111 protein-coding genes, 4 tRNA genes and 3 pseudogenes (2 of these 118 only partly in view) are annotated in these 113870 nt (G+C 70.6%); 39 read left to right on the top strand and 79 right to left on the bottom strand.

What is annotated here, in order from left to right; genetic code table 11:
• From rpoB to K8Z49_RS34355, 22 genes are all read right to left on the bottom strand, one after another.
• Positions 1-454, bottom strand: the 5' end (the start) of a protein-coding gene (gene rpoB / locus K8Z49_RS34460) for a DNA-directed RNA polymerase subunit beta (protein ID WP_024934189.1). 3023 nt of this gene lie to the left of the window's left edge; only the first 454 of its 3477 coding nucleotides appear in the window; the start codon lies at positions 452-454; the stop codon falls past the left edge of the window.
• Positions 455-844: 390 nt separating this feature from the next.
• Positions 845-1936: a hypothetical protein gene (locus tag K8Z49_RS34455; RefSeq protein ID WP_412516148.1), complete on the bottom strand. Its 1092-nt coding sequence runs from the start codon at positions 1934-1936 to the stop codon at positions 845-847.
• Positions 1933-2421 carry a nuclear transport factor 2 family protein gene (locus K8Z49_RS34450; protein ID WP_021595692.1) on the bottom strand — a complete coding sequence of 163 codons (489 nt, stop codon included), beginning with the start codon at positions 2419-2421 and terminating at the stop codon, positions 1933-1935. The genes K8Z49_RS34455 and K8Z49_RS34450 overlap by 4 nt, the downstream gene beginning before the upstream one ends.
• A 10-nt stretch (positions 2422-2431) precedes the next feature.
• A complete protein-coding gene (locus tag K8Z49_RS34445) occupies positions 2432-3910 on the bottom strand; it encodes an MCE family protein (protein WP_021595691.1) in 1479 nt (492 codons plus the stop codon).
• Positions 3907-5238: an MCE family protein gene (locus K8Z49_RS34440; RefSeq protein ID WP_021595690.1), complete on the bottom strand. Its 1332-nt coding sequence runs from the start codon at positions 5236-5238 to the stop codon at positions 3907-3909. The genes K8Z49_RS34445 and K8Z49_RS34440 overlap by 4 nt, the downstream gene beginning before the upstream one ends.
• On the bottom strand, positions 5235-6515 hold the full coding sequence (locus K8Z49_RS34435) for an MCE family protein (RefSeq protein ID WP_021595689.1): 1281 nt from the start codon (positions 6513-6515) through the stop codon (positions 5235-5237). The genes K8Z49_RS34440 and K8Z49_RS34435 overlap by 4 nt, the downstream gene beginning before the upstream one ends.
• A gap of 15 nt (positions 6516-6530) precedes the next feature.
• Positions 6531-7610 (bottom strand): MCE family protein, encoded by a 1080-nt coding sequence (locus tag K8Z49_RS34430; RefSeq protein ID WP_021595688.1) that lies wholly within the window; start codon positions 7608-7610, stop codon positions 6531-6533.
• Entirely contained in the window at positions 7611-8642 is a 1032-nt protein-coding gene (locus K8Z49_RS34425) for an MCE family protein (RefSeq protein ID WP_021595687.1), read from the bottom strand.
• The gene (locus K8Z49_RS34420) at positions 8639-9940 is read right to left on the bottom strand and encodes an MCE family protein (protein ID WP_021595686.1); all 1302 of its coding nucleotides are present in this window, start codon (positions 9938-9940) and stop codon (positions 8639-8641) included. Before K8Z49_RS34420 ends, K8Z49_RS34425 begins: the two co-directional genes overlap by 4 nt.
• Positions 9941-10055: 115 nt before the next feature.
• Positions 10056-10904, bottom strand: coding sequence for an MlaE family ABC transporter permease (locus tag K8Z49_RS34415; RefSeq protein ID WP_021595685.1), 849 nt, complete (start codon positions 10902-10904; stop codon positions 10056-10058).
• Positions 10904-11761 carry an MlaE family ABC transporter permease gene (locus tag K8Z49_RS34410; protein ID WP_083597594.1) on the bottom strand — a complete coding sequence of 286 codons (858 nt, stop codon included), beginning with the start codon at positions 11759-11761 and terminating at the stop codon, positions 10904-10906. The genes K8Z49_RS34415 and K8Z49_RS34410 overlap by 1 nt, the downstream gene beginning before the upstream one ends.
• A complete protein-coding gene (locus K8Z49_RS34405) occupies positions 11761-12882 on the bottom strand; it encodes an ABC transporter ATP-binding protein (protein WP_021595683.1) in 1122 nt (373 codons plus the stop codon). The genes K8Z49_RS34410 and K8Z49_RS34405 overlap by 1 nt, the downstream gene beginning before the upstream one ends.
• 561 nt (positions 12883-13443) lie before the next feature.
• A complete protein-coding gene (gene rplL / locus K8Z49_RS34400) occupies positions 13444-13836 on the bottom strand; it encodes a 50S ribosomal protein L7/L12 (RefSeq protein ID WP_075020982.1) in 393 nt (130 codons plus the stop codon).
• Between the two features lie 54 nt (positions 13837-13890).
• Positions 13891-14454, bottom strand: a complete 564-nt coding sequence (rplJ, locus tag K8Z49_RS34395) for a 50S ribosomal protein L10 (RefSeq protein WP_021595681.1) — start codon at positions 14452-14454, stop codon at positions 13891-13893.
• 323 nt (positions 14455-14777) lie between these two features.
• Positions 14778-15659 carry an LppX_LprAFG lipoprotein gene (locus tag K8Z49_RS34390; protein WP_021595680.1) on the bottom strand — a complete coding sequence of 294 codons (882 nt, stop codon included), beginning with the start codon at positions 15657-15659 and terminating at the stop codon, positions 14778-14780.
• Between the two features lie 92 nt (positions 15660-15751).
• On the bottom strand, positions 15752-16606 hold the full coding sequence (locus tag K8Z49_RS34385) for a hypothetical protein (RefSeq protein WP_033330069.1): 855 nt from the start codon (positions 16604-16606) through the stop codon (positions 15752-15754).
• Positions 16607-16760: 154 nt separating this feature from the next.
• Positions 16761-17633 carry a hypothetical protein gene (locus K8Z49_RS34380; protein WP_412516147.1) on the bottom strand — a complete coding sequence of 291 codons (873 nt, stop codon included), beginning with the start codon at positions 17631-17633 and terminating at the stop codon, positions 16761-16763.
• Positions 17634-17827: 194 nt separating this feature from the next.
• A complete protein-coding gene (rplA, locus tag K8Z49_RS34375; protein ID WP_075020984.1) occupies positions 17828-18544 on the bottom strand; it encodes a 50S ribosomal protein L1 in 717 nt (238 codons plus the stop codon).
• A gap of 59 nt (positions 18545-18603) precedes the next feature.
• Positions 18604-19032: a 50S ribosomal protein L11 gene (gene rplK / locus K8Z49_RS34370; RefSeq protein ID WP_021595823.1), complete on the bottom strand. Its 429-nt coding sequence runs from the start codon at positions 19030-19032 to the stop codon at positions 18604-18606.
• Positions 19033-19150: 118 nt separating this feature from the next.
• A complete protein-coding gene (gene nusG / locus K8Z49_RS34365; protein ID WP_412516146.1) occupies positions 19151-20038 on the bottom strand; it encodes a transcription termination/antitermination protein NusG in 888 nt (295 codons plus the stop codon).
• An 83-nt stretch (positions 20039-20121) separates the two neighbouring features.
• Positions 20122-20382 carry a preprotein translocase subunit SecE gene (gene secE, locus K8Z49_RS34360; protein ID WP_021595821.1) on the bottom strand — a complete coding sequence of 87 codons (261 nt, stop codon included), beginning with the start codon at positions 20380-20382 and terminating at the stop codon, positions 20122-20124.
• A 122-nt stretch (positions 20383-20504) separates the two neighbouring features.
• Positions 20505-20577 (bottom strand) — tRNA-Trp (locus tag K8Z49_RS34355).
• Positions 20578-20834: 257 nt separating this feature from the next.
• On the opposite strand from K8Z49_RS34355, the gene K8Z49_RS34350 reads away from it, so the two are divergent.
• A complete protein-coding gene (locus tag K8Z49_RS34350; protein ID WP_021595820.1) occupies positions 20835-22046 on the top strand; it encodes a pyridoxal phosphate-dependent aminotransferase in 1212 nt (403 codons plus the stop codon).
• Between the two features lie 160 nt (positions 22047-22206).
• On the opposite strand, the gene K8Z49_RS34345 is transcribed toward K8Z49_RS34350, so the two are convergent.
• From K8Z49_RS34345 to K8Z49_RS34335, 3 genes are all read right to left on the bottom strand, one after another.
• On the bottom strand, positions 22207-22953 hold the full coding sequence (locus K8Z49_RS34345) for a hypothetical protein (protein WP_021595819.1): 747 nt from the start codon (positions 22951-22953) through the stop codon (positions 22207-22209).
• 3 nt (positions 22954-22956) lie between these two features.
• Complete coding sequence (locus K8Z49_RS34340; protein ID WP_024934194.1) at positions 22957-23466, bottom strand: SigE family RNA polymerase sigma factor; 510 nt, start codon at positions 23464-23466, stop codon at positions 22957-22959.
• A gap of 92 nt (positions 23467-23558) precedes the next feature.
• The gene (locus K8Z49_RS34335) at positions 23559-24506 is read right to left on the bottom strand and encodes a hypothetical protein (protein WP_021595817.1); all 948 of its coding nucleotides are present in this window, start codon (positions 24504-24506) and stop codon (positions 23559-23561) included.
• A 263-nt stretch (positions 24507-24769) separates the two neighbouring features.
• Between K8Z49_RS34335 and K8Z49_RS34330 the strand changes: the two genes are divergently transcribed.
• Entirely contained in the window at positions 24770-25852 is a 1083-nt protein-coding gene (locus K8Z49_RS34330) for an adenosine deaminase (RefSeq protein WP_021595816.1), read from the top strand.
• 16 nt (positions 25853-25868) lie between these two features.
• Here K8Z49_RS34330 and K8Z49_RS34325 read toward each other — a convergent pair whose 3' ends face one another.
• From K8Z49_RS34325 to K8Z49_RS34280, 10 genes are all read right to left on the bottom strand, one after another.
• A complete protein-coding gene (locus K8Z49_RS34325) occupies positions 25869-26447 on the bottom strand; it encodes a TetR/AcrR family transcriptional regulator (RefSeq protein WP_063747671.1) in 579 nt (192 codons plus the stop codon).
• Positions 26444-27163: a GntR family transcriptional regulator gene (locus K8Z49_RS34320; RefSeq protein ID WP_412516145.1), complete on the bottom strand. Its 720-nt coding sequence runs from the start codon at positions 27161-27163 to the stop codon at positions 26444-26446. Before K8Z49_RS34320 ends, K8Z49_RS34325 begins: the two co-directional genes overlap by 4 nt.
• Before the next feature lie 77 nt (positions 27164-27240).
• Complete coding sequence (locus K8Z49_RS34315) at positions 27241-27822, bottom strand: TMEM165/GDT1 family protein (RefSeq protein ID WP_021595813.1); 582 nt, start codon at positions 27820-27822, stop codon at positions 27241-27243.
• Between the two features lie 198 nt (positions 27823-28020).
• Complete coding sequence (locus tag K8Z49_RS34310; protein WP_412516144.1) at positions 28021-29088, bottom strand: UDP-N-acetylmuramate dehydrogenase; 1068 nt, start codon at positions 29086-29088, stop codon at positions 28021-28023.
• A gap of 98 nt (positions 29089-29186) precedes the next feature.
• Positions 29187-29612 (bottom strand): MaoC/PaaZ C-terminal domain-containing protein, encoded by a 426-nt coding sequence (locus K8Z49_RS34305; RefSeq protein WP_412516143.1) that lies wholly within the window; start codon positions 29610-29612, stop codon positions 29187-29189.
• A complete protein-coding gene (locus tag K8Z49_RS34300; protein ID WP_021595810.1) occupies positions 29612-30049 on the bottom strand; it encodes a MaoC family dehydratase N-terminal domain-containing protein in 438 nt (145 codons plus the stop codon). Before K8Z49_RS34300 ends, K8Z49_RS34305 begins: the two co-directional genes overlap by 1 nt.
• A gap of 253 nt (positions 30050-30302) precedes the next feature.
• Entirely contained in the window at positions 30303-30467 is a 165-nt protein-coding gene (rpmG, locus tag K8Z49_RS34295; RefSeq protein ID WP_026404241.1) for a 50S ribosomal protein L33, read from the bottom strand.
• A gap of 85 nt (positions 30468-30552) precedes the next feature.
• A tRNA-Met gene (locus tag K8Z49_RS34290) sits at positions 30553-30626 on the bottom strand.
• 291 nt (positions 30627-30917) lie between these two features.
• Positions 30918-30990: transfer RNA gene (locus K8Z49_RS34285), tRNA-Thr, on the bottom strand.
• 80 nt (positions 30991-31070) lie between these two features.
• A complete protein-coding gene (locus tag K8Z49_RS34280) occupies positions 31071-32198 on the bottom strand; it encodes an acyl-CoA dehydrogenase family protein (protein WP_075020987.1) in 1128 nt (375 codons plus the stop codon).
• Between the two features lie 88 nt (positions 32199-32286).
• Here K8Z49_RS34280 and K8Z49_RS34275 point away from each other — a divergent pair, with 88 nt between their 5' ends.
• Positions 32287-33318, top strand: a complete 1032-nt coding sequence (locus K8Z49_RS34275) for a hypothetical protein (protein WP_412516142.1) — start codon at positions 32287-32289, stop codon at positions 33316-33318.
• A gap of 26 nt (positions 33319-33344) precedes the next feature.
• On the opposite strand, the gene K8Z49_RS34270 is transcribed toward K8Z49_RS34275, so the two are convergent.
• Positions 33345-34067 (bottom strand): protein phosphatase 2C domain-containing protein, encoded by a 723-nt coding sequence (locus K8Z49_RS34270; RefSeq protein WP_021595807.1) that lies wholly within the window; start codon positions 34065-34067, stop codon positions 33345-33347.
• Between the two features lie 95 nt (positions 34068-34162).
• Positions 34163-35803, bottom strand: coding sequence for a TerD family protein (locus K8Z49_RS34265; protein ID WP_412521228.1), 1641 nt, complete (start codon positions 35801-35803; stop codon positions 34163-34165).
• Between the two features lie 29 nt (positions 35804-35832).
• On the opposite strand from K8Z49_RS34265, the gene K8Z49_RS34260 reads away from it, so the two are divergent.
• Positions 35833-36363, top strand: a complete 531-nt coding sequence (locus K8Z49_RS34260) for a hypothetical protein (RefSeq protein ID WP_412516141.1) — start codon at positions 35833-35835, stop codon at positions 36361-36363.
• On the opposite strand, the gene K8Z49_RS34255 is transcribed toward K8Z49_RS34260, so the two are convergent.
• Together K8Z49_RS34255 and K8Z49_RS34250 are read right to left on the bottom strand one after the other, a co-directional pair.
• Positions 36347-37171, bottom strand: a complete 825-nt coding sequence (locus tag K8Z49_RS34255; protein WP_083597597.1) for a hypothetical protein — start codon at positions 37169-37171, stop codon at positions 36347-36349. The two genes, K8Z49_RS34260 and K8Z49_RS34255, sit on opposite strands and share 17 nt — an antisense overlap.
• Complete coding sequence (locus tag K8Z49_RS34250) at positions 37165-37896, bottom strand: MerR family transcriptional regulator (RefSeq protein ID WP_021600176.1); 732 nt, start codon at positions 37894-37896, stop codon at positions 37165-37167. The genes K8Z49_RS34255 and K8Z49_RS34250 overlap by 7 nt, the downstream gene beginning before the upstream one ends.
• Before the next feature lie 471 nt (positions 37897-38367).
• Here K8Z49_RS34250 and K8Z49_RS34245 point away from each other — a divergent pair, with 471 nt between their 5' ends.
• The 13 genes from K8Z49_RS34245 (at position 38368) to K8Z49_RS34185 (ending at position 48371) form a co-directional block, all read left to right on the top strand.
• The gene (locus K8Z49_RS34245; RefSeq protein ID WP_024934200.1) at positions 38368-39024 is read left to right on the top strand and encodes a class F sortase; all 657 of its coding nucleotides are present in this window, start codon (positions 38368-38370) and stop codon (positions 39022-39024) included.
• A 205-nt stretch (positions 39025-39229) separates the two neighbouring features.
• On the top strand, positions 39230-40492 hold the full coding sequence (locus tag K8Z49_RS34240; protein WP_200871707.1) for a glycosyltransferase: 1263 nt from the start codon (positions 39230-39232) through the stop codon (positions 40490-40492).
• Between the two features lie 3 nt (positions 40493-40495).
• Positions 40496-40660 carry a hypothetical protein gene (locus K8Z49_RS34235; protein WP_021595562.1) on the top strand — a complete coding sequence of 55 codons (165 nt, stop codon included), beginning with the start codon at positions 40496-40498 and terminating at the stop codon, positions 40658-40660.
• A gap of 128 nt (positions 40661-40788) precedes the next feature.
• The gene (gene sigJ, locus K8Z49_RS34230) at positions 40789-41700 is read left to right on the top strand and encodes an RNA polymerase sigma factor SigJ (protein WP_021595561.1); all 912 of its coding nucleotides are present in this window, start codon (positions 40789-40791) and stop codon (positions 41698-41700) included.
• A gap of 254 nt (positions 41701-41954) precedes the next feature.
• Complete coding sequence (locus tag K8Z49_RS34225) at positions 41955-42374, top strand: MOSC domain-containing protein (RefSeq protein WP_412516139.1); 420 nt, start codon at positions 41955-41957, stop codon at positions 42372-42374.
• Positions 42375-42447: 73 nt separating this feature from the next.
• A complete protein-coding gene (locus tag K8Z49_RS34220) occupies positions 42448-43029 on the top strand; it encodes a hypothetical protein (protein ID WP_143118391.1) in 582 nt (193 codons plus the stop codon).
• Between the two features lie 63 nt (positions 43030-43092).
• Positions 43093-44052 carry a hypothetical protein gene (locus tag K8Z49_RS34215; protein WP_412516138.1) on the top strand — a complete coding sequence of 320 codons (960 nt, stop codon included), beginning with the start codon at positions 43093-43095 and terminating at the stop codon, positions 44050-44052.
• 27 nt (positions 44053-44079) lie between these two features.
• A complete protein-coding gene (locus tag K8Z49_RS34210; RefSeq protein WP_412516137.1) occupies positions 44080-44607 on the top strand; it encodes a S26 family signal peptidase in 528 nt (175 codons plus the stop codon).
• 162 nt (positions 44608-44769) lie between these two features.
• Positions 44770-44913, top strand: coding sequence for a hypothetical protein (locus K8Z49_RS34205; protein ID WP_021595556.1), 144 nt, complete (start codon positions 44770-44772; stop codon positions 44911-44913).
• An 8-nt stretch (positions 44914-44921) separates the two neighbouring features.
• Positions 44922-45455, top strand: coding sequence for a MauE/DoxX family redox-associated membrane protein (locus tag K8Z49_RS34200; RefSeq protein WP_412516136.1), 534 nt, complete (start codon positions 44922-44924; stop codon positions 45453-45455).
• 30 nt (positions 45456-45485) lie between these two features.
• Positions 45486-46013, top strand: coding sequence for a TlpA family protein disulfide reductase (locus tag K8Z49_RS34195; RefSeq protein ID WP_412516135.1), 528 nt, complete (start codon positions 45486-45488; stop codon positions 46011-46013).
• Between the two features lie 1008 nt (positions 46014-47021).
• A complete protein-coding gene (locus K8Z49_RS34190) occupies positions 47022-47789 on the top strand; it encodes an ABC transporter ATP-binding protein (protein ID WP_412516134.1) in 768 nt (255 codons plus the stop codon).
• 24 nt (positions 47790-47813) lie between these two features.
• Positions 47814-48371, top strand: coding sequence for a hypothetical protein (locus K8Z49_RS34185; RefSeq protein WP_412516133.1), 558 nt, complete (start codon positions 47814-47816; stop codon positions 48369-48371).
• Positions 48372-48378: 7 nt separating this feature from the next.
• Here the strand turns inward: K8Z49_RS34185 and K8Z49_RS34180 are convergent, their stop codons facing one another.
• The 5 genes from K8Z49_RS34180 to K8Z49_RS34160 all read right to left on the bottom strand — a co-directional run bounded on the left by K8Z49_RS34180 (position 48379) and on the right by K8Z49_RS34160 (position 51745).
• Positions 48379-48960 (bottom strand): hypothetical protein, encoded by a 582-nt coding sequence (locus K8Z49_RS34180; RefSeq protein WP_021595551.1) that lies wholly within the window; start codon positions 48958-48960, stop codon positions 48379-48381.
• A gap of 224 nt (positions 48961-49184) precedes the next feature.
• A complete protein-coding gene (locus K8Z49_RS34175) occupies positions 49185-49757 on the bottom strand; it encodes a hypothetical protein (protein WP_075021001.1) in 573 nt (190 codons plus the stop codon).
• 355 nt (positions 49758-50112) lie between these two features.
• A complete protein-coding gene (locus K8Z49_RS34170) occupies positions 50113-50760 on the bottom strand; it encodes a hypothetical protein (RefSeq protein ID WP_412516132.1) in 648 nt (215 codons plus the stop codon).
• Between the two features lie 28 nt (positions 50761-50788).
• On the bottom strand, positions 50789-51151 hold the full coding sequence (locus tag K8Z49_RS34165; RefSeq protein ID WP_412516131.1) for a hypothetical protein: 363 nt from the start codon (positions 51149-51151) through the stop codon (positions 50789-50791).
• Between the two features lie 512 nt (positions 51152-51663).
• Positions 51664-51745 (bottom strand) — tRNA-Tyr (locus tag K8Z49_RS34160).
• Between the two features lie 137 nt (positions 51746-51882).
• Here K8Z49_RS34160 and K8Z49_RS34155 point away from each other — a divergent pair.
• Positions 51883-52371, top strand: a complete 489-nt coding sequence (locus tag K8Z49_RS34155; RefSeq protein WP_021595547.1) for a YajQ family cyclic di-GMP-binding protein — start codon at positions 51883-51885, stop codon at positions 52369-52371.
• A 97-nt stretch (positions 52372-52468) separates the two neighbouring features.
• Here K8Z49_RS34155 and htpX read toward each other — a convergent pair whose 3' ends face one another.
• The 7 genes and pseudogenes from htpX to K8Z49_RS34120 form a co-directional block, all read right to left on the bottom strand.
• A complete protein-coding gene (htpX, locus tag K8Z49_RS34150) occupies positions 52469-53323 on the bottom strand; it encodes a zinc metalloprotease HtpX (protein WP_024934202.1) in 855 nt (284 codons plus the stop codon).
• A gap of 66 nt (positions 53324-53389) precedes the next feature.
• Positions 53390-54877: an NADH-quinone oxidoreductase subunit N gene (locus K8Z49_RS34145; protein WP_412516130.1), complete on the bottom strand. Its 1488-nt coding sequence runs from the start codon at positions 54875-54877 to the stop codon at positions 53390-53392.
• Positions 54877-56385 carry a complex I subunit 4 family protein gene (locus K8Z49_RS34140; RefSeq protein WP_412516129.1) on the bottom strand — a complete coding sequence of 503 codons (1509 nt, stop codon included), beginning with the start codon at positions 56383-56385 and terminating at the stop codon, positions 54877-54879. Before K8Z49_RS34140 ends, K8Z49_RS34145 begins: the two co-directional genes overlap by 1 nt.
• Positions 56382-58244, bottom strand: a complete 1863-nt coding sequence (locus tag K8Z49_RS34135) for an NADH-quinone oxidoreductase subunit L (protein WP_412516128.1) — start codon at positions 58242-58244, stop codon at positions 56382-56384. The genes K8Z49_RS34140 and K8Z49_RS34135 overlap by 4 nt, the downstream gene beginning before the upstream one ends.
• Before the next feature lie 122 nt (positions 58245-58366).
• Positions 58367-58663 (bottom strand): annotated as a pseudogene (nuoK, locus tag K8Z49_RS34130) (NADH-quinone oxidoreductase subunit NuoK); the annotation flags it as partial.
• Positions 58663-59319, bottom strand: coding sequence for an NADH-quinone oxidoreductase subunit J (locus K8Z49_RS34125; RefSeq protein WP_412516127.1), 657 nt, complete (start codon positions 59317-59319; stop codon positions 58663-58665). The pseudogene nuoK (K8Z49_RS34130) and the gene K8Z49_RS34125, both read right to left, overlap by 1 nt.
• Positions 59316-59864, bottom strand: coding sequence for a NuoI/complex I 23 kDa subunit family protein (locus K8Z49_RS34120; protein WP_033330072.1), 549 nt, complete (start codon positions 59862-59864; stop codon positions 59316-59318). Before K8Z49_RS34120 ends, K8Z49_RS34125 begins: the two co-directional genes overlap by 4 nt.
• Before the next feature lie 102 nt (positions 59865-59966).
• On the opposite strand from K8Z49_RS34120, the gene K8Z49_RS34115 reads away from it, so the two are divergent.
• Positions 59967-60818 carry a helix-hairpin-helix domain-containing protein gene (locus K8Z49_RS34115; protein ID WP_146877523.1) on the top strand — a complete coding sequence of 284 codons (852 nt, stop codon included), beginning with the start codon at positions 59967-59969 and terminating at the stop codon, positions 60816-60818.
• Between the two features lie 57 nt (positions 60819-60875).
• Here the strand turns inward: K8Z49_RS34115 and K8Z49_RS34110 are convergent, their stop codons facing one another.
• The 4 genes and pseudogenes from K8Z49_RS34110 to K8Z49_RS34095 form a co-directional block, all read right to left on the bottom strand.
• Positions 60876-61829 carry a complex I subunit 1/NuoH family protein gene (locus K8Z49_RS34110; protein WP_021599199.1) on the bottom strand — a complete coding sequence of 318 codons (954 nt, stop codon included), beginning with the start codon at positions 61827-61829 and terminating at the stop codon, positions 60876-60878.
• On the bottom strand, positions 61822-62373 hold the full coding sequence (locus tag K8Z49_RS34105) for an NADH-quinone oxidoreductase subunit C (RefSeq protein ID WP_083597601.1): 552 nt from the start codon (positions 62371-62373) through the stop codon (positions 61822-61824). Before K8Z49_RS34105 ends, K8Z49_RS34110 begins: the two co-directional genes overlap by 8 nt.
• A 608-nt stretch (positions 62374-62981) precedes the next feature.
• Positions 62982-63425 (bottom strand): annotated as a pseudogene (locus K8Z49_RS34100) (NADH-quinone oxidoreductase subunit B); the annotation flags it as partial.
• A gap of 66 nt (positions 63426-63491) precedes the next feature.
• On the bottom strand, positions 63492-63863 hold the full coding sequence (locus K8Z49_RS34095) for an NADH-quinone oxidoreductase subunit A (protein WP_024934207.1): 372 nt from the start codon (positions 63861-63863) through the stop codon (positions 63492-63494).
• Between the two features lie 397 nt (positions 63864-64260).
• Here K8Z49_RS34095 and K8Z49_RS34090 point away from each other — a divergent pair, with 397 nt between their 5' ends.
• The 5 genes from K8Z49_RS34090 to K8Z49_RS34070 all read left to right on the top strand — a co-directional run bounded on the left by K8Z49_RS34090 (position 64261) and on the right by K8Z49_RS34070 (position 72393).
• Positions 64261-65292 carry a hypothetical protein gene (locus tag K8Z49_RS34090; protein ID WP_021599203.1) on the top strand — a complete coding sequence of 344 codons (1032 nt, stop codon included), beginning with the start codon at positions 64261-64263 and terminating at the stop codon, positions 65290-65292.
• 818 nt (positions 65293-66110) lie between these two features.
• Positions 66111-67343, top strand: coding sequence for a hypothetical protein (locus K8Z49_RS34085; RefSeq protein WP_412516126.1), 1233 nt, complete (start codon positions 66111-66113; stop codon positions 67341-67343).
• A 425-nt stretch (positions 67344-67768) separates the two neighbouring features.
• The gene (locus K8Z49_RS34080; RefSeq protein ID WP_021599062.1) at positions 67769-69625 is read left to right on the top strand and encodes a 2-oxoacid:acceptor oxidoreductase subunit alpha; all 1857 of its coding nucleotides are present in this window, start codon (positions 67769-67771) and stop codon (positions 69623-69625) included.
• A complete protein-coding gene (locus K8Z49_RS34075; protein WP_412516125.1) occupies positions 69618-70703 on the top strand; it encodes a 2-oxoacid:ferredoxin oxidoreductase subunit beta in 1086 nt (361 codons plus the stop codon). The genes K8Z49_RS34080 and K8Z49_RS34075 overlap by 8 nt, the downstream gene beginning before the upstream one ends.
• 1030 nt (positions 70704-71733) lie before the next feature.
• A complete protein-coding gene (locus K8Z49_RS34070; protein WP_021599060.1) occupies positions 71734-72393 on the top strand; it encodes a SecDF P1 head subdomain-containing protein in 660 nt (219 codons plus the stop codon).
• A gap of 3 nt (positions 72394-72396) precedes the next feature.
• Here the strand turns inward: K8Z49_RS34070 and K8Z49_RS34065 are convergent, their stop codons facing one another.
• Entirely contained in the window at positions 72397-73224 is an 828-nt protein-coding gene (locus tag K8Z49_RS34065) for a YceI family protein (RefSeq protein WP_412516124.1), read from the bottom strand.
• Between the two features lie 59 nt (positions 73225-73283).
• Complete coding sequence (locus K8Z49_RS34060) at positions 73284-75842, bottom strand: MFS transporter (protein WP_412521225.1); 2559 nt, start codon at positions 75840-75842, stop codon at positions 73284-73286.
• Positions 75843-75975: 133 nt separating this feature from the next.
• Between K8Z49_RS34060 and K8Z49_RS34055 the strand changes: the two genes are divergently transcribed.
• The 3 genes from K8Z49_RS34055 (at position 75976) to K8Z49_RS34045 (ending at position 79993) form a co-directional block, all read left to right on the top strand.
• On the top strand, positions 75976-76575 hold the full coding sequence (locus tag K8Z49_RS34055) for a TetR/AcrR family transcriptional regulator (RefSeq protein WP_412516123.1): 600 nt from the start codon (positions 75976-75978) through the stop codon (positions 76573-76575).
• A gap of 119 nt (positions 76576-76694) precedes the next feature.
• Positions 76695-79166: an alpha/beta fold hydrolase gene (locus K8Z49_RS34050; RefSeq protein WP_412516122.1), complete on the top strand. Its 2472-nt coding sequence runs from the start codon at positions 76695-76697 to the stop codon at positions 79164-79166.
• Complete coding sequence (locus K8Z49_RS34045) at positions 79163-79993, top strand: ABC transporter permease (protein WP_021593212.1); 831 nt, start codon at positions 79163-79165, stop codon at positions 79991-79993. Before K8Z49_RS34050 ends, K8Z49_RS34045 begins: the two co-directional genes overlap by 4 nt.
• Before the next feature lie 266 nt (positions 79994-80259).
• Here the strand turns inward: K8Z49_RS34045 and K8Z49_RS34040 are convergent, their stop codons facing one another.
• A complete protein-coding gene (locus K8Z49_RS34040; RefSeq protein ID WP_021593211.1) occupies positions 80260-80643 on the bottom strand; it encodes a thioesterase family protein in 384 nt (127 codons plus the stop codon).
• Between the two features lie 261 nt (positions 80644-80904).
• Between K8Z49_RS34040 and K8Z49_RS34035 the strand changes: the two genes are divergently transcribed.
• A complete protein-coding gene (locus tag K8Z49_RS34035) occupies positions 80905-81516 on the top strand; it encodes a hypothetical protein (protein WP_412516121.1) in 612 nt (203 codons plus the stop codon).
• Positions 81517-81532: 16 nt separating this feature from the next.
• On the opposite strand, the gene K8Z49_RS34030 is transcribed toward K8Z49_RS34035, so the two are convergent.
• Positions 81533-81703 carry a DUF397 domain-containing protein gene (locus tag K8Z49_RS34030; protein WP_111832435.1) on the bottom strand — a complete coding sequence of 57 codons (171 nt, stop codon included), beginning with the start codon at positions 81701-81703 and terminating at the stop codon, positions 81533-81535.
• A gap of 288 nt (positions 81704-81991) precedes the next feature.
• Complete coding sequence (locus K8Z49_RS34025; RefSeq protein ID WP_412516120.1) at positions 81992-82843, bottom strand: helix-turn-helix domain-containing protein; 852 nt, start codon at positions 82841-82843, stop codon at positions 81992-81994.
• Between the two features lie 367 nt (positions 82844-83210).
• Between K8Z49_RS34025 and K8Z49_RS34020 the strand changes: the two genes are divergently transcribed.
• Complete coding sequence (locus tag K8Z49_RS34020) at positions 83211-83672, top strand: peroxiredoxin (RefSeq protein ID WP_021593208.1); 462 nt, start codon at positions 83211-83213, stop codon at positions 83670-83672.
• 161 nt (positions 83673-83833) lie between these two features.
• Here K8Z49_RS34020 and K8Z49_RS34015 read toward each other — a convergent pair whose 3' ends face one another.
• Positions 83834-84700, bottom strand: coding sequence for a mycofactocin-coupled SDR family oxidoreductase (locus K8Z49_RS34015; RefSeq protein ID WP_412516119.1), 867 nt, complete (start codon positions 84698-84700; stop codon positions 83834-83836).
• A gap of 153 nt (positions 84701-84853) precedes the next feature.
• Positions 84854-85312: a hypothetical protein gene (locus K8Z49_RS34010; protein ID WP_021593206.1), complete on the bottom strand. Its 459-nt coding sequence runs from the start codon at positions 85310-85312 to the stop codon at positions 84854-84856.
• 336 nt (positions 85313-85648) lie between these two features.
• On the opposite strand from K8Z49_RS34010, the gene K8Z49_RS34005 reads away from it, so the two are divergent.
• A complete protein-coding gene (locus tag K8Z49_RS34005; protein WP_021593205.1) occupies positions 85649-86044 on the top strand; it encodes a hypothetical protein in 396 nt (131 codons plus the stop codon).
• A 70-nt stretch (positions 86045-86114) separates the two neighbouring features.
• Here K8Z49_RS34005 and K8Z49_RS34000 read toward each other — a convergent pair.
• A pseudogene (locus K8Z49_RS34000) lies at positions 86115-86210 on the bottom strand (peptide-methionine (S)-S-oxide reductase); the annotation flags it as partial.
• Between the two features lie 75 nt (positions 86211-86285).
• Between K8Z49_RS34000 and rarD the strand changes: the two are divergent.
• The 9 genes from rarD to K8Z49_RS33955 all read left to right on the top strand — a co-directional run bounded on the left by rarD (position 86286) and on the right by K8Z49_RS33955 (position 96036).
• A complete protein-coding gene (gene rarD / locus K8Z49_RS33995) occupies positions 86286-87155 on the top strand; it encodes an EamA family transporter RarD (RefSeq protein ID WP_412521223.1) in 870 nt (289 codons plus the stop codon).
• A 47-nt stretch (positions 87156-87202) separates the two neighbouring features.
• Positions 87203-87556, top strand: coding sequence for a hypothetical protein (locus K8Z49_RS33990; protein WP_412516118.1), 354 nt, complete (start codon positions 87203-87205; stop codon positions 87554-87556).
• 345 nt (positions 87557-87901) lie between these two features.
• Entirely contained in the window at positions 87902-89278 is a 1377-nt protein-coding gene (locus tag K8Z49_RS33985) for a cytochrome P450 (RefSeq protein WP_081842725.1), read from the top strand.
• A gap of 22 nt (positions 89279-89300) precedes the next feature.
• Entirely contained in the window at positions 89301-90245 is a 945-nt protein-coding gene (locus K8Z49_RS33980) for a terpene synthase family protein (protein ID WP_412516117.1), read from the top strand.
• Positions 90242-91945, top strand: a complete 1704-nt coding sequence (locus tag K8Z49_RS33975; RefSeq protein ID WP_412516116.1) for a prenyltransferase/squalene oxidase repeat-containing protein — start codon at positions 90242-90244, stop codon at positions 91943-91945. The genes K8Z49_RS33980 and K8Z49_RS33975 overlap by 4 nt, the downstream gene beginning before the upstream one ends.
• A gap of 249 nt (positions 91946-92194) precedes the next feature.
• The gene (locus K8Z49_RS33970; RefSeq protein ID WP_412516115.1) at positions 92195-94588 is read left to right on the top strand and encodes a nitrate- and nitrite sensing domain-containing protein; all 2394 of its coding nucleotides are present in this window, start codon (positions 92195-92197) and stop codon (positions 94586-94588) included.
• Positions 94588-95010: a roadblock/LC7 domain-containing protein gene (locus K8Z49_RS33965; protein ID WP_021593198.1), complete on the top strand. Its 423-nt coding sequence runs from the start codon at positions 94588-94590 to the stop codon at positions 95008-95010. The genes K8Z49_RS33970 and K8Z49_RS33965 overlap by 1 nt, the downstream gene beginning before the upstream one ends.
• Positions 95007-95441 carry a DUF742 domain-containing protein gene (locus K8Z49_RS33960; protein WP_021593197.1) on the top strand — a complete coding sequence of 145 codons (435 nt, stop codon included), beginning with the start codon at positions 95007-95009 and terminating at the stop codon, positions 95439-95441. Before K8Z49_RS33965 ends, K8Z49_RS33960 begins: the two co-directional genes overlap by 4 nt.
• Positions 95422-96036, top strand: a complete 615-nt coding sequence (locus K8Z49_RS33955) for a GTP-binding protein (RefSeq protein WP_024935754.1) — start codon at positions 95422-95424, stop codon at positions 96034-96036. Before K8Z49_RS33960 ends, K8Z49_RS33955 begins: the two co-directional genes overlap by 20 nt.
• Positions 96037-96178: 142 nt before the next feature.
• Here K8Z49_RS33955 and K8Z49_RS33950 read toward each other — a convergent pair whose 3' ends face one another.
• The 16 genes from K8Z49_RS33950 to K8Z49_RS33875 all read right to left on the bottom strand — a co-directional run.
• Positions 96179-97219, bottom strand: a complete 1041-nt coding sequence (locus tag K8Z49_RS33950) for a polyprenyl synthetase family protein (protein ID WP_021593195.1) — start codon at positions 97217-97219, stop codon at positions 96179-96181.
• A gap of 10 nt (positions 97220-97229) precedes the next feature.
• On the bottom strand, positions 97230-98819 hold the full coding sequence (gene nuoN, locus K8Z49_RS33945) for an NADH-quinone oxidoreductase subunit NuoN (RefSeq protein WP_021593194.1): 1590 nt from the start codon (positions 98817-98819) through the stop codon (positions 97230-97232).
• Positions 98816-100396, bottom strand: a complete 1581-nt coding sequence (locus K8Z49_RS33940; RefSeq protein WP_021593193.1) for an NADH-quinone oxidoreductase subunit M — start codon at positions 100394-100396, stop codon at positions 98816-98818. The genes nuoN and K8Z49_RS33940 overlap by 4 nt, the downstream gene beginning before the upstream one ends.
• Positions 100393-102309 carry an NADH-quinone oxidoreductase subunit L gene (gene nuoL, locus K8Z49_RS33935; protein WP_075021020.1) on the bottom strand — a complete coding sequence of 639 codons (1917 nt, stop codon included), beginning with the start codon at positions 102307-102309 and terminating at the stop codon, positions 100393-100395. Before nuoL ends, K8Z49_RS33940 begins: the two co-directional genes overlap by 4 nt.
• Before the next feature lie 10 nt (positions 102310-102319).
• On the bottom strand, positions 102320-102619 hold the full coding sequence (nuoK, locus tag K8Z49_RS33930) for an NADH-quinone oxidoreductase subunit NuoK (protein ID WP_021593191.1): 300 nt from the start codon (positions 102617-102619) through the stop codon (positions 102320-102322).
• The gene (locus K8Z49_RS33925) at positions 102616-103536 is read right to left on the bottom strand and encodes an NADH-quinone oxidoreductase subunit J (RefSeq protein WP_021593190.1); all 921 of its coding nucleotides are present in this window, start codon (positions 103534-103536) and stop codon (positions 102616-102618) included. Before K8Z49_RS33925 ends, nuoK (K8Z49_RS33930) begins: the two co-directional genes overlap by 4 nt.
• The gene (gene nuoI, locus K8Z49_RS33920) at positions 103533-104141 is read right to left on the bottom strand and encodes an NADH-quinone oxidoreductase subunit NuoI (RefSeq protein ID WP_021593189.1); all 609 of its coding nucleotides are present in this window, start codon (positions 104139-104141) and stop codon (positions 103533-103535) included. The genes K8Z49_RS33925 and nuoI overlap by 4 nt, the downstream gene beginning before the upstream one ends.
• Positions 104128-105489 carry an NADH-quinone oxidoreductase subunit NuoH gene (nuoH, locus tag K8Z49_RS33915; RefSeq protein WP_111832442.1) on the bottom strand — a complete coding sequence of 454 codons (1362 nt, stop codon included), beginning with the start codon at positions 105487-105489 and terminating at the stop codon, positions 104128-104130. Before nuoH ends, nuoI begins: the two co-directional genes overlap by 14 nt.
• Positions 105486-107948, bottom strand: a complete 2463-nt coding sequence (locus K8Z49_RS33910) for an NADH-quinone oxidoreductase subunit G (protein ID WP_412516114.1) — start codon at positions 107946-107948, stop codon at positions 105486-105488. Before K8Z49_RS33910 ends, nuoH begins: the two co-directional genes overlap by 4 nt.
• A complete protein-coding gene (gene nuoF, locus K8Z49_RS33905; RefSeq protein WP_021593186.1) occupies positions 107945-109243 on the bottom strand; it encodes an NADH-quinone oxidoreductase subunit NuoF in 1299 nt (432 codons plus the stop codon). Before nuoF ends, K8Z49_RS33910 begins: the two co-directional genes overlap by 4 nt.
• A complete protein-coding gene (gene nuoE / locus K8Z49_RS33900; protein ID WP_075021024.1) occupies positions 109240-110019 on the bottom strand; it encodes an NADH-quinone oxidoreductase subunit NuoE in 780 nt (259 codons plus the stop codon). Before nuoE ends, nuoF begins: the two co-directional genes overlap by 4 nt.
• Positions 110020-110110: 91 nt before the next feature.
• On the bottom strand, positions 110111-111457 hold the full coding sequence (locus K8Z49_RS33895) for an NADH-quinone oxidoreductase subunit D (RefSeq protein WP_021593184.1): 1347 nt from the start codon (positions 111455-111457) through the stop codon (positions 110111-110113).
• The gene (locus K8Z49_RS33890) at positions 111454-112233 is read right to left on the bottom strand and encodes an NADH-quinone oxidoreductase subunit C (RefSeq protein WP_412516113.1); all 780 of its coding nucleotides are present in this window, start codon (positions 112231-112233) and stop codon (positions 111454-111456) included. Before K8Z49_RS33890 ends, K8Z49_RS33895 begins: the two co-directional genes overlap by 4 nt.
• A 95-nt stretch (positions 112234-112328) precedes the next feature.
• Positions 112329-112874, bottom strand: coding sequence for a NuoB/complex I 20 kDa subunit family protein (locus K8Z49_RS33885; protein ID WP_021593182.1), 546 nt, complete (start codon positions 112872-112874; stop codon positions 112329-112331).
• Between the two features lies 1 nt (position 112875).
• Positions 112876-113235, bottom strand: a complete 360-nt coding sequence (locus K8Z49_RS33880; protein ID WP_021593181.1) for an NADH-quinone oxidoreductase subunit A — start codon at positions 113233-113235, stop codon at positions 112876-112878.
• Between the two features lie 145 nt (positions 113236-113380).
• On the bottom strand, positions 113381-113870 hold the 3' end of the coding sequence (locus tag K8Z49_RS33875; RefSeq protein ID WP_024935753.1) for a geranylgeranyl reductase family protein. Its footprint extends 767 nt past the window's final position; the window shows 490 of its 1257 coding nt (coding positions 768-1257); its start codon lies beyond the right edge, outside the window; its stop codon occupies positions 113381-113383.

The raw sequence follows: 113870 nt of genomic DNA, 5'->3' as shown, positions 1-113870 counted from the left end.
TGATGATGAAGGTGCCCTTGGGCGACATCAACGGGAAGTCACCCATGAACACCGTCTGGCTCTTGATCTCACCGGTGGTGTTGTTGATGAACTCCGCCGTGACGAACATCGGGGCGGAGTAGGTCATGTCCTTGTCCTTGCACTCCTCCACGGAGTACTTGGGCGGTTCGAACCGGTGGTCACGGAACGACAGCGACATCGTCCCGGAGAAGTCCTCGATCGGACTGATCTCTTCGAAGATCTCCTCCAGCCCCGACTGCGTCGGGACACTCCTACTACCGGCCTTCTGGGCCGCCTCGACCCGGGCCTTCCACCTCTCGTTGCCCAGCAGCCAGTCGAACGAGTTGGTCTGCAGTGCAAGGAGGTCCGGGACTTCGAGCGGCTCCTTGATGCGCGCGAAGGAGACGCGGTTCGGACCGGTTGCGGTATTCGAGGCGTTGCGCGAGGCTGCCAAGAGTGGTCCTTCCGAGGGCTCGCGGCGTAACTGACGACACGCACGCCAGACGATCCACGTCCGAGACCTGCACAAAGAGGCCCAAAACGGACCTTCACAGGGGTACTCTCACACGCGGATAGTCAGAGGGCAGCGCAAAGGGGCAGTGTAGCCGACCGGTACACCGCTCGCAACTCTAGCGCCGCAGTATGCATCACGTTGCCATGGAGCATCGCCCCTCAGCGCCTCTCAGTCAAGAGCGGACATGGACTTTTCGGGCTCTGACCTGCAGTGAGGAAGGCCATAGTTTAGAGACTCGCCACCTACCGCCGGGTACGGCATGGAAAAGCCGATCGAGCGGCCACCCGCGCACCGGGTGACCGCTCGGTCGTACTCGGGGTCCCGCTCAGGTCAGGACAGGACGGTGAGCTCGGAGGCGAGCCACGCGCCGTCCTTCTTGACCATCGTCATCTTGATGCGCAGCGGCTCGGGGAGGCGCTGCTGCTTGTCGTCCTTGGTCGCGGACGAGCGGTTGGCGTAGACGAGCGCGACGACCTTGTCGGGCGTCGCGCTCACCACGCCGGTCTTGATCACCGTCGTGTTGGAGACCGCCTGCTGCTGGACGGCGACCGTCCGGAGCTGCTGGGCGAGCTTGTCGTACTGGGTGTGCAGCTTGCCCGTCGTCGCCGCCGACGCGGCCTTCAGGTCGGCGTCGAGCGTCTGGTAGTCGTACGAGGACAGCTTCTGGGCGGCGCGGGAGGCCGCGATCGCGGCCTGCTTGGACGCCTCCTCGGTCGCGTTCTGCTCCTTGATCTTGAGAGCGAGCGCGGTGGTGCCGGCGCCGAGCGCGATCGCCAGGACGACCAGGACGGTGAGGACCGTGGACAGGCCGCCCACCCGGAACCGGCCGCGGGGCTCGTCGTCCGCCGCCGCGGAGGCCCTGGCGGCCTTCCGGAACCGGAGGCGGGAAGCCTTCGCCTCCTCGTCCCCGTCGTCGTCCTCGTCGCTCTCGTCGTCGTCCGCCTCGTCGTCGGTCTCGGCGGCTTCGGCCTTGCCCGCGTCGCCGTCCTCCGCCTTCGCGTCGGCGTCGGCGTCGGCGTCGGCGTCGGCGTCGGCGGCGTCGCTTTCGGCGTCCTCCTCGGCCTCCGTGTCAACGGAGACGGCTCCCGAGGCCTCTGAGTCCTCCGCTGCCGCGTCATCCCCCTCGGGCGCGACTTCGGCGGCCTTCCGGGGGCGCCGGGACTTCGTGGAGGATTTGAGGGCCTTCTGGGACTTGCCACCGGACGGCGCCTCGGGCTCTTCCTCGGGCTCCTCGTCCGCCTCCTCGGCGGCGGCCTCCTCCGCGGCGATCTGGGCGAGCCGCGCGGCCTCCCGGGCCTTGGCGGCGGCCTCCTCCGCCAGCCGGGCGGCCTCCTCGGCCTCCTCGGCCTTCGCCGCCCGCTCCTCGGCCCTGGCCGCGCGCTCGGCGGCCCGGGCGGCCCGCTCCTCCGCCTTGATCGTCACGGGACAACCTCCAGTCCGGACACGAGCCAGCGATCGTCGACCCGGGTGAGCTCCATCTGATACCGGTAGCCCTGCGGCGTGCCGTTCTTCACCTTGTCGTTGGTCACGGTCCCGGTGAGGGAGACCATCACCTCGGCGGAGTCGCCGTCCATGGAGACCAGCGCGGCGTCGACGTCACTGACCGTCGCCTTGGCCTTGGCCTTGGTCACCTGGTCCATGAAGGCCTTCGACTGGCCCGCGAGCTTGTTCTTGAAGTCGCCGGTGGTGCCGGCCACGATGCGGTCCAGGTCGCGCTGGGCGTTGGCCGAGTCGACCGACATCAGGTTGACCCCCATCTGCCGCGCCGACTGGATCGCCTTCGCCCGCTGGTCGGCCTCGTCCTTGTTGCGCAGGGACGACACGCCGAGCCAGCCGGAGGCGATGGCGAGGCCGACCACGACGACGCCGAGCACGATCGCGGCGGTCATCGGCAGGCTGCGCCTCATCGCTTCCCCCTCACTGGCTGAGCGGGCCGAGCAGGAGCCACTTCCACGAGGATTCCTCTCCCAACTGGCGTGTTCCGGCGCTGCGCGGCATGACGTATCGCTTGCCATCGGGCCCGTAGACCGCACCGGTCGTTGGATCGTATCCAGCGAATTCCACTGAATCCGCCGGATACGACAGGAGCAGGTTGCCGTCCGACAGCTGCCCGGTCGGGGCGGCGGCCTTGGCCTTGGCGTCGCCCGAACCCTTGGCCTGCGACTTGCCGCCGCCGTCCGAGCCGCCGGTGCCGCCGTCACCGTCCGTGCCGGTCGCGCCGCCCTCCGGGAAGCCGGCCCCGGCGGTGGCGCCCGCCGGAACCCGCGGGAAGGGCGCGAGGTCCTCGGGCGGGAAGTTGCGGGCACCGCGCACGGCGCTCTCCGCGTTGTGGGGGAGCTTGCACCCGGCGTCCAGGCGCGGCTTCTTCTTGGACGTGTCCTGCGGCCAGCGGTGCTTGGTCTTCTCGTAGCCCTTGGTGCAGGGAGGCGGCGAGTCGATGTTCAGCGCGAGGCCCAGGTGCTGGGTCCCGTCGCCGGGCGTGACGGTGAACGCGCCCGCGACCGTCACCGGGTAGAGGATGAACAGCGACCGCAGGCCGGCCTTGCGCGAGGCGATGATCTGGCCGGTGGTGGTGAGGTTCGCCAGCAGGACGGGCAGCGTCGGCGCGAGCTGGTTGATGGCCTTGTGCGTCTCGCTCACCGCGCCGGGGGCGTTGTCGATCGTCTTGCGCAGCGCCGGGTCGTCGTTGCGGAGCGAGGTGGTCAGCTCGTTGAGGTTGCGGGCGAAGCCGCGGATGTTGGTGGCCTGCCCGCGCTGGGTGTCCAGGACGGTCACGCTGTTGTTGAGCAGCCGCTCGGTGTCCGGGTAGGCCTCGTTGGCGGTCTTGAGCAGCCGGTCGGTGTCGTCCAGGATCGACTGGAGGTCGGACGCGGAGCCGGAGAACGCCTTGTCCAGCTCGTCCACGATGACGCCGAGGTCCTTGGTGTTCACCGAGCCGACGAGCGCGTCGACGTTGCGCAGCAGCTCGGCGGTCGACACCGGCAGCGTGGTGCGCTCGCGCGGGATCGTGTAGGGGTCGCCCTCGTGCAGGTAGGGCCCGGACTTCTTGGTGGGCTCCAGGTCGATGTACTGCTCGCCGACCGCGGACCGGTTCGCCACGACGGCCTTCGTGCCGTCGCGCGGGATCCGCTCGCCGCGCTCCAGGAGCAGCTTGACCCGGATGCCGTCCTTGGTCAGCTCGATCGGCCCGACCCGCCCGACCGGGACGCCCCGGTAGGTGACCTCGGCGTTGGTGAACACGCCGCCGGAGTCGGTGAGGTCGACGTAGGCCGTGTACTGCTTGCCGAGCAGGCCGCGGCCGAGGCCGATGTAGTTCACCGACACGATCGTCACGCCGACGATGGTGATCACCGCGAAGGCGATCAGCTGGAGGATGACGCCGCGCTTGAGGATCACGACAGGCCCCCCGTCATCAGGGTCCGCAGACCGCCGTCATCGGATGGCGGGGCGAACGCCCCCGGGCGCCCCTGCTGGTTCGTGCCGCCCGGCGTCTGCCCCGGGACCTGGGAGCCGCCGGGCAGGCCCGGCAGCCCGCCGCCGGAACCGCCGGACGGCATCTGCGGCAGCACGCCGAGCGGCGAGTCCGGCAGCGTCACGTTCGGCACCTGGAGCATGCTGCGCATCTGCCGCCCGCTGCCCAGCAGGCCCTCCAGGTCGGTGCCGCCGAGCAGGTTCTGCGCGATGGACTCGAAGTCCAGGTCGACGGTCAGCCGCACGTTGCCGTAGTCGCCCTCGATGACGTTGTGGAACGTGGACGGGAACGGGAAGGTGATCAGCGTCTCCAGCGACTTCGGCAGGTCGGAGCCGGCCTTGTTGAGGTTCCGCAGGATCGTGTCGAGGTCCTGAAGGTTGGCCAGCATGTCGGCCTTGGAGCGGTTGATCACGTTGGTGGTGGTGCGGCTGAGCTTGTTCAGCGCGACCAGCATCTTGGTGAGGTCGGCGCGGTTGCGGTTGAGGACGGCGATCGCGGGACCCGTCTCGTCGATGGTGTCCTGGATCGTCTTGCGCTCGGCCGCCAGCTTGCCGCTCAGCCGGTCGATGCTGTCCAGCGCCCGGGTGATCGCGGCGCGGTTGCGGTCCAGCGTCCCGGCGAAGGTGTTGACCCGCTGCAGCACCGACCGGATCGTCGACTCCCGGCCGCCCATCGCGGCCTGCAGCTCGTGGCTGATCGTGGAGACCTGCTCCAGGCCGCCGCCGTTCAGCAGCAGCGACATGGCCGACAGCACCTCTTCGATCTCGGTGCCGCGGGTGGTGCGGTTCAGCGGGATCAGGTCGTCGTTCTCCAGCGTCCCGGACGGCGCCTCGTTCTTCGGCGGCTCCAGCTGCACGAACTTCTCGCCGAGCAGGCTGGTCTGGCCGATGGTCGCGAGGGCGTTGTCGGGGAGCCGGACGTCCTTGCGGAACTTGACCGTGACGACGGCGTGCCAGCCGGCGCCCGGCGCGCCCTTCTCCCCCTCCAGCTCGATCTTCTCGACCCGGCCCACCGACACGTCGTTCACCTTGACCGCGGACTTCGGGACGAGGTCCAGCACGTTCGCGAACTCGATCTTCACGGTGGTGGGGTTCGAGCCGAGGTCGGGGCCGCCGGGCAGCGGGAGCGACTCCACGCCGTTGAACGAGCAGCCGGACAGGGCCGTCACGCCCGCGAGCGCGGCGGCGCCGAACAGCCGTGCCCGCCGGACGGGCCGGCCGGCGGGCCGGCGGGCGCGCCATGTCCTGCTCATCGGCCACCTCCAGGCAGCAGCGCGGTGATGTCGTTCGGCTTGCTCTGCGCCCCGGCCGTCGCCGTCCTGTTCGTCCGGGCGTTCTTGCTCGTCTTGCCGCCGCCGGACCGGCCCCGCGGGCCGTAGGCGTCCGGCGGGATCGGCACCGGGTCGTAGTGCGTGGTCAGCGCGGTGATCCAGGAAAGGTCGAGGCTGAAGCCCGTCAGCGCCTTGCCGATGCCGTTGTACGGCGTGACGAAGTCGAGGCACTCCTTGGCGGGCGTGCCGACCGAGTACGCCAGCGAGCAGATCCAGTCGGCCAGGTTGTGGAACTGGCGGAAGTTGTTGCGGGTGTGGATCGTGCCGCTGATCGGGTCGTAGGCGCGGGCCAGGTTGTTCACGGCGAGCGGGCCGGCCGTCAGGATCTCGGCGAGCGCGTCCTTCTCCTTCACCAGCACGCCGGTGATCTGGGCGAGCTGCCGGACGTTGGAGGCCAGCTCGCCGCGGTTGTCCTTGACGAACCGCTGCACGTTCCGCAGCGTCGGGGCCAGCGTGTTGAGGGCCGCGCTGAGCTCCTCCTTCTCCCCCGCCAGCTGCCCGGACACCCCGTTCAAGTGGGTGGAGAACGACTTGATCTGCTGGTCGTTGGCCTTCATCGCGTCGGTGATGATCCGCAGGTTCCTGATCGTGTCCGCCACGTCGCCGCGGTCGGTGCTCAGCGTGCTGAGCGCCTTGGACGCGTCGGCGATCGTCTGCCGGATGTCCTCGCCCTGCCCGTCCAGGTTCGCGGCGCCGACCTGGAGCAGCCGCGACAGCGATCCGGTGCCGTCCGCGCCCGGCGCGTTCGCGCCCTGCGGGCCGAGCGCCTTGGACAGCTCGTTCAGGCTGCCGCCGATCTGGTCCACCTCGACCGGGACGCGGGTGCGGCTCGTGGTCAGGGTCGCGCCGTCGGCGAGGACCGGGCCGCTCTTGTAGACGGGTGCCAGCTGGACGTAGCGGTCGGCGACGAGGCTCTGGTTGACGATCACGGCCTCCGCGTTCGCCGGGACCTTGTACTTGGCCTCGTACCTCAGCCCGACCTTCACCGAGTCGCCCACCGGCTCGACGCTCGTGACCTCGCCGACCGGGATGCCGAGGATGCGGACGTCGGCGCCCTTGTACAGGCCGACCGTCTTGGTGAAGTACACCGTCAGGTGGCGCTGCTTCGGCTCCTGGAAGACCAGCAGGAGCGCGGCCGCCAGCACCGCGACGGCGAGGATCGCGCCGCCGAGGCGGAGGATGGTCGCTGAACTACGCACGGGTGACCTGCCTGCTCACGGGAGGAAGGGCAACGGGTTGTCGCCGCCGTTGCCGGTCTGGCCGGTGCCGGACGAGCCGCCGCCCTGCCGGCCGCCCTGCTTGTTGGTCTTGGCGCCGCCGCCGCTCTGGGGGTCCTGGATCGAGGCGGGGATGGGGAGGAGGTTCTGGATCCACGAGTCGAACCACCGTCCGGTGCCGGTGACGTCGGAGAACTGCCGGGCGAACGGCGCGAACAGCTGGAGGATCCGGTCCAGGTTGTTCTGGTTCTTCAGCAGGATCCTGTTGACCTTGGCCAGGTTGTCGAGCATCGGCCGCAGCTGCTTCTCGTTCTCATTGATCAGCGCGTTGACCTGCTGCGACAGGGTGACGGTGTTGATCAGGAGCTGGTGGATGACCGCGCGGCGGGCCTGCACCGCCTGGAGCACCTTGTCGCCGTCCTGGACGAGCTCGGCGAAGTCCTGGTTGCGGTCGGCGAGCAGCTGGGAGACGTTCTTGGCCTTGCCCGCCAGCTCGTGCAGCTGGTCGTCGCGGGAGGCGACCGTGTTGGACAGCCGGCGCAGCCCCTGCAGCGACGCCCGGACCTCCTCCGGCGAGTTCTTGAACGTCTCCGACAGCACGTCGAACGACTTCGCGACCTGCTGGACGTCGATGTCCTCGATCCGCTCGGTCAGCCCGCTGATCGCCGGCACGATCTCGAACGGGGTGTGCGTCCGCTCGATCGGGATGTGCCGGCCGAGCCTGCCCCGGCCCTGCGGCGTCAGCGCCACGTAGTGCGCGCCGAGCACGGTCTTGATCTTGATGTCGGCGCCGGTGCGGTCGCCGAGCCTGACGCCGTCGTCCACCCGGAAGGTGACCTTGACGTGGTCGCCGTCCAGCTCGACGGCGGTGACCTTGCCGACCTTGACGCCCGCGATGCGGACCTCCTCGTCGGCCTTCAGCCCCGCCGCCTCCTTGAACGCGGCGGTGTGGGTCCGGCCGCCGGAGATGAGCGGGATGCTGTCCAGGTTCAGCGCCAGCGCCACCGCCAGGATGATGATCGCGAACGCGGAGAGCGCGATGGGGACCGGGTTGCGTTCCCGGAACGAGACCCTCATCTACTTGCACCTCGCGTTCTCGTTCACGATCGCCGGCGTCTGGTAGACCGGTCCGCCGGGCAGCCGCACCCGCGCGTCGAGACCGCAGATGTACATGTTGAACCAGGAGCCGTAGGAGGAGATGTTCACCAGCCCCTCCAGCTGCTTCGGGCTCCGCCGCAGGCCCGCGTCGATGTCCTTGCCGTTCGCGGCGAGCGTCCCGGTGAGCTTGCGCAGCCCGGCGATGTCGTCGCGGATGTCCGGGCGGGCGTCGGCGAGCAGGTCCTGCGTGGTGCCGGTCAGGTCGTTGATCGCCGACACCGAGTCGAAGATCGCCTGGCGGTCGCCGGACACCCCGCTGACGAACCCGCGCAGGTCCGTGATCAGCCGGTTGACCTCGGCGTGCCGCTCGTCGATGGTGCCGAGCACGGTGTTCAGGTTGTCGATCACCCGGCCGATGACCTTGTCCCGGTCGGCGAGCGTGTTGGTCAGCGACGCCACGTGCGCGAGCAGGCTGTTGATCGTCCCGCCCTCGCCCTGCAGCACCTGGATGATCTGCATCGCGAGCGTGTTGACGTCCTTCGGCTCCAGCGCGGTGAACAGCGGCCGGAAGCCGTTGAACAGCGTCGTCAGGTCCAGCGCCGGCTTGGTCTGCGAGGCCGGGATCGTCCCGCCGGGCTTGAGGTAGTCGTTGGCCTGCCCGGCGCCGTCGGTCAGCGCGAGGTACCGCTGTCCCATCAGGTTGCGGTAGCGGATCTGCGCCTGCGTGGACGACGGCAGCCCCGCCTGGAAGACGCCGTCCTTCTCCAGGCTGAACGTGACCCTCGCCTGGGTCCCCTTGTACAGCTCGATGTGCTCGATCTGGCCGACCCGGACGCCCGCGACGCGGACGTCGTCGTTGTCCAGCAGCCCGGTCACGTCGGTGAAGACCGCCTTGTAGGTGGCCGTCTCCCGGAACCGCATGTTGGAGATCGTCATCGCCAGTGTGCCGGTGGCCACCGAGGTGATGACCACGAAGATCGCCAGTTTGATCGCCGCGCTGGTCGTCCTCACTTGACCGTCACCACCGATCCGTCCGCGAGCAGTGGGCCGAACATCAGCGCGGCGACGTCGGACAGCTGGTCGGCGGGGGTCCGCGTCGCCGGCCCGAGCACGCTCTTGATCTTTTCCTTCTCGCTCATCGATCCCGGGTCCACGAAGACGTTGGACAGCGCCCGGCCCCGGCCGCCGCCGTTCGGGTCATCGGGGTTCTTCCACCACAGGTCGTCCTGCGTCCCGTCCAGCGCCAGGTAGTCGGGCGAGGGCACCTTCGGGTTCGGCAGGCCGTAGCAGCGCGGGTTGCGCTGGTCCCTGGCCTCCGGCTTGTCCAGCGGGTACTTGTAGCCCGGCCGCGGCTTGACGATCTCCACGGTCAGGTTGAAGGTCTTCGACCCGCCCGCGCCGGCCACCCGCTCGGCCTCCGGCTTGAGCTTCATCAGCCCGGCGAACACGCACGGCAGCGACGGCGAGTACCGGGCGACCAGGTCCAGCCCGTCCCGGTTCGCGATGTTGAAGCCGATGATCTTGGGGGCGTTGTGCCGCATGAACACGTCGCCGTCCTGCGCGAGCGCGGTCGTCGCCGGGATCAGCTGCTCGATGGTGGCCGTCTTGTCGGTGATCGTCCGGCTGGTCACGTTGAGGTTGCGCAGCGTCTGGATCAGGTCGGGCGCCGCGGAGTGGTAGATGTCGGACACGTCCGCGAGGCCGTGCAGGTCGTGCACCAGCGTGCCGAGCTGCGGGTTGATCTTGCGCAGCAGCTCGTCCGCCTCCTCGATGTTGCGGCCGATCTGGTCGCCGCGGCCCTGCAGCGCCGTCGCCAGCGCGTTCAGCGTCGCGTTCAGCTGCGCCGGCTTCACCGCCTGCAGCAGCGGGAGCAGGTCGTTCAGCACCTTGTCGATCTCGACGGCGGCCTGCGAGCGGTCCTGCTGGATCACCTGGCCCTCGCGCAGGCCCAGCGGGCCCGCCTGCGCCGGGATCTGCAGGTCCACGTACTTCTCGCCGAACAGCGTCTTCGGCAGCAGCCGCGCCTGCACGTTGCGCGGGACCAGCTTCGCCTTGTCCGGGTCGAGCGCCAGGTGGAGCGTCGCGCCCTCGGCGGTGGCGTCGGTGTCGCGCACCTCCCCGACGATCAGCCCGCGCACCTTGACGTCCGAGTGCGGCAGCAGTTGCAGGCCCGCCCGCTCGCTCTTCACCGTCACCTCGAGCACCGGCGTGAACGCCTTGTTGAACAGCGCCACGGTCAGCGCCAGCAGCAGGGCGATCACGATGACCATCGAGATCCCGAGCACCCGGTAACGCACGCGTTGGCTCATGGCGTTGTCTCCCGAGGGGGGACGACCCCCCACGCCCCCCGGTTCGCCGCGCTCATCCCGGTCTCCCGAGGGGGGACGACCCCCCACGCCCCCCGGTTCGCCGCGCTCATCCCGGTCACCCCGCGATCCGGACGGTTGTGGTAGTGCCCCAGATCGCCATGCCGAGCAGCAGGTCCGCCACGTTGATCACCACGATGCTGGTGCGCACCGCGCGGCCCACCGCGACGCCGACGCCCGCCGGTCCGCCGCTCGCGTGGTAGCCGTAATAGCAGTGGATCAGCATCACCAGCACCGCGAAAATGATCACTTTGCCGAACGACCATAGAATGTCGTACGGCGGTAGGAACAAATGGAAATAATGGTCGTAGGTGCCGGTCGACTGGCCGTAGAACATCGTCACGATCACCCGCGTCGCACCATAGGAGGCGAGCAGGCCCACGATGTACAGCGGGATGACCGCGATCATCCCGGCCAGCATCCGGGTGGTGACGAGGAACGGCATCGACGGGACGGCCATGACCTCCAGCGCGTCGATCTCGTCCGAGATCCGCATCGCGCCGAGCTGCGCGGTGAATCCGCAGCCGACCGTCGCCGACAGCGCCAGCGCCGACACCAGCGGCGCGATCTCGCGCGTGTTGAAGTAGGACGCGACGAACCCGGTGAACGCGGCGGTGCCGATCTGGTTCAGGGACTCATAGCCCTGCAGGCCGACCTGGCTGCCGGTGAAGAACGTCATGAAGCCGACGATCACCACCGAGCCGCCGATCACCGCGAGGCCGCCGGTGCCGAGGCTCACCTCGGCGAGCAGCCGCAGCACCTCGGTGCGGTAGCGGCGCAGCACCCGGAACACCCACGCGAACGCGCGGGCGTAGAACGACATCTGATGACCGAAGTCGTCCAGCCGGTCCAGCGGCGCGCTCACCACCCGCGAGACCGCTTTTCCCGTCTTTCCGGGGGTGGCCATCACATCCCCTTCGACGGGACGAACTGGAAGTACAGGGTGGAGATCAGGAAGTTCTCCAGGAAGAGCAGCATGAACGTGATGACCACGGTCTGGTTGACCGCGTCGCCGACGCCCTTCGGCCCGCCCTTGGCGTTCAGGCCCTTGTAGGCGGCGACCAGGCCGGCGGTGATGCCGAACACGAACGCCTTGAACTCGGCCTGCAGCAGGTCGGGAAGCTGCGCGATCGCGTTGAACGACGCCAGGTAGGCGCCGGGGGTGCCGCCCTGGAGCATCACGTTGAAGAAGTAGCCGCCGAGCAGGCCGACCACCGACACCAGCCCGTTGAGGAACAGCGCGACGAACGCGCAGGCGAGCATCCGCGGCACCACGAGGCGGTGCAGCGGGTTGATGCCCAGCACCTCCATCGCGTCGATCTCCTCGCGGATCTTCCGGGACCCGATGTCGGCGCACATCGCCGACCCGGCGGCGCCCGCCACCAGCAGCGAGGTGACCAGCGGGCTGGCCTCCCGGACGATCGCGACCACCGCGGTCGCGCCGGTGTAGGACTGCGCGCCGAGCTGCCGGATCAGCCCGCCGACCTGCAACGACAGGACGCCGCCGAACGGGATCGCGACCAGCATGGTCGGCACGACGGTGACGCTGACGATGAACCAGGCCTGCTGGATGAACTCGCGCCACTGGAACGGCCACTTGAACAGCGCGCGGCCCACGTCCAGGCAGAGGGCGAAGAACCGTCCCGGCTCCTTGACGAGGACGTTGACCGCGCCGTCCCCGACCTTCCGGAACGACGCGGAGGAGCCTCCGCCTTTCCCGCCCCCTGGCCGGCCCGCGCCGATGCCGGTGTCAGGAGTGGACATCAGTACCCTGCACCCGCCCCTGGCTGTCCGGGCGGCGGGTTGCCGGGGAAGCGGCCGGGGCCGCCGGGGGGCGGGCCCGCGGGGGGCATGCCGCCGGGCGCCCCGTGCGCGCCGCCGGCCGGGGCGCCGACCGGCGCCATGGACGCCACGTACCGCGGCCACTCCTCCACCCAGTTGCGGCCGAGGTCGTCGATGAACGAGCCGGGCGGCGGGGTGACGCCGTGCGCGGCGCACCAGGCGCCGGGCGCGTGCATCCCGGAGCGCAGCAGCCCGTTGCTCGGCATCTGCTGCGGCGGGATGGGGGGCAGCTTGCCGGAGTCGAGGCCCATCTTGGCCTCGGCCTCCAGCTCGGACTCGTCCTTCTCCTCGGACATGCCGATGGGGCCGACCTTGCTGGCGTTGAGGAACTGCCGGACGACCGGCTCCTCGCTGGACAGCAGCATCTCCCGGGGCCCGAACATCGCCAGGTGCCGCTGGTACAGCAGGCCGATGTTGTCGGGCACGGTCCGGGCGGTGTTGATGTCGTGGGTGACGATCAGGAACGTCGCGCCGATCTGCGCGTTGAGGTCGATGAAGACCTGGTTCAGGAACGCGGTGCGGACCGGGTCGAGGCCGGAGTCCGGCTCGTCCACCAGGAGGATCTCGGGGTCGAGCACGAGGGCGCGGGCGAGGCCCGCGCGCTTCTTCATGCCGCCGGAGATCTCGCCGGGGAGCTTGTGCTCGGCGCCGAGGAGGCCGACCATCTCCATCTTCTCGAGGACGATGCGCTTGACCTCGGACTCGGACTTCTTGGTGTGCTCGCGGAGCGGGAAGGCGATGTTGTCGAAGAGGTTCATCGAGCCGAACAGCGCGCCGTCCTGGAAGAGGACGCCGAACAGCTTCCGGGTGTCGTACAGCTGCGACTCGGGCAGGTAGGGCAGGTCCCGGTCGCCGATCCAGATGTGCCCGCGGTCGGGCTTGAGCAGCCCCACGAGCGACTTCAGGAAGACCGACTTGCCGGTACCGGACGGACCCAGGAGAACGGAGATCTCCCCTGCGGGGATGGTCAGCGACACGTCCTGCCAGATCACCTGGCGGCCGAAGGACTTCGTCAGGCCCTCGACTCTGATCTCGACGCCCACTCGTCACCTTTCGTCCAGGCCGGGGGAATCCCGAACCAATGAGCGAGTAGCACTCAGGCTCTTTCTGTCGTCACACCGTGTGTCCGCCGTGTTGCTACCGTCCGGTAGCCGAGACGGGTTCCACTACCGTAGCGGCCCCCCGTCCAAAAGGAAGGGGTTCCTGCCCAGATCAGCAGCTAAATGCGACGTCGTAAGACAATCGTTACTTACAGCGCCAATGAGACTAGTGGTCCAAGAACCGGCGTCTCAAGGGAGGTGCCGACCGACGGCTGCGACCGGACGTCCCACCGTCACCGGTGGGGCGTGCGCGGCCGGATGTGACCCCAGCGTCAGAACGGGACGCTACGCCCGGGACCGGAAACCGCACAACCCGCCGGGGCGCACGGTTTTCCACAGGCGTTTGTCACCTCGGCACAGAAAACGGACGCGCGTCCCTCCCACCCTTCACGCTCCACGACAAGCCCCGCGAGCCGGGACGCGAAGGAGGCGGCCACCCCGACCGGGGTGACCGCCTCCTTGGAGAGCGGTGGAGCCGCGCGGGCTCCGGAGCTCTGGAGCGTCCTACTTGACGGTGACCGAGGCGCCGGCCTTCTCCAGGGCCTCCTTGGCCTTGTCGGCCGTCTCCTTGTTGACCTTCTCCAGCAGCGGCTTCGGCGCGCCGTCGACCAGGTCCTTGGCCTCCTTCAGGCCGAGGCTCGTCAGGGCGCGAACCTCCTTGATGACCTGGATCTTCTTGTCGCCGGCACCCTCAAGGATGACGTCGAACTCGTCCTGCGCGGCGGCCTCCTCGCCACCGGCGGCGGCCGGAACGCCCGGCGCGGCGGCGACGGCCGCGACCGGCGCGGCGGCCTTGACGTCGAAGACGTCCTCGAACTGCTTCACGAACTCGGAGAGCTCGAGGAGGGTCATCTCCTTGAACGCGTCGAGCAGGTCGTCGGTGCTGAGCTTCGCCATGATCTTTCCTCCGCTATGGCTTGAGAACTGGGGATTACTGGACCGCGGGTGTGCCTACTCGGCGGGCGCCTCGGCGGCCGGCGCCTCGGCGGCCTCGCCCTCGGACTCGCGCTTGGCGCGCAGCGCCTCGGCGAGCTGGGCGGCCTGCGTCGGCAGCGCGTTGAACAGCGCGGCGGCGTTCGCCATCGAGCCCTTCATCGCACCGGCCAGCTTCGCGAGGAGCACCTCGCGCGACTCGAGGTCCGCGAGCTTGGTGACCTCGGCCGCGTCCATCGACTGACCGTCGATGAAGCCGCCCTTGATCACCAGCATCGGGTGCGCCTTGGCGAAGTCGCGCAGGCCCTTGGCGGCCTCGACCACGTCGCCGCGGACGAACGCGATGGCCGACGGGCCTTCGAGCAGGTCACGGAACCGCTCGTCGACACCGGCCTCGTTCGCGGCGCGCTTGGTCAGCGTGTTCTTCACCACGCGGAACCGCGCGGTCTCGCCGAGGTTGTCGCGCAGCTCCTTGACCTGCGCGACGGAAAGCCCGCGGTACTCGGTGAGCACGGCGCCGTTGGAGCTCTCGAACTCGCTCTTGAGCTCGGCGATCGCCGCGTCCTTGTGGGCCTTGGCCATAGCCCTCCTTCCGATTACCTGGGTGGTCCGACCCGCGGCCGTCCCGGGGGACGGCGATGCGGGTCCACCAAAAAACGCCCCGGCGCAGGCGCACGGGGCGTCCAGGCACGGCACGGAGGCCATGCGGGAAGCTCTCGTCTCACCTACGCAGGCCGCCCGAACGGGTGTCGGGTCCTTCGGTCACCTCAGAGAAGTGACGACCGGCGGTCTTCGGCACGGAACAGGATACGTGCGTCCCCCGGGTAGACCAAATCGGCGGACACGAACGAGGGACCGCGCCCCATGCGGGGTGCGGTCCCTCGGCGCGGAAGACGGGCGGGCGATCAGCTGCCGGGAAGGCCGGAGCCGCTCCCGAGCCGGCTCATCAGCTCGCCGAAGTCGGTGACCTCGCTCGCCGGCGGCTCGGTGATCTGCACCGGCTTGCCGAAGTCGCGGTACTTCATCGTCATGGTCATCGTGCCGGCCGACGTCTGCTGCGACTTCATCGTCATCTTGCGCGGCACCTGCTGGCCGTCCACCCACAGGTCGAAGTGCATGGCCTCCATGCCGGTCGTGCCGACGCTCTTGCGGTAGGCTTCCTGCGTCTCCGGGGACAGCTTCGCGATCGCGTCCTCCATCCGGTACGTCCCCGTGTAGTGGGTCGTCTCGACGCCGTCGACCATCTCCTTGCCGACCTCGCGCGCGTCCTTGGACGCCGTCAGCATCTTGGTGTTCTGCACCGGGTCCATCTGCTGGGACTGCTGGAGCAGCTCATCGATGTTCATGCCCGACTTGCGGCCCAGCTCGTCCAGCGAGATCTTGAGCCACGGCTTGCCGGAGCCGCCGCCGAGCTGGTTCAGCGCCGGCATCTTCATGTACATGGTCCGGCCCACCAGCCGCTGCTCCATGCCGGACATCGACTGGCCCGCGACGGTCATCTGCGCGAAGTTCATGCTGTAGGCCAGGTCGGGCTTCGTGCGGTACTGCATCGTGCCGGTCGCCGACATGTTCCCGTCGGACGATCCGGTCATCTCCATCGACATGTCGGCCTGGAAGGAGTCGATCTTGCCGGTCTTCTCGGCGGTCTTGCCGAGGACCTGCGCGGCCGACAGCTTGAGTCCCTTGCCGGCCTCGTCCACCGTCTTCCCGGCGTCCCCGAGACAGCCGGTCAGCGAGAGGGCGAGGCCGGTGGCCAGCGCCGCGCCTGCGGCGAAACGACGGATCATCGTGGGGGGTCTCCTTGGTCTCTGGGCGGCCCGGACGATGGGGCCGAACGGTACATGAGACGCGAAGGAGACCGCCGAGGTTCACCCCGTTTCTAGTTGCCGCCGAACAGGTTGCCGATCGTCAGCTCGCCCACCTGGTCGGAGGGCGGCGTGTTCACGTCGAACGACTTGCCGTAGTCGCTGTAGAGGACGGTCACGGTGCCGTTCTCGCCCCCGGTGCCGGTCGCCTTGGACACCAGCTTGCGCGGCAGGTTGCTCCCGTCCGTCCACAGATCGAAGTTGATCTTGCTGTTGGCGCGGTCCTTCGGCAGCCACTGCCCGACCTTCTCGCGCGACTGCGCGTCGAGCCGCTTCAGCGCGTCGTCGACGGTCACCGTCCCGGTGTAGTGCGTGGTCTTGACGCCGTCGACCGTCTCGGTGCCGACCCGGCGGGCGTCCTTGGAACCGGTGAACATCTTCGTCTGCTCGGCCGGGTCCACCTTCTGCACCTGGCTGACCAGGCTCTGCACGTCGAACCCGGTGCGCTGCGCGACCTGGTTCACGTCGATCTTCACCCACGGCTTGCCGCCGCTGACGAACTGGGCGAGCTGCGGGACCTTCGCGTACAGCACGTTGCCCTTGTAGACCGCCTGGCCCTTGGCGCCCGGGACGGTCTGCCCGTTCTTGCTGAACTCGTCCAGCTTCGCGCTGAACTCCAGCGAGGGACGCAGCCGGAACTGCCCGTTGGCGTGGATCTTGCCGCCGCCGTCGCCGGTGCCCGTCACGGTCAGGTCGGCCTTGAACGTGTCGGTCTTGCCGGTCTTCTCGGATGCCTTCAGGAGCGCCTGCCCGGCGGTCAGTTTCATGTTGCCGGTGTTGGTCTCCGACCCGTCCCCGTTGCATCCGGACAGGAGGAGAGCGGCGCCCACGGCGGTGCCTCCGGCCGCCACCACGAGTCGTCGGTTCATGAGGGTTGAGCCTCCCTTGTCGCCCTGCTGGTGTTACCCAGTGTCCCGAGGCGCCAACGTCGCCACATCCCCCGGTGGTACGAACGGACCCTCGCACCGTACGACCAACGGCGTAGCCGCCGGAGCGCCGTTCGGCCACCCGGCGGCGCCGGCGTCAGCGGTAGGAGCCGAAGCTCATCGAGCCGGTGAGGGCGGCGCCCGGCGCCTGCGCGTTCAGCGCGATCGTGGTCGGGCGGGCCTTGCTGTCGGCCCACAGGTCGAGCCCGCAGCCGGCGCTGTCCGGGACCCACTTGCGCATCTCCGCCGCCGCGTCCCTCGGCAGCAGCGCGTACACGCTGCCCATCAGCGCCTGCGCGGTGAAGCGGGTGTTGCCGGACGCGTCCGGCCCGCTCGCGGTCATGCCGGGCAGCGTCCCGATCATGAAGGTGAACTGCCGCGGGTCGGAGCCGCTCTGCAGCGTGCCGAGCTGCGCCGCGGTCAGCGTCGACCGCGTCCACTTCTGCCCGTCGAAGCCCTTGAGGACGTTGCCCTGCACGATCACCTTCTGGGTGATCTTGCTGAGCTCGCCGCCCCGCATCGCCCGCGTCACGCCGACGGCGTTCATCGCGAACTTCGGGTACAGGGTGAACGTGGCGGTCTCGGTGGCGTGCCGGTAGTCGCCGTCCGACCCGACGGTCACCTTCATGTCCGTCTTGCGGGTGAAGGAGTGCAGGCTGGGGCCCGGCTGCGGCGGTGCCGTCGGCAGCCCGTGCGCGGCGCCCCCGCCCCCGGATCCGGGGGTTCCCGGCCTGGCGCCCGCGCCCGTCCCGGAGCCCGGCGCGCCGGGCGCGCCCGGCGTGACCGTGCCGGACGCCGAACCGTTGGGGTTCGCGGGATCCCGCTGCGCCATGTTCGCGGCGGGCGGCGGCGCGCCGCCGTCCTTCGGGCCGTCGCCCCCGACCTTGACCACCATCAGGATCGCCGTGGGCACGACGGCCACCGCGGTCACGGCGGAGATGGCGATGGCCCGGTCGGTTCGACGCTTCACCCGGGCAATTCAACACCAAGTTCCCCATTGGTAACAAAGCAATCGAAACCCAGATTGTCCGGTTCCGGACCGTGATCCGTGTATCCGGCCACCCGCCCGCGCCCGTTCCGGTCACGCCGCGGGAAAAGCGGCAGGGCGCCCCCGGTCGCACCGGGGACGCCCTGCTCGGTGGCGTGCGACGACGCCGCGCTCGATCAGGCCTCTTCGAGCTCCGCCGTCAGGTTGCGGACCGCGTTCGGGTCCACCGGGATGCTCGGGCCCATCGACGTGGTCAGCGACGCCTTCTTGACGTACCGGCCCTTCGCCGCGGACGGCTTGAGCCGCTGGATCTCGTCCACGGCCGCGGCGTAGTTCTCCACCAGCTTGCGCTCGTCGAAGGACGCCTTGCCGATGATGAAGTGCAGGTTCGCGTGCCGGTCGACCCGGAACTCGATCTTGCCGCCCTTGATGTCGGTGACGGCCTTCGCCACGTCCATGGTGACCGTGCCGGTCTTCGGGTTCGGCATCAGGCCGCGCGGGCCGAGCACCCGGCCGAGCCGTCCGACCTTGCCCATCTGGTCCGGCGTCGCCACCACGGCGTCGAAGTCCAGGAAGCCGCCCTGGATCCGCTCGATCATGTCGTCCGAGCCGACCAGGTCGGCGCCCGCCGCCTCGGCCTCCTGCGCCTTGGCGCCGACGGCGAAGACGAGCACGCGGGCGGTCTTGCCGGTGCCGTGCGGCAGGTTGACCGTGCCGCGGACCATCTGGTCGGCCTTGCGCGGGTCGACGCCCAGCCGCAGGGCGACCTCGACGGTCGCGTCGAACTTGGTGACCGCGGTCTCCTTGGCCAGCTTCACGGCCTCGACCGGGCTGTACAGCCGCTCGCGGTCGATCTTCTCCGCCGCGGCGCGGTAGCCCTTGCTGCGCTTCATGTGCGTTCCTCCACTGGAACTCGTGGTGCGGGCCGAAGCGGACCCTCCCACTGGGTGACTTACTTGACCTCGATGCCCATCGACCGCGCGGTGCCGGCGACGATCTTCTCGGCGGCGTCCAGGTCCTTGGCGTTGAGGTCGGGCATCTTGGTCGTGGCGATCTCGCGGACCTGGTCGCGGGTGACCGAGCCGACCTTGGTCTTGTGCGGCTCGCCGCTGCCCTTCTCCACGCCCGCGGCCTTGAGGATGAGCTGCGCGGCCGGCGGGGTCTTGGTGATGAAGCTGAACGACCGGTCCTCGTAGATGGTGATCTCTACGGGGATGACGTTGCCGCGCTGGGAGTCCGTGGCGGCGTTGTACTGCTTGCAGAAGTCCATGATGTTGACGCCGTGCGGACCGAGCGCGGTACCGACCGGCGGCGCCGGCGTCGCCTGGCCCGCCTGCAACTGGACCTTGACGAGCGCGGCGACCTTCTTCTTCGGAGGCATGCGAACCCCTTTGTCCCATTTATCGGTGGTTCCGACTCCCGGTCACCCGGGCAACACGGCGGCTGGGACGCATCCACCGTGTAGGAACCGCTATGTGAGACGGAGCGCGGGGGCTCCGTCAGATCTTGGAGACCTGGTTGAAGCTCAGCTCGACCGGGGTCTCGCGGCCGAAGATCGAGACCAGGACCTTGAGCTTCTGCTGCTCGGCGTTGATCTCGTTGACGGTCGCGGGGAGGGTGGCGAACGGGCCGTCCATGACGGTGACCGACTCGCCGACCTCGTAGTCGACGGTGGCGGTGACCTTGGCCTGCTCCTTGGCGGCCTTGGCGACGCCCTCCTCGGGCTCGGGGGCCAGCAGGTTGGCGACCTCGTCCAGGCTGAGCGGGGACGGCTTGTTCAGCAGGCCGACGAACCCGGTGACGCCCGGGGTGTTGCGGACCGCGGCCCACGACTCGTCGGTCAGCTCCATCCGGACGAGGATGTAGCCCGGCAGGACCTTCTCGTTGACCTTCTGGCGCTTGCCGCCCTTGATCTCGGTCACCTCGTGCTGCGGGACCTCGATCTGGAAGATGTAGTCCTCCATGTTGAGGGTCTGGGTGCGGGTCTCGATGTTGGTCTTGACCCGGTTCTCGTAACCCGCGTAGGAGTGCACGACGTACCAGTCGCCCGGCTGGAGGCGCAGCTGCATCTTGAAGTCGGCGTACGGATCGGCCGGAGGCTCGGCGGCGGCCTCCTCGTCCTCGGCCGGCTCCTCGGCCGGCTCCTCGGCCGGCTCCTCGGCCGGCTCCTCGCCCGTGACGGACTCGGCGAGCTCGGCGGCGCCCTCGGCCGCGTCCGGCGCGGGGCCCTCGCCCTCCAGCTTCGTGTCCGCCGGCTCGGCGTCGCCGGCGGAGACGACCGCCTCGGCCGCCTCGTCGGCGGGCTGCGCCGCCTGGTCTGCCGCAGCAGCCGCAGCGGACTGGGCCTCGTCAACGGCCTCGTCGTAGGGCTGTGAGGGCTCGGACACGGTGACTCTTCTCTCGGTCTGCGGTGATGGACTTGCGATGGTACGGCGGGCTTTCCCCGGCGCGCGGCGGCGGCCGCGCGGCGTCAGCCGAAGATGGCGTAGACGCCCTTCTGGAGCCCGTAGTCGACGCCGGAGACGATCGCGACCATGACCAGAACGAAGATCAGCGAGACGGTCGTGTAGGTGATGAGCTCCCGCCGCGTCGGCCAGATGACCTTGCGCAGCTCGGCGATGACCTGGCGCACGAAGAGCGCGGGCGAGGTCCGCCCGGAGGAGGACTTCTTCTTGGTCTTGCCCTCGTCCTTGGCCTCGGGCTCGTCGCGCTCGTCGGTCTCAGTCGCCATTTGCCGCCGTTCACCTCATAGGTCGTGATCCAACCACCAAGTGGTTGCCGCGCCGTCCCGTGCCGCGGAGTGCCACGGCGACGCCGTGGCGCGGCCGGCACGAGTGCGCGCACCGCACCTCGCAGGGCAGGAGGGACTCGAACCCCCAACCGCCGGTTTTGGAGACCGGAGCTCTACCAATTGAGCCACTGCCCTTCGTTCTCCGGCTAAGGAGAAAGCCCGGCCGCGGGGCCGGGGTGGTGCCGCGTCCCAGCTTACGGCCTCACGAAGGTGCCCGGGTGCGGACAGGCTCGTATACCGGCGACGCGTCACTTGCTGGGTGAGTCTACGTGCCGGAGGGGCCCGCGTCGAACCGATACCCGGAGATCGGCGGGAACGCGGCGGCGGCGACCCGTCCGACCGGCCCGGATATATGGCTCGGGTCACGCGGGCCGATCTGTAACGATGGGGACATGAGCATCGACCGTCCTCGCATCTCCAAGCGCATCGCCGCGATCTCCGAGTCCGCCACGCTGGCCGTCGACGCCAAGGCCAAGGCCCTGAAGGCGGCGGGCCGCCCGGTCATCGGGTTCGGCGCGGGCGAGCCCGACTTCCCCACCCCGGACTACATCGTCGAGGCGGCGGTGACCGCGTGCAGGGTGCCGCGCTTCCACAAGTACACGCCGGCGGGCGGGCTGCCCGAGCTGCGCGCGGCCATCGCCGAGAAGACCGGGCGCGACTCCGGCCTCACTGTCGAGGCGTCGCAGGTGCTCGTGACCAACGGCGGCAAGCAGGCGGTGTACGAGGCGTTCGCGGCGCTGCTCGACCCGGGCGACGAGGTGCTCGTCCCGACGCCCTACTGGACGACCTACCCCGAGTCGATCAAGCTGGCCGGCGGCGTGCCCGTGGACGTCGTCGCCGACGAGACCACCGGCTACAAGGTGAGCGTCGAGCAGCTGGAGGCGGCCCGCACCGACCGGACGAAGGTGCTGCTGTTCGTCTCGCCGTCCAACCCGACCGGCGCCGTCTACACGCGGGACGAGATCGAGGCCGTCGGGCGCTGGGCCGCCGAGCACGGCCTCTGGGTCGTCACCGACGAGATCTACGAGCACCTCGTGTACGGGGACGCCGAGTTCCACTCGATGCCCGTGCTGGTGCCGGAGCTGGCCGACCGCACGCTCGTCCTGAACGGCGTGGCCAAGACCTACGCGATGACCGGCTGGCGGGTCGGCTGGATGATCGGCCCGGCGGACGTGGTGAAGGCCGCGCAGAACCTCCAGTCGCACGCGACGTCCAACGTGGCGAACGTGTCCCAGGCCGCCGCGCTCGCCGCCGTGACCGGCGACCTGTCGGCCGTGGCGGAGATGCGCAAGGCGTTCGACCGGCGCCGCCAGACGATGGTGAGGATGCTGAACGAGATCCCCGGCATCGTGTGCCCCGAGCCGGAGGGCGCGTTCTACGCGTACCCGTCGGTCAAGGCGCTGCTGGGCAAGGAGCTGCGCGGCAGGCGCCCGGAGACGTCGGTGGAGCTGGCGTCGCTGATCCTGGAGGAGGCCGAGGTCGCGCTGGTGCCGGGCGAGGCGTTCGGCACGCCGGGCTACTTCCGCCTCTCCTACGCGCTCGGCGACGACGACCTCGTCGAGGGCGTCTCGCGCGTCGCGAAGCTGCTCTCCGAGGCGAGCTGATCCGCTGACCGTCCCTGAACGTACGGACCGGCCCCGGGCGCACACCGCCCGGGGCCGGTTTCCGATGGGACGGGTCCGCCGGGTCCCGTCCCGGGATGCCCGGCGGGACGTCCCGCGCACGGCCCCTCTCCGCCGCGCGACGTCCCGCCGGGGCGGGGTCTCAGGGGCGCACCCCCTCGGCGATGCGCATCAGCTGGTCCCGGGCGGTGCCGGCCGCGGTGACGGTGACGCCGACGCCGGGCCGCGCCAGCCAGGAGACCTGGCGCGCCGAGCCGGGCCGGTCGCCGATCAGCGCCGGCGTCCCGCGGACGGACGTGCGCCCGGGGACGCCCGCCGACTTCATCAGGTCCTGCGGGCCGGTGAGCCCGCCGCCCTTCACCAGGGCGATCTCCACCCACCCGGATCCGCCGCGCCATCCGCAGGTGGTGGTCTTGCGCCCGGCGTTCCCGCTCACCTCGCACGGCCCGGTGGAGGCCAGGCCGTCCGGCAGGTAGGTGATCCAGGACGGCAGCCCGCCGACGGCGCCGCCGAGTCCGGGCTTGTGCGGCGCCCCGCCGGACGACTCCCGCGCCTCCGGCTTCGGCGAGGAGTCCGTCCCGGGCCTCCCCTTGGATGACGGGGACGCGGGGAGGCCCGGGGCGGAGGGTCGTTCCGGCAGCCGGAGGGCCGAGACGGTGTCCGTCGGACGGGCCGTCTCCGAACTCCCGGCCGGTGTGGCCCGGAACGACTGATAGGTGGGTACGAGGGCGAGCGCCGCGACCGAGGCGGCCGCGACTCCCGCGGCCGCGTGGACGCGGGCCCTGCGGCGCCGGTGGCGCCGTTTGACGTCGGTGACGAGCGACGGCGACGCGGACGTCTCGGCCACCTGCTCGGCCATGGCCTTCCGCAGTTCACTCTCCAGATCCATCGCTCAGCTCCCCAGTGGCGCCAGGTTCTTGTCGAGGCGCTCCCGGAGCCTGGCGAGCCCCCGGGATGCCTGGCTCTTGACCGTTCCGACCGAACAGCCGAGAGCCTGTGCCGTCTCCGCCTCGGAGAGGTCCTCCCAGAACCGGAGCACCAGCACGGCCCGCTGCCTGGGGCCGAGCTTGCGCAGCTCGTCCATGAGGGTCCCTCTCAGTTCGACGGCGTGGTTCGGGGACGCGGCCGGCGTCTCCGGCAGCCGCGCCATGTGGATCTCCCGGAGCACCTTCCACCGCCGGGACCGGCTGATCACCAGGTTGACCAGGATCCGGCGGACGTACGGCTCGGGATCGCTGCCGGCCTCCAGCCGCCCCCAGTGGCGGTAGGCCTTCTCCAGCGCGGTCTGCAGGATGTCCTCGGCGTCCTGCCGGGCCCCGCACATCAGCGCCGCGACGCGCAGCAGGGCATCGCCGCGTGCCGCCACGAACTCCACGAACGACTCGTCGTCTCGACGCCCCACTGTGCTCCGTCCCGGCTAGAGCGCTTCCAGCAGATCGGTGTGCCGAGAGCGGACGGCCCCCGCGCCGGAGCCGTCCGCCCGCGCCTTCTCCCTTACCGCGCCTGGCGCAGCGCGGTGGCCACGTCCTTCAGCCCGTTGCCGGCCAGGACGGGGGATCCGTTGACGAACAGCGAGTAGCCGGCCGGGTCGAACAGCAGCACGCCGCCGCCGTTCGGGCTCTGCCAGCCGGCCACCCCGGCGACGCTGACCGGGGTACCGCCCTCGGGCAGGTTCAGCGCCTGCCGCAGCTGATTCTGCGTCATGCCGGACGGGGTCTTCAGGGTTTCGACGGAGAGCCACTGGCCGGCCTTGCCCTGCCACTTCTGGGTGACGGCGCAGACCTGCTGCTTGCGCAGCTCGGCGGAACCCGGGACGGACGACACGTACCGCAGGCCCTTCGGCAGCATGACGGCCTTCTCGGCGGCGCCGCCGACCTTCACCGCGGGCTTCAGCGTGCTGCAGTCGAGCTTCGGCACGGCGGGCACGGCGGGCTGGGCCGGGACGCGCGCGTCCGGCTTGGTCGCCGGGGCGCCGGGCAGGTCGCCGGTGGACGGCACGCAGGTGGGCAGGTCCGCCGGGACGCCGGGCTTGGCGGGCACGCCGGGCTTGGCCGGGAGGTTCTTGCCGTCCGGCGCCTTCACGCCGGGGACCTCGGTGTTCGGGGCGCCGGCCTGCGGGAGCCCCGCGGCGGGGACCTTCGCGTCGGGCAGCTGCCCCTGCGGCAGCTTCCCGGTGGCCGGGTTCTGCTTGAGGTGCTGCTCGACCTTCTTCTTGGCGCCGGCGTCGGGGACCTTGGGCGTGCCGGGCTTCGCCGGGAGGCAGGTCGGGACGGTCTTCGGCGCGGCCTCTTGGACCTGGCGGGTGGCGGCGGGGGCCTTGGCGCCCTGCGACTGGAGGCCGGCGTCGTGGTGGGAGCCGGTCATCGCCCACGTCGCGCCGCCGCCGACGGCCACGGTCCCGATGGCGGACGCCGCGATCAAGGCGGCCTTCAGCGTGATCATGGTGTATCCCTTCTGCCCTACTTCTCTGCGGGGGTGCCTGTCTCTCTCTGGCGCCCCTCGTATACGCACGGTCGCCGGAATGGGTTGCACGGGATTCCAAAGTTTTTTCGGAGATGCCCATGGGCGGGATGGCCATCGCGTGTCATGCGAGGTAGTCCGGTGTGGTGATCCTGCCGGGACGGGGTTTGGAGCGGACGCGGATCCGGCAACATTGGCTCATGGAGGCCCGTACCCTTGCACCCCGTCCGGCGGAGGCGCACCCCATGCCGGACCGTTCCATGCCGGACTCTTCCCTGGCGGACCGCGCCGAGCCCGCCCCCGCGCGCGGCCCCGCCCGCCCGGACGTGGCCCTGCTGCCCAAGGCGCACCTGCACCTGCACTTCACCGGCTCGATGCGGCACTCCACGCTCGTGGAGCTCGCCGGGCTGCACGGCGTCCATCTGCCGGACGCCCTCGTCGAGGACTGGCCGCCCCGGCTGCACGCGACCGACGAGCGCGGCTGGTTCCGGTTCCAGCGCCTCTACGACATCGCGCGGTCGGTGCTCCAGACGCCGGACGACCTGCGCCGCCTGCTGCGCGAGACCGCCGAGGACGAGGCCGCCGAGGGGTCCGGCTGGCTGGAGATCCAGGTCGACCCGAGCGGGTACGCGGCGAGGTTCGGGGGGCTGACGCCGACCGTGGAGCTGGTGCTGGACGCGGCGCGGGAGGCCTCGGAGGCGACCGGGGTCGGCATCGGCGTTGTGATCGCGGCCAACCGCACGCGGCATCCGCTGGACGCCAAGACCCTCGCGCGCCTCGCCGTCCAGTACGCGGGGAAGGGCGTCGTCGGGTTCGGGCTGTCCAACGACGAGCGGCGGGGGCGGGCGTACGACTTCGAGGGGGCGTTCCGGATCGCCAAGCGCGGCGGGCTCCTGTCGGATCCGCACGGCGGCGAGCTGCTGGGCCCGGCGAGCGTCCGGGAGTGCCTGGAGACGCTGGACGCCGACCGGATCGGGCACGGCGTCCGCGCGGTCGAGGACCCGCGGCTGCTGGAGCGGATCGTGGAGCGGGGCGTGACGCTGGAGGTGTGCCCGGCGTCGAACGTGGGGCTCGGGGTGGTGGCGACGGCGTCGGACGTCCCGGTGCGGCGGCTGTTCGAGGCGGGCGCGTCGATCGCGCTGGGCGCCGACGACCCGCTGCTGTTCGGCTCGCGGCTGGCGCGCCAGTACGACCTGGCCCGCACCGAGCACGGGTTCTCCGACGCCGAGCTGGCGGAGCTGGCCCGGCAGTCGATCCGCGCCTCGGCCGCGCCCTCCGACCTGCGGGGGCGGCTGCTGGCGGGGGTCGACGCCTGGCTGGAGGGATAGCCGGCGCGGGGACGGGTCAGCTCTGCGGCCGGTCGGCGAAGGACTCCACGCCGCGCAGCCCCTCCGCCCAGGCCGCCGCCGAGCCGGGCAGGTCGGGCCCGGACGGGACGCCGAACGCGGCCAGGACGTTGACCAGCAGCCCGTCCGAGATGAACCGGGCCACCTCCTCGGGGGGCTCGCCGGACAGGTCGCCGGCGAGCCGCCACAGCCGCGCCCAGCGGATCCGGCCGAGCCGGCGCACCTCGTCGTCCCGGACGGCGACCGCGTGGATCTTGACCTGGAGCCGCGGGAGCGCCGGGTCCTCGCGCGGCAGCCGGCGGTAGGCCGCGGCCATCGCGGCCATCGCGTCCGGGCCGCGCCGGCCGCGGGCGGCCTCCGCCAGCCGGTCCTCGATGTCGTCGAAGCAGCGTTCGGCGGCGGCGAGGAAAAGGGCGTGCTTGGACGGGAAGAGCCGGAACATGTAGGGCTGCGACACGCCGATCCGCCGGGCGATCGTCCAGGTGGAGGTGCCGTCGTAGCCGCCGTGGGCGAACTCGGCCATCGCGGCCCGGACCGCGAGCTCGCGGCGTTCACCGGCGCTCATCCTCGGGCTCATGGCCTCACGTTAGTGCTCTCCTCCCTCCACATGCCGCGGCGTTCGAGGTGGGCGACGAGCAGGTCCCCGGCCCGGACGATGTGGGCGCGCATCTCCCGCGCCGCCGCCCGCGGGTCGCCGTCCCGCAGCGCCGCCAGGATCAGCGCGTGGTCGCGGACGGCGAGGCCCGGCCAGCCGGCGAGGCGCCCGTAGAGCCCGCGCGGGACGTACCGGGCCGCCGTCCCGAGCGACCAGGCGAGCTTGGGCGATCCGGCGGCGAGGTTGATCTCCCGGTGGAAGCGGTGGTTGCCGTCCTCCATCAGGTCGGGCCGGTGCACGGCCATGGCGTGTTCCAGCCCGAGCTGGAGGCCGTCCAGCTCCCGCAGGGCGGCCGGGCCGATCCGCGGCACGGCCCGCGCGGCCAGCTCGGCGGCGATGCCGGCCTGCACCCAGAACAGGTCCTGGACGTCCCGTTTCGACAGCGGCGCGACGACGAACCCGCGGCGCGGCTCCAGGACCACGAACCCCTCGCTGCGCAGCGACTTCAGGGCCTCCCGGACGGGCGTGACGCTGATGCCGAACTCCAGGGCGAGGCGTTCGAGCCGCAGGTAGTCGCCGGGGCGGACCCGGCCGTCCATGATCAGTTCGCGGATGCGGGCGGCGGCCTCGTCGCTCAGCTGGAGCCGCGTGCCGAGCACCCGCCGGGGCGGCGGGGGGAGGGGGGCGGGTAGGGCCACGGTCGTACTCCCGTCCGGGCCCTTGCGCGGCGAGCCCCGCGGCGGTCGAGGGCCCTGACTCCATGGTTCCCGCCCCGTCAGGCGGTGATGCCCTCGATCAGCAGGAGGACGCCGAAGACGGCGAACCCGGCCGCGGCGCCGTACTTGATGACCCGCTCGGGGAGCCTGCGGCCGAGGATCTGGCCGACGACGATGGCGAGCGCGTCGGCGGCGACCATCCCGACCGTCGAGCCGAGCCACACGCCGGTCAGCCCGAGGAGCCCGCCGTGGTCGGCGGCGAGGGTGACGGTGGCGAGCATCGTCTTGTCGCCCAGCTCGGCGAGGAGGAACGCCCCGCCGACGGCCAGTATCGCCGATCCCGTCGCGCGCCGGGCGCGGTCGCGCTCGTCGTCGTCGAGCTCGTCGCCGCGCAGCGTCCACAGCGCGAAGCCGAGGAAGGCGACGCCGGCGAGGACGGAGATCGGGCCGGTCGGGAGCGCGGCGCCGAGGGCCGCGCCGAGGGCGACGCTCGCCAGGTGGACGATCGCGGTCGCGGCGGTGATGCCGATCAGCACCGGGAGCGCGCGGAAGCGGGCGGCGAAGGTCATGGCCATGAGCTGGCTCTTGTCGCCCAGCTCCGCGACGAAGATCACGGCCAGGCTGATGAGGAAGGCGGACACCGGTTCCCTCTCGCTCGGAGGCCGGGCGAGGGCGGGGGTTCGAGCACGCGCGACCTCGGCCCGGCACGACTGCCGGGCCGAAGGTCTCGTCCGCCGCGATCGGTGATCGGGCCCGCGTGACCGGGCGCCCATGGGGGCGCCAGTATGTCGATCACGCGATTGGGACTACTCCCCCTCGGCTCCGTCCACCCTACCGGGTCACAGGGTCACGCCGACGAGCACGGGCTCGTTGACGAGGGTGACGCCGAACGCGTCCCGGACGCCGTCGCGGACCTCGCGGGCCAGCGCGAGCAGGTCGGCGGTGCCGCCGTCGCCGGGGTTGGTGAGGGCGAGGGTGTGCTTGGTGGAGATCCGGGCGGGGCCGCGCGCGTGCCCCTTGGTGAAGCCGGCGCGGTCGATGAGCCAGGCGGCGGACGTCTTCACGCGGCCGCCGGCCTCCGGGTACCGCGGGAACGCCGCGTCCGGGCCGAGGCGGTCGGCGACGCGGCGTTCGAGCTCGGCGACCTGGCCGGGTCCGAGGACCGGGTTGGTGAAGAACGACCCCGCGCTGCGGGTGTCGGGGTCGGCCGCGTCCAGGACCATGCCCTTGCCGCGGCGCAGTTCGAGGACGGCGTCGCGGGCCTCCTTCAGCGTGACCCGGTCGCCGGGCTCGACGCCGAGCTTGCGCGCGAGCTCGGCGTAGGCGATCGGCTGCGACTCCTCGGCCTGGCGCAGCGCGTAGGTCACGTCCAGGACGACGTACCGGTCGTCGCCCTTGAAGACGCTGTGCCGGTAGGTGAAGCGGCAGGCCTCGCGGTCGACCGCGACGCAGGCGCGCGCCCGCCGGTCGTACGCGCGGACCTCGACGATCGTCTCGCTGACGTCCTGCCCGTAGGCGCCGACGTTCTGGATGGGGGTGGCGCCGACGCGGCCGGGAATGCCGGACAGGCACTCGACGCCGGCGAGCCCGTCGGTGACGCAGCGGGCGACGAACGGGTCCCAGTCCTCGCCGGCCTGGACGCGGACGAGGATCGTGTCGCCGTCCGCGCCGACGCGTTCGGTGCCGCGGGTCCCGACGTGCACGACGGTGCCGGGGAACCCGGCGTCGGAGACCACGAGGTTGCTGCCGCCGCCGAGCACGAGGACGGGTTCGCCCTCGTCGTCGGCCGCGCGGATCGCGGCGACCACCTCCGCCTCGGTCGTCGCCTCGACGAAGCGCCGCGCGGGGCCGCCCAGCCGCAGCGTGGTGTATCCGGCCAGGTTCACGTCTTCGGCGAACACCGCCACGTCGTCCTTCCCCTCCCGTGCGCGCCCTCGCCCGAGCCGGCCGCGCACCTCCCCGGTCCCGCACCGGCCGGGGACGCCCGGCCGGTGCGCCGCCGCGTTCAGGCGAGCTTGACGACCGCCTTCGCGCGGGTGAGGACCTTCTGGTCGTTCGACCGGGCGGTGAGGGCCACGACGACCGTGCCGTCGTCGCGCTTCTCCTCCACCTTGCCAATGATCTCCAGGGTCGCGCCGCCCTCGTCCGGGACCACGACCGGAGAGGAGAACCGTACCCCGTAGTCCACCACGGCGCCGGGGTCGCCGGCCCAGTCGGTCACGAACCGGCCGCCCTGCGCCATCGTGTACATGCCGTGCGCGATGACGTCGGGCAGGCCGACGGCCTTGGCGACGGACTCGCGCCAGTGGATCGGGTTGAAGTCGCCGGACGCGCCCGCGTACATGACGAGGTTCGCGCGGTCGACGGCGTACGTCCGCGCGGGGATCTCGGCGCCGACCTCGACGTCGGCGTGCTTCACCTTGGCGGTCATCAGGCCCCCCGCTCCACGATCGTGTTGTGGGACGTGCACACGAGCTCGCCCTCGACGGTCTTGACCTCGGTCTCGACGGTCATCTTCTCGTTGTTGCCGATCGACTTGATCTCGGTGATCGTCGAGGTGCAGGTGATGACGTCGCCGGCGCGCAGCGGGCGGGTGTAGACGAAGCGCTGCTCGCCGTGCACGACCATCGCGTAGTTCAGCCCGAGGTCGGGGTCGGCGAGGCCGGGGTTGCCGAGGGAGACGACGATCGGGAAGGTGGGCGGCGCGATGACGTCGGGGTGTCCGGCCGCCTTGGCCGCCTCCTGGTCGCGGTAGACCGGGTTCGGGTCGCCGATCGCGTCCGCGAACTCGCGGATCTTCACCCGGCTGACCTCGTACGGGTCGCTGGGCGGGAAGCTCCGCCCGATGAAATCACGGTTGAGTGCCATGCAATCCGTCCCTCCAGGGCCTGAGCACGCCGGTTCCGTCTCTCCGGACGGACGGTAACAGAACGACGTTCAGCCCGCCCTCGCGGGTCTCGGTGCGAGGACGGGCTGATCACGTCAGTACAAGCGTGCGAAGAAGTCGCGCCGCTCGGCGGGCCTGGTGCGCTGCGCCGTTAGCGGGTTTCCCGGTGCGGACGGTGGGTCCTGGCCCCGTGAGAAAGCGCAGCGGGCAGTACTTCTCCGTCAGGACCTCAACCTAGCGGGTTTCCCGGTGCGGACGGTGGGTCCTGCAGTTGGGGCAGTACTTCTTGATCTCAAGGCGGTCCGGGTCGTTGCGCCGGTTCTTCCGCGTGATGTAGTTGCGGTGCTTGCACTCCTGGCAGGCCAGCGTGATCTTCGGCCGGACGTCGGTGGCAGCCACGATGGAGTGCCTTTCTGAGCTAGGGACAAGGAACTTACCGACCCAGCCTGCTCACCCCCGGGGTGGGGGTGAGAGACATGGGTAGTAGCGAGGGCCGGACTTGAACCGGCGACACAGCGATTATGAGCCGCTTGCTCTGCCTGACTGAGCTACCCCGCCGCGATGGTCGGTGTGGACCGGAATGCAAGGATACCGGATGCTCACCGAACCCTGGAAACGCGAAATCCCCGGGTGAGGATCAGGGAATCGGTCTCGCGGGTTCCGCCGGACCGTCTCCCAGGTTACCGGGTGTGCCGATGAGCTGCGAAACGTCCTACTGGAACCGGAGGGACGGTACCACAGGCCCCGGTATCGAGCGAATCAGGGCGGTGTCCCCCGGGAACGACGCGGTGTCCTCGGGAACGACGAAGGCCGCCGTCCGATCGAGCGGATGGCGGCCGGTATGCCGTGAGCCCCTTTACGGAATCGAACCGTAGACCTTCTCCTTACCATGGAGACGCTCTGCCGACTGAGCTAAAGGGGCCTGCGTCGTTCGCGCAGTGAAACCATACACGGCCCGGCCGTGTGGTGCGAACCGGTTTGGGCCCCGGGTGTCCGCGCTGGTCAGCGCAGCAGGTTGCGGGCGATGACGAGCTGCTGGATCTGGCTCGTCCCCTCGTAGATGCGGAACAGCCGGACGTCGCGGTAGAAGCGCTCGACGGCGACGCCGCGCATGTAGCCCATCCCGCCGTAGACCTGGACGGCGCGGTCGGCGACGCGTCCCACCATCTCGGAGCAGAAGTACTTGGCGCAGGACGGTCCCTGCTTGGTGTCCTCGCCCGCGTCGTAGGCACGTGCCGCTTCCAGGACCATCGAGCGTCCCGCGTACAGCTCGGTCTGGGAGTCGGCGACGAGTCCTTGCACGAGCTGGTATTCGCCGATCGTCCTACCGCCCTGGCTGCGCTCCTTGGCGTAGGCGACGGTCTCGTCCAGGATCCTCTGGGCGAGACCGACGCAGACGGCGGCGATGCTGAGCCGTCCATGGGCGAGCGACGCCATGGCGGTGCGGAAGCCGGTTCCCTCCGTCCCGACCATCGCGGTCGCCGGGACGCGCACGCCGTCGAAGAAGACCTCGGCGGTGTGGGCGCCGCGCTGGCCCATCTTCTGGTCGGACGGCCCGATCTTCAGGCCGTCCGTGCCCCTCTCGACGAGGAACGTGGAGATGCCGCGGGAGCCGCTGCCGCCCGTCCTGGCGAACACCATGAACACGTCGGCCTCGGGGGCGTTGGTGATGAACCGCTTGGCGCCGTTGACGACGTAGTCGCCGCCGTCGCGCGCCGCGGTCGTGGCGAGCGCGCTCGGGTCGGAGCCGGCCTCGGCCTCGGTCAGCGCGAACGCCCCGACGACCTCGCCGGACGCGAGCCTCGGCAGCCAGGCGTCCTTCTGCTCGTCCGTGCCGGAGTTGACCAGGACCTGCCCGGCGATGCCGTTGCTCGTGCCGAACATGGACCGGAACGCGGGGCTGGCGTAGCCGAGCTCGAAGACCAGCCGCACCTCCTCGCTCAGCGACAGGCCGAGCCCGCCGTACTCCTCGGGCAGCGCGTACCCGAACAGGCCCATGTTCCGTGACGTGCGGCGCAGCTGCTCCGGGATCGCGTCGGTCTCCTCGATCTCCTCCTCGCGGGGGACGACCTGCTCGCGGACGAAGCTGCGGACGGCCTTCAGCACGTCGGCGAAATCCTGTGGCTCCATGACCGCATACTAGAACGAGATTCCAAAAAGGTGCGGGTTCCCCGGGAGCGGCTGCCAAGTTGATCAACTTGTGCCAGGGTGACCGACCATGTCGTTCCAGCAACTCGTCGACCAGATCGTCCAGGCCGCGGTGGTCGAGGACCGGTCCTTCAGCGACCTGCTGCCGCAGCTTATGCGGGAAGCCCAGAGCACGCCCCTCGCCGAGCTGAACGCCGCCCTGCCCCGGCTGGCCGAGGGCATCGCCGAGGCGCCCCCGAACCTCGGCGGCTGGCTCGCCGTCCTCACCGGCGCCTGGATCGAGCAGGGCGCCGATCCCGCGCCGGTCGGCACGGCCGTCATCGAGCGGACCACCGACGTCACCGCCGCCTCCCTGTCCTTCGCCAAGGCATGGGAGGAGGGGTCCGACGGCAAGCCCCCGCCCGACATGGAAGAGGAGAAGCCGTCCCAGGAGGTGTTCGACACCGTCGCGCCGGCGCTGGGCGAGGGCGCCGTGACCGCGATGATGTCCTGGTTCTCCCTGCACCAGTTCGCGCTGGCGGCATGCACCGTCCTGCAGATGGGACCGTCGGTCCGGGCGGGCGTCACGGACCGCGACTTCCGCTCCTTCATCTCGCAGAAGGCCGGCCAGTACCTGGGGAGGATGAACCACTACGCGGCGCTGCTGCGCGTCCTGGACGGTGAGCGCATCCTCGTCCTCGACCGCGCGAGCCGCCGGGGCTGGACGGTCACGATCGGCGGGGTCGGCGACAACTTCCAGCTGCACGTCCTGCTCGCGGGCGCGCTCATCGGACGCCCCGGCGGCCTGGAAGGCGAACGTCCCGCCCCGGAGATCATCGCCTGCTTCCTCAACGCCGACGTCCCGCCGGGGCGCCCGATCGTCTCCAGCCCGTGGAACCTCGTGGACGCGCACGGCGAGCCGATCTGGAACGAGGGCGTCCCCGCCGACATCCCGGTGGTGAACGGCACCCGCGTCGTCGTGCTCGACCCGCCGTCCTACGGGCGGCACTTCCCGGCCGGACGGCGTTTCCCGCTCATGCCCGCCACCTTCCGCGTCGACGGGACGCACCTGCCGGAGGACCTCGGCGCCTGGTGGCCGCACATCAAGCCCGCGACGCGCTGACGGTGCCCGCGGCGGCGCCGGCACTGTCAGAAACGGACGAACACGGCCGTGGCGTCGTCGTGGCGCTTCCCCCGGGCCGCGGGAGCGGACACCTCCGCGGCCCTGGTCCTCCTGACCAGCTCCCGAGGCCCTTCCTCGTCCAGCAGGCGGAGCAGGCCGTCCCAGTCCAACTCCCCGAACCGCTCCACGAGCCGGGACGCGCCGTCGCTGAGCACCGCCGCCCTCCGCAGCCCCTCGACCGGCACCTCGCCGGTCAGCCCCTCGTACGCGGCCTCCGGTTTCGTGCTCGCCACCCAGAACCCGCCGGGGGTGTTGCGCGACCTCCGGACGCCTTCGAGCGTGTAGCTCGGAAGGTGGTCGACCCGGTCGTCCCGGAACACCCTGGTCTCGCCGACGTCCACCACGATCGGGGAGTCGGCGAGCACGAACCACTCCACGGCCTCGCCGCGGCGCCGCAGCAGCGACACCGTCGCGGACGGGCTGTCGGGGTTCTCCAGGTCGCACGTCCCGGTGTGCGCCTCCCCCGTCACCTTGATCGCCTCCGCGACCAGGTCGGGCAGCGGCTTGCCGTCCTCCAGCGCCAGCAGCGCGGCGATCCGCCCGCCGAGCCTGCGCACCAGCCACGCCGGATCGTGCCGGCATCCGCTGTCCACCCCCCGCGGCGCCGTCGCCCCGTCCAGCAGCACGACCCAGCCGGGTCCGGCCGCCACGAAGTCCTCGTTCTCCCGCCCCGGCGTCGCCTCACTCACATAACTCACCTGCACGGATGCAGGTCTACCCTCTGGGCCGCCCCGCGCGGGACAGCTAGACCAAAACCCTCACCTGCCGCACCGCCGCCGCTCCACTACTCCTCCACCTCGACGCCGAAGCCGCGCGCCAGGGCGTCCAGCCCGAAGTCGTATCCCTGGCCGACGACGCGCAGCCGCCATCCCGGGCCGCGCCGGTACACCTCGGCGACCAGCATCGTCCGCTCCGTGGTCCCGGCGTCGAGGGTCGCCTGCGCGTGCGCGCGCTCGCCGTCGCCGGCGCCGGTGACCAGTTCGACGGCCCCCAGCTCGCCGAACGTGAGGTCGCCGTCGATCACCGCCGCCACGGTGACCTTGCGGACGGCCTCGGGAAGCGCGGCCAGGCCGATCACGATCGCCTGCTCGGTAGGGCCTTCGGCCGCCAGCCGGACCGTCCCGTCGGGGGTCTCGGCGGCGCCGTAGAAGACGAAGTCCTCGTCGCAGGACACCTGGCCGTCCTCGTCGAGCGCGAACGCCACCACGTCCACCTCGCAGGCCGAGTGCTGGACCCAGGAGGCGCCGACCGTCCACCTCTCCGCCGGCGGGAGGTCGATGGCCGCCCCCCTCGGCAACACTGTTGTCGACACCCGGACAGTCTCCGCCTGCTCCGGCGCCTTGAGCCACTCCACGTCGTGAACGGGGACCTCCAGGCGGACCACCCGCTCCATGCGCCGATCCGGCTCGCCGCCTTGGAGGGCCACGACGTCCGTCACGCCGGCCGACAGGTTCACCGCGGCGGCGCCGCCGAGCTCCACGACCGCGCTCCGCGCGGCGGACGCCCTCGGATGGGTTCCACCGAGGACGAGCACGCGGCGCCCTTCGAGCGGCCCCTTCCTCACCGGCGGCTTCTCCACGGGCCTCGCCTGCTCCCGCGTGCCGTGCGGGGTGCCGGGCTGGACGTCCCGCAGCAGTTCCAGGAACGTCCGCTCGTCGATGACGGGCACCCCGTCCTGGCGTGCGCGGCGTGCCTTGGCCGTGCCGGAGCCGGGATCGTTCGCCACCAGCAGGCTCGTGTGGCGGCTCACGGACGTCATCATGTTCAGCCCAGCGGCCACCGCCCGCTCGGTGAGCCTCTCGCGCAGCGTCTCGGTCTCGCCGGTGATGGCGACCTTCATCCCCTGGACGAGCCGGTCGCCGAACCTGCCCGGACACCGGTAGGCGCACCGGGTCTTGGGAATCCCGGCCCGGAAGTTCTGCTTCGGCGGGCACGCCACGAACGGCAGCGCGAGACCGAGCCGGCTCGCCTCCTGGAGCGATCCGCGCAGCACGCCTCGGAGCGTCCGGACGTCCTCCAGCGCGTCGTGGGCCTTGGCGGGCTTGATCCCGTAGTGCGCGGCCAGCGTCCCGAGCTTCAGGTCGCCGGTCGCCGGGGAGAGCCGGCGGTTCAGCGCCAGCGTGCACAGCCGCCGTTCGACCGGAAGCCGGACGTTCGCGCGCTGGAACTCCTGCGCGAGGAAGCCGTAGTCGAAGGGGGCGTTGTGGGCGACGAGCACCCGGCCGCGGAGCATTTCCGCGACGCGCCGGGACACGTCCTCGAACTTGGGCGCCCCTTTCAGCCTCTCGGGCGTCAGCCCGTGAATGTGAACCGGCCCGGGATCGCATCCCGGGTCGAGCAGGGTGGAATACTCTCCGCTCGTCCTCCCGTCGCTTCCGACCGTTACCACGGCGAGGGACAGAATCCTGTGCTGAACGGCTCGGATTGCGCACCCCCGCGTTCGGATCCGCGTCCGTGGCCAACGTGCTGTTCGCGGTCGCGTTCGCCGCGATGCTGCTCTCCTGCGTGCTGTGGTGCCAGGACGTCTGGGACTGGTCCGCGCTGCGCACCGGCCTCGCCATCACGCCCGGCCCGCTGATGGTGCCCGCCCTCGCCCTCGGCGGCGCGCCGCTCGCCCGCCGCTTCGGCGCCGGGCGCGTGGCGGCGGCCGGTTGCGCGGTGTTCGCGGCCGGCATCGGCTGGTGGATGTGGCGGATGGCGGACGGCTACGCCGCCGGGATGCTGCCCGGCATGCTGCTGACCGGCATCGGGGTCGGGGTGACGCTGCCGACCCTGATCGGCGCGGCCGTGTCGGCGCTGCCCCCGGCGGCGTTCTCCACCGGGTCGGCGGTCGTCACGATGGCGCGGCAGGTCGGCACGGTCATCGGCGTCGCCGCCCTGATCGCCGCCCTCGGCCGGGACGGGGACTACGACGCCGGCTGGCTCCTGACCGTCCTCGCCGCGGCCGCCGCCGGCCTCGCCTGCCTCGTCATCCGCCGGACGTGACGGCCGCGCCGACCGCCGCCGGCTCGTCGGCGAAGAACCGGATCGTGCCGACCTCGGCCCGTCCGCCGAGCGGCCGGACGACCTGGATCGGCTCCCGCAACTCGACCACCACGTTCGTCTGCCCGGCCACCGCCACCGAGAGCCGCCCGTCCCGCACCCGGACCATGCCCGTCTCGTCGTAGTTCCGCGCGACCCGCAGCGCGGAGATCTGCGCCCGCGGAACCCGCAGGTCGAGGAAGGCCCCGCAGCGGATGCGCAGCTCGTCGTCCGACAGCACGTGCGGCCGGGTGACGCACGCCGCGATGATCGCCACCACGATGAGGATCGAGTACAGGTCGACCACAAGCACCACCGCGCGCAGGCCTTCCGGCGCGTCCAGGGACCGCATCAGCAACTCGACCACGACGGCCTCCAAGACCATCGCGAAGAGAAAGGCCATCTGCAGGGAAAGCTGCCCGCCCGCGTAGGGCACCGCGACCGCGCCCGGCGGCACACCGTGCTTGCGGCGGGTCACGAGCAGCACCAGGCTGACCATCCCCCGCAGGTCGAAGGCCATGACCCTGCGCACACGGTCGGGGACCAGCCGGCCGACGCTCCGTAGTGCCACCGGCCACCCGGCACCGGCCCGCCGTGCCGCGATGACCAGCCGTCCGGCGACCACGAGCTGGAGCACCAGCACGGCCGAGAAGGCGACCTCGCCCGCGGCCACCAGGGGGCGCGGCAGCGTCACACCCGAGACGAGGAGCACCACGACGACCAGCTCCGCGGGCACCATCGCGACGACCGCGGCCCGAGCGAGGCTCAGCACGTCCTGTCCTTGAGGATGCCGATCACGCGGCGGAAGACCTCGCCCTGCGCCGCGGGCATCGCGTCCAGCCACCCGCCGTCCATGCCCTGCCCGGCCATCAGCACCGCCATCTCCTCCGGTATCTGGTCCGCGAGATCCGCCGCGATGTCGGTGATGCGCGGATCGTCCTCCGGCGCGTCGGCGATCTCGTCCAGCCGCGCGTAGAGCGCGGCGATCCGCCGCCGCGCCTCCGGCCTGCCGAACGGCCGCAGCATCTCCGCGAACCGGGCCCGCCCGGCGTCCCCGGCAGCCGTGTCGACGAGCGCCAGCAGCTCCCGGTCGAACGCGGCGAACCGCGACCCGTCCGGCAGTCCCCGCAGGACCGTCGCCATCTCGGGCGACACGGCCGAGTCCGGGCCCAGGTCCTCGTCCGCCAGCAGCTCGGCCAGCCGCGCCCGCCGCGCCGCGATCGCGTCCTGCTGCGCGGCCAGATCGGCGTCGAGCTCCTGAAGCACCTCGCGCAGGTCCCGGCCGCGCTCGTCCGCCAGGACGTCCCGGACCTCGTCCAGCGACAGCCCGAGCTCGACGAGCCTCCGCACCCGCGCGAGGACCACGGCGTCCCGCAGCCGGTACTCCCGGTAGCCGTTCGCGAGCCGCTCGGGCTCGGGCAGCAACCCGAGATGGTGGTAATGCCGCACGGTCCTGGCCGACACCCCGACCAGCGCGGCCAGCTCCCCGATCCGCATGCCCTCATTACAAACGTTGACGCGACGTCAAGGTCAAGCCCACACCGGCCCCGGAACTTGGACCGCCCCCGACCTGCTTTTCGGACCTGGCCAGCGGACCACTGGACGGCTCGTTCACCTGGGATGATCTTTTTCGGCCGACCAAGAGTCCACTTCCGGCCAGCGATCTTTGTATCCACACCGGTTCGCGCTCGGCCTCGACACGGTCGGTCATGGGCTCGCATCCTCGGACGGTTCGGAGTTTCTGCAGGTCAACGGCCTTGTCTGCTGCCCGTCCGCCGCAATTGGCCCGATTCCCGAAGGTCACGCGCGACTACTCTCGGAGACCGGTGACGGTGCGTGATCACCCTCTTCACCTGCGACGATTCACGCCATAGAAGGCATATGTTCACTCTCCGGGATTACGGTCCCGGCATCGCCGCGGTCCGCGGCGAGATCCCGCATCGGTCGAGTGGCGAAGGAGTACGGTCCGTGTCGCATCGGGGTCGGCACTCGCGCACCGTCGCGGCCGCTGTCATCGGCCTGTCGGGCCTGGCCGTCGCGGCCTTCCTCGCCGTCCAGGCGCTCCGGGGGAACCCGGCCACCGCCGCGCCGCCGATGCCCGCCCCCGCGGCGTCCGGCGGAACGCCCGGCACGGCCGTCCCCACCGCCGCCGCCCTGCCGCGTTCGGTGCCGCTGCGTCTCGACGTGCCGCGGATCGACGTCCGGACACCGCTGATGAAGCTGGCCAAGAACGCGGACCAGACCGTCGAGACGCCGCCGCCGAGCCGCGCCCAGGAGGCCGGCTGGTACCGGCTCGGCGCCGCACCCGGCAGCCGGGGCGCGGCGGTGCTCATCGGGCACGTCGACTCGGCACGCGGGCCGGCGGTCTTCTACCGGCTGGGCGAACTGCGTCCCGGCGACCGGGCGAGCGTGCTCCGCGCCGACGGCCGCACCGCCGTGTTCCGCATCGACTCCGTCGAACGCGTCCGCAAGGACCGCTTCCCCACCCGCCGCGTCTACACCGACCCCGGCTACGCGGCGATCCGCCTGATCACCTGCGGTGGACGTTTCGACCGCGGCACCGGCCACTACACCGACAACGTCATCGCCTACGGCCACCTCCTGCGGTCCGAGGGGACGCGCTGACATGCACCCGGCCTCCGGCGCCTCCGAGGGCGACATGACCGCGGCCCCCCACGCGCGCCCCGAGCGTCACCGTCTCACCCGGCCGGGGCACGCGGCGCCGAGCCATGCCCTGCCGGCCCGACCGGGCCCGGGGCACCTGGCGTCCTCGACCCCCTGGGGAACCCGGCCCGGGCTCCATCACCCGGCGGCGGCCATCTCCCCGACCGTGACCGTGCCCGATCGGGCGGCGGCCGCGATCATGCCCCCGCCGGTGCGGCGGCGGCCGGTCACCCCGCCACGACCGCCCCTCCGGGAAGCGGCGCCGCCGGTCCAGACGCCGCGGCCGTCCGTCCGGCGCGATCTCCCCCGCCCGGCGCCGGAGCCCGCGCGGCGCCGCCGGGACCGGGACGGCAAGCGCGGCCTGCCGGTCACGCGCCCGGACACGATGCGGGTGACGGTCCTGATCCCGGCGCACAACGAGGCCAAGCAGATCACCGAGACGATCGCGTCGCTGCGGCGGCAGGAACGCCCACCGGACCACATCGTCGTGATCGCCGACAACTGCACCGACGCCACCGCCGCGCTCGCGCAGCTCTGCGGCGTCGAGATCGTCGGGACCCGGGAGAACCGGCACAAGAAGGCCGGCGCGCTGAACCAGGTCCTCGACCGGCTGCTGCCGATCCTCGGCCCGGACGACGCGATCATGGTGATGGACGCCGACTCGGCGCTCGACCCCGGCTTCATCCGGCACGGCGTCGACTACCTGGCCTCCGGCCGTTACGCGGCCGTCGGCGGCACGTTCACCGGCAAGCCCGGCGGCGGCACGGTCGGCATGTTCCAGCGGAACGAGTACGCCCGCTACGCCCGCGACGTCCGGCGCCTGCAGGGCAGGGCGCTCGTGCTGACCGGCACCGCCACCATCTTCCGCGCCGCCACCCTGCGGGAAGTGGTCGCCGCCCGCCGCGAACGCCGCCTTCCAGGGCTTCCGCACGTCTACGACGTCCGCGTCCTGACCGAGGACAACGAGCTCACCCTCGCCATCCTCCACCTCGGCTTCCGCATCCTGTGCCCGCGCGAGTGCACCCTCACCACCGAGGTGATGCCGACCTGGCGCGAGCTGGCCCGGCAGCGCCTGCGCTGGAAGCGCGGCGCCCTGGAGAACCTGGTCGACTACGGCTGGACGCCGATCACCCGCCCCTACTGGGGCCGGCAGCTCCTCTCCCTCATCGGCATCCTGGTGATCTCCGCCTACCTGATCTCGCTCGCCTACTCGGTGTTCTGGCTCGGCGGCATCCAGCTCAGCCCGGTCTGGGCGGGCATCACGGTCATCTTCATGGTGGAGCGCACGGTGACCGTCCGGCAGCGCGGCGCCGCCCAGATGGCGCTGGCCGCAACGATCGTCGTCGAAATGGTCTTCGACGTCTTCCTCCAGATCGTCCAGGCACGTGCCTTCTGGCAGGCCGCCTGGCGCAAAGAAAGGAAATGGTAGGTCATGTACAACAATCCCCCTATCGGCGGCGTGGCCGCCGGTTTCGGCGGTGCCGCCGCCGCCTCGCCCTGGCTCGGCCTCCAGGCCCTCTGGATCGGCCTGGCCCTCTTCACGCTGGTCTCCGCCGGCCTGGCCGTGAAGCGCATCCTCCCCGCCCGCAAGGGCTGACCCCGAAGGCCGGGGCACTACGCCCCGGCCTTCCCCGATCGGCCTCGGCTCGGACGTCCGCGTACGGTGAGGCCCTCACGTTCACGAGCGGTGTCTCGTCAGGAGGGGAGGGCAACCGAGGGAGTCGCATGACCACGCCATCCGAGCCGGCCGATCCGGGCCTGACCGCGATCATGAGCGAGCGCCGCCGGCTGATCAATCTCGCGTACCGCCTGCTCGGCTCGCTGGCGGAGGCCGAGGACGTGGTGCAGGAGACCTACGTCCGCTGGTACGCCATGTCCCGGCAGGAGCAGGACGCGATCGAGTCCCCCGGGGCGTGGCTGACCACGGTGGCCGGCCGCATCTGCCTCGACCTGCTCCGGTCGGCACGGGTTCGCCGCGAACGCTACGTGGGCGAATGGCTCCCCGAGCCGCTGCCCGAACGCACGGAATGGGCCGGCGAGCCGACCGCGGACCCGGCCGACCGGATCACCCTGGACGAGTCGATCAGCATGGCGTTCCTCGTCGTGCTCGAATCGATGACCCCGGCCGAGCGCGTCGCGTTCGTCCTGCACGACGTCTTCCGCTACCCCTTCGCCGAAGTGGCCGAGATCGTCGGCCGCACACCGGTGGCGTGCCGCCAGCTGGCGTCGTCGGCCCGCCGCCGCCTCCGCTCGACGCAGACCGCCCCGGCCCCGACAGCCCGGCAGGCGGGACTCGTCGGCGACTTCAAGCAGGCCTGGGAGGCCAAGGACATCGACGCCCTCATCGGCCTCCTCGACCCCGACGCCACCGCGGTCGCCGACGGCGGTGGCGTGGTCAACGCCCGGCTCGACCCGATCGAGGGCGCCCCGCAGATCGCCCGCACCTTCGTCGACATCGCCCGCACCGTCCCCGGCCTGAAGGTCCTTGAGCGCACGGTGAACGGCCGCCCCGGCCTGATCGCCCAGCAGGACGGCGTCACCGTCGCGGTCATGGCGTTCGATGTCGCGGGCGAACGCATCAAGCACATCTGGGCGGTACGCAACCCCGACAAGCTCCGCGCCTGGACGAGCGGCTGACCGACCGTCGCCCGGTACTGTCGCCGCATGAAGTTGCTGTCGGTCAACGTGGGCAGGCCGCGGCCGAACCCGTGGATGGCCGCTGCCCTGACAGGTATCGACAAGCGGCCCGTGGACGGCCCGGTCACGGTCACCGATCCAGGCCCCCGAGGCACCGGCGCGGTCGGCCTCGCCGGCGACCGCGTCCACAACACCAAGCACCACGGCGGAGCCGACCAGGCCGTCTACGCCTATGCCCGCGAAGACCTCGACCTGTGGGAACCGAGTTGGGCGTGCCGCTGCACAACGGCGTCTTCGGAGAGAACCTCACCACGGCGGGTTTGGACGTCAACGCGTCCCTTATCGGCGACCGCTGGCGCGTGGGCCGGGAGGTGATTCTGGAGGTCTCCGGCTTCCGCATCCCGTGCGGGACGTTCCAGGGCTGGCTGCGGCAGACCGGCTGGATCAAGAAGTTCACGCAGGCAGGCAAGCCGGGGGCCTATCTCCGCGTCATCGCGGAAGGCCGGATCAGCGCGGACGACCCGGTCGAGATCATCCACCGTCCCGACCACGAGGTAACGGTCTCCCTGGCCTTCCGAGCCATGACAAGGGAACCCGACCTGCTGCCGCACCTGCTCGCCGCCGAAGCGCTACCCCCGGACATCAAGGAGATGGTCCGCAAACGCCTCTCCTGATCCGGCGCTGGCCAACCCGGTGAAGTGAACCGACAATCATTTTGTCGCACCGATCTCACCGCGGGGAGACGCCGTGAACCCGGAAGCCGCTTACGTTCGTCGATGGACCTGGTGGAACGTACTCCAGCATTTGATGGGGACGTTCATCCTCCTTGTCGTTCTGGCGGTAGTGGTGTGGATCGTCGGTTTCCTGCTTCTGGCCCCGTTCGGTTTGCTCGGCACTCCGAGTTGGAGGTCACTGCGGGAGGGGCTGGGGACACTGCTCACCGGCGCACTCGCCACCCTGATGACCGTGTATGCGGCCACCATCTGGAAACGGAAACGCGCCTTCCCTGACGGGGTGGTGCTGGTCCTGGACGAGCCAGGCATCCGCATCGGATCCAGCGGGCAGAGTCGCCTCCCCTGGCACTGTGTGGACCGCGTCACCTACGCCAACACGGGACCAATCCTGGTCATCAGCCTTCACCCCGACGAGGACCGCCCACCCGGAGTGACCTCCGATCGCATCACCCTCGAATGGCCCTGGCACATGAGCGACACCGCGTGGCAAGAGGTCGAGGCCGCGACAAGAACGTTCTCCCCGGACACCAAGACGGAGACGCTCGGTCTCTCCACATCCACATCACGACCTGCCCGCGAAGCGAACCCCTCCTAACCCGCACCACGCTGCGGCACCATTGACCCCGGCCAGATCCGGATGTGCGGGGAGTGCGGAGCCATGACCGACGATGACGGCACGATCGTCAATGCCGCCGAACTGCTCGTGACGGCGCTCCGGCACCTGGACGACCACGACACCCGGCGGCCGATCGCCGAGATCCCCACCCTCGACGAAGCGGCCTCGCGGCCATTCCGGCCCTTCCCGGCCCTCGCGATCGCCATGGCGTCTCACGTGCTCTCCGCCTGGGAGGTGAGAGCCTTCCAGGTCGAGCGCGGTGACCACGGCGACCGGATCCGCTATTTCACCGCCGTCGGCGACGATTCTCTGCGTCCGTTCCGCGCGTGCACGGTGTTCGTCCCCGACCTCGGGACGCAACGTGTCCTCGAAATGTGCGGGCACGCGTTCTGCCCGAACATCGCGCCCGCCGGCCCTGGAAGCCGCTGCCCGGATCATCTCCTGGACCCCGCGTCGAACGGGCCGTTCCATTGGTTCCGGCTGGCAGGAGAGGCCGCCATGTCCGCGGAGCGCCGGCGCGGCGCCCGTCCCGAAACCGAGAACTTCGCCGTGGCCGCAATACGGCTGGGGCTTCCCCTTCCGGAAATCTGCCGGGCAGTCTCTGCCGACATCTGGACCGTGCAGGCCCTGGCGGACGGGCCCGTGCCGCTTCCGGACGATGTCGATGACTCCGACAACCCCGATAACTGGCCCTTCGTCCTCACGCCGGACCGGGACATCACCGCCGCCGACACCCGCCGGATCTACGCCTTCAACGACAGGGGCTACGTTCCGGCCGACCTGGCTTCGGAGACGGTGCTCGCCCGCAGGGGCGAGTTCTACACCTACTTCCACGCCTATGAAGGGGGTCCGCTCATCGTCTGTGGTGAGCACCGGCGCCTTTTCCGATTGGAATGGTGGCAGGTCCAAGACCACCTCCCACAACACCGCCTGGCCCGACGCGCCGAGGAACGCGGACAACAGATGTACGAACCCCTGGACTCCTGGGAGGACTACGTCTGAGCGGCCCATCGCTACCATCGGTCGATCATGCGGCGACTATCGACTTCACGGGGATTGCGACTGCTGGGCGGGGCGGGCATCGCCGCGGCGGGCGGACTGCTGGCGCTCAGGTGGGGGCAGAGAAGCCTGGTCGTGGTCACCGTGCACGGGACCAGCATGATGCCCACATTGCGAGACGGCGACCGCGTGCTCGTCCGGCGGCGTCCGCTGCCGCACGTCCGGCGCGGCGACATCGTCGTGCTCGAACCTCCCCTTGACGGTCGCTATCTTCCCGGCCCCGCGGGACCCGACGGACGGACCTGGAACGTCAAGCGAGTCGCCGCCCTCCCCGGCGACGACCTACCGTCCGGCGTCCCCGGAACCTCGGGGGACACGGTGCCGCCGGGGGCGCTCGCGGTCCTCGGCGACAATCCCGACAGCATCGACTCCCGCCACCGGGGCCTGTTCTCCGGCGACCGGCTACTGGGCGTCGTGGTCCGCCGCCTGAACGTCACAGCGCGGCCGAGTCAACGGCCGGACGGGGGGCAGATACCGACAAGATCACCGGGATCTTGATCGCAGAGTGCACAAGCCGGTACCGCCCGGCGACGGCCCCCTTGCCGTAAATGATCAACGTCATTAGCTTCGGCACCGGCGAGCGTGATCATCTAGGCGCGACGCGCCGCCGCTCGGAAACGCCGCAGCCGGAACGCTCCGGCTCGACCTGAGGAGATCCTCGTGATCCGTGCACTCAACCGCCTGGGCGACCGGATGCTCGGCCGCGTCCTGCCGAACACGACCGCCCGCGCCGAGCCCTGCTGGTGGACCGACACCGGCATCCGCTGCTGCATCTACGCCGGCAAGACCTACTGCGGCATCTGACGTCCGCTTTGCAGTACGTCACGCTGACCGCCCGCTGCGCCCTCGGTCTGGTTTTCCTGGTCGCGGTCCTCGGCAAGGTCCGCGACCGGGACGCCTTCCGGGAGTTCCGGCGGTCGGTGCCCGGCCTCGCCCCCGGCCTGCCTCCCACGGCGACGTCCGTCGCCGTGGTGGCCGCGGAATCGGCCGCCGTCGTACTGCTGGCCGTACCGCGGACGGCACCGGCCGGCCTCGCGCTGGCCGGCGCCGTCCTGCTCGCGTTCGCCACGGGAATCCACCGCGCCCTTCGCGAGGGCAGGCACGCCACCTGCCGCTGCTTCGGCACGCGCCCGTCCCCTGCCGGGCGCGTGCACCTCGCGCGCAACCTCGCCTTGACCGCGCTCGCCTTCGGCGGCCTGGCCGCGCACCTCGCGGCGCCCGGCCCGGTGCATCCGGCCGGCGCCGCCGTCGCGGTGGCGGGCGCGGGCGTGCTCACCCTGGTGTTCATCTTCTTCGACGACTTGGCCGACCTGCTGATCGCGCCGTCCGCACGCCCTCCGCGATGACGCGTCCGGCACCAGCATGAGGGAGCACCGTTGCCCTATCTCGTCGCGGGCGTCGTCCTCGTCGGCGTCCTCTGCGCGATCGACCTGATCCTGACCCTGGCGGTCGTCCGCCGCCTGCGCGAGCACGCGGCCCTGCTTGAGGGCGGGCGGGCCCAGGTTCCGTTCACGGCCCCCGGCACCACATTGCCCGAGTTCAGCGCGTCCAGCCTCCACGGCACGGTCGTGACCCGCGCCTTCTTCACCGAGCCGACGATCGTCGGCCTGTTCTCCACCACCTGCGCCGCGTGCCGGGAACGGCTGCCCGAGTTCACCGACCGGATCCAAGGCCTGGACGCCCGGCGCGTCCTCGCGGTGATCGAGGGCGAGCAAGACGAGGCCGAACCCTTCACCACCGCGCTCGCACCGGTCGCCACCGTGATCGTCGAGCCGGCGAGAGGGCCCGTGAACACGGCGTTCGGCCACCCGGCGTCCCCCAGTTTCTACGTCGTCGGGGACGGTGCCGTGGTGACGTCCTCGGCGCTCTCGCCCGCCGGCCTGCCGGTGCCGGCCCGCGCGTGAGACGACCGGGGGCGCGCACCGCGGTCGTCGCCGCGCTGGCATGGCGCGCCCACCGGACCGCCACGACCGCGTCCGTGGTCCTCGCCGTGCTCACCGGGCTGGCCCCCGTCGCGACCGCGTGGCTGACGAAACTCGTCCTGGACGCGCTCGCCGGGAGCGGAGACCGCGACGTCCTGCCGGGCCTCGCCGGCGGGCTCGCCGCCTGCGGCCTGTGCGTCATCGCCCTGCCGCACGCGTCCACCTACGCCCAGGCCCAGCTGCGCCGCGCGGTGCGCGCCCTGGTCGTCGACCGCCTGTTCGGCGCGGTCAACGCCCACGCGGGCCTGCGCCGTCTTGAGGACCCGGCCTTCCAGGACACGCTGCGGCTGGCGCACGAATCCAGCCAGACCGCACCGGACCGGCTGATCCTGGGAACGCTGGCCATCGGCCAGGCGGCCATCACCATGTCCGGATTCGTCGGCACCCTCCTGGTCATCAACCCGCTGCTGGTCCTGGTGATCTTCCTGGCGGCGCTGCCGTCCGTCTGGATCCAGCTCGGCCTGAGCCGCGAACGCGCCCGCACAATGTGGAGCATCAGCCCTGGGAAGCGACGCGAAGTCTTCTACGGAGAGCTACTGACAAGACCCGAAGCCGCCAAGGAAGTGCGCCTGTTCGGCCTCGGCGGCTACTTCCGCTCCCGGATGCTCGACGAGGTCCGCTCGACCAGCGAAGCCGAACGGCGGATCGACCTCAAGACACTACGCAGCCAGGGCTTGCTCGCCCTGGTCGGCAGCGCCGTCGCAGGCGGCGGCCTGGTGTGGGCAGTGCTGGCGGCCGCATCCGGGGCCCTAACCGCAGGAGACGTAACGGTGTTCATCGCGGCCGTCGCCGGAGTCCAAGCCGCCCTGACATCGATCGTCGACCGGTGGGCGGACGCACACAACGCCCTGCTCCTGTTCGGTCACTTCCACCATCGTGGACGCCGAACCCGACCCGCCTCCGAACCCCCGCCCTCGTCCCGTCCCACCCTTGCGCCATGGCATCGAGCTGCGGGACGTGTGGTTCCGCTACAGCGAAGCGCACCCCTGGATCCTGCGCGGCGTCGACCTGCACATCCCGTTCGGCCAAAGTGTCGCCCTCGTCGGCGCGAACGGCGCGGGCAAGAGCACGCTGGTCAAACTCCTCTGCCGCCTCTACGACCCGGACAAGGGCGCCGTCCTCTGGGACGGCGTGGACCTGCGCGACCTGGACCCCGCCGAACTCCGCGAACGCATCGGCGCGGTCTTCCAGGACTTCATGGAGTACGACCTGACCGCGTCTGACAACATCCTGCTGGGCGACCTGGAGAGCACCAACGAACAAATCGCGGCCGCCGCCGAGCGCGCCGGCGTCCACGAGACCCTAAAGGCACTGCCGCGCGGCTACGACACGATGCTCAGCAAGATCTTCCCCAGCGACGGAACCGGCGTCACCCTGTCAGGCGGCCAGTGGCAGCGCCTAGCCCTGGCCCGCGCATTCCTGCGCCAAGACCGCGACCTCCTCCTACTGGACGAGCCGAGCTCCGGCCTGGACGCGGACGCCGAACACGCCGTCCACGCATCCCTACGCCGCCACCGCCACGGCCGCACCAGCGTCCTGATCTCCCACCGCCTGGGCGCGATACGCGACGCCGACCTCATCGCCGTGCTCTCCGAAGGCAAGATCGTCGAACGCGGCCCCCACGACACCCTCATGGACCTGAACGGCGAATACGCCCGCCTCTTCACCCTCCAATCCAGCGCCTACACCACGCCCTGATCTCACGACTGGCAGACTTCAGGTGTGACAAAAGGCGTCTACATCAACGTGACCGGATACGGCCTTCGCATCAAACCGAAATGGCCCTTCGCGTTCATCCACCCGGCAGACGTGGGCGGCGACGGGACGGCACTGGGTGTAATTCGATGCGGCGAGGACGGCCAACCACACGTGACAGCCGGCCCCGACCGTCCGACCTGGCGAATCGAAACCCAGCTGTACTCGGTCACGTGGCCCAACGGATTCACCCTGGAGTGCGCCGGAGAGAACGACCCGTTCGCCCCGTTCCTACTGTGGGGCCCGGACAAGTCACTGATCTGGGTCCAGGGACCAATCCGCCGAACCCGCCTAACAGCCCCCTCAGACCTCGTAGGCCCAGGCCAACAAGTCGTCGACCAACAAGCGAACTCCATCGAACTCGCCTACACCGAAGAAGGAGCCCCCTGGCGCCAAAGCCACCACATCCTCGACCTCGACCAGGACCGTCTAGTCATCGTCACCTCCCAAGCCCCCACCCCCCACGCCGAGCCGACCCTAAAAGCCGGCAAGCAACTAGCCCACTCCTTTCGCACCAACGAGTGAACCGCCGTCACACGTCGTCAGGCCCGAAAGGCGGAAGATAGATCTCATCACGGCGGGTCACACGCAGACCGGGATGCCAGGCGACAGACAGGTCCACCTCCCCCTCGGCGTACAGCACGACCTCATTCAGGTGTTCCAGAGCCGGCAACCGCCCAAAATCGCCGTGTGCCAAGGTCAGGGACTCCAACCCCACAATGTCCTGAAGCCTGGACATGGAATCGACGTCCACAACCGACAGGATGAGGTGCCGGACAGGAGTCCCGCTAAGTTGCCCGAGGTCAATGTTGGAGGCAGGCCCCGCCAGCTGAAGCAACTCCCACGAGCGCCCCGCGAGCGGCCCCAAATCCATGCCGTTGTCCTCCCACAACAGGGCTTCCGTGACCGAGGGCAACCACCGGACGGGCTCGAACGACCCCACCCAGAAGAAGTCCGTCGTGAGGCGGTGACGGCGCAAGATGGGGTCGAGTGCCGGAGGCTCCGGGATATCGGAGCCACAAAGCACCTGCCGCCACACCGAAGTGAGTCCGTCCCAGAACTCCCCCCAGCTGATCTCCTCACCCCCGGCAACCAACCTCCTACCTTCGTCCACCACGATCCCCCAACCACTAAGTAGGAGCCCTCCGAGACAGCCGGTTCACGCCCGAGCAAGGATCGGACACCGCCCAACTCGGCAAAGTGAATCGACGATTACGGCCACCAGCATGCCGCTGATCCCGATTACAACCGGCAAGCCCATCCGGGCAGGCTGCCCGTCGGCGCGCAGACGTCAGAGGTGCAGGCAGCAGACCGTGATCAGAAGCCGCCGTCAGGTGATCATTTCTTGTCGATCAGTGTGTAGCCACCGTCGAGCACCGGCGCGTCGGCCGCGGGGGCCATGCACTTGCGCAGGGGACCGTCCCCGGGGCCGGGGCCTCCGCTCAGCCCGATCCGGCTGGGTCCCGCGCCTTTGCCGGCGACGTAGAAACTGACGCCCATGCGCTCGTGCTTCTTCAGCATTTCCTCCCATGGCCCACCGGGAGTGGTTCTGGTGAGCGTGCCGGTCACGGTCGCGGTGGGGCCGCCGGTGGTCAGGCAGTCGACGATGAGGTCCCCCCAGTTGGTGAACCACGTCCCGTCGGGCATCTTGAACCGGTGGGAGATCCGGAAGGTGCCCCACGACCGGGTGGGCTTGGACGCACCGCTGGGATCGAACGCGGCGTGCGCATTGACCGTGACGTGGATGTCGTTGTCGGGTGCCGGGAAGTACATCCTGGCCCGTCCCTCCAGGTGGGAGGTCTTGACGCCGACCGAGGCCTGGCTCGCCGGGGCTGGGGCGTCGGCCGCCGCCCAGGAGCCCATGGAGATCGACACCGTCAGAGCCGCAGCGAAGCCGGCGGCGACGGCCATACGTGCGCCGGATACGCGACGAGTCCAGTTGATCATATGTGCGCTCCGATCGAGCGGGGGGTGACTCTCGACGCCCCCAGCCTGGGATCGACGCTCCGGCACCGGGTCCCCCACCCGGGCGATCAGGCTCCCCCTTTCGGGTGAAATGCACCCGGCCGGGGAACCTGACCCCGATGACCCGCGTGGGCAGGCATCTGCTCCGGGGTTGCGGCAGGAGGTCATGTGCCGCCACCTGACGGGGTGCTCTGGTGGGGGGTGTGGTCGGGGCCGACCTGCCAGTCTCCACCGGAGTTGAAGCCGTTGTGTCCGGTCGCGGACGGTTAGCCGCCCGACCGTCTGAGGAGATGTTCGGGCGTTAGGACATCCGGGTGAAGGTCGTCGGCAGGCTCCATCTCCCCCTGTAGGGCGGTCCAGCGCGGCGGCGGAGGTCCCGCAGGAGGAAGCCGGGTGGCCATTTAGTCTTTCGTGACCAGGTGAAGCCGTCGAAGAATATGGGGTCTCGACAATCCATCCCCGACAGATCGATGTCCGACACGTCGATCTTGATGCCCCCCAGAACGATCGATGTCTTCTGCGCGCTTTCAACAGCGGAACGCTGTACGTGAGGAAGTTTCTCGCGTGCGCGGACTAGGGATGGATCCCCGTGAAATTGCTTCGCGAGGTCGGTCGCCTGCGATAGACCTGACTGGTTTCGGTGTTCTGCACCAGCGGTTTCCTCGTTCAAATAATGAAGGGTTTGCTGAGCATGCCCAGCGGCTCGCTCCAGGTACCAGCCGCCCTCCCCTCGCTGCAGGTACCAGCCGCCGTTTCGCAGGATGCGCAGGTTGGGCGAGGGCATGCGATTGAACGCGTCGACGAGCGTTCTCGCACGCTCGATGAGCAGTTCATCCGCGGGCTGCGAAGACTCTCGAAGGTCTACGTACAGGGACTGGGCAAGGCCGCGAACCTCGACGAGGGCGATGGCCAGATCCCGCACGCGCTCCGGCTCCGCATAAATACCCATAGACACACCTTAATAGGTCGTAACAGAATCAGCGGACGAGGCGTCGCCAGCAGATGATGGCCGCGGCCAGGATCATGAACGCTTCGTGGGCGTCGTCGCGGATCTCCCAGCGGATACGCGGGCGGCGGAACCAGGGCAGCAGGCTGATGGTGCGCCCGACGACACAGCGGTGGACGCCCAGTCCCGAGCCATGCGGGCTACCGCGGCGTACGATGACCGGTTTGCCGCCCTTGCTCCATGCCATGCGGCGGTATTCGTCATGGTCGTAGTACTGGCTCCATGTCGGAGGAGTCGCGTTCAGGAAGTGCGCCGCAGCGTGGTTGGCATGCATGGACGCAAGGGCCGCGACGACGTCGGGGTTTTGAGCGACGAAGGCCCCGAAATCTCCCATGGATGCGCAGCCTGGGTCGACCTATGATCCTGGCCGCTCTCCCCTTGTTGGGGACAAGGGTGAGTTGGGCCGCCGTGCCGGTTGGATCATTTAGTTGAGCTGGAACGGCGTCTTGATGTCCGTCTTTCGGAGTCGTATCGCGACTTCGTTCCGCAGATCGGTGACTGGACTCCGCGGTCGGCCCATCGGATAGATCGACGAAGCGGCCACAGACCGTGGCCCGGACCGGCTCCACCTCGCGCCTCGGCGTTCTCAACAGAGCCCCTCGTGGCCGCCGGCGAATCGTGGATTGAGACCACCGTGACAGGGCGAAACGGACCAGGTTCCTGCTCCTCGCCGCCGGCCCGTGAGCTTGACGCCAAGCGCTGGATCGCCACGCGACCAGGCCAAAGGATCTCCAGAACTTCAGCATGGCCACCCGGAGAAGGCCCGTAAACGATCAGAGACAGCCGGACACGACGAGAACAGCCCCTGACCGGGTCATGCCTGGTCAGGGGCTGTTTCAGCTGGGGTGGCGGGTCCAGGATTCGAACCTGGGTAGGCTAAGCCGACGGATTTACAGTCCGCTCCCATTGGCCACTCGGGCAACCCGCCGTGGTGTCGCAGGAAAGCTTAGCGGACGGTGGGCGTGGGTGTGACATCGAGGGCGGGCGCGCGGGGCGTGGGCTTGATCGTCGGGAGTCGATACGCTCTCTGGATCGTGAAGGTGCTGTTGAGGGGATGAGTGTGCGATGGCCGACAGCTCTTTTGACATCGTGTCGAAGCTCGACCGGCAGGAGGTCGACAACGCGCTGAACCAGGCCGCCAAGGAGGTGGCCAACCGGTTCGACTTCCGGAACGTGGACGCGGGGATCAAGTGGTCCGGGGAGTCGATCGAGATCCAGGCGAACACCGAGGAGCGGGCGAACGCCGTGCTGGACGTGCTGAAGGACAAGCTCGTCAAGCGGGGTATCTCGTTGAAGGCGATCGACGCGGGTGAGCCGAAGCTGTCCGGGAAGGTGCACAAACTGAGCGTGGGCCTCAAGGAGGGCATCGCCCAGGACGACGCCAAGAAGATCGGGAAGATCATCCGGGAGGAGGGGCCGAAGGGGATCAAGGCCCAGATCCAGGGGGACGAGCTGCGGGTCAGCTCGAAGAAGAAGGACGACCTTCAGCAGGTCATCTCGCTGCTGAAGGGCAAGGACCTCGATGTGGCCCTCCAGTTCGTGAACTACCGGTAGCCGCAGTAGGGAGCGCGCCGACCCCATCCCCCGCAGAAGTGGTCGGCGCGCTCTCGTGTGTTATGACGCGGCCGGGTCCCGGCTGGTTCGGTCGAATTCAGCGGCGGCCGCCCATGCGCTCCAGGCGGGCTATGCGGTCGGCGGCCGGGGGGTGGGTGGAGAAGAGCCTGCCGATGCCGGCGCCGGAGAACGGGTTGGCGATCATCAGGGCGCTGGTGGTGGCGAGTTCGGGGTCCTGCGGCAGCGGCATGGCGCGGGTGCCCGCGTCGATCTTGCGGAGCGCGGACGCGAGGGCGAGGGGGTCGCCGGTGAGGCGGGCGCCGGCAGCGTCGGCGGAGTACTCGCGGGTGCGGCTGATCGCCATCTGCACGACGGCGGCGGCGACCGGGCCGAGGACGAGCATCATGAGGGCGCCGAGGAGGCCCGGGCCGTCGTCGTCCTCGGAGCGGCCGAGGGGCAGGAAGATCGCCAGGTGGGAGAGGTAGGTGATCACCGTGGCGATGGCTGCGGCGACCGAGGAGATCAGGATGTCCCGGTTGTAGACGTGGGACAGCTCGTGGCCGAGGACGGCGCGCAGTTCGCGCTCGTCCAGCATCTGCAGGATGCCGCGGGTGCAGCAGACGGCGGCGTTGCGCGGGTTGCGTCCGGTGGCGAACGCGTTGGGCTGGCGGGTCTCCGACACGTACAGGCGCGGCATGGGCTGGCGGGCCGAGGTGGACAGTTCCCGGACGAGCCGGTACAGGGTCGGCGCCTCGACCTCGCCGACCGGGTGGGCGCGCATGGAGCGCAGCGCGATCCGGTCGCTGAAGAAGAACGCGACGCCGTTGGTGCCGAGTGCGATCAGCAGCGCGATCGTCAGGCCCGCGCCGCCGCCGAACACCCATCCGGCGGCGAGCATCAATGCCGACAGCGCGGCGATCAGTGCTGCCGTCTTGACGCCGTTGAACTGCACTTCCGTCTGCCTCCCCGTCGACTCCGGCATGAACATCAACGGTTTGACCTGGGTGGACGTTCCCGCCTAGGTGGCCTGCGTGACCGTCTGCAGGACGATCTGCGGCGCCACCGAGAGCACGACGGCGCCGGCGGCGGCCGCGGTGATCGCGGCGCGGACGCCGAGGCCGGGGGCCGCGTCGTAGTGCTCGTCGGCGGCGGACGGGGTGAACAGCCGGACGGCCCAGAAAAGGTAGTAGTACAGCCCGATGACCGTGTTGATCGCCATCACGACGGCGAGCCAGGTGACGCCGCCGGCGACGGTGGCGCGGAAGACGACGACCTTGGCGAACAGGCCCATGACGCCCGGCGGCAGGCCGGCGAGGCAGATCAGGAAGAAGGCGAGGGCGGTGGCGACCGCGGGGTTGCGGCGGGCGAGGCCGCGGTAGTCGTCCAGGGTGTCCCAGCGCTCCGAGACGCGGCCGCGGCGGCGGAAGCCGATCACTACGGCGAACGCGCCAATGTTCATGACGGCGTAGAGGGCGACGTAGGCGGTGGTGGCCGCGACGGCCTCGGGGAGGCGGCGCGAGCCGACCGCGAGCGGCGCGAGCATGTAGCCGGACTGGGCGACCGATGACCAGGCCAGCAGCCTGATCGCGGTGCGCTGGCGGAGTGCGGCGAGGTTCCCGATCGTCATGGTGAGCGCGGCGAGCACGGCGACAACGGGGCCCCACACGTGCCCGTAGGCGGGGAGGCCGAGGGCGAGGACGATCGCGAGCCCGGCGAATCCGGCGGCCTTCGACACGACGGACAGGAACGCGGCGACGGGCAGCGGGGAGCCCTGGTAGACGTCCGGGGCCCAGAAGTGGAACGGGACGGCGGCGACCTTGAACGCGAACCCGGCGAGGACGAGCACCGATCCGACGGCGGCGACCGGGTCGAGGTCGGACGGCAGCCGGGACAGGGCAGGGGCGATCCGGTCGAGGTGCATGGCGCCGGTCGCGCCGTAGACGAGGCTGATCCCGAACAGCATGATCGCGGTGGAGACCACGGAGACGAGGAAGAGCTTCAGCGCGGCCTCGGACGCCGTCCCGTCGTAGCGGCGGAGCGCGGCGAGGGCGAACACCGGCAGCGACAGGGTCTCCAGCGCGACGAGCAGCAGGACGAGGTCGCGGGCGGCGACCAGGGCGAGCGCGCCGATGACGGCGGCGAGCAGCAGGAAGTGGTACTCCCCGACCGGCATCCTGGAGTCGGTGATCTCCTGGAGGGACAGCAGGACGACGATCACGGCGGCGCCGAGGACGATGCCCTGGAACAGCAGGGTGAAGTCGTCCGCGACGTAGGAGCAGGAGCGGGGGCCGCCGCCGCGCAGGCCGTCCGGGAGGCAGAACGTGGCGCGGCGGTCGCCGGCCGCCAGCGCGATCACGGCGATCAGCGCGGCGGCGAGGGACCCGCCGGACAGCAGGGACAGGACGCGGCGCGGCGCGTCGAACGCGTCGGCGAGCAGCAGCCCGATGGCGGCGACGGCGAGGATCAGCGGCGGCGCGATCGCGGCGTAGTCGATTTCCTGGATCATCAGCCGCCTCCGAACAGGGCGCGGACGGGGCCGGTGGTCACGTCCAGCAGGGTCTTCGGCCAGAGGCCGACCAGCAGCGTCAGCGCGATGAGCGGCACCCAGGCGGCGTACTCCTGGAGGGAGACGGCCGCGACGCGGCCGCGGGGTTCGGCGACGCCGTCGGACGGCCCGTGGGTGAGCTTGGCGAGCATTCGCAGGAAGTAGGCGGCGGTGAGGACGGCGCCGAGCGCGGCGACGACCATGAACGTGACGAACGTCTCACGGGGCAGGTCGGCGTGCGGGCGGTAGGCGCCGACGAGGGCCAGCACCTCGCCCCAGAATCCGGCGAGCCCCGGCAGGCCGAGCGAGGCGACGGACGCGAACGTGAGGATCGAGGCGAGGCGCGGGGACGTGCCGAGCATGCCGCCGCCGATCGCGTTCATGTCGCCGGTGCCCCAGCGTTCCTTGACCGATCCGGCGAGGAAGAACAGCAGGCTGGTGATGAGGCCGTGCGCGATGTTGCCGAACAGGGCGGCGTTGACGCCGACGGGGGTGAGCGTCGCGATGCCGAGCAGGACGAACCCCATGTGCCCGACGGACGAGTAGGCGATCATCCGTTTGAGGTCGCGCTGGGCGAGGCAGGCGAGCGCGCCGTAGATGATCCCGATGACGGCGAGCAGGCCGAGCCAGGGCGCCCAGAACGCGGCGCCGTCCGGGGTGAGCGGCAGCGCGATCCGCACCAGCCCGTACGTGCCCATCTTCAGCAGGACGCCGGCCAGCAGGACGGACCCGACCGTGGGGGCTTCGGTGTGCGCGTCCGGCAGCCAGGTGTGCAGCGGCCACATCGGCGCCTTGACCGCGAACCCGATGCCCATCAGGGCGAACGCCGTGACCTGGAGGCCGTGGGACAGGCCGGATCCGTGTCGGTCGGCCAGGGCGGTCATGTCGAGGGTGCCGGCCTTGGCGCCGACGAGGAGCATCCCGGCGAGCAGGAGGCCAGAGCCGAGGAGCGTGTAGAGGATGAACTTGAGGGCGGCGTCGCGGCGTCCGGGACCGCCCCACAGCATGATCACCGCGTACATGGGGATCAGGACGGTCTCGAAGAACACGAAGAACAGCACGAGGTCGAGCGCGACGAACGTGCCGAGCATCCCGATCTCCAGGACGAACAGGAGCGCGGTCAGCAGCCGGATCCGGCCGCCTTCCGGCGGGTGCCGCAGCGTGTAGAGGAAGCAGAGGAACGTCAGCAGGGCGGTCAGCACGACCAGCGGCAGCGAGATCCCGTCGACGCCGAGGTGGAAGCGCAGGCCGACGGCGGGCGCCCACGCGCGGTCGACCTCCAGCTGCATGCGGGACGTGGCGCCGAAGTCGAACGCCGTCATCGCGGAGATCGCGACGAGCAGCGTCGCGCCGGACACGGCGGCCCCGAACGCGCGGACGGCGAAGCCGGTGCGCAGGAACCGGTTCGCCGGGACGAGCATCGCGAGCGCCCCGGCCAGCGGGAGCGCCATCATCAGCACGAAGATCACTGGAAGATCACCACCGCGGCCACGATGACGGCGACGCCGGCGAGCAGGCCGGTGAGGTAGCGCTGCGGGTTGCCGTTCTGGACGGTTCTGACCAGGTCGCCGAGGCGCCGGGTGGACCGTCCGGCCCCGACGACGGCGGCGTCCACGCGTCTCCGGTCGACGAGCACGACGTGGCGTGCCAGGGCCTCGACCGGACGGACGAAAGCGATCGCATACAACTCGTCCACGAAGAAGGCCCGCGCGAAGGCGGGACGGACCGGCCCGAGCGCGCGCGCGGGATCCAGGGCGGGGTCACGGTTCCAGATGAGGTAAGCCCCGCCCGCCCCGATCGCGAGCAGCAGGACGCTCAGCAGCGAAGCCCCGAGGTGGGGGCGCAGTTCCGGCGCGCCGAGACCGAAGAAGCCGAGGATCGCGGCCGGGACGGCGAGCGCGGCCACCGTCCACGACATGATCCGCGACGGGTCGCGCACCTCGTACGCGCCGCGCGGCTCGCCGAAGAACGTCATCAGCCACGCCCGCGCGGCGTAGGCCGCCGTCAGGACGACCGTGAGCAGCAGCCCCAGGTAGACCAGCCAGGCGACGCCTCCGGGCAGGCTGACCTCACCGCCGTGCGTGGCGGCGTGCTGGGCGGCCTCGATGACGGAGTCCTTGCTGAACCAGCCGCTGAACGGCGGGACGCCCGCGAGTGCGGCGAACCCGACGGTCATCGACCAGAACGTGAGGGGCATGCCGCGCCGCAGCCCGCCGTAGTGGGCGAGCATGTTCGAGCCGGCGGTCACGATGACGCAGCCCGCGGCGAGGAAGAGCAGGGCCTTGAACGCGCCGTGCGTCAGCAGGTGAAAGATCGCCGCCGACTTCGCGCCGACCGCGAGCCCCGCGGCCATCACGGCGAGCTGGCTGATCGTCGAGTACGCGAGGACGCGTTTCAGGTCGTCCTGCGCCAGGGCCGCGCACGCCGAGCCGACCATGGAGACCACCGCGGCGAGGCCGAGCACGGCGAGCGCGGCGGTGGAGAGGAGGAACACCTCGAACAGCCGCGCGACCACGAAGACGCCGGCCGCGACCATCGTCGCCGCGTGGATGAGGGCGCTGATCGGGGTGGGGCCCGCCATCGCGTCCGGCAGCCAGGTGTGCAGGGGGAACTGGGCGCTCTTGCCCGCGACCCCGGCGAGCAGCAGCAGCGCCGCGGCCGTCACCGTCGAGCCGGGCAGGTCGCCCGCCCGCGCGATGATCCCGGAGATCTGGAACGTCCCGGCGCCCACGCCGAGGACGATCACGCCGATGAGGAAGCCGACGTCGCCGAGCCGCGTGACGAGGAACGCCTTGACCGCCGCCCGCGAGTTCGCCCGGTCCTCCCAGTGGTGGCCGATGAGGAAGTACGAGCAGATGCCCATGACCTCCCAGCCGGCGTACAGGACGAGGAGGTCACCGGCGTACACGACCAGCAGCATCGCGGACGTGAACAGCGAGACGAACGCGGCGTAGGAGGAGTACCGCCGGTCCTCGGACATGTACGCGACCGAGTAGACCTGGACGGCGAGCGCCACGCAGCACACCATGAGCCCGACGACCGCGGACAGGCCGTCCACCTGGAGCCCGACCCGGATCGGCACCGACCCGGTCTCGACCAGCGTGAGGTCGCCGGTCCGCTCGCCGGGGTCGCGCCACACGGTGGCCGCGACGACCGCCGCCAGGACCAGCGACACCGCGATCGGGGCGCACGCGATCAGCGCCGGGCCGTTCCGGAGCGGCGAGCCGCCGGGGCCGCGCAGCAGCCGGGTCAGGGAGGGGCCGGACAGCATCCCGCCGAACGCGGCGAGGAACGGCAGCAGGGCGACCAGGGACGCGGACCAGATCACGGCGCGGCCCCCTCGACCGGCTCCGGCCGGCTCCCGGGCCTCTCCGGTTCCTTGGACGCCTTGGACGCCTCGGACGCCTCGGGGGCTTCAGGCTCTGCGGGGGTCTCGTCGTCCGTCTCGGCGAGGGCGCGCAGCCGGTCCACGTCGATCATCTGCCGGTTCCGGTACACCAGCAGGACGATCGCCAGCCCCAGCCCGACCTCCGCCGCCGCGATGACGATGGTGAACAGCGTGAGGACCTGCCCGCCGTGCAGGCGGTCGCGGTACCAGATGTCGAACGTGACGAGGTTGAGGTTCACCGCGTTCAGCATCAGCTCGACCGACATCAGGACGAGGATCGCGTTGCGGCGCGCCAGCACGCCGTACACGCCGACGGAGAACAGCAGCGCGGCCACGATCGTCGGGTAGGCGAGGTGCATCAGGCGCCGCCCTCCCCGTCCGCCGGAGGCTCGGGACGCTCCCGGGCAGTGCCTTGCGAGCGCGCCCGGCCCTTGAGCCGGGAACGCGCGCCACCCGGCCGGGAACGCGCCTGGCCTCCGGGCCGGGAACGCGCCTGGCCGTTGGCCTCGGGGCGCGCGCGGATGTCCGAGCGCGACAGCACGATCGCGCCGACCAGCGACGCCAGCAGCAGCACCGACAGCACCTCGAACGGCAGCACCCACGTCCGGAACACCGCGGCGCCGAGCTCGTCCGCCGACCCGCCGCCCTCGCGCAACGTCATCCGCTCGTCCCGGAACCCCATCACCATGACGGTGACCAGCACGGCGGCGGTGGCGGCGGCGACGGCCCCGGCGACCCAGCGGTTCCCTGAGTCGAGGTCGGCCGACTCCCCGATCGGCGCCCGGGTCAGCATGATCCCGAACAGCAGCAGCACGACGATCGCGCCGACGTAGATGAGCACCTGCACCCAGGCGACGAACTCCGCGGTCAGGACGAGGTAGCCGCCGGCGAGCGCGCCGAACGACACCACCAGCCACAGCGCCGCGTGGACGAGCCGACGCGTCGTCACCACCAGGACCGCCGACCCGACCGCGACCACGCCGAGCAGCGTGAACACGATCTCCTGGCCGCTCACGCGCCACCTCCCGGCGGCCTGCGCGCGCCCCGCGCCGCCGCCTTCTCCGCCGCGCCCACTTCCTTCGGCGGCTCGGCGGACGGGTCGTGCGCCTGCGGCGGCGGGACGGTCCACATCCACTCCCGGAGCCGCTCCTTCTCGTGCGTCAGCTCCGCGATGTCGTACTCGGCGTACTCGAACTCGGGCGACCAGAACAGCGCGTCGAACGGGCACACCTCGATGCAGATCCCGCAGTACATGCAGAGCGCGAAGTCGATCGCGAACCGGTCGAGGACGTTGCGCGTACGTGGACGTCCGCCGCCCTCGGCCGGGAGGGTCTCCTTGTGCGAGTCGATGTAGATGCACCAGTCGGGGCACTCGCGCGCGCACAGCATGCACACCGTGCAGTTCTCCTCGAACAGCGCGATGACGCCCCGGCTGCGCGGTGGCAGGTCGGGTTGCACTTCGGGGTATTGACGCGTTATGGACCGCCGCGTCATCGTCCGCAACGTGACCGCCAGCCCCTTGGCCAGCCCGCCTCCTGGTAGCCGTCCCACGCGCCCCATGATTGCGCACGATCGTCACGAGGGGAACGCGATGGGCTCCGCGTTCGTCCAACCAGGAGCAGACCGTGTGGTGAACGGCGGTCTCACGGGCAGGGAGGGCATGTGAATCATCACGCGGACCGCCCTTCCGATCCAGGGCCCGGTCACCACCCCCGCCCCGCGTCCGACCGCACGCGTCCCACGTCCGCTCGTCCGCGTCCGCCGGCCGACCGCGCCCGCCCGCCGCACCGCCCGCCGCACACGCAGCCGGGCTGGCGGCCGCCCTATCCGGGCCCGCCCGTGCCGCCCCGGCCGCCGCTGCCGCCGCCCATCCCGGCGCCGGCCCCCGAGACGACCCGCGGCGTCCTGTGGGCCTCGGTCCCGTTCATGACCCTCGGCTACGGGACGCCGTTCTCGTTCCTCTACGCCGCCATCCGGCGGGGCTCGTGGGGGCTCGGCGTGACCGCCGCCGGGTACGGCGTGGGCACGGCCGGCGTCCTGACGCTGTTGCAGTCCGGCGATCCGGTGCTGACCGTCGTCGGCTCGTTCATCGCGATCCTGCTGTGGATCGCGGGCACCGGGCACGCGTTCGCCGTCCGGAGGGAGGTTTTTCCGCGCGAGGTCCCCCGCAACCGGCTCAACGAGCACGCCATCGAGGTCGCGAAGTACCGCCGGTCGCTGCGGGACGAGGCCCGCGCGCTCGCCGCCGAGGACCCGGCGCTCGCCCGCGAGCTGCGGATCGGCCGCCCCGACCAGCCCCGCGCCTACGACGACGGCGGCCTCGTCGACGTCAACCACGCGCCGCGGGACATCATCGAGGCGCTGCCCGGCATGACGCCGGAGATCGCCGACCGGATCATCGCCCGCCGCGAGGAGACCGGCGGGTTCCTGTCGGCCGAGGAGATGGCCGTGGACGCCGACGTCCCGCCGGACGTCCTCCCGCAGATGGCCGACTACACGATCTTCCTCAGATGATCCCCGGCTCAGATGATCCCGGCTCGGATGAGGCTCAGATGATCAGAGCGCGACCTTTCAGAGCGCGACCTTGAGGACGCCGGTCAGCGCGAGCTGGGCGAGGGACAGCGGGACGAGCCAGGCCCAGGCGAGCTTCTGGAGCTGGTCCTCGCGCATGCGCGGGTAGCTGACGCGCAGCCAGATCACGCAGAACGCGAGCACGCCGCCCTTGAGCAGCGTCCACAGCCAGCCGAGCTCGGTGTTCAGGAACGGCCCCTTCCACCCGCCGAGGAACAGGACGGCCGTCAGCCCGCACAGCACCACGATCCCGGCGTACTCGGCCAGGAGGAACAGCGCGAACCGGAGCCCGCCGTACTCGGTGTACGGACCGAAGATGATCTCCGAGTCGGCGACCGGCATGTCGAACGGCGGGCGGCGCAGCTCGGCCAGGCCCGCGACGAAGAACACCACGCCGCCGACCGCCTGCCACGGCAGCCACCACCAGCGCCACTCCTCGACGACGCCCTGCAGGGAGAGCGTTCCCGCCGCCATCGCCACCGACGACGCCGCGAACACCATCGGCAGCTCGTACGACATCAGCTGCGCCGCGACCCGCATCCCGCCGAGCAGCGAGTACTTGTTCGCGCTCGCCCAGCCCGCCATGATCGCGCCGATCACGCCGACGCCCATCACGGCGAGCGCGAAGAAGATCCCGGGACCGAGGTCGAGCGCGACCTGCCCGCCCGGACCGACCGGGATCACGAGCAGGACCAGCAGGTACGGGACGATCGCGACGCCCGGCGCCAGCTTGAACACCCACCGGTCGGCGTCGCGCGGGACGACGTCCTCCTTCTGCGCGAACTTCACCCCGTCGGCGACGAGCTGCGCCCAGCCGTGGAACCCGCCCGCGTACATGGGCCCGAGACGGCCCTGCATGTGCGCCATCACCTTGTGCTCGGCCTGCCCGACCAGCAGCGGCAACAGCGCGAACGCCCCGGCCACCAGGACCAGCTTGACCACGATCTCAAGCATTCGGTCCCCAATCCTCCGGCACGCCGGGCGGGCGGACACGGCGGCGGCTCGGCGCCCCGTGCCCCGATTCGCCCGGTTCCTTGGCGCCGGGCCACGGCTTGGCGACGCGGGCGGCGAGCACGAAGTCCTTGCGCAGCGGATGACCCTGGAAACCGTCCGGCAGCAGCAGCGGGACGAGGTTCGGGTGGCCCTCGAACAGGATGCCGAACATCTCCGCCGTCTCCCGCTCGTGCCACGCCGCGCCCCGGTACACGCCGGTCGCGGTCGCGAGGACCGGGGCCCGCTTCGGGACGCGCGTCCGGATCAGCAGATGGTGGCGGCGCTCCAGCGAGTACACGTGGACGACGACCGCGAAGCCCTCGTCCACCTCGTCCACGCCGGTCAGCCAGTCGAAGAAGCCGCAGGCGAGGTCGTCGCGGGCGAACGTCAGCGCGTCGATCCAGTTCTCGGGCGGCACGCCGACGGCCAGGCCGCCGTGGGTCTCCTCGGTGGTGATCTCGTCGCCGAAGCGCGCCGTCCAGGCGTCGGTCAGTGCCTCGCTCACCGGTCACGCCCGATCCGGTCGTCGTGGTCGTCGTCCGTCATGCCGGGGATGATCGACGGGTCGTGCCGGCGGCGCTCGTCCTCGTCCGCGCCATCGGCCGCGTCCCCGTCCTCGACCGGCGGGACGGGGCGCGTGACCTCCTCGTCCGAGACGGTCGGAACGGGCGCCGTGGCCTGCTCGTCCTCGGGCGGCGCCGTGGCGGGCTCGTCGTCGACGGTCGGCACCGGGGCCGTGGCCTGCTCGTCGGCGACGGTCGGCACGGGGGCCGTGGCCTGATCATCCGCGACGACGCGGTTGGGCCGCGTCACGTCGTCCGGCTCGGCGGGCTGCTCCGCGGATTCGGCCGCGGGTTCGGCCGCGGGCCGGGCCTCGGGTTCGGGCGCTTCGGGCAGGTCGGCGGCGCCGAGGTGCCGGACCGGCATGGTCTCGTCCTCGGCCCCCTCGCCCACCTGCTCGCCCGCCCCCTCGTCCTGGACGCTCCAGTGGTCGAAGGTCTCGTCCGCCTCCGGCGGGGGCGGTTGCAGCGGGCGGCGCAGGACGGTCGCCGACAGCGGGCGCGGCTCCGGCGGCGGGCTGAGCGACTCGCCGCCGTTGTAGCGGTCGCCGAGCGACTCGGCCGCGATCTTCTCCTGGAGGTGGACGATGCCGTGCAGCAGCGCCTCGGGACGCGGCGGGCACCCGGGCACGTAGACGTCCACCGGGATGATCTGGTCGACGCCCTTCGTCACGCAGTACGAGTCCCAGTACGGGCCGCCGCAGTTGGAGCAGGCGCCGAAGGAGATCACGTACTTCGGCTCCGGCATCTGCTCGTACAGGCGCCGCACCGCGGGCGCCATCTTGTCGCTGACGGTCCCGGAGACGACCATCAGGTCGGCCTGCCGCGGACCCGGCGCGAACGGGATGACGCCGAGCCGGATGAAGTCGTGCCTGCTCATCGAGGTCGCGATGAACTCGATGGCGCAGCAGGCCAGGCCGAAGTTGAAGACCCACAGTGAGTAGCGGCGTCCCCAGTTGAGCACGAACTTGATCGGCTTCGGCGCGACCCGCGACAGCGGCCCGACGCTCGGCGGCGGTAGATCCACAGTGCCCACGACGCCATTGTTACAGCGCCGGGCGGCTCAAACCCAGGAGAGGACGCCCTTCTTGCCCGCGTACGCGAGCCCGGCGGCCAGGAACGCGAGGAACACGAACATCTCGCCGAGGGTCGTCGCCCCGTAGCCGGGGGCCGAGAAGACGGTCGCCCAGGGGAACAGGAACACCGCGTCCACCGCGAACACCACGTACAGGTAGGCGAAGACGTAGTAGCGCACGTAGGAGTGCGCCCAGCCCTCGCCGACCGGGTCGACACCGCACTCGTACGTGGTCAGCTTCTCCGCGGTCGGACGGTCGGGACGGAGCAGCCGGTTCGCGCCGAGCGCGCCGCCGACGATCCCGGCGCCCGCGAGGAGCAGCACGACCACGACGACATATGTGTCGAAATAGTTATGCACCAGATCCTCCTCGCTTGCGTCTCATCCAGTATCCCCGCAGCTGCATCAAGGAGTGTGGCCTTGTACCTCCACCCCGGTGGATCACAATGCCAGACTTTTGCTGCACACTAGGTTTGCATGGGGTCACTATGACCTGGAAGGACGTGACCGGATGAGCAACCCTCCGCCTCCCCCGGGCTGGGAATCCCCGGGCGGTGCCTCCTGGCCGCCTCCGCCGCCGCCAGCGGGCCCGGGCGGGCCCGGTCCCGGCGGGCCCGGAAGCCCAGGTCCGGGCGGGCCTCCCCCGCCCGGCGGCTTCGGCGGCCCCGGAACCCCGCCCCCCTTCTTCCCCCCGCCCCCCGGCTCCCCGATGGGCCCCGCGATGCCGCCGCCCAGGCGCGGCGGAGGCGGCGGCCTGGTGATCGGACTGATCGGCGGCGGCCTCGTGCTGCTGGTCCTGATCGCCGTCGTGGTGTTCGTGGTGGCGAGCAACAGCGGCAAGTCGCCCGAGGAGAAACTGACCGCCGCGGCGAGCAACCTCGACTCGGCCCGCGCCGTCGGCCTGAAGGGCACGTTCGGCGGCGGCGAGACGCTGCGCGGCGAGCTGAACGTCACCAAGGGCGGCCGCGCGATGGGGCCCGTCAGCTGGAACGGCGACCAGGTAACGGTCCTGTCCGCCGACGGCAAGCTGTTCGTGAAGGCCGACAAGACCTACTGGTCGAAGGAGATCTCCAGCACCGAGGACCCGTACTACCTCAGCTCCGGCGAGCAGTGGGGCCGGCTGAGCGCGGACGAGCTCGACCTCGACTTCAAGACGCAGCTCACCCCGACCGCGCTGGCGAGCAAGATCCGCTCGGCCCGGACGTCGCGCGTCAAGCCGATCGAGACGACGTGGTCCGGCAAGAAGGCGCTGAAGTTCAGCACCTTCTCCTCGACCCTCTACATCACCGACGAGAACGACGCCGAGCTGCTGCGCTACGAGGCGACCACGCCGCGCGTCACGCTGGACGTCATCCCGAAGGACTCCAGCGACGCCTCGTCCCTCATCTCGGACATGCGCACCAGCATGGGCGAGCTGAAGGACTCCTTCAACGGCTCGGCCCGGCCGACGGTCGACGAGTGGAAGAAGGGCGGCTGCAACGGCGACTCCGGCTGCACGGTGGAGGCCAAGATCCGTCCGCCGTACGACGTGGAGAAGCCCGTCACGATCGATGTCCGGTTCCGGCTCACCGCCGGGACGCTGACCGGCCGTGACCTCGGCAACTGCACGACCCGCATCACGATCAGCAGCTCGCTGTCGCAGTGGGCGAGCTGCCGCGTCACCAGCAGCGCGTGGACGAGCTGGGCCAAGGCCACCGGCGGCACCTTCTACAAGCACGCCCAGTACAAGGTGATCGGTGCCACGTCCTCGGAAGTTCAGGCTCTGCAGAGCGGGCTCGACAGCGAATGAGGCCGCAGGTGAGGCGCGTCCCGCGCTGATCCGAGGCCGCCCGGGTGCCCGGTGGCGCTCCCTCCGTCCGGGGGGAAGCGCCGCCGGGCACCCTTATGCTCTTCGTGGACGCCCCTCCAGGGCCCCGGCGGCCGACCCCCACCCCCCGGAACGGTCCCGAGCCCCGTCGGCATCTCCTGGAGAGGGCCGCTGATCCCTTGCTTTGTGCCTGACGGAAGGGCCCCGACCCGGGCCCCGGAAGTGAGCAGAGTGAGCCCCGAGTGAGCGCTGAACAGGACGAGCCGTCGCAGGCGGCCTCCGCCCGCCCCCCGTCCGCGGACGCCCCGTCCCCGGACGACCCCGGGGAGGCCCTACACGGCCCCCACCCCGGCGACGTCCACGTAGCCGGGGCCCCGCCACCCCGGCCGTCCCCACCGCCCCCTCCGACCGCGGCGGCACCACCGCAGGGCCCGCCCCCGGCGGACGAAGCGAACCCGGCCGCAACGCAGCAGCCCGCTCCACCCCCACCCGGCGGCCCCGCCATGCCGCCCGGCACCGCCCCGTCCAACGGCTCCGCAAAACCGAGCGGCAACACCCCACCGGGGGGCACTGCCACACCCGGCGTCCCGGGCACGCCAAGCGGCCCCGGCAGCTCCGACACACCCGGTGTCCACCGCACGCCTCGTGATCCCGGCACCCCCATCAACCCCGGCACGCCCGCTGACCCCGGCGCGCCCATCGGCGCCGGAGTGCCGGTCGATCACAGCACGCCTGCTGACCCTGGCACGCCCATCAACCCCGGTATGCCTGGTGGGCGGGTCATGCCGGGGAATCCGGTCATGCCACGTAAGCCGGTGCCGTTGAAGCGGCGGCGGCGACGGGCTCGGGTGCTCGTGGTCGCGGGGGCGGCGGCCGTGCTGGTCGCCGCCGTCGCCGTGACCGCCGGGGCGCTCGCCGGGGGTGGGGAGGCGCCGAAGAAGAAGCCCAAGGCCACCGTGTCCGCCGCGCCTCCGGCGTGGACGGTCGCGGCGGGGCGGGCGCTCACGTCCGGGACGGGCCTGCGCTACGACGGCACCCTGACGGTGAACGGGCAGCCCGTCCAGGCGCATCTGCGGGTGACGCCGTCCGGCGCCGTGACCGGGACGTTCACCGCGGGCCTGCTGAAAGCGGACGTCGTCGCGATCGACGGGGACACCTACCTCAAGGCCGCGCCGGCGTTCTGGCAGACCTACGCCGGCGGCGTCGCGCACCCGGAGTACTACGCCGGACGCTGGTCCAAGGCGCCCGCGTCCATGCCCGGGTTCGACGTGCCGGACGTCCTCGGCCCGGAGGCGATCGCCGAGTCGCTGGCCAAGGCCCCGGCGGAACCGCCCACCGAGAACGTGAACGGCGTCCGCGCGTACCGGGTCAAGACGCCGGGCGCGGAGTACCTGCTGACGGCGGCGGCCCCGCACCGGCTGCTGGCCGTGCGTCCGGCCGGCCAGGCCGGGCCGCGCTTCACCGTCGCGCCCGTGACGGCGCCGGCGACGCTGTTCGCCGAACTGCGGCCGCGGGTGGCCCGGCTCGGCGGGGCCGCCGACCCGGGCCTGCGCTTCACCCCGGGGACGCTGACGTTCCGCAACTGCGACCAGAACACCAACGGCTGCACGGTGAGCGTCCCTGCCACGCTCGCCTCGCCCGCGGGGGCGGTGCCGGACGGGGCGCGGGCCGCGCTGCGGGCGGCGATCACGTCCCGGGGCAAGCCGCTCGGGTCGTGCACCGGGTCGGGTCCGGTCCCGGCCGACCGGGCGCTGGTGCTGCGCTGCACCGTCACGAGCAGGCTGTGGCGGAACTGGATGCGCGCGGCCCTCGACAACCCCGGCTCGTACCCGTACGAGGCCACTGCCCGCGTCGTCGGTGAGGCGCTCGACGCCGCCGACGTGCCGGACCTGCTGGCGCGTGTCGACAAGGAGCGGAAGGCGGTCATGCGGCGGGCGCCGTCCACGCCGGGCCCGTCGGTGTCGGCGGAACCGTCCGGCACGCGCACTCCGCGGCCGGAAGTCGCCACATCACGGACACCAGGGACACCATAGGTCCCACGTTCAGGGGCGGTGCCCTCGGCCGTGATTCCGGCTGTCTACACTTCGGGTCGTGAACTCCACGCCCCTGGGGAGCCGCGGCTTCTCGACGAGTCCCGTGCGGCGGTTGGTCAGGCGACTGCACGTCGACCTGTGCCGGCAGCGCAGCAGCCTGTGTTCGCGATGAACTCGGGGACCCGTCCAGGTCGTATCCCCGGATAGGACGCGCGGAGCGGTCGCCGCCCGTCAGTGCCTTCCGGCACAGCCTCCAAGACCCGCGGCCACCGGTACGGGACGACCTACGCCCCCGTCCCGCTGAGCGGCCCGTCCCCGATAACACCATCCGATCCCGGACATACCATGAAGGTAAGCCTTAGTAGCATCACGATCCTGGGCGCCTCCCCCAGGACGGATGCTGCGCGTCGAGGAGGTCTTCCTCTGTGACCAAACAGGTCCAGCAGCTCGACCGCGTCATCATCCGTTTCGCCGGAGACTCCGGCGACGGCATGCAGCTGACCGGCGACCGCTTCACCCAGGAGACCGCGGCGTTCGGCAACGACCTGTCGACGTTGCCGAACTTCCCGGCCGAAATCCGCGCCCCCGCCGGGACCCTCCCCGGCGTGTCCAGCTTCCAACTGCACTTCGCCGACCACGACATCCTGACGCCGGGCGACGCGCCCAACGTCCTGGTCGCGATGAATCCCGCCGCGCTCAAGGCCAACCTCGCGGACCTGCCGCGCGGCGCGGACCTGATCGTCAACACCGACGAGTTCACCAAGCGCAACCTGTCCAAGGTCGGCTACGAGACCAGTCCCGTCGAGGACGACTCGCTCGCCGAGTACCGGGTGCACGCGCTGCCGCTCACCTCGATGACGGTGACGGCCCTCGCCGACTTCGACATCTCCAAGAAGGACGCCGAGCGCGCGAAGAACATGTTCGCGCTCGGGCTGCTGTCGTGGCTGTACCACCGTCCCACCGAGGGGACGCTCGCCTTCCTGGAGAAGAAGTTCGCCTCCAAGCCCGAGATCATGAAGGCCAACATCGCGGCCTTCCAGGCGGGCTGGTCGTACGGCGAGACCACCGAGGCGTTCTCGGTGCAGTACGAGATCAAGCCGGCGCAGCACGAGCCCGGCCTGTACCGCAACATCACCGGGAACATCGCGCTGTCGTACGGGCTGGTCGCCGCCGGCGTGCAGAGCGGGCTGCCGATCTTCCTCGGCTCGTACCCGATCACCCCGGCGTCCGACATCCTGCACGAGATGTCCAAGCACAAGAGGTTCGGCGTCCGGACGTTCCAGGCCGAGGACGAGATCGCCGCCGTCGGCGCGGCGCTCGGCGCCTCCTTCGGCGGGTCGCTCGGCGTCACCACGACGTCCGGGCCCGGTATCGCGCTGAAGAGCGAGACGATCGGCCTCGGCGTCGCGACGGAGCTTCCGCTGCTGGTCATCGACGTGCAGCGGGCCGGGCCGTCCACCGGGCTGCCGACCAAGACCGAGCAGGCCGACCTGCTGCAGGCCATGCACGGCCGCAACGGCGAGGCGCCCGTCCCGGTGATCGCGCCGCAGTCCCCGTCGGACTGCTTCGACGCGGCGCTGGAGGCGGCCCGGATCGCGGTGAAGTACCGCACGCCGGTGATCCTGCTGTCGGACGGCTACCTCGCCAACGGGTCCGAGCCGTGGAAGCTGCCGGACGTCGCGGCGCTGCCGACGATCGAGCCCGACTTCGCGGCCCCGTCGCAGGAGAACTTCGAGCCGTTCCGCCGCGACCCCGACACCCTCGCCCGCCCCTGGGCGATCCCGGGCACGGCCGGGCTGGAGCACCGGATCGGCGGCCTGGAGAAGGCCGACGTCACCGGCAACATCTCCTACGACCCCACCAACCACGACACGATGGTCCGGCTCCGCCAGGCCAAGGTCGACGGGATCGCGAACGACATCGACCCGCTCGCCGTGGACGACCCGTCCGCTGCCGCGGGGCAGCCTAAAGCACGCGTGCTCGTGATCGGCTGGGGCGGGACGTACGGGGCGATCTCGGCTGCCGTCCGGCGCGTCCGGGCGTCCGGGCGGAAGATCGCGCAGGCCCACCTGCGCCACCTCAACCCGTTCCCGGCGAACCTGCCCGACGTGCTCCGCTCCTACGACAAGGTCGTGGTGCCGGAGATCAACCTCGGCCAGCTCGCGCTGCTGCTGCGCGGCCGGCTCCTCATCGACGTGATCGGCTACAACCAGGTCCGCGGCCTGCCCTTCAAGGCCGAAGAGCTGCAGGGCGTCTTCCAGGATGTGATCGACAGTGAGTGAGAACGGCTCCAACGGAAACGGCGCCGTCAACGGCAACGGGAAGTCGCTGCTCTCCCTCGTCCCGAAGGCGGAGGGGAAGCAGACGCTCAAGGACTTCAAGACCGACCAGGAGGTGCGCTGGTGCCCCGGGTGCGGTGACTACGCGATCCTCGCGGCCGTCCAGTCCTTCCTGCCCGAGCTCGGGCTGCGCCGCGAGAACATCACGTTCGTCTCCGGCATCGGCTGCTCGTCCCGGTTCCCGTACTACATGAACACCTACGGGTTCCACTCGATCCACGGCCGCGCGCCCGCGATCGCGACGGGGCTCGCGACGTCCCGTCCCGACCTGTCGGTGTGGGTCGTGACGGGGGACGGCGACGCGCTGTCCATCGGCGGCAACCACCTGATCCACGCGCTGCGCCGCAACGTCAACCTGAAGATCCTGCTGTTCAACAACCGGATCTACGGGCTGACGAAGGGCCAGTACTCGCCGACGTCCGAGCTCGGCAAGATCACCAAGTCGACGCCGATGGGGTCGCTGGACGCCCCGTTCAACCCGCTGTCGCTAGCGATCGGCGCGGAGGGCACGTTCGTCGCCCGCACCATCGACTCCGACCGCAAGCACCTGCAGTCGGTCCTGCGGGCCGCCGCGCAGCACCGCGGCACCGCGCTCGTCGAGATCTACCAGAACTGCAACATCTTCAACGACAACGCGTTCGAGCCGCTGAAGGACGCGTCCGTCCGCGACGACGTCACGGTGCGGCTGGAGCACGGCGAGCCCATCGTGTTCGGCGCCGACCGGTCCAAGGCGCTGCGCCGCTCGCCGTCCGGGTCGTTCGAGGTCGTGAAGGCGGCGGACGTCGACGCGTCCGAGATCGCCGTGCACGACGCCCACAACCCGGACCCGTCGCAGGCGTTCGCGCTGTCGCGGCTGGACCAGCCCGCGTTCGAGCACACCCCGATCGGCATCTTCCGGGACGTCGACCGCCCGTCCTACGACGAGCTGATGCGGGCCCAGCTCGACGACGCCGCCCAGACGCAGGGCGAGGGCGACCTCGCCGCGCTGCTCGGCAGCGGCGACACCTGGCGCATCGACTAGCGCGCGTCCAAAGGCCCGGCCCCGGTTCGGCGGGGCCGGGCCTTCGCGCGCTTCGAACGCCCGCGGACGGGGCACGGTTCATCACATGGTGAGCGACGGGCACCCCGCGGCGGTCTTCCCGGCGGGACACGGTGCGGGACGGCGACTCATCCTGAAAGACTGAGGAGATCATGGAGCCGGGGAGGTGCCGATGCGGGTCATACCGCGCCGCAGCAAGGGACGTCAGCGCGACGACGAACCCACCGGCCCCCCGCCCCAGCCCCCCACCCCGCAGCCAGACGACACTTCACAGCCTGACGAGAAGACCCCGCAGGCCACTCCGGCGCAACCAGACGCCACCACCCAGCCCGTCGCCCCGACGCAGCCGGACACCCCAGCGCAGCCCGGCGACACAGCACAGGCCGCCGCTTCAACGCAGCCCGTCGGTTCCACACGAGCCGACCTTCCAGCACAGCCCGGCAGCACGACACAGCCGGACGGCTCGGCGCAGCCCGGCGGAACGGCGCGCCCCGACAACGTGACGCAGCAACTCGGCACGGCACAGCCCGGTCCAGTGCAGCCCAGCGACACGGCACAGGCTGGCGACACAACGCAGCCCGGCGGAACGGCGCAGCCCGGCGACACAACGCAGCCCAGCGGCTCAACCCAACCGAGGGGCTCGACGCAACCCGGCAATCCGGCGCAGCCCAGCGGTTCAGCGCAAGCTGGCGACACGGCGCAAGGCAGTGGTCCCGCGCAGGGCAGCGGTCCCGCACACGGCAGCGGTCCCGCACACGGCAGCGGTCCCGCACACGGCAGCGGTTCCGCGCAAGGCAGCGGTTCCGCGCAGGGTGGTGGTTCCGCGCCGGGTGGGGACCCGGCGCGGGGTGGCGGGGCGACGCGGCCGCTTGGTGCGGCAGGGCACGGTGGCGGCGGTGCGGCTCCGGAGGGTGGAGAGGCCGTCGTGGGGCCCGCTCAGCCCTATCGGCCGACGACGGTGCCCGGTGGGAATCCCGCGGAGGAGCGTAAGGAGGAGGGGCGGACGACGGCTGTGCTGCCCGCCCCGGCGGTCTCTGAGGCGGCGCGGCGGCGGGCGCGGGCGGCGGCACGGCGGCGGGAGGCGGCGGAGGCGAAGCGGAACCGGGCGGCGCACCGTCCGGGACGGCCGCCCCGGGCGGTCCCGCCGGCGCGGGCGGCCGACCAGCACCGGTCGGCGCTGCTGGTGATGGTGCTGACGCTCGGGCTGCTGATCGCGGCGGTCGCGGTGACGGGCGCGATGATCGCGTCCTCGATGCGGACGCGGCCGGTGACGCTCGCCGCGCCGCTGCACATCTACCCCGTCGCGCAGGCGGCGCCGGGGCCGTGCCCGGCCGGGACGCAGGGCATCACCGCGCAGTCCGGGGCGGGGCCGACCTGCTACCGGCTCACCCAGGGGATCGCGATCCGCAAGGTCGCCGATCTGCGCGTGCAGAAGTCGCGGGTGCAGCCGGGCGGCTACGACGTGGCGGTGACGCTCCGCCGGGTGGACCGGCAGGCGTTCGCCCAGCTCACCCGCGCGACGGTCGGGCGCGACCTGGCGTTCGTCGTGCGGAACCGGCTCATCACGCTGCCGCGCGTCGACATGGCGATCACCGACGGGAAGGTCGTGGTGACGGGCTCGCCGGACCGGGCCACCGCGAACCGGCTCGTCCGCGACCTCAAGGGGCGGTAGGCGTCACACCTGGGGAAGCTCCTCGCCCTGGAGGGCCTGGATCTCCAGTTCGACGCGGAGGCTCTCGCCGACCAGCGCGATGCCCGCCTCCAGGATCTGGTTGAAGCGGATGCCGAAGTCGGTGCGGCGCAGCTCGGCGGTGGCGCGGAACGCCGACCGGACGCCGCCCCACGGGTCGGCGCCGATGCCGAGGTAGGTCATGTCGAGGTCGACGGGCTGGGTGAGCCCGTTGAGGGTGAGCCGCCCGTGCACCGTCCAGCGGTCGGGGCCGGCGCCGGTCAGCCCGTCGCCCTCATAGGTGATGACCGGGTGGTCGTCGACGTTGAGGAAGTCGGCCGAGCGCAGGTGGTCGTCGCGCATCTTGTTGCCGGTGTCGATGGACGCCGCCTCGATGCGGGCCGTGACGCGCGACTCCTCGACCGGTTCGGCGACCTCGACGCGTCCCTCGAACACCGCGAAGCGGCCGCGGACGCTCGACAGCCCGAGGTGCTGCGCGACGGCGGCGATGTCGGAGTGCGCCGGGTCGATCGTCCAGGTTCCGGGGGCCGGGAGCTCGGTGCCGCCCGCGCGGCCGAGCACGATCTTCCCGATGTCGGCCGTGCCGGCGCTGGAGACGATCAGCGTCGAGGCGGCGGGCTGGAAGCCCATCGCGGTCACGATCACCGTGTACGTGCCGGCGGGCAGCGGGCCGGCCGCGAGCACGCCGTCCTCGCCGACCTGGTCTCGCGCGACCTGGTTGCCCGCCAGGTCGGTGACCGTGACGATGGCGTGCCGCACCGCCCAGCCGTCCTTCGTCCGCACCGTGCCGCGCAGGCCTCGTTCAGCGTCCATCAGCGACCCGCACTCCAGGTTCTCATCGGGGTTCCCTCCGCCGGACGGATCCGCGCCCGTCATTCGTCGGGGTAGCCGAGCTTCAGGTCGTGGCCGTCCAGCCCGCCGCCCGAAAGCGACAGGCCGGTTGCGACCGGAGGATATCCGGACGCGATCACGGTGTACTGGCCGCCGGTGAGGTCGGCGAACGCGTACTCCCCGTCCGGCCCGGTGATCACCATCGCGACGACGTTGCCGGCGGCGTCCACGAGCGTGACCCGCGCGTCCCCGACCGGCGCGCCGGACTCGTTGCGGACCGTGCCGCGGATCCGGGCGCCGGGCGGCATCTCGACGTCGGCGCGCGTCTGGCCGTTGCCGGTCACCTCCACCGGCAGCGCGACCGGACGGTGCGCCGCGGCGCTCACCGCGAGGGTGTAGGCGCCCGCCGCGATGTTCTCGAACAGGTAGCGCCCGTCGCCGCCGGTGCGGGCGGTGCCGACGACGTCGCCGCGGACGTCGGTGACGACGACCATCGCGTTCGTGACCGGGGCGCCGTCCCCGCCGCGGACCGTCCCGGCGAGGCCGCCGCTGCCGGCCAGCAGCAGGTCGAACTCGACCGGGCGGTCGCCGACGACGAGCGTCGCGGCCTGCGGCTCGTGCCCGCCGGTCGCGGCGATCAGCACGTAGCTGCCGGGGCCCGGGGTCGGCAGCGCGTACCGCCCGTCCTCCTGGGTGATGGCGCGGGCGAGCTGGTGGCCGTCCACGCCGATGAGGGTGAGCGCGGCGGACGGGACGGGCTCGCCGTCGCGGGTCCGGACGACGCCGCGCACGGGAACGCCGCCGTTGCCGCCCTGCCCGTTCTGCTGGGCGAGGAGGCGTACCTGGGTCGCCAGGTCCTGGGCGGCGGGGACCGCGCCGTTCGCCGGCGTCTCCGCCGGGGTGGGGAGCCGCGCGTCCCGGTCGTCGTCGACGTGGGCGCCGCGGGCGTGCCTGCCGGCGCCGACCGCGGCGACGGCGCCCGTGCGCGCCGCCGGGGCGGGCGGGCGGACGACACCGTCGTCGGCGGGCGTGGCGGCCGGAGTGTCGGTGCCGCCCCGGTTCGCCGACCCGCGCAGCGGCAGCTCCCGCAGCAACAGGACCGCGACGAAGCCGAGCAGCGCGACCGGGATGGCGTACAGGAAGACGGTCTCCAGCGAGTTGGTGAACGCGTCCTGGATGATGCCCCGGACCTGCGGGGGCAGCTTCTGGATCTCCGCCGGGGAGCCCAGCTCCGGCGCGTCTCCCCCGGACGGCAGCGGAATGCCCGCGGACCGGAAGCCGCCGGTGATCTCGTTCGCCACCCGGTTGGTGAGGATCGCGCCGAACGCGGCGACGCCCATCGCGCCGCCGAGGTTGCGGAAGAACGAGACGCCGGACGTCGTGGACGCGAGGTCGGCGGGCGCGGCGGCATTCTGCGCGGCGAGGATGAGGATCTGCAGGCTGAGGCCCATCCCGACGCCGAGGACGGCGAGGTCGATGCCGATGACCAGCTCCGGGGAGTCGGTGTGCAGCCGCGACAGCAGGTACAGGGATCCGGCGACGCACAGCATCCCGATCACCGGGAAGATCTTGTAGCGGCCCGTCCGGGTGACGATCTGCCCCGAGCCGGTGGACGTGACGAGCATCCCGACGACCAGCGGCAGCGTCATCAGGCCGGACGCGGTGGGGCTCATCCCCTTGACGATCTGCAGGTACTGCGGCATGTAGATCATCACGCCGAACATCGCCATGCCGACGCAGATCGAGATGAACGACGTCAGCAGGAAGGTCGGGTTGCGGAACAGCCGGGGCGGCAGGATCGGGTCGCGGGCGATCCGCTCGGCCACGACCGCGAGCAGGAGCAGCACGGCGGCGCCGCCGAGGAGGCCGTAGGTCCATTCGGAGTCCCAGGCGAACTCCGTCCCGCCCAGGGACAGCACCAGCATCAGCGCGGCGGCGCTGCCGGTGATGGTGAACGCGCCGAAGACGTCGACGCGGGTGTCGCGCCGCACCTTGGGCAGGTGGAGCACCTTCTGGATGACGAGGAACGCGACGACCGCGAGCGGGACGCACACGTAGAAGCACCAGCGCCAGCCGAGGCCGTCGGCGTCCACGATGAACCCGCCGAGCAGCGGCCCGGCGACGGTCGCGACGCCGAACACCGCGCCCATGTAGCCGGCGTAGCGCCCGCGCTGCCGGGGCTCGACCACGTCCCCGAGGATGACCTGGGCGAGCGCGGACAGGCCGCCGACGCCGAGGCCCTGGAACGCGCGGGCCGCGATGAGCTGGCCGATGTTCTGCGACAGCCCGGCGCCCACCGACGCCACCACGAAGAGGAGCAGGGCGGTCTGGAACATCAGTTTGCGCCCGGCGATGTCGGACAGCTTGCCCCACAGCGGGGTGGAGGCGGTCATCGTGAGCAGCGCCGCGCTGGCCACCCAGGAGAGCTTGTCCTGGCCGCCGAGGTCGCCGACGATCGTCGGCAGCGCCGTCGCGACCACCGATGTCGACAGCATCGACGTCAGCATCGCCATCATCAGCCCGGCGAGGATCTCCAGGATCTGACGATGCGTGTACTGCGGTCGCGCTTGCTCTGGCGTCACCGGGCCGTGCGACGCCATGCTCGCCTGAGCCACCCTGCCCCCATCGGACGATGAGTTACCTGTGCTTTGCATTTACCTTATGTAGACGCTTGTTTACTTGCAACCCGGGGGATACTGGGCACGGACCGTCACCGAGAGCCGGGGTTTGGGGATGCAGGTCGAGCACAGCATGGTGGAACGGCGCCCGAAGCGCGACCGGGAGGCCACCCGGCGCCGCATCCTGGACGCGGCCCGCGACCTGTTCGGCGAGCACGGCTACGACGGCGTCACCGTCCGCATGATCGCCGCCCGTGCCGAGGCGAACATGGCGCTGGTCCACCGCTACTTCGGCTCCAAGGCGGCGCTGTTCGGCGAGGTGCTGGCCGGTGAGTCGGTGATCCGCGGCGTCATCGCCGGCGACCCCGCGGGGCTGCCGCGCCGCCTCGCCGAGCACTTCGTCCGGCAGCTCGAACGCGGCTCGGTCACCCCGATGTCCCGGATGCTGGACCGGTCGGCCGGCCAGCCCGAGGTCAAGGAGATCCTGCTCCAGTACCTGGAGGACGTGATCGTCCAGCCCATGGTCGCCCAGCTCGACGGGCCGGACGCCCGCGCGCGGGCGCTGCTCGCGTCCACGATCATCATGGGCGGCGGCCCCGTCCGGCGGCTCCTCGGCCTCGGCGACCTGCGCGCCGCCGACCCGGCCGACCTCACCGACCGCCTCACCGCCATGTTCACCGCCGCCCTCGCACCGCCCGCGGTGACCCCGGCGTGACCGGACGGGCCGTACATCGCGAGATGTAGCGGCACGGGGCGGCGTACGGCGGCGGGCGCAGCGGGGATCGACGTGAGGGCGGAGCGAGCGCCCGCGCGGCGCGCATAGGGTTGCTGACCATGAGGGTGGGGGGCGCGCTCCGGGCGCGGTGGGGCAGGACGGGACGTTCCACGCGCTGGGCCGCGGCCGGGGCCGCGATCGCGCTGGCGGGCGGCGGCGCGGCCTGGGGAGTGACCGCGGACGGGGCCGCCCGGGTCGAGACGTCCTCGCAGCGCATCGCCGTCGTCGACGGGCCGAAGGACGACCAGCGCGTCACCCTCGACACGACGTTCTACAAGCCCGTCGGGCGGGCGAAGGGCCCGGCGGTCCTGCTCGGGCACGGCTTCGGCGGCAGCAAGCAGGACGTGGCGGGCGAGGCGCGCGAACTCGCCCGTTCCGGATACGCGGTGCTGGCGTGGTCGGCGCGCGGGTTCGGCCGCTCGTCCGGGGAGATCGCGCTCAACTCCCCCGACTACGAGGTCAAGGACGTGCGGCAGCTGATCGACTGGCTGGCGCGGCGTCCCGAGGTCCGGCTGGACGGGCCCGGCGACCCGCGCGTCGGGATGGCGGGCCAGTCGTACGGCGGGGCGATCGCGCTGATGACCGCCGCCTACGACCGGCGGGTCGACGCCATCGCGCCGCAGATCACGTGGAACAGCCTGCCGGACGCGCTGTTCCCGGACGCCGCCGCCGGGGCCGAGCCGCTGGACGGCGTGTTCAAGAAGCTGTGGGCGGGCCTGTTCTTCACCGGCAGCGCGGACCGGACGGCATGCGGGCGCTTTCTGCCGTCATTGTGCGACATGTACCAGGAGATCGCGGAGAAGGGCCGCCCGACCGAGTCGGCGATCGCGACGCTGCGCCGGTCGAGCCCGGCCTCTGTCGCCGACCGGATCAGGGTGCCGACGCTGCTCGTCCAGGGCCAGACCGACTCCCTGTTCCCGCTCGACCATTCCGATGCCAACGCGCGGGCCATCGCCGCGAACGGCGCGCCGGTGTCGGTGGTCTGGTTCCAGGGCGGGCACGACGGCGGCGACCCGGAGACCGAGCGGGTCGAAGGGCTCGTGCGCGACTTCTTCGACGCGCGGCTGATGCGCACCTCCGCCCCGGCGCTCGACGGATTCACGGTGACGCGGGCGGGCGGGCTCGACTCGTCCACCCAGGAGGTCGTGGTCGAGGAGGCGACGACCCGCCGGTATCCGGGCCTTTCCGGCGCTCCCGCCCGGCTCCCGCTGACCGGCGGCGAGCAGACGATCTTCAACCCGGCGGGCGGGTCGCCCACCTCGATCTCCGCGCTGCCCGGGCTGGGCGCGCTCGGGTCGCTGGGCTCGCTCGGCTCCCTCGGCGGGCAACTGCCGACGGACATGCCGGGGCAGACCGCCACGTTCGACACGCGCCCGCTCGACCATCCACTGCGGCTGACGGGCGCGGCGACCGTCCGGCTGAAGACCGAGGGCGACGGGCCGCTGTTCGCGAAGCTCTACGACGTCGCGCCCGGCGGTGCCGCCTCGCCGGCGCGCCGGCTCGCGGCGCCGTTCCGGGTGTCCGGCGGGGACGAGGTCACGGTGACGCTCCCCGCGATGGACTACCGCTTCGACCGCGGGCACCGGCTCCGGCTCGTCATCGCCACCACCGACATGGGGTTCGCGACGCCCGCCAAGCCTTCGTCCTACAAGGTGACGGTGGTGTCGCCGCTGAGCGTCCCTTCCGTGCCGTCACTGAAGACCGCATCGGCGCCGCTCCCCGTCTGGGTGTGGGTCCTGCCGTTGGCAGGCCTCGCTCTGGCACTCGCCATCCTTCTCCCCGGACGACGCGCGCGCGGCACCGAAACGGACAGCGACGTGCCCCTGGAGATAACCGGACTGACGAAGGCCTACAAGAACGGACACCTCGCCGTCTCGGACCTGTCGTTCCGAGTGGAGAAGGGCCAGGTACTAGGGCTGCTCGGTCCGAACGGTGCGGGGAAGACCACGACCCTGCGCATGCTCATGGGGCTCATCCACCCAGACTCCGGCTCGATCCGTATCTTCGGCCATCGCGTGTACCCGGGCGCACCCGTCCTGTCCCGGCTGGGCTCGTTCGTCGAGGGACCCGGCTTCCTGCCGCACCTCTCGGGGCGCGACAACCTGGACCTGTACTGGCGCGCCACAGGCCGTCCCCTGGACGAGGCCCATCTCGACGAAGCGCTGCGCATAGCCGGCCTGGGCTCCGCACTGGACCGGGCCGTCCGCACCTATTCGCAGGGGATGCGGCAGCGTCTCGCCATCGCGCAGGCCATGCTGGGCCTCCCGGACCTCCTCGTCCTGGACGAACCGACCAACGGCCTCGACCCGCCGCAGATCCGCGAGATGCGGGAAGTGCTCGTCCGGTACGCCGCCGCCGGGCGGACCGTCATCGTCTCCAGCCACCTGCTCGCCGAGGTCGAGCAGACCTGCACGCACGCCGTCGTCATGGCGGGCGGCCGCCGCGTCGCCGCCGGCCCGGTCGCCGAGATCACCGGCTCCGGCCGCCGCCTGGAGGACGCGTTCCTGGAGATCATCGGGGAAGGGTCATGACCGCCTACCACGTCCGGCGCACCCTGCCGCTGCGGGTCGAGGCCGTGCGCCAGTTCCGGCGCCGCCGCACTCTCGTCGCGTTCGCCATCCTGCTCGTCCTCCCGTGGGTGCTGGTCGCCGCGTTCAAGCTCGGCGGGGACCCGGGGCCGGACGGCGTCCCGAGCCTCGTCGACGTCGCCACGTCCAGCGCGATGAACTTCGCGCTGTTCGCCCTCTTCGTCTCGACCGGTTTCCTGCTGGTCGTCGCGGTCGCCCTGTTCTGCGGCGACACGGTGGCGAGCGAGGCGAACTGGTCGTCCCTCCGCTACCTGCTGGCCGCGCCGGTGCCGCGGGCCCGGCTGCTCCGCCAGAAGCTGGTCGTCGCGCTCTCCTACGCCGTCGTCGCGGTCGTCAGCCTCCCGCTGATGTCCCTGATCGCGGGGACGGCCGGCTTCGGCTGGGGCGACGTCGAGCTCCCGACCGGCGGCACCGTCCCGGTGAGCACCGCCCTCGGCCGCATGGCGATCATCATCGGCTACTCCCTGATCGCGCAGCTCGTCGTCGCCGCCCTCGCGTTCCTGCTCTCGGTCACGACCGACTCCCCCCTCGGCGCGGTCGGCGGCGCCGTCGGGCTCGTCATCGTCAGCAACATCCTGGACGCCGTCACCGCGCTCGGCTCCTGGCGCGACTTCCTGCCGACCCACTGGATGTACTCGTGGATGGACGCCCTCCAGCCCCAGATCCAGTGGACGGGCATGGCCAAGGGCACCGCCATCTCCGTCACCTACGCCCTCGTCCTGTTCGCCCTGGCCTTCCGGCGCTTCCGGACGCGCGACATCGTTTCCTGACTCCCCCTTCGTTCCGCGACCGTCCGGACACGGACAGCCTCCGGAAATTCGGTCGAACGGGCAGTGTCCGTCGCATAAGCTCAGCGAACCTCCTGGAGGCCGCCCGCGTCGTAGGAGGTAACCGCTCGACCACCGGGTTAAGTCAGGCCCGATGGGGGGAGATGATCACCATGGCACGGCAGCAGCTCATCAAGCGCCCCAGGCCCCCACGTCAACCGAGCCCGCCCGACCTCCGGACCCCCTCGGGGCGTCTCCTGCCGTACTGATCACCGCGCGATCCGCGCCAGAAACCGCTCCCTGTCCACGACGACCCGCTCGATCCGGCCCTTCCCCACCACGGTGCCCCGCTCGTCGACGGCCTCGAACCCGAACACGAGCCGCGTCCCGTCGACGTCCCGCAGCTCGGCCGTGACCGCCACCCGCGCACCCGTCGGGGTGGCCGCCCGATGCTCCAGCTCGACCCGCGTCCCCACCGAGGTCCGCCCCTCGCCCAGCCGGGACGCCACGGCCTTCACCGTGGCCGCCTCCGCCAGCGCCAGCAACCGCGGCGTCCCCAGCACGGCCACATCACCGCTCCCGAGCCGAACCGCGGTGTCCCCCTCCTCCACGACAACCTGCACCTGCCCCCGCAGCCCGACCACCAACTCCATGCCCCCATCCTCCTCCAGAGGAGAAGACCTCCCAAGCAGACGACACATGGCCGTTCGCAAGGTTACTTAAAGCCATCACTCGGCATACAGGTTGGAGTCAGCCCGTCAATCAGCGCAGTTCAGAAGCGCCATCCGCGTCTGATCTTTGGGTCGCAGAAGGCTAGCAGCAAAGTGCCATATTGCTAACCGACCTATGTTTTCCTGCACAAGGCGGGTTGCATCGGGCAGAATCAAGCCGACGGCAGGTACCGAGGACGGCAGATGCAGCTTCGATGGCGATGGTTCACGGGCGAAGGGCAGCTTGTGTACCGCCTGCTCCTCGCCGTGGACCTGGAGAGGTACAGCCGACTGGACGCCCACCAGCAACTCGCGGCGCAGACCGACCTTCGCGGACTGCTGGACGGCTGCGCGAAGCGGACGGGGCTCCGCACGAACGCCTGGTACCGCCAGCCGGGCGGGGACGGCGAGCTCGTCGTCCTGCCCGCGGGCGTCAATGTCGCCCGCGTCGTGGGCGCCTTCGCGCACGACCTGGAGCGTGCGCTCACCGAACTCAACAGCCGGCGGGCGACCCGGCTGAGGCTGAGGCTGGCGTTCCACCACGGCACCATGATCGAAGGACCGCTCGGCCCGGCCGGCGACGCGCCCATCGTCGTCTCCCGCCTGCTGGACACGGCACCGCTGCGCGCTTACCTGACCGAGCACCCGGACCGCGATCTCCCCCTGGTCGTGTCCGACTCCCTGTTCAAGGACGTCGTGGGGAGCGGCTTCTGCGCCGTGAACCCCGCGGACTTCATCCGTCTGGAAGTGGAGATCAAGGAAAAGCCGTACCGCGGCTACATCCACCACGCCGATCCGGTGCCGGTCACGAGATGATCTTCAGGCGCGGAACTCACCCATACCTTCTCCGAATCGAGCGCCGCAGGTGCAACCACTGTTCACCCGAAATCACCAGGACGGCGCCGCGGCGATCCTTGGAGTCGCGCACGAACACGGAAGCACCGTCAAAGGCGACCTCCACACAGTCTCCATTGCCGGTTCGACTGCTCTGCCTCCAGATCACCCGTGGTCGCTCCGCCCTGTCCACACTTAGCTCCTCCCGACCACACCAAGACGCGGCCGTCAGAATTCCGGAGGCACAACCCAGAGGGTCTTACTCGTAGACGTTAGATGCGGACGGCGACCTTTCCACGTGGACGGACGTCCTCAACCTCGGCCGTACCCTTCCGCACACGGTCTCAGCCGGACCGACATTCCTGTGACGCGCTCTGTCAAGGTGAGAGTGTAGGCGTTGACCACAGATCAGGCCATAGGCGAATCAAGCACCGGTCCCGCGTAGGCGTCAATCCGCTCAGAGCGATTCCGCGACCGTGTTGAGCAGGACCGCCGAGCCCTCGGGGCCCAGGGAGAGGCGGCGGAGAGCTTCGAACTTCTCCCTGTACCGGACGACTTCCTCGCGATAGTCGCGACCTATCAACTCCCCCTGGGCACCTTCCAGGTAGAGAACGTCATCATCTTCGGGCTCCGCGAATTCGATGAGATTGAACGGACCCACCAACCCCGGATGCGCCCCACGGGCGAAGGGGACGATCTCAATCGTCACGTTGGGGCGCTTCGCCATCTCCAGCAGGTGCGACAACTGGGAGCGCATCACCGCATCACCGCCGACCGGTCGGCTGATCGCGGCCTCGTCGATGACGAAGAAGAACCTTGGGGGAGTGTCGCCCTCGAAGATCTCCTGCCTGCGGATGCGCACCTCGACCAGTTCATCGATCTGGTCGGCGGCGTCCTCCCCGCGAAGGCTCGACAAGATCTCCCTGGCATAGGCGCTGGTCTGCAGCAGACCAGGGATGATCAGAGGCTGAAACTCCCGGGAAACCCCGGCGGCCGACTCGAACCCGATCAGCTCCGCCAGTTGCGGACTGAGGATTCTGCGGTACGCACTCCACCACGCCGTTTCACGGGCCGCCCGCGCGAGCGTCAGGAACTCGTCGAATCGCTCCTGCGGTACTCCGTACTGCTGCAACATGACCCGGACGTCACTGACGGCCACCCTGACCGTTCCGCCCTCGATGCGGATAATCTTCGAGAGCGACCATTCCAAGCCTTTTGCCGCCTGCTCCTGGGTCAACCCGGCGGCCTCGCGCGCCCTGCGCAGATCGATCCGAAGGCGTCGCTGATGCACAGTCGGACTGTCCGGCATGCCCAACACCTTCCCCTTTGGCCAGAAGGCTGTCTGCCACATTTCAAAGAGCTTAGGGCGCAAAGACTAGTGCAACCATGGCCCTACGTGGCAGCTTCGGCCAGGTTTTTGCAGAGTCCAGCAACTACTCGCCCAGTGTTGCGTCGCCAGAGCCGTACGAAACACCACACGCGCCACATCCACGGAAGATGCCGCAATCCCCCTGCGGACCCCATCTCCAGCCAGACGACGACCGACGCACCGCGACCAACGGACGCGCTACGACCGGAGACCGCCGCTGATCCACGTCCCCGCACCCGCCGGTATGGCGGTGTTCCGTCCCCTTTAGGCTCGGTGCGTCGGCAACGTCCAGCACCATGGAGCTCTCATGACACCCCAGGTAGGAACCGAAGCCCCCGACTTCACCTTGAAGGACCAGAACAACCAGGAGGTCACGCTCTCCTCCTACCGCGGCAGCCGCAACGTGCTCCTCGTCTTCTACCCGTTCGCCTTCTCCGGGATTTGCACCGGGGAGCTGTGCGCCGTCCGCGACGATATCGGCAGCTTCCAGAACGAGAACGTCCAGGTCCTCGGCGTCTCCGTGGACCACGTGTTCGCCCTCAAGGCGTGGGCCAACCAGGAGGGCTACCAGTTCCCGCTGCTGTCCGACTTCTGGCCCCACGGTGAGGTCGCCAAGCTCTACGACGTCTTCAACACGGACCGCGGCATGTCCGTCCGCGGCACGTTCCTCGTCGACAAGTCCGGCATCCTCCGCTTCACCGAGGTGAACGCCCCCGGCGAGGCACGCGACCAGGACGCCTGGAAGAAGGCCGTCAGCGCCCTCGCGTAAACCACTCGAACGTCGAGGACGAGTCAGTCGAGCGGTCCTTGCAGGTCCGGAGAACACGAGGGGTCGCCAACGGGAGTCCTGGGCGAACCGCGGACGTCCGCGCCGGGGTTTTGCCCAGGCGGAAGTGTGCGCGGCGGCCGCTCTGGTCCGCCGCGCGGTGGTCAGCCGAAGTTGCCCTGGGGGAACTTGAGAAGGGCACCGGCGTCCACGCGGATCTGCTGACCGGTGATGTACCGCGACTCGTCGGAAGCTAGGAACAGCACGAGATTCGAGATGTCGACCGGCTCCAGGTAGGGGATGGGCATGGCGTGGAGGGTCGCGAATGCCGGCTCGGCATCTTCGCGGATGGGGTGTTCCAGGTCCGGGCGGTACAGCGCGTAGACACCATCGTTGTGCAGCATGCGGGTGTCGCAGTTGGTGGGGTGGATGGTGTTGACGCGTATGAACCGCGGCGCCAGGTGCAGAGCCATCTGCTCGGTGTAGCCGATGAGCGTCTTCTTGGCCCATGCGTAGCCTGCGATGCCGGGACCCGTCGCCGGGTTGTCGATGGTGCCAGGCAGCATCGCGGCGGTGGACCCGGTCACCACCACCGAGGAGTGGTCCTGCAGATGGGGCAGGGCCACCGCGACCGTGTTCATCACGCCGAGCAGGTCGACATCGGCGGCGTCGATGAAGTATTGAGGATCGTGGTCGCCCACGGCCATCGGCAGGATCCCGGCGTTCGCCACGACGATGTCCAGGCGGCCGAGTTCGGCCACGCCGTCCGCGACGGCCTGTCGCAGCTCGCCGCGTTCGCGCACGTCGGCCTTGCGGGAGACGATGCGTCGGCCGAACCGCTCGACCAGTTCAGTGGTCTCGGCGAGGTCCTCCGGGGTGGCGAGGGGGTAGGAGACGGACTCGATCTGCGCGCAGAGGTCGACGGCGAGGATGTCGGCGCCCTCCCGTGCGAGGCGGACCGCATGACTACGGCCCTGACCGCGGGCGGCGCCGGTGATGAAGGCGACTTTGCCCTCAAGACGTCCTGGCATCTCTGGTCTCCTTCTGTGCTGATGTAGGCGATGCTCCTCCAGGTACTGCTCGACGCACTCCTCGACCTGTCGTACCTGGATACGGCGGAGAGTCCACGCTGCCGTAGGGGCGCGAAGATCCCACTGGACGCGAATGCGCGCTGCGGTCTGTGGTCACCAGCCAGGGGGTAGCTCGGTGGGGCAGCGGGTCCACCACCAGCGAGTCTCTCGGCCCTCTGCGAGAGGCCTCCAGTACTGCGACAACTCCGCTCCGCCATCCTCCGATGTGACGGCTCGGTAGCGTGCGTCGAGTCGCTTCACGCAAGCTTCAACCTTGCCTTGCAGGCCATGCGGCATCGCATCGAGAAACTCGTCGATTCCGTCTCTAACGGTGAGGACGTTCAAGTACTCGTACACCATGTAGTAGTCCTGGCGACGCCACCCCTGCTCCATGCGAGAGATCAGGACCTCCCAATAACGCAGGCAGTTGAGGACGCCGTAGGCCGGCTCGCTGGCCTTGAAGTCCCGGCCGGCGTTCTCCCGGACCAAGGCTTGCAGGTCGAGGAGTGCGATCGCCTGCCGCTCCTCGGGAGTGAGCCCACGGACCAGGCGGGCCGTCTCGTCGGCGCTCACGCGGCGGGGGCGGCGACCACAAGGCAGCTCAGGCCCGTGCCGTCCAGGCCGCAGTAGCCGGTCGAGGGCCGTGTGAAGGTACTGCTGATGGTAAGTCTCATTCGGATAGGGCCCAGGCAGGAAGGTCGGAGTGGACGAAGGCGGTTTGGGTCGTGGGGCCCTCGCCTCTATCGAGGGCGACGAACGTGTCCGAGGACCGCCGCCAAGTATCGGCCAAGCCCGCGACCTCCGGGACCGACTCGAAACCTTCGAGCGGGAGAGTGCCGACCGCTCGCTGGCCTCAATGAGCCATTCGCTGGGACACTCCACAACACGTCCGAACGATCGGGAGTGAGCATGGTCTGGGCCATCGTCGAACGGTTCACCGGCGTGGTCTTCCTGATCCTCGTCCTGCCGGACTACCTCAAGGAACGCCACCTGACCCGCAACGGAGTGCGCACCCGTGCCGAGGTCGGCAGGAAATACGAGCGGGTCTCCTTCTGGCGGCGCGGGATCGTACGAAAGTACGACCTGACCTTCACCGCCGCCGACGGCACCCGCATCACGACCCGCTACGAACCCAGCCGCGTCCTGGAGGGAGGCTGGGAGCCCATCGTCTACGACCCCAAGCACCCCAAGGACCTCCTCCTGGCCTCCGACCTCCCCCCGAAGCCCACCTACGTCTACGTCGGCGTTGCCTGCACGGTCTTCTTCGCGATCTTCCCCCCGTCCCTGCTCTCGACTCTGGGCTGATCGCATGAGTGGCGATCACGCATACGCACCAGCCCGCGCCAAACGACGAAGGTTCCAGGACCTGCTGGTAGGTGGCTCGGGAGGCTTCGGCGGCCTTTCGCTGGACGTCGATGCGGGTGAAGACGGCCGAGCGGTGCTGGGTGCCCACGTCGTTGCCCTGGCGCATGCCCGGCCACGACATGAGCGTGTCTCGGTTGGTTGATTACAGGCTGATAGGTTGCGGGTCGTGGTCAAACGGGGCATGGCGTTCGGGGGCGCGGCCTATGTGATGTGGGGGCTGTTCCCGCTGTACTGGCCGCTGCTCAAGCCGGCGGGGGCGGTCGAGATCCTCGCGCACCGGATCATGTGGTCGCTCGTGGCGGTGGCCGCGGTGCTCGCCGTGCGACGCAGCTGGCGGTGGGTGCGCGCGCTGGGGCTCCGGCAGTGGGTGCTGCTGGGGCTGGCCGCGGCGGTGATCAGCGTCAACTGGGGGACGTACATCTACGCCGTCAACAGCGGGCAGACGGTCGAGGCGGCGCTGGGGTACTTCATCAACCCGCTGATCAGCGTGGTGTTCGGTGTGATGGTCTTCCAGGAGCGGCTGCGGCCGTGGCAGTGGACGGCCGTCGGCCTGGGGACGGCGGCGGTGGTCGTGCTGACCGTCGACTACGGGCGGCCTCCCTGGATCGCGCTGATGCTGGCCTTCGCGTTCGGCACGTACGGGCTGCTCAAGAAGTTCGCCAACATGCCGTCGGCGGAGAGCCTGGCGGTCGAGACGGCCGTGCTGTTCGTGCCCGCGCTGGTCTTCCTGCTCTTCCTGGAGGGACGTGGGGGCGCCGCCTTCGGGCATCACGGTGCGGGGCACGCGGTGCTGCTGGTCGGGGCGGGGGTCGTGACGGCCGTCCCGCTGATGCTGTTCAACGCGTCGGCGATCCGGCTGCCGATGACCGTCATCGGGATGCTGCAGTACCTGGCGCCCGTGCTGCAGTTCGTCATCGGGGTGTTCATCCAGCACGAGGAGATGCCCGCCAGCCGGTGGGCGGGGTTCCTCTTGGTTTGGTTCGCCCTGGTAACGCTGACCTGGGACGGATTGAGGGCGGGACGCCGGGAAGCGGTGCCCGAAGCCGCATAGAGGAGCTAGAGTGCCGGTCGTCAAACACCGGATTCGAGGAGCCCCCGTTGCGTCTGGTCAGTGTCACCGTGTTGGGAACAGCGCTCATCGCGGCGGGCATGCTGGCACCGGCGACGGGTGAGGCGACCGATCAGGACGGAGTCGCGGTGAAGCCCGGCATGGCGCGGCCCGGGGAGCAGGTACGCCTCTCGGTGCCCGGGTGCGCGGGCGACGTGGCCGCGCGGTCCGAGGCGTTCGCCGGACGGACCGTGAACGGCATCGCCATCGTTCGGCGGGACGCGACGCCCAGCACATACCCGGTCGAGGCCCGCTGTGGTGCGCGGAGAGTGACCGGCGAGGTCCAGGTGGCGGGACGGGTCGCGTGGCCGGACCTCCTCCCGCCCCGCCCAGCCGACCGGTAACCGAGATAAGGCGGGCACCTTTTCCTTTCGGCGTCCGCTACTTAACGTACTTATTTACTCACAGTACGTTTTTCTGGGTTGTGACCTGGGCGGACGATGTCAGAGCCGCCCAAGAAATGAGACAACCCGGCCGGCAAGTGATGAACGCCACCCGGAATGGGCTGATATTTCTTCCCTTCGTCCCCTTGATCGCGTTAATTGATCATGTGATACTTCCAGCAAAACATACATAGCGCCCAAGAATCTCAGACGTGGACAGAGATCGCTAATCGCCCAGCCAGGACCTCAGCGCAGCGGCCACGGCAGGCGGTCCGATGATGTCGAGCTCGTGGGGGGCCGTCGGAAGTGTCCATTGATGTTGGCGCCGTCCCCTTGCGACGGGCCAAGAACTTTCCTCTGTACCGGACCGCCTTGGGATTCATCAAAGATCCGCTGCAGCAGCTCGAACGCATGGGCGAGGAGGCCGACGGCCGGCTGATGCGGATCGGCCTCGGGGCTTCCCGCCCGTTCCTGGCGACCGACCCCGAGGACGTGGAACAGGTACTCCGGCACCAGTCGGACCGTTTCGACCGCAGCGGGGTCTACTGGCGTCCCATCCGCGACCTGATGACCGACAGCATCCTGGACGAGGGCCCGGGATGGGACGCGAGCAAGCGGACCCTGCAGCCGGTCTTCTCCCTCCACAACACCAAGAGGCTCACCGCGCTGATGGCGGACGCGATCAACGGCGCGGTCGACGATCTGGAGGAGAACGCCCGGGGCGGCACCCCGGTCGACATGCTCCAGGAGATGTACCTGATCATCAACAAGACCGTGGTCAAGGTGCTCTTCGGCGACAAGATCACGCGCGCCGAGGCGGACGTGATGATCCCGCCTCTGCAGCAGATCGTCATCAGGATCGCGTACCGGTTCCTGTTCCCGTTCATGCCGCGGGCCGTGCCCATGCCCGGTGACCAGGCGTTCCGCAACGCCGTCAAGGCGATGGACGACTGCCTGTTCGCGCTGGTCGAGCGCTACCGCGACGACCCCGGCGAGGGCAACGACATCTTCACCGCGCTGTGCCGTGCCAGCAAGCGGGAGGGCGGCCCGGTGGACGACCGGTGGATCCGCAGCAATCTGCTCGCCACGTTCGGTGCGAGCAATGAGACCACCACCGTGGCACTGACGTGGCTGTGGCCGCTACTGAACGGGCATCCGGAGGTCAGCGAGAAGCTGCATGACGAAGCCCTGCGAGTGGTGGGCACCGAGCGCGTCCGCGCCGAGCACCTGCCGCAACTCCAGTACACCAAGCAGGTCGTCCAGGAGCTGCTGCGCATCTTCCCGGTGGGCTGGCTGTTCTCCAGGGTGGCCACCGAGGACACCGTGCTGAGCGGGGTGCGGATCCGCAAGGGCGACACCGTGCTGGTCAGCCCCTTCGTCACCCAGCGGATGAAGTCGATATGGGGCGAGGACGCCCGCAGCTTCAACCCCGACCGGTTCGAGCCCGAGCGTGCGAGGCGGTACCACCGCTACGCCTACTTCCCCTTCGGCGGCGGCCCGCACCAGTGCGTGGGCCGGCACATCGTCCAGGCCGAGGCGCAGCTGATCCTCGCCTCCATCTTCAGCCGGTTCCGCCCGCGGCCGGTGGAAGGGGCGGAGATGCCCAAGCCGCAGGTGGGCCTGACGCTGCGGCCCGACAAGCCGATCATGATGACGCTGGATCCCCTCCAGCGGTCCGCCTGAGAACGGCTTCGAGGGCAGAGCGATGCCGAATTCCGATACCCCGAGCAACGGCGTCCCCCCGTCGAGCGCGGAGCGGGCCGCCGGCGATCCGATGCGCGCGGCCCAGGGCCACGGCGCCGTCCTGGCGCAGGCGGTGCGGGCCGCCCGCGACCTCGCGGCGTGCGCGGAGGCCTATCCCGACGTCTTCGCCGTCAAGCCCATCGACGGAACCCTGTTCACCGCCGTCGCGTGCGCCAACGCGTTCGGCTCCCCGGAGCTGAGCGCCGCGCGGCTGCGGATCGCCAACCGCACGTCGTTGTGGATCTTCGGCCTGGACTGGCTGGTCGACCACGTGGCGACGACCCGGGAGGAGATCGACGACCTCAACCGGCGCTGCCTCGCCGTGGCCGACGGCGGCGACCCGGCGGCCGGTGACGGGCTCGCCCGGTTCCTGGCCGACATCCGCGACGAGGTCGCCGCCTCCCCCGCCTTCGCCGGGTTGCGCGACGACTGGCGGGGCCAGCTGGTACGGCTGCTGGAGGCGGGGGCGCGAGAGGTGGAGTGGAAGGCGTCGGCCTCGTCCGGTGACCGGAGCGCCCTGCCGTCCTTCGAGGACTACCTCGACAACGCCGACAACTACGGATCGGCCTGGGTCAACATCTCGCACTGGATCGTCAACGGCGACGCGGCCACCCTGGCGAACGCCGACCGGCTCCAGGTCATCAGCCGCGAGGTGCAGAAGATCCTCCGGCTGCTGAACGACCTGGCCACCCTGGAACGGGACAAGGCCTGGAACGATCTCAACGCGCAGTTGCTCGGCGCCGACGCCGACACGCTGACCGCGCGCATCGAGGAGATCGTCCGGCGCTGCAACACGCTGCTCGAACCGCTGCGCGGCGAGTGCCCGGCGGCCGTGGACTACCTGGAACGCCAGATCGGCTACAGCACCGGGTTCTACGGCACCAGCGACTACTGGGGATCGCTGTGACACTGGACGCGACCCCGGACTGCGCGGGCCTCGTCGACATCATCGTGTCGGCGCAGAAGATCGTCGACGACCTGACCGAGCGGCCCTGGGGGTCGTCCTCGCCGTCGGTGTACGAGACCGGCAGGCTGGTGTCCCTGGCACCCTGGCTGACCGGCCACGGAGAGCGGCTGCGGTTCCTGCTGGCAGAGCAGCGGCCGGACGGCGGCTGGGGCCTGCCGGACGACGGGTACGCGCTGGTTCCGACCCTCAGCGCGACCGAGGCCCTGCTCTCCGCCCTCGGCGCCGACCCCTTCCGCATGGGGCCGACGGGAATACCGGTCGCCGACGTGGCGCGTGCCGCCGCGCGGGGGCTGGGGCTGCTGTCGAGGTGGCTCGCCCCGGGGCGCGTCCTCGACCTGCCGGACATGCCCGCCATCGAGCACATCGTTCCCCACCTGCTCGAACGGATCAACGCCCGGCTGGACGAGCGGGCGATGCGCCGGATCCCCGGGCTGGGCCCCTGGACGGCCCCTGACCACCGCCTGCGCGCGCCCGGCGGGATGGCCGGCGAACTGCTTCCCGTCGTCCGGGAGCTACTGGAGCGGGGTGACCCGATCCCCGCCAAGCTCCTGCACGCACTGGAGATCGCGGGCGAGTCCGCCCACGGAACCGGCTCCGTCGTTCCCGGGCCTTCGGGGACGGTCGGCGCTTCCCCCGCGGCCACGGCCGCCTGGCTCGGTCATGAGCCCGACCCGCACGACGACGCCCGGGCGCGGGCTCGCCGGTATCTGGAGGCCGGCGTCGCTCAGTACAAAGGGCCGGTGCCCGTGGCCACACCTATCACCGAGTTCGAGCGGGGATGGGTGCTGAGCTGGCTGGCACGGGCCGGGGTGCCGGTGAAGGCGCCGCCGCGACTGACGGCCGAACTGCGCGCCGCTCTGGGGTCGGCCGGCACCGGAGGAGGCGAAGGCCTGCCTCCCGATGCCGACACCACCTCTGGTGTGCTTTATGCCCTTTCGCTCCTCGGCAGTCCCTGTGCGCCCGACCTTCTCTCGCAGTACGAGATGGACACGCATTTCTGTACCTGGCAGGGCGAGAACGGCCGATCCGTCACGACCAACGCCCACGTACTGGAGGCGTTCGGACACTTCCTGGAGACCACCGGCGGCGGCACCGCGGCGCACCGCTATTCCGCCCCGATGTTCAAGATCACTTCCTGGCTGTGCGAGCGGCAGGAGGCCGACGGTTCCTGGCGGGACCGTTGGCACGCGTCCCCCTATTACGCCACGTGCTGCGCCGTGCTGGCCCTTGAGCGGTACGGCTCCGGGGCCGGGCGCGCGGGTTCCGTGGACCGCGCGGTCCGCTGGGTGCTCGGCTCCCAGCGGACGGACGGGGGGTGGGGGCGCTGGGACGGCACCATCGAGGAGACGGCGTACGCCGTGCACATCCTCCTGCTCGCCGGATCGGTCCGGGAGCCGCTCCGGGATGACTGCCTGCGCGCGGCCTCCCGCGGCGGCGCCTTCATCCGCTCGGCCCTGACGGCGGGGAGTACGGCGGATGCGGCGGACGCCCCTCAAACAATCGGACAAATGCTATCAAATTCCAATAATCCACCACTGTGGCACGATAAGGATACATACCTCCCGGCCACCATCGTGAGCGCCGTCACCTTCGCCGCACTGGCACTGCTCCAGGAATACCGCCGGGGATCTCTCGTGTGATTCACCCCACTCCACCTCCGTGAAGGCGTTTGGGATCTTCCCAAATCAAACGATTCGCCTTGAGCGCCTATGAGGTCGTTGGTATGGTGCTGCGAGCAACAGAACCGGCCGACATCGGCATTCCCTGCATACCCCACCATCGCGTGCCCAGCATTCGGACATTTTTCGCCAATTGCAGGGTGCCTTGACATATTGTTGGGTTAAACAATGCGCTTCCGCAACTCGCGACTGCGGACCAAGATTGCGGCGATGCTGCTGTCTCTCACCGCTCTGTGGGCCTTCGCGGCATGGGTGACCGCACGGGAGGGCATCAACCTCCTCTGGGTGAGCACGCTGAACACGGTCGTGACCGCGTCCAACCCGATGCTGGTCGAACTCCAGAACGAACGCCGCCTCACCGTGGTCTATCTCGCCGCTCCCAACCAGCACGGACGCGAGGCCATGGTGACCCAGCGGGGCAAGACCGACAAGACCGTGGCGACCATGATCGACCGCACCGAGAGAGGCTCGGTTCGGCGCGCCGCCGACGACGGGCTCGAGAACCGCATGGCGGAGGCGGTCGACCTCCTGCGCAAGCTCGGCGACTACCGCCGGGCCGTGGACTCGAACGCGATGGGCCGCAATCAGGCGTTCCAGAACTACACGGCCATCAACGAGGCCGTGTACCGCATGTACGACGCCATGGCCACCCTGGACGACGACGACTTCGCCGACGTCGTGCGCGCCGCCATCGCGGTCGCCCGCAGCGGCGAGCTGCTCACCCGCGAGGACGCGCTGGTCGCCGGCATGCTCCAGGGCGGCCGGCTCAGCTCGGACGACCTGCAGGCCGTCAACCAGTCCATCGCCGTCCGGCGCTACACCTTCGACCAGGCGATGGTCGGGCTGCGCGACACCGAGAACCGCCAGTACCAGGAGATGACCACCAGCCCCCAGCTGGCGGCGGTCAAGGCCCTGGAGGACCGGCTGCTCCAGACCCGGCCGGGCCAGCGCCCGCGGGTCACCGCCGCGCAGTGGCGGCAGACCACCCAGGCCGGGCTGGCCGACATGAACAAGAGCATCGACGAGGCCGGTGAGCGCACCATCGACCGGGCCACGCCGCTCGGCATCTGGGTCATCGTCCGGCTGCTGCTCGCCGGTGGTCTCGGCCTGCTCGCGGTCATCGCGTCCATCATCGTGTCGATCACCACGGCGCGTGCCCTCGTCCGTCAGCTGGAACGGCTGCGCGCCGCCGCCTGGGAGCTGGCCGAGCAGCGACTGCCCAGCGTCGTCGACCGCCTCGGGCACGGCGAGAAGGTCGACGTCGCCCTGGAGGCGCCGCCGCTGCAGTTCGGCACCGACGAGATCGGGCAGGTGGGACGGGCGTTCAACGCCGTCCAGGAGACCGCGATCCGCACCGCCGTCGAGCAGGCCGAGCTGCGCCGCGGCATCCGCGACGTCCTGCTGAGCCTGGCCCGCCGCACACAGGCGCTGGTGCACCGGCAGCTGAACATGCTCGACACCATGGAGCGCAAGCGCGACATCGACCCGAAGGACCTGGAAGAGCTGTTCCGGCTCGACCACCTCGCCACCCGCATGCGGCGCAACGCCGAGAACCTCATCGTGCTCTCCGGCTCGATCCCCGCGCGCGGCTGGCGGCAGTCGGTGCCGATGGTGGACGTCGTCCGCGCGGCGGTCGGCGAGGTCGAGGACTACACCCGCGTCACCGTCCTGCCGTTCGGCCCGGTCGAACTGGCCGGACGCGCCGTCGGTGACATCACCCACCTGCTCGCCGAGCTGATCGAGAACGCCGTGACGTTCTCCCCGCCCGACACCGCCGTCCACATCGGCGGGCACCTCGTCGCCAACGGCTTCGCCATCGACATCGAGGACCGCGGGCTCGGCATGACCGACGAGAAGCTCGCCGAGATCAACGAGCGGATCGTCGATCCCCCCGAGTTCAACCTGCGCAGCTCCGTCCAGCTCGGCCTGTTCGTCGTCGCGAAGCTGGCCGAACGCTACGGCGTGCGCGTCTCCCTGAAGCGCTCGGCCTACGGCGGTACCACGGCGGTCGTCGTCATCCCGCAGGAGCTGGTCGTCGAGAGCGGCACCGAGAAGGCCCCCACGACCACCGCGAACGGCCTGACCGTCCGGCAGCCCGCGTCGGTCTCCTCCGCTGCCGGCGACCAGTCCGGGGAGACGCAGGCGGGGACGCGCGGCGTGGTGACCCTGACCAGGGAGCAGCCCGCGCCGCCCGCCCTCGTCGCCGTGCCGCCGCCCGCCACGGGCCCCGACGGGGCCGAGAGCTCCGCGGACGTCCCGGAGCCGGCCGAGCCGGAACCGGCGGGCGAACCCGCGCCACCGGACGCCTCCGAGGCGGGGGCCACCGCGGAACCCGAGATCAGTCACCCGGAGGACCAGCCAGCCGTGCCCGAAAGCTCCACCACCCCGTCCGGTCTGCCCGTCCGGGTTCCGCAGGCGAACCTCGCGGCGCCGCTGCAGGCCGGGGAGACCCCGGCCGCCGAGCAGGACGAGCATGACGACCCCGGCCGCTCGCCCGAGGAGATTCAGCGAATCATGGGGTCCTACCAGCGCGGCACCCGCCTTGCGAGGACGGCGGTCGAAGCCCGCACCAATGACGCAGTGGAAGGCGAGGACGAGCAGTGATGCAGAAAGCGGGTTCGGCGTCCGATCTGGGCTGGCTGCTGGACGATCTGGTCCATCGCGTGCCGCACGCCCACGATGCGGTCGTGCTCTCGGCGGACGGCCTCCTCATGGCCTCCTCGGAGGGGATGAAGCAGGACGACGGCGAGCACCTGGCCGCCGTGGCCGCCGGCATCCAGAGCCTGGCCAAGGGCGCCGGGACGCGGTTCGGCGGCGGACCCGTCCGGCAGACGATCATCGAGATGCAGTCGCAGTTCATGCTGGTGACGGTGGCCGGCAAGGGCGCCTGCCTCGCGGTGCTGGCCGACGAGGACGCCGACGTCGGCCTCATCGCCTACGAGATGGCGATGCTCGTCACGAGCATGGGCGAGCACCTCACCTCGCCGTCGCGCTCGGAGACCGCCGCGGAGGGCCGCCCCACATGATGCCCCCCGAAGATCCCAAATCCGAGCTCTGGCCGGAGGACCCGGAGCGCCCGCCGGAACCCGAAGTACAGGAACGCTGGCTCGACGACCAGGCCGGGCCGATGGTCCGCCCCTACGTGATGACGAGCGGGCGGATCGAGCCGACCCGCGGCAAGTTCGACCTGATCACCCTCGTGGTCGCGGTCGGCGCGGAACCGGAGACCACCGTCGGTCTCGGCCCCGAGCACCTGGCGATCATCAGGCTCTGCCAGAACGTCATGTCGGTCGCCGAGCTCACCGGCCACCTGGACCTTCCCGTGGCGACCGTCCGGGTGATGCTCGGCGACCTGCTCGACAAGGGATTCGTCTCCATGCAGGAACCCGAACCGGAGGCGGACATGCACGACATCAGGCTCTACAAGGCGGTGATCGATGGTCTCCGGGCCCTCTAGGCGCGACGTGCGCGCGCGCCGGCTCCCCACCGCGGTCAAGATCGTGATCGCGGGCGGCTTCGGGGTCGGCAAGACCACCATGGTGGGCACGGTTTCGGAGACCCAGCCGCTGCGCACGGAGGAGGTCCTCACCGACGAGAGCGTCGGCGTCGACGACATCTCCGGGGTGGAGCGCAAGAACACCACCACCGTCGCCATGGACTTCGGCCGCATCACCATGCGGGACGAGTACGTCCTCTACCTGTTCGGCACCCCCGGCCAGGAACGCTTCTGGTTCATGTGGGACGAGGTCTCCCTCGGCGCGCTGGGCGCGGTCGTCCTCGCCGACACCCGCCGCCTCTCCGACTGCTTCCCGTCGGTCGACTACTTCGAGCGCCGCGGCACCCCGTTCATCGTCGCGGTGAACTGCTTCGACGGGGCCAAGCAGTACGACCTCACGGAGATCCAGATGGCCCTCAACCTGGGCCCCAAGGTCCCCGTCATGCTCTGCGACGCCCGCCGCATCGACTCCTGCAAGCAGGTCCTCATCGACCTCGTCCTGCACGCCATGAAGTCCCGCGGCGTAACCGAAGAACCAGAACCCCAGAACGCCTGACCGAACAAGCGGGGCCGGTTGCGCGTCGACTGACGTCGACGCGCAACCGGCCCCGCGCAGTCACAAGGCCCGCGCAGTCACACGACCCGCGTACTACTAAGCCCCCGCGATGGCGCGGCGCGCGTGGGGATGTGGCCGGGGGTTAGCCGGTTCGGGTTATTACGTAGTCGCAGAGGTTTGTGAGGGACTGGCGGGCGGGGATTTCGGGGAGGGTGAGGAGTTCGGTGCGGGCGTCCTCGGCCCAGCGGCGGAGGTCGGCGCGGGCGCGGTCCATGGCGGGGTGGGCGCGCAGGAGGGTGAGGGCCTCGGTGTGGAGGGCGTCGTCCGTGAGGTCCTGGGTGAGGAGCTCGCGGAGGCGGGCGTCGTCGGGGCCCGAGGAGATGCCCGCGAGGACGTGGTGCATCGGGAGGGTGCGGATGCCCTCGCGGAGGTCGGTGCCGGGGGTCTTGCCGGACTCCTCGGTCTCGGAGGCGATGTCGAGGATGTCGTCGGAGAGCTGGAAGGCGATGCCGATCTTCTCGCAGGCCGAGGTGACGGTGTCGACGACGTGCGCGGGGGCGCCGGCGAGCAGGGCGCCGAACTGGCCGGAGACGGCGATGAGGGACGCGGTCTTGTCGGCGACGACCTGCAGGTAGTGCTTGAGGGGGTCGGCGTCGGGGGTGGGGCCGACGGTCTCCTGAATCTGGCCGCGGACGAGGCGGGCGAACGCGCGGGCCTGGATGCGGACGGCCTCGGGGCCGAGGTCGGCGAGCAGGTCGGACGCGCGGGCGAACAGGTAGTCGCCGGTGAGGATCGCGACGGTGTTCGTCCAGCGGGAGTTGGCCGACTGCTGGCCGCGGCGGACGGTCGCCTCGTCCATGACGTCGTCGTGGTAGAGGGTGCCGAGGTGGGTGAGCTCGACGACGACGGCGGCGGGGACGACGCCCAGGGCGGACGGGTCGCCGAAGTGGGAGGCCAGCAGCACCAGCATCGGCCGGAACCGCTTGCCGCCCGCCTCGACGAGGTGCCGTGAGGCCTCGGTGAGCAGCGGGTCCTCGCCGCGCACGCACTCCTGGAGGAGGGTCTCGACGGCGGCCAGGCGCTCCTTGGCGTCGGCCGCGAGGGCGGCGTCGACGGGAAGCCCGAACGGGCCGGTCTCCTCGAAGGCCGGCCCGCCGGGCTTCTCAGCGGATGGGTTGCTCACCCAAGACTCCCTACCGGACGAACATGTGGGTCGTGGCGGTCCCCGCGAGGTCCAGGACGGGCTGCGGGATCACGCCGAGTACCACAGTAGCCGTCACGCCGAGGGCCACCGCGACCGCGGTCGCCGGGCCGGCCACCACGACCGGGCCCTCGGCGTCCGGCTCGCTGAAGAACATGACGACGATCACACGGACGTAGAAGAACGCGGCGACGGCGGAGGAGACGACCGCGACGATGACCAGGGGCGTCGCGTCCCCTTCCACGGCCGCCTTGAACACCGCGAACTTGCCGGTGAACCCGCTGGTGAGCGGGATGCCGGCGAACGCCAGGAGGAAGAACGCGAACACGCCCGCGACGACCGGGGAGCGCTTGCCGAGGCCCGCCCAGCGGGACAGGTGCCCGGCCTCGCCGCCCGCGTCCCGGACCATCGTGACGACGGCGAACGCGCCGACCGAGGTGAAGCCGTAGGCGACCAGGTAGAACATGGTGCTGGACAGGCCGTCCGGGGAGCTGGCGATCACGCCCATGAGCAGGAAGCCCGCGTGCGCGACCGAGGAGTAGGCCAGCATCCGCTTGATGTCGGTCTGCGTGATCGCGATGATCGACCCGGCGACCATGGTGAGAATGGCCACACCCCACATGACGGGCTGCCAGTCCCAGCGCAGCGTCTCGAACGCGACGTAGTAGACGCGCAGGATCCCGCCGAACGCGGCGACGACGGTGCAGGACGCCATCAGCGCCGTGATCGGGGTGGGGGCGCCCTGGTAGACGTCCGGCTTCCACATGTGGAACGGGACGCCGCCGAGCTTGAACAGCAGCCCGACCGACAGCAGCGCGACGCCCGCGAGGAGCATGGTCTCGCTGCCGGCGTCCTTGCCGATCTGCGCGGAGATGTCCGACAGCCGCACCGACCCGGCGTACCCGTACAGCAGCGCGGCGCCGTAGAGGAAGAACGCCGAGGAGAACGCGCCGAGCAGGAAGTACTTCACCGCCGCCTCCTGGGAGAGGAGGCGCCGCCGGCGGGCGAGCCCGCACAGCAGGTACAGCGGCAGCGACATGACCTCCAGCGCCACGAACATCGTGAGGAGGTCGTTGGCGGCCGGGAACATCATCATGCCGCCGACCGCGAACATCATCAGCGGGAACACCTCGGTCTGGGTGAACCCGGCCGCGGTGGTGCGCTGCTCGGCCTCGCTGCCGGGCAGGGCGGACGCCTGCGCGGCGAAGTGCCCGCCGGCGGCGCGGCCGTCCCCCCGCTCGGCGATCAGCAGCGTGCTGACCAGCGCCAGCACCAGGATGGTGCCCTGGATGAACAGGGTGGGGCCGTCCACGCCGAGCGCGCCCTCGGCGGCGACGTGGTGCGGGTCGTCGCGCCACGCCAGGAGGATCGTCCAGACGAACCCGCCGGCGAGGCCGAGGAACGCGACCGGCACCTGCGTCCAGTACCGGCCCCTCCGGCCGACGAACGCCTCGACGAGCACGCCCACGACGGCGGCGCCGAGGACCAGCAGCAGCGGGCCGATCTGCCCGTACTCGATGTGCGGCGCGGGAATGTCACCCCCCTGGGCGAGGACGCCGCTCACCTGACTGGTGGTGCTCATGGACGGGCTCCGTTCTCGGCGACGTTACCGGTGATGTCCGGCGCCGGATCGCGCTTGTCGACGCGGGCCAGCGTGTGGTCCACGGACGGGTTGATCACGTGCAGCACCGGCTGCGGGAAGAGGCCCATCGCGACGATGATCGCGATGATCGGGGCGATCGCCCACTTCTCCCGGGCGGACAGGTCCTTCATGCCCTCGACCGCGGGCGCCTTCGGGCCGCCCATGGTCCGCTGGTACATCCACAGGATGTAGATGGCGGCGAGCACGACGCCGCTGACCGCGAGGACCGCCGCCCACCGGTGGGTGCTGAACGTGCCGACGATGACGAGGAACTCCGACACGAAGGTGGACAGGCCCGGCAGCGACAGCCCGGACAGGCCGGCGATCAGGAACGTCCCGGCGAGCACGGGCGCCGCCTTCTGCACGCCGCCGTAGTCGGCGATCCGCGCCGACTTCCGCCGGACGATGAGGAAGCCGACGATGAGGAACAGCGCGCCGGTGGAGAACCCGTGGTTCACCATGTAGAGCGCGGCGCCGGACTGGCCCTGCGACGTCATCGCGAAGATGCCGAGGACGATGAAGCCGAAGTGCGACACCGACGTGTAGGCGATGAGGCGCTTCATGTCGACCTGGCCGATCGCGAGGATCGCGCCGTAGATGATGCTCAGCACCGCGAACGCGAGGACGACCGGGGTGGCCCACTTCGCGGCGCCGGGGAACAGCTCCAGGCAGAACCGGAGCATGCCGTACGTGCCGACCTTGTCCAGGACGCCGACGATCAGCACCAGCGCGCCGGTCGGGGACTGCTGCGCCGCGTCCGGCAGCCAGGTGTGCACCGGCACCATCGGCGCCTTGATCGCGAACGCGACGAAGAAGCCGAGGAACAGCCACTTGGCCGTCGTCGGGTCGATGTTCATCGTCGACAGCTCGTCGAACATGAACGTGCCGTGCCCGAGGCCGCCCTCGTCGACGGACTTCGCCGACAGCGGGTACAGCCAGATGACGGCGACGAGCATCAGCAGGCCGCCGAACAGCGAGTACAGCAGGAACTTGACCGCCGCGTAGGAGCGCTGGGCGCCGCCGTAGTACCCGATGATGAAGTACACCGGGATGAGCATCGCCTCGAAGAAGACGTAGAAGAGGAACACGTCGGTCGCCGCGAAGACGCCGATCATGGCCGCTTCCAGCGACAGCAGCAGCGCGAAGTAGGTCTTCAGCGACCGCTTCGCGGGGACGTCCACCCCGCCGGACCGGTCGGCCTCGCTCCAGGACGCCAGCATGACCAGCGGGACGAGGATCACCGACAGCAGGATCATCACCAGCGCGACGCCGTCGACGCCGACCGCCCAGTGGACCCCGAACTCCTTGATCCACCAGTACTTCTCGGTGAACTGGAACCGGTCGCCGCCCGCGTCGAAGCCCGCCGCCATGACGCCGGCGAGGGCGGCGACGACGAGGGAGACGCCGAGCGCGAACTGCTTGACCAGCGCCTCCCGCTCGCGCGGGATGACGCTGAGCAGCACCGCGCCGGCGAGTGGCAGCGCGATGAGGACGCTCAGCCAGGGAAAGTCGCTCATGACACGTTCACCACCAGGAGCGCCGCCACCACGAGGGCGGCGCCGCCGAGCATCGACAGGGCATAGGAGCGGGCGAAGCCGGTCTGGACGCGCCGGAGCCGGCCGGAGCTGCCGCCGACCCCGGCGGCCGTGCCGTTCACGGCGCCGTCGACGCCGCGCCCGTCGAACCAGACCGCGAGCCGGGTCAGCCACTGGCCGGGGCGCATCAGCAGCGACTCGTTGAGCGCGTCGCCGTAGAGGTCCTTGCGGGCCGCGACGGTGACGAAGGACCCCTTGGGCGCCTCGCGCGGCACCTTCCGGCTCCCGTACTGCACCCAGGCGATCCCCGCGCCGACGATCATCAGCACGAAGGTGGCGATGCCCGGGGCGGCGAGCGGCTGGAACTCGTGCTCGTGCTCGGGCGCGCCGACGACCGGTTCGAGGAAGTGGGCGAACGGGCCGAGGACGAGGTAGCCGCCCGCGAAGACGGACCCGAGGGCCAGCAGGATCAGCGGCCACGTCATGACGGCCGGCGACTCGTGCGGGTGGACGTCGTCCTCCCAGCGCTTCTCACCGAAGAACGTCATGAACATGACGCGCGACATGTAGTACGCGGTGATGCCGGCGCCGACGAGCGCGCACGAGCCGAGGATCATCCCGGACGTGCCGCCCTTGTCGTAGGCGGCCTCGATGATGCCGTCCTTGGTGAACCAGCCGGACAGGCCGGGGAACCCGATGATGGCGAGGTACCCGAGCCCGAACGTCGCGTAGGTGATCGCCATCACCGAGCGGAGCGCGCCGTAGTGGCGCATGTTCACGTCGTCCTTCATGCCGTGCATGACCGAGCCGGCGCCGAGGAACAGGCCCGCCTTGAAGAAGCCGTGCGCGATGAGGTGCGCGATGGCGAAGACGTAGCCGGGCTTGCCGAGGCCCGCGGCGAGGTGCATGTAGCCGATCTGCGACATCGTCGACCCGGCGAGGGCCTTCTTGATGTCGTCCTTGCCGCACCCGATGATCGCACCGGCGAGCAGCGTGGCCGCGCCGACGATCGTCACCACGAGCTGCGCGGTGTCGGACATCTCGAAGATCGGCCCGGACCGGACGATGAGGTACACGCCCGCGGTCACCATCGTCGCCGCGTGGATGAGGGCCGACACCGGGGTCGGGCCCTCCATCGCGTCCAGCAGCCAGGACTGCAGCGGGAGCTGCGCCGACTTGCCGCAGGCACCGAGCAGGAGCAGCAGCCCGATCGCGGTGGCGGTGCCGGTGCCGAGCTGGGACGCGAGGCCCGCGTGCTCGGCGCCGGTGCCGAGGACCGGCCCGAAGTCGATGGTGCCGAAGGTGGCGAAGATCAGCGCGATCGCGATGATCAGCCCCATGTCGCCGACGCGGTTGACGACGAACGCCTTCTTCGCCGCGGTCGCCGCGGTCGGCTTGTGCTGCCAGAACCCGATGAGCAGGTACGAGGCGAGGCCGACGCCCTCCCAGCCGAGGAACAGGATCAGGAAGTTGTTCCCCAGCACGAGCAGCAGCATCGCCGCGACGAACAGGTTCAGGTAGGCGAAGAACCGCCGCCGGTCGGGGTCGTCGGCCATGTAGCCGATCGAGTAGATGTGGATGAGCGAGCCCACCCCGGTGATCAGCAGCACGAAGCTGATGGACAGCGGGTCCACCAGCAGGTCCATGCCGATCTTGAACGTGCCGACGTCGATGAAGTCCCACAGGTGCAGGGTGCGGCGCCGCTCCTCGGCGTCGTACCCGATCATCTGCGCGAACATCGCGACGCCGACCGCGAACGACGCGACCGACATCGCGGCGCCGAGCAGGTGGCCCCACTTGTCGGTGCGCCTCCCTCCCAGCAGGAGGATCGCGGCGCCCGCGAGCGGGAGCGCGATGAGGAGCCAGGACGCGGCCTGGACGCCTTCCGCTTTCATCCCAGGCCTCTCAGTACTTCAGCAGGTTCGCGTCGTCGACCGACGAGGACCTGCGGGTCCGGAAGATGGTCATGATGATCGCCAGGCCCACCACGACCTCCGCCGCGGCCACCACCATCACGAAGAACGCGATGATCTGGCCGTCCAGGTTGCCGTGCATGCGGGAGAACGAGACGAACGCGAGGTTCGTCGCGTTCAGCATGAGCTCGACGCACATGAACACCACGATCGCGTTGCGCCGCACGAGGACGCCGAGCGCTCCGATGGTGAACAGGATCGCCGAGAGCGCCAGGTAGTGCCCCGGACTCATTGACCAGCCTCGCCTTCACTCGCGCCGCCGCCCGCGGCCGGCGACCCCGACTTGACCGAGCGCGACTCGGCGTCGGCGTCCTCGGCCTCTTCGGTGGCCGCCTTGACCGCGGCCACGTCCCGTTCGAGGGCCTCCTCCTCGGTGCCGCCGAACAGGTCGGCGTGCCGCTCCGCGGTGTCGGTGCGGGCGGCGATGACCGGGTTGACCGACAGCTCCGACGGCGTCCCGTCCGGCAGCAGCGCCGGCATGTCGACGGCGTTGTGCCGGGCGTAGGTGCCGGGGCCGGGTAGCGGGCCCGGGTGGTCGCCGGACAAAAACCGCGCCTTGGACAGGTCCCGCTGCGTCGCCTTCGGCTCGGTGCGCTCCCGGTGCGCCAGCACCATCGCGCCGAGCGCCGCGGTGATCAGCAGGGCGCTGGTCGCCTCGAACGCGAACACGTACTTGGAGAACAGCAGCCGGGCCAGGCCGACCACGTTGCCCTCGGCGTTGGCCTGGTTCAGGCCGGCCGAGTCGCCGAGCGCGGCGTTGCCGAGCCCGACCGTCAGCAGGACGATGAAGCCGACCGCGGCGATCACCGCCCAGAAGCGCTGGCCCCGGATCGTCTCCACCAGGGAGTCGGTGGAACTGACCCCGACGAGCATCAGCACGAACAGGAACAGCATCAGCACCGCGCCGGTGTAGACGATCACCTGCACGAACGCCAGGAACGGCGCGTTCTGGATCGCGTACAGCGCGGCGAGGCAGAGCATCACGGTCGCGAGCAGCAGCGCCGAGTGCACCGCCTTCCGCATGAGGATCATGCCGAGCGCGGCGAGGACCGACACGACGGCGAGCAGCCAGAAGAAGAACGGCTCGCCCGACTGCTTGTCGGCGACGTCGGCCGCGAGGACGTGCGCGCCGGCCAGGGACGGCGTCATTTCCGCTCACCGCCCTTGCGCGCCTTCTCCCGCTTGACGGCCTGGTCGACGCCGGCGCGCCCGCCGCCCTCAGAAGGAACGTTCGGCGCGTCCTCGGACTGGAGGCCGAGGCGGTAGTAGTCCTCCTCGGTGTCGCCGAGCCGCATCTCGTGCGGCGGCGCCTCCATGCCCTCGCGCAGCGGCGCCAGCAGCATCTCCTTGGTGTAGATGAGGCTCTCGCGGCTGTCGTCGGCGAGCTCGTACTCGTTGGTCATCGTCAGCGCCCGGGTGGGGCACGCCTCGATGCAGAGCCCGCACAGGATGCACCGCAGATAGTTGATCTGGTAGGTGCGGCCGTACCGCTCGCCGGGCGAGTACCGCTCGTCCGCGGTGTTGTCGGCGCCCTCGACGAAGATCGCGTCAGCGGGGCACGCCCACGCGCACAGCTCGCAGCCGATGCACTTCTCCAGGCCGTCCGGCCACCGGTTGAGCTGGTGGCGGCCGTGGAAGCGCGGCGCCGTCGGCTTCTTCACCTCGGGGTACTGAACGGTCTCGCTCTTCATGAACATCTGGTGGAACGAGACCCCGAACCCCTTGACCGGGTTCAGGAAATCAGTGAGTCCCACTGGTGACCTCCTCGGGAGGGTTTTCGATCGTGGCCTGCCCGCGCGGCTCCCGGGCGCGGCCGTGGTAGTGGGGCGCGTCCATCGGCGGCACGGGGAACCCGCCCGCGGCCGGGTCGGTCCGCGTCCCCGCCGCGGCGCCCGGGACGATCTCCTTGTCGTCCTCGCCGCGGAACATCTCCCAGATCACCGTGGCGACCAGCACGACCGCGGCGGCCACGGCGGCGACGATGACGATCTGCCGCATGTCGTAGCCGTCGTTGCGCAGCGCGCGGATGGTCGCGACCAGCAGGATCCAGCCGAGCGAGAAGGGCATCAGCACCTTCCAGCCGAGCTTCATCAGCTGGTCGTAGCGGACGCGCGGCAGCGTGCCGCGCAGCCAGATGAAGAAGAAGATGAACAGGAAGATCTTGACCAGGAACCACAGCACCGGCCACCAGCCGGAGTTGGCGCCGGCCCAGACCGTGGAGATCGGCGCGGGAGCGCGCCAGCCGCCGAGGAACATCGTGGTGGCGAGCGCCGACAGCGTCGCGAGGTTGATGTACTCCGCGAGGAAGAACATCGCGAACTTCAGCGACGAGTACTCGGTGTGGAAGCCGCCGACCAGCTCGCCCTCGCCCTCGGGCAGGTCGAACGGGATGCGGTTCGACTCGCCCATCATCGTGATCACGTACACGACGAAGGACGGCGCGAGCAGCACCACGAACCACTTGTCCTGCTGCGCCGCGACGATCTGCGAGGTGGACATCGAGCCCGCGAACATGAACACCGCGACGAACGACAGGCCCATGGCGATCTCGTAGGAGATCATCTGCGCGGACGAGCGGAGCCCGCCGAGCAGCGAGTACGGCGACATCGACGACCAGCCGGCCAGCACGATGCCGTAGATCGCCATCGACGACATCGCGAGGACGAGCAGCACCGCGACCGGAAGGTCGGTGCCCTGCAGCGCCGTCTCGTGCCCGAAGACCGACACGCGCGGCCCGAACGGGATGATGATGAACGAGATGAACGCCGGGACCGCCGCCATCACCGGCGCGAGGATGAACACGATCTTGTCCACCTGGCGGGGGACGATGTCCTCCTTCAGCGCCAGCTTCACGCCGTCGGCGAGGCCCTGCAGCAGGCCGAAGGGCCCGGCGCGGTTCGGGCCGACGCGCAGCTGCATCCGGCCGATGATCCGCCGCTCGATCCACATCGTCATCAGCACGGTCACGACGAGGAACACGAAGATGGCGAGGACCTTGCCGCCGATCAGCCACCACGGGTCGGTGCCGAAGCCCTCCAGCGCGGGGTCGGCCGCCGGCGCGGCCAGGGGCCCGGCCGGGACGGCGGCGGGGAGCGGGCTCATTCGGCACCTCCAGCGTTCCCGTGCGCGCTCGCGAGCGTCCCGCTCGCGATCTTGACGATGCCGCCGGCGGCCGCGCCCAGGTCCCGGTACAGCGCGCAGCCGGCCGAGTTCGTCGGCAGCCACACCACCCGGTCGGGCAGGTCGGGGGTGATCTCCAGCGGGAGCGTGACCTCGCCGCGCGGCGCCGACACCGTCACCGCCCCGGTCGCGCCGATCTCCGCGGCCGTCGCGGGCGACAGCCGGGCGACCGCGGCCTTGGCGGTGCCCGCGAGGAACGGCTCGCCGTCCTGGAGGCGGCCCCGGTCCAGCAGCAGCCGCCACGTCGCGAGCAGCGCCTCGCCCTGCTCGGGGTGCGGCGGCAGCGGCTGCGCCACGTCCGGCGCGTCCGGGCGGGTGCCGCGGTGGGCGCCGAGTGCGGTCAGCTCGCGGCGCGCGGCGTCCGGTCCGGGCAGGCCCAGGTGGACGTCCATCTCGTCGGCGAGCGCCTGCAGGACCCGCAGGTCCGACATCCGCCCGGACGACTTCAGCACGATGTCGAACGGCCGGCCGCGGCCCTCCCAGTCGACGAACGTCCCGGACTTCTCCGCGACCGCCGCGACCGGCAGGACGACGTCGGCGCGGTCGGTGACCGCGCTCGGCCGCTGCTCCAGGCTCACCACGAACGGGGCGGCCTCAAGCGCTTTCAGCATCGCCTCCGGGTCGGGGAGGTCGTAGGGGTCGACGCCGCCGACGAGCAGCGCGCCGCACCGCCCCTGCGCCGCCGCCGCGATGATGCCCGCGGTGTCCTCGCCGGGCCCGGTGGGCAGCTCCGCGACGCCCCACGCGCGGGCGACCTCGGCGCGCGCCTCCGGGTCGGTGACCGGACGGCCGATCGGCAGCAGCCCGGGCAGCGCCCCGGCCTCGATCGCGCCGCGCTCCCCGGCCCGGCGCGGCACCCACGCCAGCCTGGCGCCGGTGACCTGCGCCACCCGGACCGCCGAGGTGAGGGCGCCGGGGCTGGTGGCGAGCCGCTCGCCGACCAGGATGACGGCGCCGGGCGTCTCCAGCAGCGTCCGGACGTCGGCGCGGTCGTCGTCGCCGATGAGCGAGCCGAGAGTCTCGGCCTCCGCGCCGGGCGCCGTCGGCAGCAGCGTGCCGCCGAGCTTCGCCAGCCCGCGCGTCGCGAACGGCGCGGCGGCGTACACCGGGAGCCGGTTCTTGCGGAACGCCTTGCGGAGCCGCAGGAACACGATCGGCGACTCCTCCTCCGGCTCCAGGCCGGCGAGGAGGACGACCGGCGCCTTCTCCAGGTCGGAGTACGACACCTCGATGGAGCGTCCCGCCACGGACGAGGCGAGGAACCGCGACTCCTCGTCCGACAGCGGGCGGGCCCGGAAGTCGACGTCGTTGGTGCCGAGCGCGATCCGGGCGAACTTGGCGTAGGCGTAGGCGTCCTCAAGGGTGACGCGGCCGCCGGCCAGCACACCGGCGGAGCCGCGCGCCCCGGCGAGGCCGCGCGCCGCGATCGTGAGCGCCTCCGGCCACGACGCCGTCTCCAGCACGCCGTCCTCATTGCGGACGAGCGGGTGGGTGAGGCGGTCGGGCCGCGTCCCGTAGGTGAAGGCCCAGCGGCCCTTGTCGCAGTTCCACTCCTCGTTGACCTGCGGGTCGTCCCCCGCCAGCCGCCGCGTGACCTTCCCGCGCCGGTGGTCGGTGCGCAGCGAGCAGCCGGACGCGCAGTGCTCGCAGACGCTCGGCTGCGACACGAGGTCGAACGGCCGGGACCGGAACCGGTACGCGGTGCCGGTCAGCGCGCCCACGGGGCAGATCTGCACGGTGTTGCCGGAGAAGTAGGAGTGGAACGGGTTGCCGTCGGCGGTCCCGACCTCCTCCTTCGCGCCCCGGGCGAACAGGTCGATGAACGGGTCGCCGGCGATCTGCTCGGAGAACCGGGTGCAGCGGGTGCACTGGATGCACCGCTCCCGGTCGAGCAGCACCTGGCTGGACAGCGGGAGCGGCTTCGGCCAGGTCCGCTTGGTCTCGGTGAACCGCGTCTCGCCGCGCCCGTTGGACATCGCCTGGTTCTGCAGCGGGCACTCGCCGCCCTTGTCGCAGATCGGGCAGTCCAGCGGGTGGTTGATGAGCAGGAACTCCATGATGCCGTGCTGGGCCTTGTCGGCCACCGGCGAGGTGAGCTGGGTCTTGACGACCATGCCCGGCATCACGGCGGTGGTGCAGGACGCCTGCGGCTTCGGCATCCCGCGGCCGTTCCCGGCGTCGGGGATCTCCACCAGGCACTGCCGGCAGGCGCCGATCGGGTCGAGCAGCGGATGCTCGCAGAACCGGGGGATCTGGATGCCGAGCAGCTCGGCGGCCCGGATGATCAGCGTGCCCTTGGGCACCTCGATCTCGAAGCCGTCGATGGTGCAGGAGACCATCTCGACCTTCTCCACCGCCGCCTTGTCGTCGGTGACGGTCACTTGGCACCTCCCCAGAGGGTGGACTCGGCCGGGTCGAAGGGGCAGGCGCCCTGCTCGAAGTGCCGGAGGTACTCGTCCCGGAACAGCTTGATGGACGAGACGACGGGGCTGGTCGCGCCGTCGCCGAGGGCGCAGAACGCGCGGCCGAGGATGTTGTCGGAGATGTCCAGCAGGGTCTCCAGGTCCTCCTCGGTGCCCTGGCCGGCCTCCAGCCGCTTCAGCATGAGCTTGTACCAGTAGGTGCCCTCGCGGCACGGCGTGCACTTGCCGCACGACTCATGCGCGTAGAACTCCGACCAGCGCAGCACGGCCCGGACGACGCAGGTCGTCTCGTCGAAGATCTGCAGGGCGCGGGTGCCGAGCATGGACCCGGCGGCGCCGACGGACTCGAAGTCCAGCGGCACGTCCAGGTGCTCCTCGGTGAAGATCGGCGTGGACGACCCGCCGGGCGTCCAGAACTTCAGCCGGTGGCCCTCCCGGACGCCGCCCGCCATGTCGAGCAGCTCCCGCAGCGTGATGCCGAGCGGCGCCTCGTACTGGCCGGGCCGGGTGACGTGCCCGGACAGCGAGAAGATCCCGAATCCCTGGGACTTCTCGGTGCCCATCGCGGCGAACCACTCCGGGCCGTTCCCGATGATCGAGGGAACCGACGAGATCGACTCGACGTTGTTGATGACGGTGGGCCCGCCGTACAGGCCCGCCACGGCCGGGAAGGGAGGCTTCAGCCTGGGCTGACCGCGGAACCCCTCAAGGGAGTCCAGCAGCGCCGTCTCCTCGCCGCAGATGTAGGCCCCGGCGCCGCTGTGGACGACGACGTCCAGGTCGTAGCCGGACCCGAGGATGTCCTTGCCGAGGTAGCCGGCCTCGTACGCCTCCGCCACCGCCTGGTGGAGGCGGCGGATGACGTGCAGCACCTCGCCGCGGACGTAGATGAACGCGACGTTCGACCTGATCGCGTAGGAGCTGATGACGATGCCCTCGACGAGCACGTGCGGGTTGGCCATCATCAGCGGGATGTCCTTGCACGTGCCCGGCTCGGACTCGTCCGCGTTCACCACCAGGTAGCGCGGGTTCGGGCTCGTCGGCGGCAGGAAGCCCCACTTCATCCCGGTGGGGAAGCCGGCGCCGCCGCGGCCGCGCAGGCCGGAGTCCTTGACCGCCTGGACGATTTCGTCCGGCTCCATGCCGAGGGCCTTGCGCAGCGCCTTGTAGCCGCCGCCGCGCTCGTACCCCGCGCGGGTGAAGGAGTCGGCCTGATCCCAGTTGCTCGTGAGGATCGGGGTCAGCGTGGTCACTTGTTCCGTCCCTCCTGGCTTCCGGGCTTCGCCTCGCCGGGGACGGGCTTGCCCGGCTCGTGCGGCGGCGCGGAGATCTGCTCCGGCTTCACCGGCTCCTCCGGGCGCTCGCGGTCGGTCTCGGCGGACGGCGCCGACCACCCGCGCTCCTGCGCCAGCTTGAGGCCGACCAGCGACTCCGGCCCGGCCTGGACGCCCTCGCCGGCGCGCCCGTCCGGGAACCCGGCGAGCACGCGGGACGCCTCCTTCCAGGTGGCAAGCTGCTCCGCGCCGCGTGAAGGAAGCACTTGCTCACCCGAGCGCAGGTCGTCGACGAGCCGCTTCGCCTTCTCGGGAGTCATGTTGTCGAAGAACTCCCAGTTGACCATCATCACCGGCGCGAAGTCGCAGGCGGCGTTGCACTCGATCCGCTCCAGGCTGACCTTGCCGTCCGGGGTGGCCTCGTCGTGCCCGACCCCGGTGTGCTCGCTCAGCTCGTTCCAGATCTGGTCGCCGCCCATGATGGCGCACAGCGTGTTGATGCAGACGCCGACGTGGTAGTCGCCGACCGGCGCGTGCTTGTACTGCGTGTAGAAGGTGGCGACGCCCTTCACCTGCGCCGGGGTGATGCCGAGCTGCTCCGCGCAGAACTCGATCCCGTCCTCGGTGACGTGCCCCTCCACCGACTGCACCAGGTGCAGCAGCGGCAGCAGCGCCGACCTCGGCCGCGGGTAGCGGCCGATGATCGCCTTGGCGTCCGCCTCCAGCCGCTCCCGAATCTCCGGTTCGTACGTCATCGGTCCACTCCCCCCATGACCGGGTCGATGCTGGCCACGGCGGCGAAGGCGGCAGGTGCGACCATGCCGCATGCCGGACCCCGTGCGATGCTCATCGGTCCACGCCTCCCATGACCGGGTCGAGGCTGGCCACGGCGGCGATGACGTCGGCGACCATGCCGCCCTCCGCCATCGCCGGGGTGGCCTGCAGGTTGACGAAGGACGGCTCGCGGAAGTGGACGCGGTACGGACGGGTGCCGCCGTCGCTGACCACGTGGGCGCCGAGCTCGCCGCGCGGCGACTCGATCGGCGCGTACGCCTGCCCCGCCGGCACCCGGAAGCCCTCCGTCACCAGCTTGAAGTGGTGGATCAGCGCCTCCATCGAGGTGCCCATGATGTGCGCGATGTGCCGGGGCGAGTTGCCCATGCCGTCCGCGCCGATGGCGAGCTGCGCCGGCCAGCCGATCTTCTTGTCCTCGATCATCACCGGGCCCTTGGCCGACTGCAGCCGGTCCAGGCACTGCTCGACGATCTTCAGGGACTCCTCCATCTCGTCCATCCGGACGAGGTAGCGGCCGTACACGTCGCAGGTGTCCTGCGTCGCGACCTCGAAGTCGTAGGTCTCGTAGCCGCAGTAGGGCTGCGACTTGCGCAGGTCCCACGGGATACCGGTGGCGCGCAGGACTGGGCCGGTGACCCCGAGGGCCGTGCAGCCGGTCAGGTCCAGGTACGCGACGTCCTTCGTCCGCGCCAGGTAGACCGGGTTCGCGTCCATCAGCTTGCGCAGCGCCTGGATCCGCTTCGGCATCCGGTCCAGGTAGTCGCGGATCTTGCTGGTCGCGCCGCTCGGCAGGTCCTGCGCGACCCCGCCCGGACGGACGTAGGCCATGTTCATCCGCAGCCCGGTGATCTCCTCGAACAGGTCGAGGGTGTACTCGCGCTCGATGAAGCCGTTCAGCATGACCGTCGTCGCGCCGAGCTCCAGCCCGAACGTGGCGATCGCGACCAGGTGCGAGGAGATCCGGTTCAGCTCCATCATCATCACGCGGATGATCTGGGCGCGCTCCGGGACCTGCTCGGTGACGCCGAGCAGCTTCTCCACGCTCAGGCAGTACGCCGTCTCGTTGAAGATCGGCGCCAGGTAGTCCATCCGGGTGCAGAACGTGGTGCCCTGCGTCCAGGTGCGGAACTCCATGTTCTTCTCGATGCCGGTGTGCAGGTACCCGATGCCCACCCGGGCCTCGTTCACCGTCTCACCGTCGAGCGTCAGGATGAGCCGGAGCACCCCGTGCGTGGACGGGTGCTGCGGGCCCATGTTGACGACGAGCCGCTCGTCGCCGAGGTCCTCGGCGCCCGCGACGACCTGGTCCCAGTCCTGCCCGTTGACGTCGAAGACCTTGCCCTCGGCCGCCTCTTCCGCGGCGTAGGCGTCGTACTCGGTGTACTTCGTGGAGCTCATGCGTACGACCGCCTTTCGTCGGGCGGCGGGATCTCCGCCCCGCGGTATTCGACGGGGATGCCGCCGAGAGGGTAGTCCTTGCGCTGCGGATGCCCCACCCAGTCGTCGGGCATCTCGATCCGCGTGAGCGCCGGGTGGCCGTCGTAGACGATCCCGAAGAAGTCGTGGGTCTCCCGCTCGTGCCAGTCGGCGGTCGGGTACACCGGCACCAGCGACGGGACGTGCGGGTCGGCGTCGGGGCAGGTCGCCTCCAGCCGGACGCGCCGGTTGTGCGTGATCGACAGCAGGTGCACGACCGAGTGCAGCTCGGCGCCCTCGTCCTTCGGGTAGTGGACGCCCGACACGCCGGAGCACAGCTCGAAGCGCAGGGACGGCTCGTCGCGCATCGTCCGGGCGACCTCGGCCAGGTGCTCGCGCCGGACGAAGAACGTGAGCTCACCGCGGTCGACGACGACCCGCTCGATCGCGTCCCCGAAGTCGGGGCCCGCCTTCTCCGCGGACGCCCCCTGGGAGCCGAGCGCCCTTTCGAGCTCGTCGGCGATCTCGTCGAACTCGCCGGCCTCGGCCGCGCCGCCGGGCCCGCCGTAGGGGCGCTGCGCGGACACCTTCGGGCTCTGCCGGATGACCAGGCCGCCGTAGCCGGACGTGTCGCCGGTCGTCTTCGCGCCGAACATCCCCTTGCGCGCGATCGGCTGCTCCCGGCGCTCCTCCTCGGTCTGCGCGGGAAGCTGGTCGGCGCCCTGCTCGGCCTGTTGCTCAGGATGCTGAGACGTCATCGCGACCACCTCCTGGGGGGACGACCCCCCAGCCCCCCCGGCAAGTGCCCGTGAACGCTGACCTGCACTCCGCTGCGCTCCGTTCCGGTCATCGTTCACGCTCCCTGTCCCAAGAGCGGCAGCTGGCGGCGCTTGGCCTCTTCGAGCTCCGCGATCTGCTTCGCGCGCTGCGCCCCGAGCTTGGTGTTGTTGATCTTGTCGTGCAGCTTCAGGATCGCGTCCAGCAGCATCTCCGGCCGCGGCGGGCAGCCCGGCAGGTAGATGTCGACCGGGACGATGTGGTCCACGCCCTGCACGATCGCGTAGTTGTTGAACATGCCGCCCGACGACGCGCACACGCCCATCGCGATGACCCACTTCGGCTCGGTCATCTGGTCGTAGATCTGCCGCAGCACCGGCGCCATCTTCTGGCTCACCCGGCCCGCGACGATCATCAGGTCGGCCTGCCGCGGCGTCGCCGAGGCACGCTCCATCCCCCACCGGGAGAAGTCGTGCCGGGGATCGCCGGTCGCCATCATCTCGATCGCGCAGCAGGCGAGGCCGAACGTCGCCGGCCACATCGAGCTGCTGCGCCCCCACCCGGCGAGCTTCTCGACCGTGGTCAGCAGGAAGCCGCTGGGGAGTTTCTCCTCTAGACCCATCTCAGTCCCACTCCAGACCGCCGCGCCGCCAGATGTAGGCGTACGCCACGAGGACGGTGACGATGAAAAGGACCATCTCGACAAGGCCGAACAGCCCCATCCGGTCGAACGCGACCGCCCAGGGGTAGAGGAAGATGATCTCAATGTCGAAGACGATGAAGAGCATCGCCGTCAGGTAGTACTTGACCGGAAAGCGCCCGCCGCCGACCGGCTGCGGGGTGGGCTCGATGCCGCACTCGTAGGCGTCCAGCCGGGCCCGGTTCCACCGCTTGGGCCCCGTGAGCGCGGCCATTCCCACCGAGCCGGCCGCGAAGACGAAGGCGAGCACCCCGAGCACGATGATCGGAATATAGAGATCCATATCCCTACAGCCTCTCCTCGGGACGTACGACGTTGTACGGGACGGGCCGTCTGCGACCCGCCACCCTAGCCAAGGTGATCAATAGCGCTCCCCTCAGGGGGTCGGGTACTGCACTTTAGTCCGCTCACCTGCGGAAGCTTGCATTTCATGCCGCCGGCGCCACCTTCTGCATCGCGTTGATGACCCGGTCCATCGCGTCCCCGCCCTTCGGGTCGGTCAGGTTCGCCAGCAGCTTGAGCGTGAACCGCATCAGCGTCGGGTGCGGCAGGCCGTGCGAGGTGAGGAACTTCATGATCCGCGGGTCGCCGATGGCCTGCACGAACACGCGGGCGAGGGTGAAGTAGCCGCCGTGCTCGTCCTTCAGGATGCGCGGGTACTCGTACAGGGTCCGCTCGCGCTGCGCCGGGGTGCGGCGGGCGAGCGCCTGCACCATGATGTCGGCGGCCAGCCGGCCGGACTCCAGCGCGTAGTCGATGCCCTCGCCGTTGAACGGGTTGATCATGCCGCCGGCGTCGCCGACGAGCAGCATCCCGCGGGTGTAGTGCGGCTGCCGGTTGAAGCCCATCGGCAGCGCCGCGCCGCGGATCTTGGACGTGGCGTGCTCCTCGTCGAACTGCCAGTCCTCCGGCATCTGC

The organism is Actinomadura madurae, assembly GCF_047130825.1.
GTDB lineage: Bacteria > Actinomycetota > Actinomycetes > Streptosporangiales > Streptosporangiaceae > Spirillospora > Spirillospora madurae.
This window is presented reverse-complemented; position numbering and strand designations above follow the sequence as displayed.

Bases quoted from the DNA above. Each gene is read 5' to 3' on its own strand.
- rplL (WP_075020982.1), bottom strand. From the start codon at position 13,836: ATGGCGAAGCTCAGCACCGACGACCTGCTCGACGCGTTCAAGGAGATG.
- K8Z49_RS34155 (WP_021595547.1), top strand. From the start codon at position 51,883: ATGGCCGACAGCTCTTTTGACATCGTGTCGAAGCTCGACCGGCAGGAG.
- K8Z49_RS34300 (WP_021595810.1), bottom strand. From the start codon at position 30,049: ATGGCACTCAACCGTGATTTCATCGGGCGGAGCTTCCCGCCCAGCGAC.
- K8Z49_RS34165 (WP_412516131.1), bottom strand. From the start codon at position 51,151: ATGGGAGATTTCGGGGCCTTCGTCGCTCAAAACCCCGACGTCGTCGCG.
- K8Z49_RS34015 (WP_412516119.1), bottom strand. From the start codon at position 84,700: ATGCCAGGACGTCTTGAGGGCAAAGTCGCCTTCATCACCGGCGCCGCC.
- K8Z49_RS34110 (WP_021599199.1), bottom strand. From the start codon at position 61,829: ATGCTTGAGATCGTGGTCAAGCTGGTCCTGGTGGCCGGGGCGTTCGCG.
- K8Z49_RS33940 (WP_021593193.1), bottom strand. From the start codon at position 100,396: ATGAGCGACTTTCCCTGGCTGAGCGTCCTCATCGCGCTGCCACTCGCC.
- nuoH (WP_111832442.1), bottom strand. From the start codon at position 105,489: ATGAGCCCGCTCCCCGCCGCCGTCCCGGCCGGGCCCCTGGCCGCGCCG.
- nuoK (WP_021593191.1), bottom strand. From the start codon at position 102,619: ATGAGTCCGGGGCACTACCTGGCGCTCTCGGCGATCCTGTTCACCATC.
- K8Z49_RS34350 (WP_021595820.1), top strand. From the start codon at position 20,835: ATGAGCATCGACCGTCCTCGCATCTCCAAGCGCATCGCCGCGATCTCC.
- K8Z49_RS34050 (WP_412516122.1), top strand. From the start codon at position 76,695: ATGAGGGTGGGGGGCGCGCTCCGGGCGCGGTGGGGCAGGACGGGACGT.
- K8Z49_RS34020 (WP_021593208.1), top strand. From the start codon at position 83,211: ATGACACCCCAGGTAGGAACCGAAGCCCCCGACTTCACCTTGAAGGAC.
- K8Z49_RS33890 (WP_412516113.1), bottom strand. From the start codon at position 112,233: ATGACGTCTCAGCATCCTGAGCAACAGGCCGAGCAGGGCGCCGACCAG.
- K8Z49_RS34415 (WP_021595685.1), bottom strand. From the start codon at position 10,904: ATGGCCACCCCCGGAAAGACGGGAAAAGCGGTCTCGCGGGTGGTGAGC.
- K8Z49_RS34335 (WP_021595817.1), bottom strand. From the start codon at position 24,506: ATGATCACGCTGAAGGCCGCCTTGATCGCGGCGTCCGCCATCGGGACC.
- K8Z49_RS34025 (WP_412516120.1), bottom strand. From the start codon at position 82,843: ATGCCGGACAGTCCGACTGTGCATCAGCGACGCCTTCGGATCGATCTG.
- rplK (WP_021595823.1), bottom strand. From the start codon at position 19,032: ATGCCTCCGAAGAAGAAGGTCGCCGCGCTCGTCAAGGTCCAGTTGCAG.
- nuoL (WP_075021020.1), bottom strand. From the start codon at position 102,309: ATGAAAGCGGAAGGCGTCCAGGCCGCGTCCTGGCTCCTCATCGCGCTC.
- K8Z49_RS34040 (WP_021593211.1), bottom strand. From the start codon at position 80,643: ATGGAGTTGGTGGTCGGGCTGCGGGGGCAGGTGCAGGTTGTCGTGGAG.
- K8Z49_RS34385 (WP_033330069.1), bottom strand. From the start codon at position 16,606: ATGAACCGACGACTCGTGGTGGCGGCCGGAGGCACCGCCGTGGGCGCC.
- K8Z49_RS34305 (WP_412516143.1), bottom strand. From the start codon at position 29,612: ATGACCGCCAAGGTGAAGCACGCCGACGTCGAGGTCGGCGCCGAGATC.
- sigJ (WP_021595561.1), top strand. From the start codon at position 40,789: ATGACCACGCCATCCGAGCCGGCCGATCCGGGCCTGACCGCGATCATG.
- K8Z49_RS33955 (WP_024935754.1), top strand. From the start codon at position 95,422: ATGGTCTCCGGGCCCTCTAGGCGCGACGTGCGCGCGCGCCGGCTCCCC.
- K8Z49_RS33960 (WP_021593197.1), top strand. From the start codon at position 95,007: ATGATGCCCCCCGAAGATCCCAAATCCGAGCTCTGGCCGGAGGACCCG.
- nuoE (WP_075021024.1), bottom strand. From the start codon at position 110,019: ATGACGTACGAACCGGAGATTCGGGAGCGGCTGGAGGCGGACGCCAAG.
- K8Z49_RS34325 (WP_063747671.1), bottom strand. From the start codon at position 26,447: ATGAGCCCGAGGATGAGCGCCGGTGAACGCCGCGAGCTCGCGGTCCGG.
- K8Z49_RS34215 (WP_412516138.1), top strand. From the start codon at position 43,093: ATGACCGACGATGACGGCACGATCGTCAATGCCGCCGAACTGCTCGTG.
- K8Z49_RS33925 (WP_021593190.1), bottom strand. From the start codon at position 103,536: ATGACGCCGTCCCTGGCCGGCGCGCACGTCCTCGCGGCCGACGTCGCC.
- K8Z49_RS34035 (WP_412516121.1), top strand. From the start codon at position 80,905: ATGCAGCTTCGATGGCGATGGTTCACGGGCGAAGGGCAGCTTGTGTAC.
- K8Z49_RS34065 (WP_412516124.1), bottom strand. From the start codon at position 73,224: ATGGACGCTGAACGAGGCCTGCGCGGCACGGTGCGGACGAAGGACGGC.
- rplA (WP_075020984.1), bottom strand. From the start codon at position 18,544: ATGAAGCGCAGCAAGGGCTACCGCGCCGCGGCGGAGAAGATCGACCGC.
- K8Z49_RS34005 (WP_021593205.1), top strand. From the start codon at position 85,649: ATGGTCTGGGCCATCGTCGAACGGTTCACCGGCGTGGTCTTCCTGATC.
- K8Z49_RS34330 (WP_021595816.1), top strand. From the start codon at position 24,770: ATGCCGGACCGTTCCATGCCGGACTCTTCCCTGGCGGACCGCGCCGAG.
- K8Z49_RS34045 (WP_021593212.1), top strand. From the start codon at position 79,163: ATGACCGCCTACCACGTCCGGCGCACCCTGCCGCTGCGGGTCGAGGCC.
- K8Z49_RS34055 (WP_412516123.1), top strand. From the start codon at position 75,976: ATGCAGGTCGAGCACAGCATGGTGGAACGGCGCCCGAAGCGCGACCGG.
- K8Z49_RS34450 (WP_021595692.1), bottom strand. From the start codon at position 2,421: ATGAGGCGCAGCCTGCCGATGACCGCCGCGATCGTGCTCGGCGTCGTC.
- K8Z49_RS34170 (WP_412516132.1), bottom strand. From the start codon at position 50,760: ATGGGTATTTATGCGGAGCCGGAGCGCGTGCGGGATCTGGCCATCGCC.
- K8Z49_RS33885 (WP_021593182.1), bottom strand. From the start codon at position 112,874: ATGGGTCTAGAGGAGAAACTCCCCAGCGGCTTCCTGCTGACCACGGTC.
- K8Z49_RS33970 (WP_412516115.1), top strand. From the start codon at position 92,195: ATGCTGCTGTCTCTCACCGCTCTGTGGGCCTTCGCGGCATGGGTGACC.
- K8Z49_RS34145 (WP_412516130.1), bottom strand. From the start codon at position 54,877: ATGATCCAGGAAATCGACTACGCCGCGATCGCGCCGCCGCTGATCCTC.
- K8Z49_RS33980 (WP_412516117.1), top strand. From the start codon at position 89,301: ATGCCGAATTCCGATACCCCGAGCAACGGCGTCCCCCCGTCGAGCGCG.
- K8Z49_RS33895 (WP_021593184.1), bottom strand. From the start codon at position 111,457: ATGAGCTCCACGAAGTACACCGAGTACGACGCCTACGCCGCGGAAGAG.
- K8Z49_RS34280 (WP_075020987.1), bottom strand. From the start codon at position 32,198: ATGGAGCCACAGGATTTCGCCGACGTGCTGAAGGCCGTCCGCAGCTTC.
- secE (WP_021595821.1), bottom strand. From the start codon at position 20,382: ATGGCGACTGAGACCGACGAGCGCGACGAGCCCGAGGCCAAGGACGAG.
- K8Z49_RS34390 (WP_021595680.1), bottom strand. From the start codon at position 15,659: ATGATCCGTCGTTTCGCCGCAGGCGCGGCGCTGGCCACCGGCCTCGCC.
- K8Z49_RS34430 (WP_021595688.1), bottom strand. From the start codon at position 7,610: ATGAGGGTCTCGTTCCGGGAACGCAACCCGGTCCCCATCGCGCTCTCC.
- K8Z49_RS33880 (WP_021593181.1), bottom strand. From the start codon at position 113,235: ATGGATCTCTATATTCCGATCATCGTGCTCGGGGTGCTCGCCTTCGTC.
- K8Z49_RS34275 (WP_412516142.1), top strand. From the start codon at position 32,287: ATGTCGTTCCAGCAACTCGTCGACCAGATCGTCCAGGCCGCGGTGGTC.
- K8Z49_RS34345 (WP_021595819.1), bottom strand. From the start codon at position 22,953: ATGGATCTGGAGAGTGAACTGCGGAAGGCCATGGCCGAGCAGGTGGCC.
- K8Z49_RS34060 (WP_412521225.1), bottom strand. From the start codon at position 75,842: ATGGCGTCGCACGGCCCGGTGACGCCAGAGCAAGCGCGACCGCAGTAC.
- K8Z49_RS33965 (WP_021593198.1), top strand. From the start codon at position 94,588: ATGCAGAAAGCGGGTTCGGCGTCCGATCTGGGCTGGCTGCTGGACGAT.
- K8Z49_RS34440 (WP_021595690.1), bottom strand. From the start codon at position 5,238: ATGAGCAGGACATGGCGCGCCCGCCGGCCCGCCGGCCGGCCCGTCCGG.
- K8Z49_RS34175 (WP_075021001.1), bottom strand. From the start codon at position 49,757: ATGGCCGTCGCCGCCGGCTTCGCTGCGGCTCTGACGGTGTCGATCTCC.
- K8Z49_RS34420 (WP_021595686.1), bottom strand. From the start codon at position 9,940: ATGAGCCAACGCGTGCGTTACCGGGTGCTCGGGATCTCGATGGTCATC.
- K8Z49_RS34085 (WP_412516126.1), top strand. From the start codon at position 66,111: ATGCCACGTAAGCCGGTGCCGTTGAAGCGGCGGCGGCGACGGGCTCGG.
- rplJ (WP_021595681.1), bottom strand. From the start codon at position 14,454: ATGGCCAAGGCCCACAAGGACGCGGCGATCGCCGAGCTCAAGAGCGAG.
- K8Z49_RS34235 (WP_021595562.1), top strand. From the start codon at position 40,496: ATGTACAACAATCCCCCTATCGGCGGCGTGGCCGCCGGTTTCGGCGGT.
- K8Z49_RS34120 (WP_033330072.1), bottom strand. From the start codon at position 59,864: ATGGGGCGCGTGGGACGGCTACCAGGAGGCGGGCTGGCCAAGGGGCTG.
- K8Z49_RS34250 (WP_021600176.1), bottom strand. From the start codon at position 37,896: ATGCGGATCGGGGAGCTGGCCGCGCTGGTCGGGGTGTCGGCCAGGACC.
- K8Z49_RS34210 (WP_412516137.1), top strand. From the start codon at position 44,080: ATGCGGCGACTATCGACTTCACGGGGATTGCGACTGCTGGGCGGGGCG.
- K8Z49_RS34410 (WP_083597594.1), bottom strand. From the start codon at position 11,761: ATGTCCACTCCTGACACCGGCATCGGCGCGGGCCGGCCAGGGGGCGGG.
- nuoN (WP_021593194.1), bottom strand. From the start codon at position 98,819: ATGAGCACCACCAGTCAGGTGAGCGGCGTCCTCGCCCAGGGGGGTGAC.
- rarD (WP_412521223.1), top strand. From the start codon at position 86,286: ATGGCGTTCGGGGGCGCGGCCTATGTGATGTGGGGGCTGTTCCCGCTG.